Below are 115,343 nucleotides of genomic sequence, written 5' to 3'. Positions count from 1 at the left end.
TCAGGTGCTGCTCGAAAATGTCGATCCGCCTTCCCTAATCGGCTCCGTCGTCGGCGCAATTATTATGTTCGTATGCTGGGGAGAGCTGGGATTGCCGTTCCATGTCATGGACATTGTGCTGCTGGCGGTATTCGTTATTGGAGCCGTACTGGTGTATGCGGGTATTTACACGGCCTTGTCGGCGATATCCTTCTACTCGGATGCTCCGACCGGCATTGTGCCGCTTATGTACAATATTCAAAACTACGGGCGTTACCCGGTTAACATTTACAATAAAATGATTCGTTTCGTGCTGACCTGGCTGCTGCCTTTCGCTTTTGTCGGCGTCATTCCCGCTTCGTATTTCCTCGAAAAGAAAGCGGATGACCTGTCGCAGCTCGCACTGCTGACCCCAATCGTAGGCCTCGTGTTCTTCACGCTCGGTCTGCTGCTGTGGAACCATGGCGTGAAGCGTTATCGCGGTGCAGGCTCGTAACGAATAGTTGTTTCAATGCGGCGAGGAACTATTCCTCGCCGTTTCAATGTAAGCCAACAGCTTTCAATACACGGGGTAATGTTTAAAGTTTTACATACATAGAAAAATGGGAATCGGAGGTTGAATACATGTCTAAGATAGAAGTGGGACAAGCGGTGCCGGATTTTAAGCTTCCAGCATCGGATGGTGCACAGGTGAGCCTGAGCGATTACTTGGGCAAAAAGGTTGTGCTTTATTTTTACCCGAAGGATAATACGCCGACCTGTACCGATCAGGCTTGTGATTTCCGCGATGCTTATCCAGGGATGGTTGACCGTGATGCGGTTGTCATTGGGATTAGTCCTGACAGCGTGAAGTCGCATGAGAAGTTTATTGCGAAGAAGGAGCTGCCGTTTCTGCTGCTCGCGGATGAGGAGCATGAGGTGTGCGAGCTGTTCGGCGTGTGGCAGCTTAAGAAGCTGTATGGCAAGGAGTATATGGGCGTCGTACGCTCGACCTTCCTTATTGATGCTGAAGGCAAGCTTGCGCGCGAATGGCGCAAGGTGAAGGTGAAAGGGCATGTGGAGCAGGTGATAGAGGCTCTTAAAGAAATTTAACAAATTCGGCTTATTATTATGTATAACAATCATATAGCAGTGCTAGAGTAAGTGGCGCGCAGCAGGAGCTTTATCCTGTTTGCGCGCCATTGTTCATTCATGGCGCCGCTACATTTTCCCATTTGCTGCGTCTATAATAGAGGAAGGTTTGTTTAACGGATTGCAGGACTGGCTAACGTGAAGATTTAAGTGTAAGGGTAGGCGAATGAGAAAAAGGAGTTGGCATGGCATGACAGGCATAAAAGGAAAGAAGATAGCAGGTTGGTTGAATCGGCACACAGTGGCGCGTAGTGCTCTGATCGGAATCGCTGCCGTAACAGCGTTTGCTGGTGCTGGCGGTGCAGCGGCGGCTCAAACAAGCAGCAAGATAGAGACGGTGCAGCCAGCAAGCAGCAAGGCGATTGCAGTCGAGGTGAATGGCAAGGCGGTGGCATGGAACGTGCAGCCGCTTATTAAGGACGGCACCACATTCGTGCCGCTTCGTGAAGCAGGCAAGGCAGCTGCGGGCAATATCGAATGGGATGGGAAGACGCAAACGGCAACGATTAAAGTGAACGGAGACGTCATCGTTCATCGGGCGGAAACGTCGGTAGTAACGGTGGACGGGCTGGTTATGAACATGTCTGCTCCTTCCCTGAATATAAAAGGAACGCTCATGCTTCCGCTGCGGTCCGTAACCGATGCGCTCAAAGCATCGCTGCAGCTGTCACAGACGAAAGAGCTGCTGACGATCCGGATTCAGACGGATGCAGTAACGAAGTATGGCAAAGCGGATGCGGCTATTGACGCCTATTTGAAGGGCGAAGCCTTCTCGGGCATGGCGCTTGTAGCGAGAGACGGCGAGGTGCTGCTTCGCAAAGGCTATGGCTTTTCTGGAACAAATAAATTGAATCGGCCAGACGCGAAATCGCGCATCGCTTCCATAACGAAATCATTTACAGCGGCATCCATCATGCAATTGGTCGAGCAAGGGAAGCTGAGCCTAAACGATCAAGTGTCTAAATTCGTGACGGGTATCCCGCGCGGTGATGACATAACCATTCATATGCTGCTTTCGCATACGTCAGGGCTTCCATCCGAGTTTACGCGAAGCGGCGACGTCACCATTGAGCAGACGATTGCGGAGCTTCGGACGAAGCAGTTGAAATATGAGCCGGGCACGACTTATTTATATAGCAATAACGGCTATGTGCTGCTGGCTTATGTACTGGAGCAATTGTCTGGCGAAAGCTATGCCGACTATGTAAGCAAGCATTTTCTCACTCCGCTGGGCATGAAAAATTCAGGGACGGCTACGCCTGCAGCCCCGACCATTCAGGGCTATATTTTGCAAAAAAATAAGGAGTGGGCCGCAGCTCCTTATTATGTGTCGCAGTCGGGTACGGGAACGCTTTATTCGACCGTCGATGATTTGCTCAAATGGGATACGGCGCTTCGGGCAGGCAAGGTTGTAAGCGAGCAGTCGCTTGAAGCGATGTATACGCCGCATTCGGATAAAAATTACGGCTACGGCTGGATTGCGCTGAGCCTGAACGGCGAGAAGGGTGTCTTCCATAATGGCAGCGGCAGCGGCTATGCGACGGGCATGCTGCGTAATTTGGATAGCGGAATGACGGTTATTTTGCTCGGCAATCATGCGGGCATGGATATGACAAAGCTGCTGCAGCAGGTGCATAAACTGGCTTCTGAACAATAATTTGAATATTTGGATGGTCGCTGCTTGCTGTAGCATTGTCTGCTTAGCGAGGACGGCCATCCAAATTCATTGAGTCGTGAAAATTTTGAAAACGCGCTAATTTCCCCTAGGCATAAAATGAAAAGATAGGCTAAATCCCTCGAGTATGAATACATATAATCCCAAACTAACTCTCAATGATGTTAACTATTTCATAGCGAAAAACCTAGCCCGATGGTGCTAATTGAATGGTTCAAAACAACCATTTTTGTCCAATATTTTGAAAGAACGGCGTGTGCTATGGTATTATACAAGAAAATAAGAACATATGATCTGTTTTTGCGAAAGGGAGACCACAATGATGGATATGATTAAGCCGCCAGCTGAGATGCTATTTGAAGCAGAGCTGCGGGCGCTGCGTGAAGAGGATACTGGAAAACGTCCGCCCGAGTGGCTGCTGTCTCCAGCCTATGTGCGCGACTTTATAATTGGCAGAGATAAACCTGCTATCGTGGACGGCAAAGAAGTCGCGATTACCCGCAAATTTTATGGAAACGATGTGCTGATCGAACGAGCTGTTGTCACCTTGGCAGGCAATCGGGGGCTGATGCTCGTTGGAGATCCGGGTACAGCGAAGACGATGCTCAGCGAGCTGTTGTCAGCGGCCATATCGGGGACGAGCCTGAATACGATTCAGGGAACAGCCGGGACGACGGAGGATATGATCAAATACTCTTGGAATTACGCGATGCTGCTGGACAAAGGCCCATCCGAGGCTGCGCTTGTGCCAGCACCTTTATATAACGGAATGAAGCAGGGCATTATGACCCGCTTTGAAGAGATTACCCGCTGCCCAGCGGAAGCGCAGGACAGCCTGATTAGCATTTTGAGCGACAAGGTGATGAATATCCCTGAGCTGGACGGCGGCGTATTGTTTGCAAAGCCCGGCTTCAACGTCATTGCAACGGCGAATATTCGCGACAAAGGCGTCAACGAAATGAGCGGTGCCTTGAAGCGCCGATTCAACTTCGAGACGATCAAGCCTGTCAGCAGCATGAAGATGGAAGCGAAAATTATTGAAAATGGGGCCCGCAGCCTGCTTATGCATAGCGGCGTTGACGCCGAAATTGACCTGAATGTAGTCGAGCTGCTGGCGACGACATTTATGGAGCTGCGCTCCGGCATTACGCGCGAAGGCTACAAAATCGACATCCCCGCAGCCTCCATGAGCACAGCAGAAGCGGTTTCTGTCTATGTTCAAAGCGCGATGACCTCCTATTATTATGAAAATAAATCGATTTCGCTTGATCGGCTCGTGCAAAATATGCTCGGAACGATTGCCAAGGAAAATGAGAAGGATTTGTCCATCCTGAAAACCTACTTCTCCAAGGTCGTCAAAGAACGCTCCAAGGAAGATGTGATATGGAAGGACTACTATGAGGAAAGAAAATGGATTGGTTAACGGGCGAGGCTGATAAGAATCTGCCGTCCCTATTTGATCAGCAGGTATTTAATCTGAACAGCGGCACCGTTTATTTTCCCATTCGCCATCATAGTCCAGCTTGTTCCTTTCATCTGCTTAAGGTGATTAAGCAATATAGGCCTAGTATTATTTTGATCGAAGGGCCAGCGAGCGGAACTCCGCTCATTCCGGTGCTTGCGGATGAGGCGACGGAGACGCCCGTCAGTCTGTATTGTACTTATGAGGACGAGCAAGGCGGAAGATCGGCTTGCTATTATCCGCTTCTGAGCTACTCCCCGGAGTATGTGGGCATGAAGGAAGCGGCACGTCTCGGCATACCGGCGGCTTTTATCGATCTGGACTACAGTCACGAAGCTAGAGCGGAAGCCGAGAAGCAGGAGAAGTCCATACAGGATGAAACGCTGCTAGCCGGCTCCGATTTTATTAATCGTTTATGCCGTAAAATGAACTGCCGCAGCTTTGATGAGCTGTGGGAAAAGCTGTTCGAAATCGAAGGACAAGCAGCAACGACAGAAGCTTTTATGCTAAATGTTTTTACTTACTGTGCATTATCCCGCATGTGCTATTCGAAGGAACAGCTTCGCGTTTCTGGCGATTTGGCGAGAGAGGCCTATATGAAAGAACGTATTAAGCAGGCTGCGTCTGAGCATGATCGTGTCCTTGTCATTACAGGCGGATTTCACACGTACGGCCTGCTTGAAGCTCCTCAATCAGACGGGCCAGCGCTCAAGGTGCAGCAGAAGGATCAGCAGCTTAACAGCGGCGAAGCTATTCATCAGCAGCTGTATCCGATGGTCTATACGTTCGAAGAAGCGGACCGCTTGAATGGATATGCGAGCGGGATGCCTTATGTGAACTATTATGAGCTTATTTGGAATAAGCTCCTGCACAATAAAGCAGAGCCATATAACCAAACAGCGCTCGCCTTGTTATCCGAGCTGATGCGCAAGCTTCGCAAAGGTCATGAAGAGGTATCGACGAGTGACGCTATTGAGGCGTACAGCATGATCCAAGGGCTCGCCGTGCTACGTGGCAAACGAGAAGGCGGAGTATACGAGCTTCTGGATGCCGCGCTCTCCTCCTTCGTGAAAGGGGAGCGGACGCTGGCAATGGACAAGCCGCTTGAAGAGCTGGGCTTGCTTCTGACTGGGGACAAAATCGGCATCGTGGCTCCCAATTCGTTTAGGGTGCCGATAGTGGAGGATTTTAAAAATCGCTGCTCCGCGTCAGGGCTTCACATTAAGACGACCGGCAAGCACAAGAAGGTGCTTGATTTGTACGCCAAGGCAGAGCATCGTCTGCTTAGCCAATTGCTGCAATGCGCGAGCTTCCTCGTTCCGGATTTTGCAGTCCGGGAGTCTGGGCCGGATTGGGTTGCCTATCGGCATATGAATCTCGTTCGTGAAACTTGGGTCTACGCGTATTCATCCCGCATTGAGGCGAGATTAATCGAAAACTCGCTTTATGGAGGAACGATCAAGGAGGCGGCAGCACGCAAAATCGGGGAACGGATACAGGAGCTTCCCGATCATCATAGCGGCGAAATCGCGAATGCGCTGCTGCAGGCTCTACTTATGGGCTTGCAGGATACAGCGAGGCGATTATATGAACAGGTGCAGGCCGCTTTGCGCAAAGACGGTAATTTTCTGTCGTTGTGCCAAACGCTTACGGTATTAAATCGTTTGCGCCAGCATGGCAGACTGCTGGGACTTGCAGCAGACGAACAGCTGCCGCTGCTCGTAGCAGAGGCTTATAACAACGCGGTAGATAAGCTGCTGGGGCTTGCAGCCATCCATTCGGATGAGCATCCTGCGATTATACAAGGGCTTAAGCTGCTGGCTATGCTGGCGGAGTCGTCTGAAGCGCATTTTCAGAATGCTACATTCAGAGGACATTTGAGCGAGCTGTTGTCGGACCGGAAGCTGTCCCCGCAACTGGAGGGCGTGGTGATCGCTATATTAGCAGGGCTTGGAGACAGAACGCGTGAAGAGATGGTTGAGCGTGCAAGAAGCTACGTTCGCGGAACGCCTGATCAGGCCAAGCAGACGGCGAAATATTTGCAAGGGATGTTTGCAATCGCGCGTGATGCTTTTTTATATGATGATCAACTGCTCGGCGAATTGAATTATTTAATCGAAGAGCTTCCTCCTGATGATTTTATTGCGATGGTGCCGGAGCTGCGGCTCGCGTTCACCTATTTTACGCCAATGGAGACATCCTTGATTGCAGAGCGAGTCGCTACACTGCATCAAGCAGAGCCGGGAGAGCTGGAGCGTCCGCCTATCGATGAGCAGACGCTTATACAGGCCAAGGCGCTGGATGAAGCCATTCGGAAGGAGTTTGCCGCATGGAAGCTAATATGAACCGGCAGGATGAACAAAGTGAACACAAGCATGAGCATGGGGATATGGCGCAAGTCACAAGTGCTCCCGCCGCTTCAAGCGGCCGCACGTCGGCTGAGGCTTTGAATCGGTGGCGGCTCATCCTCGGCGAGGCTGCTGAGGAAGGCTTATGCGAAGCCGAAGGCTACTCGCCTGAACATTTTTCATATACAGAAATGGATGAACTGCTTGCCTATTTGTATGATCGCGAATATGGCGAGGAGCAGGGCTACAGGAAAACAGGCGGGCGGGGTGCCTCAGAGCTTACCGTTCCCAAGTGGCTGCATAAGGTGCGGGAGCTGTTTCCGAAGCAGACGGTTGAAATATTGGAGAAGCAGGCGCTCGACCGTTATGGGCTGACCGAGCTGCTGACGGATAAGAAGCTGCTTCAATCGCTTGAGCCTAACATGAATCTGCTCAAGAACATCCTGCAATTCAAAGGTCGGATGAAGGGCGATGTGTTAAGAAGCGCTAAGGAAATCGTTCGTGCGGTAGTGGAGGATCTGCGTCAGAAGCTCGAATCACAGGCGAAAGCGAGCATACTCGGCAAACGCAGCCGCTACGCGAGCAGCACTGTGAAGTCACTGCGCAATTTAAATTTTAAGAAAACCATTTCTAGAAATTTGAAAAATTATGACCGCAAAAATGGCAGGTTTGTGATCGACCGCCTTTATTTTGACGGAAATGTGCAGCCGCATAACAAATGGAACATTATTATTGGCGTGGATGAGAGCGGGAGTATGCTGGACTCGGTCATTTACAGCTCGGTTATGGCGAGTATTTTTTACAAGCTGAATGCACTGCGTACGCACTTATTTATTTTTGATACCCAGGTCGTTGATCTAACGAGCAGGCTGGAGGACCCCGTGGATCTGCTGATGAATGTTCAGCTGGGTGGCGGCACGCATATTGCCAAAGCGCTGCGCTATGGCGAGACATTGATTGAAAACCCTGGCAAAACGATTTACATTTTGGTCAGCGATCTGGAGGAAGGTTATCCGATTCAGCATATGTATAAGGCTTGCAAAGATATTTTGGACGCAGGCTGCAAGCTGCTGGTGCTGACCGCACTCGATTTTAACGGGGACTCTGTTTATAACAAGCATGCGGCGCAGACGCTCACCAATATGGGGGCGCATGTGGCGGCGATTACACCAAATGAGCTAGCCGACTGGATCGGCGATATTATAACTTGATTTTTGGGGGGACTCGGAAAATGATAACGGAAAACCGTGAAGTTGAAGCCTTAGTTGAAAAGTTTGGAGAAGCACTCTCGCAGGAGTATTCGAAGAATACGGACCGCAGCGCAATCATTATCGATTATGTGATGGGCAAAGCGGAGCAATTCCCGGATTTGCTGCCTGATTCCATGCAATATGCCTATCGTTCGATGGATCTGTTTGAGAAGCTTGCGAAGAAGGATGACAGCGATGTGTTTTTTCGTGCAGGTGCACTCATGCTGCGAATGGGACTCAATGCTAGCCGAAGCTATTATTGGCAGGGATACAGCCTTAATATCTGCATGGGCCCCGAGCATTATGCTCTAGGACTGGCGGGAAAAAGCAAAGCGGGAAGCCAGCGCTTGCAGGCACTGCTGCCACGAATGGAGAGAATACATAAATTTGCCGGAGATAAGGCGATTATGGATGAGCTGAAAAGCAGGGTTGGCAAATGCAATTTTGGCAAAAAGGATGCTGGAGATACAGGCATTATTATTAATACGCTGCTACTTCTAAAGCTGTACTACCTGCTTGATGATTCGTCGACTCATCAATTTAACAGCCAAAGACTTGCGAGCGAGTTTCCGGAAATATTGCAAGCGGTATTGGCTGAAAATACGGAGCAGCTTCGCGAGCTGTTGAATGCTGCGGTGAAGCCGATCATTGCGTACTCGTTCAAAGCAAAGGAAAACTATTCCGTTCGGGAGCTGAGCGTAGATTTTATAACAAGCCAACGCGAAAAAGCGCTTGCGGCACATTATCCTGATCTCCAAGCACAGGAGAACGAAGAAGTTTCCCGCCTCCAATTTAATCGGACATTGACCCAGATTCATAGCGCTTTGTTATATGTCATTAACGTTAAAGGTGGCAAGCAGCTGTTTCTGGATGAGCCGGGGGATATAGGCTTAGCGCTGCTTGATGCAGTCAGAACACTGCATGAAGTATATCCGCTTGAAGTCCGCCAGCATTTGCTTGCCCTTGACAGACGCGCCAAAAAGCCGGACGAGCTGCTGGAGGGCATCGTTCCTTTCCATGAGCCTTATGAGTTAATTGAACGGCTAAGCGGAGAGCTGAATAGCTATATGGTGCCGTGGAGCGCGTTACAAAGCTATGTGCTTAGTGTGCCGAATCAAGCCTTGCGTGCTTATGAAATTTTACGTTCGGCGTATTACAAAGCTTATTTGCATAAGGTGCTCACAGATGGCGGGATCGCATTGCCGGATGAAGCTGGAACACTTACGCAAGCCGTATTCGCCGTATTGAGGGGACAATCGGAGGGAGGACGTCATGGCCTGTTTCTAGCCCGTTATTTGGAAGGGGAAACCTCCTTCGAGGATTACTGGAAGGATGAAACGAATCGTTCGTTGTTTGACCCAAGGAACCGGGACAGCAAACGCAAAAGCCTGCTTGTAGCCGTAAGCTTCTTGCCTCCCGATTCGCCTTATATAAGACGGCTGGCCATTTTGATTTCTCGACCGGAATGCGATGCACTGACTCTCGTGTCGGAAATGTACCATTCCAATTCGTTTAGCGGACAAAAGCTTCTGGAGCTTTATGGGGAAGATCCTGAGGTGAGCCGTGAGCGCTTGCTTTCGGGCTTGCTGATGCTTAATGGCATGAGAGATTATTACTACCGTTCGATGCCGCAATCCGAATATCGGTCCATTATTAGGAATAATTTGACGGATTCATTTAAGCAGTATAAAAATTTACCTACAGATTCCCGGCTGACAGTGCTCGAAATTGCTTTTGAGGATCGCGATGCTTTGACCCTTGAACAGCTGACGGAAGCGATCCGTGCGGGGCTGCTGGATTCATCGAAGAAGGCAAGCGGAGCTGCGCTGGCTGAATTCAGCCGAGTGCCCGATAAAACGTTGTATTTAACCCTTTATCGCACCGAGAAAAAAGCAGCGATTAAAGAGCTGGTGCTTGACGCCCTGCGCAGCGTTCAGGGGTGCAAGGACGCTTACGAGCAATTGCTGTCAACGGAAAAAGGAGAAGACTGGCGCACGCTCATTCAAATTTTGTTGGATACGGCCGATTTAAGCCCTGCTCATGCGCACGCAGCGCTTGCAGAGCAAGCGGATGCCAAAAAAACAGCCCGCCTCAGCTGGCTGTCTGTGAACGATTTGCCTGTATTAATGGATTTGGAGGGGCAGCAGGTAGATGACCGAATCAAGTCGTATTTAATGCTTCAATCGATGGATCATACGACGGCTCCGAATGAGCGCTTGAACGAGCTGCGTTCTTATGTAAACAGCGAGTCACTTTCAAATTTCGCAGCGGAGCTCATTCAGCTGTGGATTCAAAGCGAAGCGCCTGCGAAGGAAAAATGGGTGCTGTATGTAGGCGCATTGTTCGGTGACCGGAGGCTTATACAAATTTTAGCTCCGCAAATTAAGGAATGGACGGAAAATAGCCGCGGCGCAATGGCGGCGGAAGCGGTCAAGGCTTTATCTTATTTAAGCGAGCCTGCCGCATTAATGGCCATTGACAAGATCAAGCGAACCGTCAAAAACCGCCAGGTGAAGGGCGCGGCTGAAGAGGCGCTGCAGCTGGCAGCGGAAAATCAAGGACTTACACCAGAGCAGCTCGAAGACCGCTTGGTCACGTCGCTTGGCTTTGATGATAAGGGCGTTCAGCCATTCAGCTATGGCGAGCGTACCTTCCAGGTGAAGGTGAACCGGAGTCTGGAGGTTATCGTCATCAATGAAGAAACGGGCAAACCGCTCAAAAGCCTGCCTGCGCCTGGGCAAAAGGATGATGCGGAGCTGGCTGCGAAAGCGAAGGCCAACTTCAATTTGCTCAAAAAAGATTTGAAAACGATGGTGGCAATCCAAGCGCAGCGGCTGGAAGAGTCGCTGTCCAAGCAGCGATTATGGACCGCCGAAGAATGGACGGCGCTGTTCGTGGGCAATATCGTCATGCAGAAGTTTGCTGTTGGCCTCATCTGGGGCGTATATGAGCAAGGTGAACTCTCGGATACGTTTCGTTATATGGAGGACGGCACCTTTAACACGGTAGATGAAGACGAATACGAGCTCGCTGAGGGTGCGAAAGTCGGCTTGATTCATCCGCTTGAACTGGATCAGGAAACGCTTGAGGGCTGGAAATCACAGCTGGACGATTATGAGATTAAGCAGCCATTTGAGCAGTTGAATCGCCAAATCCATCTGGTGGCAGAAGAAAGTCAGCAAAGCACGGTATACGAGGATTTGCCAGGATCAGAGTTTTCGCCTACTGCGTTCCCTAAGGCGCTTGAGAAATTTGGCTGGTACAAAGGCCATGCTCAGGATGGCGGCTATTATACTGAGCTGTACAAGGACTATGGCGATTGGCTTGCTGAGCTGCGTTTTAGCGGGACTAGCATCACCTATTACGAAGGATTGGAAGACATTACACTGGAGCAGCTGCAATTCCATGCGAATGGAAAAGGCCAATATAGCTATTACAGTGATATTCCGGCTCTAGCTTTGGGCAAAATTCCAGGTCGTGTATTCAGTGAGACGATCTATGATATTTTGCGGGCATCAGGACGCTAGCATGTCAGCCGCCGCATTTGAAACAAGCTTTAAGCAGTTTGCCAAGCTGTGTACCGAGGATTATTTGGTTCGGCATTCGAATAAAGGCTTATATAATCGGGCGTTAAAGGATATCGGCAAAGGCATTGACGTCAAATATGCTTGGGGAGAAGCATCCGTCAGCTGTGAGTTAAATGATGGAACGATCTGCACACTGGGAAATACGCTGACAAATTGGAAATGTACATGTCCATCAGAAAGCTTATGCAAGCATGTGCTGATTACTATATTGTTTTACGAACAGCAGCAGCCGTCTTCTTCCTCTTCCGAAGAGAAAGAAAAGGGAGAAGGCAGCGAAGCTCAGCCGGATGGAGACGCTGATCGCTTCAATTGGCTGCTGGCTGCCGAGCTTTCTCCGCTCATTAAACCGTTTAATGTTTCCCTTGTGGAGGAAGTGCTGTTTCGGCTGCGCTACCCGGAAGAGCTGGAAGTGGCAGAAAATGCGCTTCTTACGGTCTGTCTCAAGCTTCAAGGAGCTGAGGTTTCGTTCACCGAGGAAGCGAATCCGGCTAAGGCGCTTTGCAAAATAAAGGAGAGGGCAGGCGAGCTGTTAAAGCTGGAAGCCTTGCTGCGTTACCGTGCTTTGAAGGGGCTGGATGATCAGGAAGCACTGCGCGGCAAAGTGTATAAGGTCTCTTTTTCGCTAGATACCGTAAGGGAATGCAAAGAGCTGCTTACTGCGATGCTGCGGACGGGACTTGCCCGTCTGCCCCAGTCGTATATGGCACAGCTGGAAACGCTCGCTGTCACAGCACGCAGTGGCCAGCTACCGGACGTAGAGCGCGGCTTGCGCGGCATTCAGGGCGAGCTTGCGCTGTTTTTCAACCGGCATGTGCGATTTTCCATGCAAGAGCTGCTGGATCGCGTCACCAAGCTGTATCTTGCTTTGGAGCTGCTCGAACGGGAGATGCTTTCTGCTGCTCAGAAGGAGCAGCTTATCGGGGCTTTTCGCAGCAAATATTATGCGCTGCCCAAGCTGCGCCTGTACGGTCTCGGCGCCGATCCGTGGGAGACGCGTTCAGGCTATAGGGGCATCACCTATTATATGTACGGGCTCGATGATCAGCAGGTATACACCTATAGTGACGCACGCGCGGTGTATTATGAAGGCAGTGATTTTTCATTTGCCAAGCATTATGCCGGCTACTCGCCTTGGCTTGCGAGCTTGACGATGCGCCAGTTTGCGGGAGAAGAGCTGGTGTTCGAGCACATTAAAGTGAACGAGGAGCGCAGAATATCCTCAGGCGAGGGAGCGAGCCTTACGCTTGTTGCAAGGCAACCCATTAACGAAATTAATGTGGGGCAGCTCACCTCAGATTTGCCAGCTTTACGGCAGGCTGGAGTGGGGCAGCCGACATTATTTTCAGACGTAAAGGAACAGCTTGTCTTAATTAAGCTGGCGCGAATCACAGGGAATCGGTTCGATAAAAGCTCGCAGAGCCTCTTACTCGAAGTAGAGGATGAAGCAGGCGAGCAGCTGGAGCTGGTTCTTCCTTATCAAGTGGATTGGGAAAAAACCGTCAAACGTTTGGAAGCTGGTTACGGCGCTGCATCACTGGAACAGTTTTATGCATTTGTGCGCATAGAGGGCGGTCAGGCTTATCCGATCAGTTTCTTGCATAACACGAAGTTGATCAGCTTAAAGCTGGATATGTAGGGCAAATAAGCAATTGGAAAAAGGAGCGGCGGGAATGGCTTTAGAGCAGGTTTACGATGGATTGCAGCGGCTGCGCAGCTGGTTTGAGGAGCTGCTGCTTCGTGGGACCGCGCAGCTTGCCTTGAAGGATATCGAATGGCTGGAGCGGGAGGCGGAGGAAGCTGCCCGCTTGCAAATGGACTTTCTGTCTACGCTGCTCAAGCAAGTAGCCAGCGAAGGGCGCAAAATGGTACTGGGAGGCGGGGAGGAGCAGCAATTGCTTCTTCATAGCTCCCGTCTTTATCAGTATGTTCAGCTTGCTGAACAGAAGTAACAAGCCTCCTTGTATTAGGAAGGCTATCAGCTTGTTAGCTGGAGCCTCTTCCAGCATGCCAAAAGAAGGAACCAGACACTGCGGCGCTGCGCAGGTCGGTTCCTTCTCTTTTTTTGGGAATATGAATGTATTATAGCTTATTCTGCAAGCGGAATGAGTATGGTGAATTCCGGGTACGGAGCATAAGGATCACGGCCCATCGGATAAAATTCCAAATGCGTCAAGCCATCCGAAAGTGGCCTATGTCCGTTTTGTTTGATCCAGTTATACACGTATTTGTAGGAAGCTTCTATGTTTTCGTTCGCGTGATGATCGTATGTGGCATAGGTCAGACTGGGAATAGAGAGACTGTACATGCCTTCGGGCACACAGCCTACTGCCTCAGCCTGAACGGCCGCATAATGAGTAAAGCCTGTGTTTGTCGTGTGAAAAGAAAGCCCGAGCAGCTTATCGCGCTCCCGCACATGGTTGATTTCCGTTACACGCTGCTGCAATTGCTTCTGAATGTCTTTGATTCCGCCTGCTGCTGCTTCGGCAAAGGTACCTTCCCATTGTAGTCCTACGACGTGAAAAGCTTCGCGCTCTGTAAGAACTACCTCCTTCAAAACGTTCATTCTAATCCCTCCTGTGCTGGACTATTTGCCATTCGAGCGTAAACGGCTGTCACCATCCTTTGGCGGCAAAGCTTCCGTTTCGCGTAGAAATATAGAGAAAGTATGAACAAATCATATCTTTCCTATATTTCAAGCAAAAATGGTACGTGAAACGCTTTCAATTTCCTAAACCGCTGCACGTCCACTGCCGTCTTGTTATCCTGTTCAGCCGTTTAGAGACTATTCTATTATTTCTCTATAAGCGGGGGATTTCCTTTTTCATTTATGGGAAAATTTAAGAGGTTTTGTGTCATCTAAATGGCAGCTGAAAAAGCTAGAATCGCTGTCGCGCAAGGGATAAGAAGCGGAAAATTCAATCTTTCCCCTTTGAAACAGGTCTAAATGGAGAGAAGCATGGCGAGAATAAATACTAGAGAAGACTTTATTGTTAAAAATAAAAGCATTTATAAGTTACACACTTATAATGGCTTATATTTCACCCGCGAAACGGTAGCTTAGCCGCCAGAGGACGGCTTCAGCCGTTTACGCTTGAGAGGAAGGCAGGTTGTCTAATGATGATTCATTCAAAATATCAATCTACCGCTCGGCAAGAGGAGACGGATGTGTGGCAGGAGCTGCCGCAGGTGCTTATTCATCGCATGCTTCAGCGTGTGGAAGGCGTTTTGCTAGGCAAGAGAGAATTGGTCAGGCAAATGTTCACCGCGCTGCTGGCGGGTGGGCATGTGCTGCTCGAGGATAAGCCGGGAGTCGGCAAAACCGTGCTAGCAGAAGCCTGTGCCCGTGTCATTGGTGGGGAGTTCAAGCGCATTCAGTTCACATCGGACATGCTGCCGTCGGATGTGCTCGGCGGAGCGGTATGGGATGCGGCTCGAGGCGAGCTGAAGTATGTAGCAGGCCCGATCATGGGCAATGTCGTGCTTGCGGATGAAATCAACCGTGCTTCTCCCCGTACCCAGTCTGCATTGCTTGAAGCGATGGAGGAACGGCGGATTACGGTGGATGGAGAGACAAGGGCGCTCCCGTCGCCGTTTATGCTGATTGCTACGCAAAATCCGCTGCGTTTTGAAGGGACGAGCCGGCTGCCGGAGGCACAGCTGGACCGTTTTATGATGCGGCTGTCTATTGGGTATCCCGAGCCGCAGTTTGAGAAGCAATTGCTGGAGCAATATGCTGATGGGCAGCGGCAGGAGCCTCATAAAATCAGGCCCGTGCTTATGCCGGAGGAATGGCTGCGGATGCAGCGGGAAGTGCGCTTGGCCCATGTGCATCCTGGCCTGATTGAATATATGGTGCAAGTGGCAGACGCTTCGCGGAAAATGCCTGAGCTGTCGCTTGCGATGAGCCCGCGTGCCGGCAGGGACTGGCTGAGAGCAGCGCAGGCCTCAGCTTATTTGGAAGGCAGAGGTTATGTGCTTCCAGATGATTTGCTGGCGACAGGCGAAGCGGTGCTGACGCATCGGCTGGAGGTTTATCCAGGAGCGCCGGGGCGGATGACAGCAGCGAAGCTTGCACGGCAGCTGCTGCACACTACACCGCTTCCAGCTGCCGTGCTGCCGCAGGCTGCAGGAGGGCGGCGCTAATGGCGGTTTCCAGTGCGGATCACGAGGCAGTGAAGATCGGGCAAGGAGATGCTGGGGAAGGGCTAGCGAAAGCGGCGAGTAATGAGCAAGCGGCAGAAGAGGAGCATGAGCTCGGACCGCAGAGGCTGGGCCGGACGCGGTGGGGAGTATGGGTGGTTCTGCTAGCGGGATGGTGTGCGGCCCTTGCGGCTGTTTTTCAGCGGGGGTTGGCAGTGGAGTGGTTTATGCTCGCCGTGCTTGGCTGCATCATGCTGCTTAGCGCCGGACTGCCTTGGCTCGCTATACAGGGCCTAAAGGTGAGCCGCCAGCTTGAAGAAGACACAATTCGCGATGGGGGAGAGGTTGGGGTACAGCTCATGCTGGGCCGAGCTTATCCTATTCCCTTCGTTTGGCTGGCGCTTGAAGATACGATGGTCAATGGGAGTACAGCAAAGCAGGAGAGAGTCTCCTACCGCTATGCGGCTCAGCTTCATTTTGAAACGGGACTGGCGCTTAGTTATAGGGCGCAGCTTATTCGGCGCGGGGAGCATAGCTTTGAGGCGGTTACCGTGACGGTAAGCGATTATTTAGGATTAACGGCTGTGAGCCGAACGTTTGCTTGCCGCAGCGGGCTGCTTGCGGTTCCTGCGCTGCCAGAGGCTGTAACGGCTCCGGGTGCGGCGGCGCTTCGGGGCAGCGGCTTGGCGGCTGTTATTAGGCTGGACCCGGGCAAGATGGATGCTCAGGATGCGGGCTCAGGGCGTGAGCCGTCTGAACATCAGCATGCGGGCAAACAGGCAGGAATTGGCCCAGAGATGCGGCCGTACCGGGAAGGGGATTCGCTGCGCCATGTCAATTGGAGGGTAGCTGCGCGTGGACGCGGGCTGCATACGAAGGAGCATGGCACAGCGCTTCATCGACCATTGGTACTCATGGCGATCGACAACACGGAAAGCGCCTATGACAGCGACGAAAGGTTTTTTGATGCCTGCGCCGGTTGGGCTGCCGGTGTGCTGGAGCAGGATCATAGGGCGGGAAACCGGGTGCAGCTCATTGCTGGTCAGGCATTCAAAGACGATGGTGCGGCGGGAGCAGGGGCAGGCGTGAAAGCGGCATCGATACGACCATCAGCATCGGCACAGCCAGATAGCGGCGCTGGAATGCTTTCGGGAGCGGAAGTGAACGAGCGGCAGGAGAGGGAGGCCGGAAGCTCAGCGAACGCGGAGCTAAATACATGGCTGGAAACGGATGCACCTGGGAACAGTGGCACAACTGAAAATATGCAAGCGGTGCTGGAGCAGCTTGCACGGCTGAAGCTGGTGCAAAATGGCCGGTTTGTGACAAGGGTAAGCGGGGAGCTGGACCAAATGCCTAGAGGCGGCATATTGCGCTGCTTCACCGCCGATTGGCGCAATAGCGCTAGCTGGGGGCAGTTGGCCTCCCGAGCAGCGGAGCAGGGCTGCCAAGTGCTGCTGTATATGCTGATTAAGCAAAGCACGCCTACTTTTGCAATGCGTGAGCAGCAGAAATGGCTGGAGAGCTTCGGTGTCCGCACCTCTTGGCTGACATATCCGGAGCGGATGAACGAACAGCCTCAGTTAACGAAGGGAAGGATTCGTTATGGCGATATTTAATGCGCAGGGGGAGCCGGCATTCGGCTACCGCATATGGACGAGCTTGCTGCTGTTTGGCCTGCTTGCCGAGTGGATGCTTCCATGGTCGGAGGCTGGCAGCCGTTATTATATTGATGTGGCTCAGCCTCTAATTTTATTTGTAGGCTGTATTGCTATAGCGGGCTTGCTGCGCGCGCCCTGGTATATCATGCTTGTCGTTTATGCGGCCATTGGCATTACAAGCATGATGCGTCTGTATAAAGGCCCGGATGCGGGTCCGCTGGAGTGGGCATCTGGTTTTGTCAGCCGCTTTGCTGAGGAAGTGGGTGGACTTTTCGGGATGGGAGCAGCAGCATGGGGCATGTCAACAGAGCTGCAGGCGCTGCTGCTGTTTACCGGCTTCGCACTGCTCGTGCCCGCGCTGCAGGCTTTAATTTGGCTGCGCCAGCTAGGGCTGGCTTTGGCGGGCATAACGGCAGGGTATTTGATTTTGCTGCATGCATGGCTTGGCATAGATGTGCTGAATGCGCTGCTGCGCGTGACGGTGGAGGGCATGCTGCTTGGGGCGATAGTCATGTTCGCACGGATGAGAAGGCTGCAGGGGGAAGAGAGCCGGGAGGAAGCGCAGACAGCTTCTTATCGCTGGTCGACTTCCGCTTTCGTTGTTGTGGGGCTGTGTCTGGGCGCCGGACTTCTGCTTTCCGGAGGGAAATCCGCTGCAAATAGCCCCGCAGCTTGGACGGAGCCACTAACCGCAAGGCTGGAGCAGTATATGCTTGGTCTGGAGCACGGCAATCCAAAGGCTGCGCTGGCTTCGGCAGATGCAAGCGACAGCTACGCTTCCACGGGCTATGGATTTGATGACAGCACATTAGGAGCGCCGCTAAAGCAGGATGAACGAATTGTTTTTACGGGGCTATCTCCTGTGCGGACATATTGGCGCGGGGAGACGAAAGCCTTTTATACTGGCAAAGGGTGGAAGGAAACGGAGCAGCGTTTGACGCTGCTGCCTATTCCAAATGGTGGAGAGCGGATTGTGTCCTCTAATGGCGAGGCAAGTGTGGAGGAAGATAGTGAGGCGATAGAGGCCATTGCAGAGGCAGCGATAGAGGTAGAGGCAGGTACAGCGGTAAAGACAGAGACAGAGACAGATGTAGATGCAGACACAGATGCAGATACAGCGAAAAAGACAGATACAGAGACAGGTGTAGAGATAAAGACAAATAAAGATGCAGATACAGCGAAAAAGACAGATACAGAGACAGATGCAGATATAGATGCAGATATAAAGATAGATACAGTGACAGGTGCACAGGCTGGAAAATACAGGGATATAAAAAGCCAAGGAACAGGTGCGGTGACAGCCGTCAGCCCAGAGCGGGTCGTCGTTCAAACGGTGCTTCTTAAACAGGCGGAGCGAGGCTTCCCGCTTTTTATGGGCGGAACCTCAGGTACTTTGCTGGATATAACCTCCTCGGAGCCAAAAAGCAAGCTGAACACTTATTTAAAAAATGAAGCGTCGGGCACGCTGTACGCCCCTTCGGATAAGGTGCTTATAGATAGGTACACCGTTCAGACGCTGCTTCCCGTGATGGATGAAGCTGCCTTGCGCAGTGGCGGTATGCAAGCGGGAGAGAAGGAAGCACTGGCCGAGTATTTACAGCTGCCGGAATCGCTGCCGAGCCGTGTTGCTGCACTGGCAGCCGAGGTATCGGGGGGCGGATTAACGAGCCGCTATGATCAGGTGAAGGCGGTTGAAACTTATTTGCGAAGCAGCTATACCTATTCGGCTGAAAATAGTACGCTCCCTAAAGGCGGAGCAGATTTCGTGGACGATTTTTTGTTTAAGCAGCATGAAGGGTATTGCGTGCATTTTTCCAGTGCGATGGTCATTATGCTTCGTACACAAGGCATACCAGCTAGATGGGTGAAGGGCTTTGCGCCCGGAACCGTTTCTTCGGAGCAGCCGGATGCACGAAATGATACCGCCCATGCAGGAGTAAAGCTGACTGCCTATGAGGTGAAAAGCAAGGATGCCCATGCTTGGGTGGAAGTGTACTTCCCAGGCGCAGGCTGGGTGCCTTTTGATCCGACGCCGGGGTATGGCGGCGAGGGAACAGCCGCGGGAGCAGCGCTCGCGGGCTTGGCCGGCGGCACAGCCGGCAGTGCGGCGGCAGGCGGCGAAGGGGCCGCCGGAGCTTTTGCCAGCGCTGCTGCGCGCCCGATAGGGCAGCGCGCGCAAGCGCTGGCTGTGGCGGCGGCTGAGCAGGCCGCCACGGCTCTCGCGCAAGGGGCGGATGCCCTTGCGCGTGCGGCGCTTGGCGCCGCCGAGGCAGCGGCGGGGGCGACGCCCGCCGCTAAAGGCGCCGCAGGCGCGGCTGCGCTGGCGCTGGCAGCCGTGCTCTGCGCTGCGGCGCAGCATAGGCGGCTGCGCCTGCGGCTGGCGCTGCGCCGCTACAGCGCCGCCTCCCGCGGCGGCGCCGGCGTCCAAAAGCAGTTTGCCGCAGTATCGGCGGCAATCTGGCCACAGCTGGACCGCTGCGTAGCCAAAAGGCAGCCGCAGCAAACAGCAAGGCAATACGCAGCAGCGCAAGCCGCTCTGCTGCCCACCCCCCAGGCCGAAGCCTTGCAGCGCTTCGTCACCTGGGATGACGCCGCCCGCTATGGGCAGCGGCGTGCCTGGCAAGCGCCGCTGCCGGAGGAGCTGTCGGCAGCGGTCGCCCTATTATGTGCCCGCAGGCATTCCGCGCGGCGCACATAACCAATCGGAGCAAGCCAGCTCCATCAGCTTGCTCCGCATCTCCAAAGAAGCAGGCAGTCCATCAAAAATGCGACTGTTTGCTTTTTTTCATCCCTCCATTCCAAAAGCTTGACGATGTGCTCCAGGCACTCGTTAAATCTTAAAGCAGCGCAGCAGCTTTGTAGGGGGGCCTTCCGTCATGGAAGGTTCTTTTTACCGCCTATATACTACCTTTTTTATCCATATGAGGCGTTTCTCCTTTAAAAAAGAAGGATTATCGTCGCTCAGCCTTGACTCGCTCAAAGCGCCTTATATATAATTACTACATTAATTGAGGGAGGCTCGGTAATGAACAAGCCAAATGAAATCATCATTGTTCTGGACTTCGGAGGACAATACAATCAGCTAATCGCACGCCGCATTCGTGATTTGGGCGTATACAGCGAGTTGCTGCCATTTAATACATCGGTTGAGCGTATTCGTGAAATTCAGCCGAAAGGGATTGTGTTCTCAGGAGGTCCAGCCAGCGTATACGAAACGAACTCGCCGCTTGTTGACCCGGCAATCTACGATCTGGGAATTCCGATCTTTGGCATTTGCTACGGCATGCAGCTGATGTCGCATCAATTGCAAGGTAAAGTAGAGCGCGCAGGCAAACGTGAATACGGTAAAGCAGAGGTTGATTTTACGCCGGACAGCCGTTTGACGCAAGGCCTAGACGCTCGCCAGACCGTATGGATGAGCCACAGCGATCTCGTAGTAGAGCCGCCAACAGGCTTCAACGTTGACGCAAGCACGGAGCATGCTCCAATTGCGGCAATGAGCAACCCGGACAAGCACTTCTATGCGGTGCAATTCCATCCGGAGGTTCGTCACTCTGTATTCGGCAATGAAATGATTCGCAACTTCCTCTACAACATTTGCGACTGTGACGGCAACTGGTCGATGGAGACATTTATCGAGGATACAATCCGCGATATTCGCGATCAGGTTGGTGACAAGAAGGTACTATGCGCCCTTTCCGGCGGTGTAGATTCCTCCGTTGTTGCGATTTTGCTGCACAAGGCGATCGGCGATCAGCTTACTTGTATGTTTATTGACCACGGCTTGCTCCGCAAGGATGAAGCAGAAGGCGTTATGGAAACATTCGTGGGCAAATTCGATATGAAGGTTGTCAAAATCGATGCAAGAGAGCGTTTTATGAGCAAGCTTGCGGGTGTTGACGATCCTGAGCAAAAACGTAAAATTATCGGCAACGAATTCATTTACGTTTTCCAAGAAGAGTCGGATAAATTCGATGACTTTGAATTTTTGGCGCAAGGCACGCTGTATACGGATATCGTAGAGAGCGGTACAGCTACAGCCCAAACGATCAAGTCCCACCATAATGTCGGCGGATTGCCGGAAGACATTAAATTTAAGCTTGTAGAGCCGCTTAAAGCGCTATTCAAGGATGAGGTTCGTAAAGTCGGTTCCGAGTGCGGATTGCCAGATGCCATCGTATGGCGTCAGCCATTCCCAGGTCCAGGCCTTGCGATTCGCGTGCTTGGCGAAGTAACCGAAGAGAAGCTGACGATCGTACGCGAGTCGGATGCGATTCTTCGAGATGAAATTGCCAAGGCTGGTCTTGACCGCGAAATTTGGCAATACTTCACTGCGCTTCCGAACATGAAGAGCGTAGGCGTTATGGGCGATGCCCGCACGTATTCCTACACCGTAGGTATCCGCGCCGTTACGTCGATTGACGGAATGACAGCAGACTGGGCACGTATCCCTTGGGATGTGCTTGAGAAAATTTCGGTTCGTATCGTAAACGAAGTAGACAACGTTAACCGTATCGTCTATGACGTTACGTCGAAACCACCAGCTACAATTGAGTGGGAATAGTTTAGGGAATATTCATATTGGCTGATGCCATAAAGCCTTGGTCTATAAGGGGTTTGTAGTATCGCTAGATGTGAAATTTCCACTTTACCCGCAACTATTGAGTGTTCAAAATCACTCTCTTTTATCTGCGTTGTTTAGCAAATAGAAGAGAGTGTTTTTAATTGCAAAAATTAGAGGTTTGATTTAGTTTTCAAGCTCAATCAAGAGATTTTGGGTCGTGTATGTTTTACTTATATAGTTGGAAAGGGTTTATGGAGAAAGAATTAGGATTGTAGAAGTGGAGGATGTAAGTCAGCTTCACATCAAAAAGTATCGAGTATTCTTAAAAGCATACTGACATCAGGGAAAAGTTGATACTTAGTATGCTTTTTGGTATGCGAGTGGGTGTATCCTCTTATCCATGGCAAGGATTCTTAATAGAAGTTGGTATATATTAGAAATTCTATGCGAAAATATGAAGAACTGAGACAAGAGCGTTTCAGAAAAAGAAGGGCGGGAAGAGATAGAGGATATTTATTTCCTCGATCAGTCGCTAGCCAAGCTGTCCCGCTCCCGCATAAACAAAATTTTGAAAGAGCATTGCAGAAGTAATGAAGTGGTTTGGAAAAAAGTCCGATGCTCTCCCATGATTGCCGCCACTATTTTGTTCTGAAGTAATCGAGGAATGGGAATCCTTGTCATTCACAAGATATAAGGACACCACGCCTTTTAAATAGACGTTTTCATAAAATAATTAAACTTTAAGTGCGTCTGCTTTCTTCTTCTCTGTTTCCTCTTGAATTTTTTTACTAATCAAGCCAATAAATAATTTATCGTAATCCTCAGAACTTGAAACTTTTTTAAACCCTCCGCTTAAATGGGGCTCATTATTACGGCTAATTATTTGTTCAAATATATTTTCAATTAAGCCCCTAGCTTCAATATATTCGTCTGTTTCTATTGCTTCTTGTTTGTGCAGTATTTGATAGATAACTTTTGTCTTTTTCTCGTCCGAGACATCTCCGATACCAATTGCTTTTTCAAAATGAGACACTGAACAAAATACTCTGATGTTATCACCTTGTTTGAAGTTAAATATTTTCTTGCAATTCGTTAATTGGGCTTTCAGTGTAGTGGAAGAATGTTTTTCATGGTTATCTACATCATGTAGTACATCGTAAGAGGAATTGAATTGATTTAGTACCTTCATTAGAGTAACGATGGTAGCTTTCCCCCTAGCACGAATGATGTGGATATTGTACCCTTTTTGTTTAGCAAGATGTTTAAAGGCAATGTATTCAGTATCTCCCTCGACAATAACTATTTTATCGGCAAAGAAAAATTCATTCACATAGGAATCTACATAATTTAAAATTTTCATGTTTACAATGTCGTCATCATCAAATTGCTCACTGACTGATTGATATAATTGAATGGCTTCTTTCTCACCCACTCTGAAAACCTGAATGGACGTGTGTCTTTCAGATAAATCTATAAGTATCGGGGAATGAGTTGAAATCATTAATGGCATTTTTTCACCTATTTTATAAAGCGAACGACTTAGCGCTCGAACTGCTTCAGGATGCAAAAATGCTTCAGGTTCATCTATGAGTAATAGTTTATTATCATTTTCACCCAAAAGCTTTTTTTCAATCATATTTTGAATGAGGTAAATTAGGCTCATTCTTTGAAGACCAGTACCTTGGTTAGTCAAAGGCATCTTGGATTGCTTGTTACTATCAATGTGGACGCTTGAAGTTGTGGATTTTAGTAGGTCTGCTGATGAAAAACCGGAGCTTTCGCCTCCCACAACATTCAGTGATAGGTGATCATTAGAAAAAAGTACTCTTAGGTTTTCGGAAACATCTTTACTTACCTTCGATAATATACCATCAGTATTTTGTTTGATCTTCTTTAAAAATGCAGGATAAGCTTCTTTAAGGTTGGTATATTCTTTTGCCAGTTCGAAAGTATCTTTATCTTCTTCCAAGTCTCCTGTGAAATTTTCAAGTTTCAGGAGGTCAGTTTTAATTATTTCGGAGTAAATGTTTTGAATCAAATCGTTTATGTCGTCAGGTAACATGGAGGGGGTTATGTAAAAGGGTCTGTTGCTCAAGATTTCATCTAGTTTGTCGGATAAGCTATGTGTTTTCTTGATTTCCTTTCCTTCTTCATCACAAAAAGTAGGGGCATTCTCTTCTCTATATTTCTTAATAATTGTAATTTTTTCTTCATCAGCAGATTCAAATACAGCTTCGAGCAATATATCTGTACCACGTACCGAGAAGCAGTCATTGGGGATAGTTTTTGCCTTAGTTTCTTTTTGAAAGAAGCAATTGATCGCTTCGAGTATAGTTGATTTTCCGGTATTGTTTCTGCCTGTAAGAATAATAATAGAGTCTTTTGAAAAACCAATTGAAAACTTATTTTTAAAAACTTTGTAGTTTTTTACACTAAAATTTATCAACCTCATATTTCTTCCTCCTTTAAGTGGGTGGATGTTACAAAAAACTCTACATGATGTCTGGAAAGGTGGGTTAAAAGTCCTGCTTTTTACATCATACAATATTTTCTGGTAATTTGGAATTATTTTATATAGATGGTAGACAGGAAGGGGGATGGATAAAGTCGAATTTTGTAGTTTAAATTCCTTATTTAACCCGCTTCAATTGATTACAAAACAGCTGGTTAACTAATCAGTAATTACACTTTAACAGTTTCCTATCTCTACACCGTAGTATCTGCGCCTTTATGTCCATCGACGGCATGACAGCAGATTTGGCACATATCCCATGGGATGCGCTGGAGAAAATCTCTATTCGTATCGTCTATGACGTAACGTCGTAACCACCAGCTACGATTGAGTGGGAGTGAATGGGATTGAAATGATGTAGTCAAATGCCGGAAATCCTTGATACATAAGAGTTTCCGGTTTTGTCTGCATGATGAATTCCAGTTTGCGTGCAACTATAGAATGTTGGAAATTACTCTCTTTTATTTACGTTGTTTAGCAAATAGAAGGGATTAATTTTTATGTATTCAGTCACCTGCTGTGGCATTTCCGTGCGCAGATTACTTCAAAATATTTAAGGGGACTTGAGTAGGAGGACTTTCTGAATATTGAATGGCTAAATAGTTCGCTGAACGGTTTGAAGATCAAACAAGGTTCAATGGTGAGGAGAAAATGATAAGACTCCTCAATCTTAAATTGGACGATAAAACTACTCAAAGGCTCGTAGAAATCGCCAGAAGGTATTGTATGTTTGCTCTTGAGTACGGTGATAAGCTCTGGTATGTTGAGCAGTTCGTTGATATACTGAGTCTGCACCTGTCTATTTCTCTTTAATGTTTGGTGGGACTTACAAAAATACAGAATACGCAGCTGTTTTTCCATTTTTAACACTTGGTCAATTCGTCAAGAACTGATATCAGTTTTGGGCTTTTTTATGAATGAAATTTATTGTTCACTTCCTTAATAATAATTACATATGGGAGTGATTAGGTTTCTATGAAATTTTAATTGTTAGGAAATTGAAATAAGATACAGCGTAAAAATTAATATATATGTAGTTATAAGGGGGATATATATGTGGAGATAATGATTAAAGAAGTGCGCATTCGAAATTTTCGTTCATTACAAAGTGTCGATTTAACTTTAGAACCGCTAACATTATTAGTAGGGCAAAATAATGCTGGGAAAACGAGCTTTTTACGTGCGTTACAATTAGTTTTTGGAGTTAATAGAAAGCATGTTACTAAAGAAGATATCTATATTGCACCCAATGAAGTATTGCCACTCGATAAAAAAGCAGTGATTGATGTTTTAATAGTTCCTATTAATGAAAATTACGAAAGAATAAATAATTTTACTGATTTTTGGATAGAGCGATTTGGTAATGCAATTCAATTGCCAAATGATGATTTTAGTTGCGTATCGATTAGAACGATTATTGATTTTAATCAATTACGTAATGAGTACGAAGTGAAAAAATACTTTTTAAAGAATTGGGGAGATTCTTTAGAGAATAGTGATATAGATGATACAATCAGAGCATCCAGAGTTATATTAGATAAAATACCATTATTTTTTATGGATGCCCAAAGGGATATACAAGATGATTTAAGATCTACCATATCATATTGGGGTAGACTCTCTGCGGATGTTGGTTTAACTGAGGAACTTGTAACTGAATTGGAGAGTGCAATAAATGAAGTTAATCAACGAATTGTAACCGAGAGTGAAGTGCTTTCTCATATTAAAGTTGTGTTGGATAAACTAGGTGAAAACAATCTGGAAGATAACGGAATTCAAATTTCCCCTATTACTCGGAAGATTAGAGATCTTAACAGAGGAATGGATATTTTATATAAAGATAAAGGCAGTGACAGCTTTCCATTAAATTATCATGGTATGGGAACGAGAAGCTGGGCCACAATGCTAACTTTTCAAGCATATGTATCTTGGATTTCAAATAAAAACGAACAAGAGAATGAAAAGTTTTTGCCGATTCTTGCATTAGAGGAACCGGAAGCACATTTACATCCTCATGCACAAAGAAAAATATATAATCAAATATCTAATTTTAAAGGACAGAAAATTGTAAGTACACACTCACCATATATCTTAGGTATTGCAGATGTAAGAAATATACGACATTTTTATAAGCTATCTTCATCAACAATTGTTAATCAAATTGATCTTTCAGAGTTAGGGAAGGAAGGAATTAGAAAACTTAGTAGAGAAGTTATGAACACAAGAGGCGAGGTTCTTTTTTCGAAAGCAATCGTACTATTTGAAGGTGAAACTGAAGAGCAGGCTTTACCTATTTTTGCACATTATTATTGGGGATGCCATCCATATGAATTAGGCATTAGCTTTATAGGCGTAGGTGGATATGGTAATTACCTGCCCTTCATTAGATTGGCAGAATCATTGAATATAAAATGGTTTGTTTTTTCTGACGGTGAGACTAAACCTTTGGATGGAGTAAAAACAGCGTTAAAGAAAATTGGTAAAAATTCAACAGACCCTAATATTTTCATCTTAGAAGACGGTCATAATTTCGAGACCTATTTAATTGAGAATTATGAGACAGAGTTGGCTGAGCTAATTAGAAATGACATGTTAGAAAATGCGAAAAATGAATTTCATAAACAAAGTATCGAAAGTAAAGAAATAAAGAAAGATGATATTGCAGTTAAATTGAAAAATGTGAAGACAGAATTTGGTCCATTAATTGCTGACACGATCATAGCCATAAATGAAGAGTCCAGAAGAGTGCCTGTGAAGATTAAAGAATTATTCAATAAAATAGAATCAGATTTAGGATTGGATAGGAGGGTGGAATAAAAAAATGGATATTGAACTTAGTTTTAATCAGGAGAAAGTTGTCAATTTTAGGGATGGTGGTATATTAGTTATTGCAGGTGCTGGGAGTGGCAAGACCAAAGTGCTTACTGAAAGAGTTAAACGACTGCTGAAAGACAAACAAGGACATTATAGAGTTTTAGCACTTACATTTACAAATAAAGCATCTATAGAAATGAAAGAAAGGTTATCGGAGATTCAGGATTTAAATAGCAAGGCCTTTATTGGTACATTCCATAGTTTTTGTTTAGATGTACTTACCAGCAGAGGCAGCAGTATTGGTTTAAACACAAATTTCCACTTACTCGATACAGATTTGGATAAAATAGAGATTTTGAAGCAAGTTATTGTCTCGAATCCAATGTTATCTGAAGTATTATATAGTAACTCAATAAGACAAATACTTGATTATATTAGCAATCAGAAAAGATTGCTAAAATCCCCGAATATTAGTTCTGAATATAATGAAATCTACGCGCTTATATATAAAGAGTATGATGAGTTCCTAAGAAGTCAAAACCTTCTCGATTATGATGATTTAATTTTTATGACCTATAGATTGTTCACAGAGAGACCATCTGTAGCTAGTTTTTATCAAAAGTTATATAAATATATATGTATTGATGAAGCCCAAGATTTGAATTATGCACAATATTGTTTAATTAAAGCGTTTTGTGGTGACTCATATAAAAACGTAATGATGGTCGGTGACCCGGAACAATCAATCTTTGGATTCATTGGGGCAGATAGCAAATTTATGAGAGATGAGTTTGAAAAGGATTTTCAACCGACAATTATTAAACTTGATGAAAACTATAGGTCAGCAAAACTTATTGTGGAATTAGCGAACAAGCTAAGTAATGAATTGTCTGTTAACTCAATATCTCATTACACCGGAGAAGTTAAATTAAGAGACTTTAGTAATGAAAATGATGAGGCTACTTGGGTTTTAGAAAAAATTAAATCATTATTACAAAACGGATATTCTGAAATGAAGGGGAAAATCAAACTTGAAAATATAGCTGTTCTTGGTAGGAATAGATATGTGTTGAATAAATTGGAATCTTTGTTGATTAAAGAAAAAATTTCATTTTTCACAAAACTAAACAATTCATTTGAAAGCGAATCTGAATTTGTTAGAATATTTGAATTAGGTATGAGATTAATTATTAATCCTTATGATGTTATACACTTGCATCAACTATTAAATTTATTGTCCCCAAATAAGGAGTATGAAAACTTTCCAAAAAATAATTATGAAAATGGAGTTGAGTTACTCGAGAAAATACACCCTTATGTAAATAGTGAATGGTTAGAGCATTATAAAGTAATAAAGGATACTCTGGCCAATCTATATGTAGACCAACATAAATTTAGTTTAAGTATTGAAACTTTAAATGAATATGCTCGAGATGTTTGGAAGGAGCACGAAGAGATACTATCTCTAATATTGAATGATTTAGAGATGTGGTCTGACAAATGGAAATATTATATTAGGAACTCAAGCATAGAATCTCGTAATCTGGTTCACTTTAGAAATCAGATCTCTCTAGGATACTCTAAGGATTCAAGTACAGGTTTAGCTTTGCTAACTATACATGCTTCAAAAGGGTTGGAATTTGATATTGTTTTTATTATGGGGATGTCGGAAGGATCATTTCCTGATTATCGAGCAATTAAATCAGGTAAAGAAAAACTTCAAGAAGAAAAACATAATGCGTTCGTAGCAATCACTAGGGCTAAAATTGCTGTTTATTTAACATATCCAAAAGAAAAAGAGTCATTTGGTCGTGTCTTTAGGAATGAACCGTCAAGTTTTCTGAGAATTATGGGATTGATTTAGGATGCTGTATTGTTATTAACACCCGCACCTATTCCTATACTGTAGGTATCCGCGCGGTTACTTCCATCGACGGAATGACAGCAGACTGGGCACGTATCCCTTGGGATGTGCTTGAGAAAATTTCCGTTCGTATCGTCAACGAAGTGGACAATGTTAACCGTATCGTCTACGACGTTACGTCGAAACCACCAGCTACGATCGAGTGGGAGTAGTCATATCGTAACATCAAAAAAACTCTCTTTCCTTCGCGTTTAACGCAAGGGAAAGAGAGTTTTTTTATAGCTCAACCAATTAAACGCTCGTCACATGCTCCTCGCAATCAATAGAGCAGAAGCCGTGATGAGTCTCCTCACAGTCTGGGCATACGATATGCTGACGGTGGCAGGTATCATCGGCGCAGTTAATATACGTTTCTGCTGGCGCTTCGCAGTGATAGCATTTTCCGACGACGACAGCTTCATCCGTGCGGTTAATGGTCACCGAAATCCGCTCATCGAACACATAACATTTGCCATCGAAAAGCTTTCCTTGAACTTCTTCGTCTTTTCCATAGGTGACAATGCCGCCATCAAGCTGATAGACATCCTTGAAGCCTTCGCTTAGCATGACGCCAGTCAGCTTCTCGCAGCGGATACCGCCAGTACAATAAGTAATGATCGGCTTGTCCTTCATATTCGCCATATTTTCGCGAAGCCATTCCGGAAATTCCTTGAAGGTTTTAAGATCAGGTCTAATCGCATTGCGGAAATGTCCGAGATCGTATTCGTAATCGCTCCGGCCGTCAAGCACGATAACGTCTTCCCTTTGCAAATAGTCGTGAAACTCTTTTGGAGACAAATGCGTTCCGGTTAACGTATTAGGATCCAGCGGTTTGTCATAGCGAAGTGTAACGAGCTCGTTTTTATAACGGACGAACATTTTTGGAAATGCATGTGCATCGGCTTCATCAATTTTAATGACGATATCAGCAAATAACGGATTGGCGCGCAGGTCGCGCATATATTGCTCGGTTTGCTCAATCGTTCCGGATACCGTGCCGTTGATACCCTCGTCCGCAATAAGAATGCGGCCTCGCACGTTTAACTCCTTGCAGTAAGCCAGATGTTCAGCTGCGAATTGCTCCGCATTGGGGATCGCAACAAATTTATAATACAATAAGACCTGATAGGTGGAATGATTGTTCATTGCCAAATTCCTTTCTGTAACTAAGTTGAGAGCATATATGAGAACATATTATATTGTAATAGACATAGGACATGTTCACAACACCAACTGTGCTTATAATTTCGTTAGGAAGGGGAAAGCCGTTTCACCTTGATCCAATCGAGTCATTTTCTGCTATTTGATATAAAAGGAGTGCGCCTATAATGAGCGTGGTTTGGACCAAAGACAACATAACAGATTTGTCAGAGCAAGTAGTCATTATTACAGGAGCGAATAGCGGGATAGGTTTTGAAACAGCAGCAGCACTAGCTGAGAAAAAGGCGAAGGTTGTATTAGCGGTTCGCAATCTGGAGAAGGGAAGCGAGGCAGCCGGTAAACTAAGGTCGCTCTATCCAGGTGCACATGTGACACCGATGCAGCTTGACCTTGGTGATTTGGATAGCGTTAGGGCATTCGCTGCAGATTTTATGAATCAATATGAGTCACTGTCTATTCTTATCAATAATGCAGGAATTATGATTCCGCCGCTTCGCTTGACTAAGGATGGCTTTGAATCACAGTTTGGTGGTAATCATTTGGGCCATTTTGCACTGACAGGTCTGCTCTTGCCAAAGTTAATTTCGACGCCAAATTCAAGAGTAATTACGGTAAGCAGTATAGCTGCTCATAATGCCGCTATTGATTTTGACAATTTAGACGGTTCCAAGGGCTACAGAGCGATAACATTTTATGGACAAAGCAAACTTGCCAATCTCATGTTTGCTAGAGAGCTGCAAAACAAGCTGCGTTCCAATCATTTAGATGTGGCAAGCGTAGCCTGTCACCCGGGAATATCGAATACGAACTTATTTTCCTTCGGTTCAGGGAAACAGGCCAACACATTCATGCGTATGCTCACAGGCCTCATCACTCAGCCAGCATATATGGGGGCTTTGCCGACCTTGTATGCCGCTACAGCATCGACAATCAAGGGCGGAGAGTATATTGGCCCGGATGGCAGAGGCGGCAGGAAGGGTTATCCTAAGAGTGCCGAAATCATTAATAAGCTTTACGATCCCGCTATTGCAAATCGGCTATGGACTATTTCAGAAAGCTTAACGGGTGTTTCCTACATCTGGAAGCCATAAAGAGGCTTAAACACCGCCACATGCGAGTGTTGCAGGGAGCAAGCTGCTCGGGACACGCAAAATCCTTTTTTGAAGGACTGAGATTCCGCTATTCTGACATTTGAGACGATTTGAACCTTAGGCGGACAGGGCAGCCGTTATGGCTCTCATTTACCCGTCAAAATCAAGTTTGGCCATGCAATAGCGTCTCCTGAGTCCACATCCTCTGCCATATCCTGATATTTGCTCGATATAGCGTCTGCTGTCTCCGGGGAGACTATGCACGAAAAACAAATATTCTCTTCTGTGTGCGATATACCGCGGCCAGAAGAGAATTTGTTAATTTTAGCTATGTGATGAGCTTATTTAGGAAGTTGCAGTGGAATAAAATTGTTGAATAAGCCTGCGGCCGAGATCTTTTCGGATTTACTAATTTCGGTTGTGCATACGTTCAAAAATACATAGCTTTGGCAAGTGCTGACCTTATCAATAATCGTTGTGCCAAGCAGATCCACGCCAAAATTAATAATGAGATTGTCGCTTTCCTCTTTGATGTGCCCTTTCAGCCACTCGGCATATTGCTGCTTGCTAGGAACCGTTACCGCGGCTATTACAAGTAGGAATAGAACGATGATAACCGTATATTTTTTCACAACCAACCATCCTTTAAGTGCATAGTCATATTTCTGAATCACTCGCGGTTTGCCAAGCTGCTTCAAGCCAAATACGATGCCTCAAATGTATTGGAATATGTTAGCCTGTATATAGGCATTATAGCTAGTTCGCAGCTTAAGAGGAATACAATTTTGGGAATTATTTGATTGTGGCAGAAAAGGATGATAGGGATGAACAAGTATGGGGTGGTCGCCATTCATGCTGCGCGGCTCATTTTAGATGATGGCAATATTCAGCCCTTAACTGCGTGGAATTCAGCTGCTTCGAGTCTTTTTGGCGAAGGTACTTCTTCACAAATGGATGTTGTACTCGCATTATGGAACAGTAAGTTAATCGTCGAGGAGTAAAAAAGGGGTACGCAGATTTTCTCAGGTGCGAATACGCAGCTACGCAAAGTCTTTAACGCATTCGCACCTTAAGAAAAGGTCTACCTATAATTTAACTTTCATTATTTTGTTTGCTTCGCCAGCCATTCCATAAGAGTGACGGCTTTACCGCCCACCTTCACAGGCTTGCCATTATAGTCGCTCAACACTTCATTGTTCAGTACATAAATCCAAGACCAATGGCCATTGTATTCATATGGATTGTTGTTTCCATTGCCTTTGACGTACTGGCCGCTCTTGTCGAGCACGGTGTTAAAATAAGAATAATGGACATCTGGTGCACCAGCAGCAATGAGCCGCTTATAGGTAGGCGTTGTGTTCTTTGAAGTATCTACGGTTTGATCCGCTCCGGCGGCCGTAAACCAGATCGGAACATTTTTAAGCTTGGCGATATCCCTGTTAGTTAGCCAAGAGTCCAAATAGGCCTCTGCCGATGGATAAGCAGCTGCAAAATAATTAGGGTTCGCAAGAAGCATATTAAGGGTCATAAATCCGCCATTCGAACAGCCGCCAATATAAATTCGCTTCGGATCAATATTCGCCTTATTGTCTTTGACATATTGTTTGATTAAGGCCGTCAAGGCGCTTGTATACATGCTGCTGCCATCCTGCGTATATTGCCCGGTTCCGTTATTCATCCAGAAGGTAGGTGTTTGGGGTACAAGAACAGCTGCTTCGCCAAAAAACTTCTGTACAGAGTCTTCAGCTAATGCGGTTACCCGGTTGCCTAATAGGGCTATACGAGGGTCGGTTCCCCCTTCTCCAGCTCCGTGGAGCCAGATAATTAACGGGAGCTTCTTCTCGTCGGAATCAGGCACATAAGAGGCATAGGTAAGCGCAATGTTGCCATGTTTAGAGTCTTTATAATTGAATTTTCCTGTTGTATCAAATTTGTCGACAGTCTGTTCCAAGACCGTATGTGGAGTTTCCTTCGTCGTTGTCAAATCATTAATGGCGTTTCCGGCATTATCCTTGAGCACTTTCTGCTGAATGATTGTATATTGGAGATCCACATATTGATTCGTAAAGGTTTGCAGATCATAGTTAAACGTGCTTGCAGTTGCAAGATCAGGATGAACGCTCATCTCAATCGTAATGTATCGGCCGGTTTGCTGATCCAGCTTATTGCCTTCCTCGTCGGAAAGGTAGGTGTTAGTTATTTTTCTGCTGCCGCTATCGAAGCCGTCATAGGAGCTTTGGGTTTCGAAGTTGAACATGGGATAATTGCGCTCCACCAATACCTTGAAGCTGTCAGTAGCCAGCGAGTTTCCTTGAATCGTGCTTCCGGTGTTCAGGACGATTTTATGCACGCTTGGCCCCCAGTCAAAGCCCTTCACAATGAGCGAGTAGGAAGGCTGTACAGATTTGGAATCCGAATTGTTTGCGCTTACATTTGTGAACGCAAAGTTGGTTGAGGTAACCGCCAAAACAAGCAGGCTCGAAAATAATCCTTTGTTCATCTTCATGATCATGCTCCTCCATTTCAATTGGCTGCTTTAAGTAAGCGTATCACTTCAACCATAAAATGACAATAAAATTGAAGGACAAAGCGCCTCCCTCCATGTTCCAATTCAACAGGTATGAGAAGCTTCATAAATATTTCCGCAAAAATTCATATCCATTTAAGGTTGCTTGTCTATAATAGGTATTGTTCACATCAATATGGGACAGAAATGAGAGGCTACCATTATGAAAAAGACATTAGCAGCAAGTATGCTGATGATCAGTATTATGTTCAGCAGCACATTGGCGTCAGGCGCAGCAGCAGCGGACAACTTAAATCGACTACAAGGCAACCAAAGTTCAATCGAGAGCGCACAACCAGATGGAGCGGACCAGTCTGCTTCCAAATAGGCGAGTACACCTTAACGATTGCAAAATAGCCAAGCGTAAACGGCTTTCGCCGTCCTCCGGCGGCAAAGCTACCGTTTCGCGATGAAAGATAAGCTGTTTATAAGGGTGAAACTTATAAATGCTTATATTTGAAAAAAGACTGATGAGCCGTCATCAGTCTTTTTTGTACGCGTTTCTAGAGGTGCCGCACGCAGGAGCCGCTAGCCGCTAGCCCCCGCCTAATCCCCGCGAGACAGATGAACATAAAAGCTTGTTGACTCGCCAACTGTACTTTTCGCGTAAATTTTCCCCTTATGCTGATCGATGATAGATTTGGCAATCGCCAAACCAAGTCCGTATCCGCCTTGCTTGCGCGCCCTGGAGGAATCGGTTCGGTAAAAGCGGTCAAAAATGCGGGTCAAATGCTCAGCAGCAATTCCTTCACCGGTGTTGGTGACCGCCAGCACGACATCGTTTTGCTGCTTCTGGAGCGACATCGTAACCGTTCCCTTGGCGCTTGTGTATTTGACCGCATTGTCCAGCAAAATCATGACGACTTGCTTAATCTGCTCACTGCTGCCCAGCACCATCAAATCTGGCTCAATCTCATAATCCAGAGACACATTTTTTTCGAATATGACAGCTTCCATCGTTAAAATAATATTTTCAACCGCTTCACTCATATTGAACTTTCTATAGATCATGTTTGCTCGGGAATCATCCATTTCCGTTAAATACAACAGGTCATTGGTCAGCTTCGTCATTCTTTCTGTTTCTGATTTGATATAGTGCAGCCATTTCGCCTGATTGTAAATCGTATCCTCACTATTAGAGAGCAGCACATCCGTATTGGTGTTAATGATCGTAAGCGGTGTTTTCATTTCATGGGAAGCATCGGCGATAAATTGCTTCTGCTTATCGAAGGCTTCCTTCACGGGTCTGATCGATTGGTTAGCGAAGAAACGGCTGGTGAAAAACAAGATGATCAGCATCGCGAGTCCAACGAAAGAGAACGTATAAATTAAATTGGTCAAAATCTCTTGCTGGGCGGTGACGTCAAGGAAGACCAGGTTATATCCTTCATTGGTCTGCTGCTTGATAAAAGCCCAGTGGCTCCCATCCAAATTGAACTGTCCGGTATTTTTATTCACCGTAGAGGCCTCCTGCACCGCAGCGATGCAAAATGCATTGTCTACTGCAAATGGAGAGGTCGTGCTAGTAATATTCCAATCGGCATCCGTTTTCAGCATAAACGCAACCGAACGCTCCGGCCGTGAATCCCCATTGTCCATAGGTCCGCTATCCATGGGTCCACTATCTATAGCTCCGTTATTTATAGGTGCAGAAGGAGAATCGCCCTTGTGCCTGCCGGACGGGGAAGAATCAGAACCGCCAGAGGGCTTCTGATAAAAATCGGCTACCCGGTGAATCTCATCGTTGATATCAGCCTGTACATTCCGGTACGTAATAACGTATATAGAGGCGAAGGCGATCAGCATGACGACCGAAATGATGACCAAATTAACGATAAGAAACCGATTTCTGAGCTTCGTGAACATTAGGCAGTCACCTCTAATACATACCCTACGTTTCGAATCGTGTTAATGCGTACCGTCGAATGCAGGAACGTAAACTTTTTCCTCAAAAAAGAGATGTATACCTCCACATTGTTGTGCTCCGCCTCAGAGTCAAAGCCCCATAGCTTCTCAATGATCAGCTCCTTGGAGGTGATCGCCTGCTTCCTGACGATCAGCAGCTCGAGTAAAGCACTTTCCTTCAAATTGAGCTTTATTTCTTTATCTTTAACGGAAAGCTTCAAATTCGTCGTGTTTAATTCGATATCTCCGAACTTTAACGCATCCTCCGGCAGCACCTCGCCTTTGCGCCTTAGTGCAGCTCGTATTCGGGCAAGCAGCTCCTCCGATGAAAAAGGCTTGGCGATATAGTCATCCGCTCCATGGTCAAGCCCAGCCACCATATCGGTAATTTCCCCTTTTGCGGTCAGCAGAATGACCGGGGTAGATACGCCCTCTTTACGAAGCTGGGTAAGGACGCTGATTCCGTCCATTTCCGGCATCATAATATCAAGCAGCAGCAAATCATAGATGCCGCTTCGTGCATAGTCGAGCCCGGAAACGCCATCATGGACAGCGTCAACGGCGTAATTATGCTTCTTTAATATTTGGCTCAAAGCTTCAGCTAAATGAAGCTCATCTTCTACAATTAAAATTCTCATGGCCAGTCATCCTTTATATATAGGTTGTGTATCAAGGTGAAACGGCCGAAAGCCGTCCTTGGTGGCGCGGCGCGTTTCATTCCGAGAAATATAGAGAAAGGAGAACGAAATGATAGCCCTTCCTATATTTTTAATAAGGTCATTATATCAGGATTACCTTTAGTCAACCTTAATGTTTGCAGCGGATAGGCCTCGTTTGACAAGGTTTCTTAAAAGCATGGTGAAAAAGACGTAGCGGAATGAAAAGATTGTGCTGGAGAAGCGGTAGCGTTCGCTTAAAGCTTTCCGTAGGAAAGCAGCATCGTAAGCCGATCTTTTCATGGAGCGAAGTATTATCTTCACCCTTCTTTTAAAATATTGTAAATTCATTTAAGTTTCGTTAAAGGTTTGGGGACTAAGATACGAATATAGCAAGCGAGAACATAACGCAAACCACAAACGAGATCGCCAAGCAAATAACATGTGAGACCAAATAGAGAGGATTTGAACGATATGGCTATTGAGGTTTTTAACCGATATGAAAACAAATATTTGCTCAACGGTGCAGCCTACCGCAACTTCTACCTTCAACTGCTGGAATATATGGAATTGGACGATTACAACAAGCAGCATGAATTTTACTCCATCACCAACCTGTATTATGACACCGAGCATGATGCCTTGATTCGCAACAGCCTGTCCAAGCCGAAGTATAAGGAAAAGCTTCGCCTCCGAGCTTATGGCACTCCTAAGGAGGATGCCAAGGTTTATCTGGAAATTAAGAAAAAGGTGTTTGGTCTTGTTAACAAAAGAAGAACGGGACTGAAGCTGAACGAAGCCTATGAATTTGTCCGTACAGGACTTCAGCCGGAGCTGCAAGGGTACATGAACAAGCAGGTGCTGCAGGAAATCACCTATTTTCTTCACCAATATGAATTGCAGCCTAAAGTGTATCTGGGTTATGACCGTAAAGCGTTGTTCAGCAAAGAGAATCGCGACCTCCGCATTACCTTCGATACGAACATTAATTGTCGGCGGTATGATCTGAGGCTCGAGAGCGGCAATTATGGCGAACCGCTGCTGGAGCCTGGACAATGGCTCATGGAAGTGAAGGCAGAGAAGACGATCCCGATGTGGCTGTCGAGGATGCTGTCGGAGCATCAGATGTATCGCACAAGCTTTTCGAAATACGGCAATGAATATAAAAAAATGCTGAAAAACAGCAAGCTAGAAATGGAGAGTGTCCTTTATGCTTGATTCTCTTTTTTCCACAACGCTCACGACAACGGATTTGACCTTTAGCACAGCCGTTATCACGATTTTATTATCCCTTGTTCTTGGTGGAATGATCAGCTATACCTATATGAAAACGAACCCGAATGGCTATTCGCAAAGCTTTACACTGACGATGGTGCTGCTGCCCGTCATAGTGGCGATTATCATTTTGCTTATCGGCAGCAACATCGCTCGAGCGTTCAGCCTTGCAGGAGCCTTCTCCATAATCCGGTTTAGAAGCGCGCCAGGCGACCCTAAAGACATCACCTTTGTATTGTTCACTATGGCAGCGGGTCTAGCTTGCGGAGTCGGTTCATTCGGTTACGCGGTATTGTTCACGATTATCCTTTGTGTACTCATGGTGATTCTTAACCGCGTTAAATTTGGCGTAAGAAAGACGCTGCAAAAAGTGCTGAAAGTAACGATCCCGGAAAATCTCGGGTATGAAGAAGCATTTGCTGAAGTGTTTGCTGAGTTCAAGGTAGGATATGCGCTAAGCAAGATCCGCACGACTGAACTTGGCAGCTTATATGAGCTGGTTTACACCGTTACTATTGATGAGCAGACGAATCAAAAGGAATTTCTGGATGCGATTCGCTGCAGAAACGGAAATCTGGATATCTCATTAACAATGAGCCCAACTATGAATGACTATTAAGCGTAAACGGCTGTCGCCGTCTTCTGACGGCAAAGCTACTGTTTCGCGGTGAAATATAAGAGGATTATAAGGGTGAAACTTATGAATTCTTATATTTTAAACCAACCTAAACTGAGAGGATGATTCATATGAAAAAGAATAAATTTCGCGAGATGTTAGGTGTTTTGCTCATTTGCTCGGTCGTATTGTCGGCTTGCAGTACCTCATCGCAAGCATCAACAACAACGTCAGCGGTTACTACGTCAGCTACTACCGCAGCAGCAGCGAGTTCACAAAGCAGCGATACCACTGCTGCTGCATTGCCAGCCAGTGTTGCCGTATCGGATGTAGTGACGTTTGACGAGGCGGAAAAGGCTGTAGATTGGAGCGCAGAGACGTCCACGACGATCAAGCTGAATGGAACAAGCGCAGCCGTTACTGGCTCAGGAGCAAAAGCTTCGGGCGGCTCCGTAACGATTTCGGCAGCCGGCACCTACGTTCTCAGCGGAACGCTGAGCGACGGGCAAGTTGTAGTGGATGTACAGGATGATGGAGACGTTCATCTCGTGCTTAATGGAGCTGCCATTCATGATAACGACAGCGCTGGAATCTACATCAAGGAAGCGGGCAATGTAGTCCTTACGCTGCAGGAAGGTACGGAAAACACGATCTCCGATGGTGATACCTACGTATTCGCGGATGCTGCAACGGATGAGCCAAGCGCAGCTATTTTCAGCAAAGCGGATCTGGCGATTAATGGTACGGGCAAGCTGACGGTAGTCGCAAGCTACAATGATGGAATTACAAGCAAGGACGATTTGAAAATCGTATCTGGAACCATCGACATCACGGCTGCGGATGACGGCATTGTCGGTAAGGATATGGTTGCGATCGCGGATGGCACGGTAACGATTAAAGCTGAAGGAGACGGCATTAAATCGACGAATGCTACCGATGAGGGCCGTGGATTTATCGCGATTGCGGATGGTACATTTACGATTGAAGCCGATAATGACGGCATTCAAGCTGAAACAGCGCTGATTGTAGATGGCGGCTCCTTTAATCTCGTAACAGGTGGAGGCAGTGTGAACGGTGAAGTGAAGCAGGAAGAGGGCCCAGGTGGCATGCAAAGAGGCGGAATGAATGCCACTTCGGCAACAGGCACATCAACCGACGCAGCGGCAACAGCAACTACGGCAACCGAATCAACGAGTGCGAAGGGGCTTAAGGCAGGCGGCGATCTGACGGTTAACGGCGGCACCTTCGCCATTGATTCAGCAGATGATGCCCTGCACAGCAACAGCAATGTGACGGTAACAGGCGGAGAGCTAGAAATGGCATCAGGTGATGACGGCATTCATGCTGACGCACGGACGACAATTGCCGGAGGCAGCATTAACATCACGAAGAGTTACGAAGGCATTGAAGGAGCAAATATTACGATCTCCGGCGGCGAGACGCATGTCGTTGCTTCCGATGACGGCATCAATGTAGCCGGCGGCAGTGATGAAACGAGCGAGGCGGCAGGAGGCCGGGCAGATCAGTTCAGCGCAGCCTCCAGCAACCTGCTCACCATTAGCGGTGGATATGTGACCGTGGATGCAGCAGGCGATGGACTTGACTCGAACGGCTCGATTACGATGACAGGCGGCACGGTTATTGTGAATGGCCCAACGGGCAACGGCAATGGTTCATTGGACTATGATGGCAGCTTTGACATTAGCGGAGGAACGCTGGTGGCAGCAGGAAGCTCAGGCATGCTTCAGGCCACAGCTGACGATTCCAGTCAATCCACCATCGCGATGACGTTCTCCCAAGCTCAGCAGGCGGGTACGCTAGTCCATCTGCAGGATAGCGACGGCAACACGATTATGACCTTTGCGCCATCGAAAAACTATCAAGCTGTAGTGATTAGCTCACCGGAGCTTGCGCAAGGCGGTTCCTACACCCTCTACACAGGTGGAAGCTCAACCGGCAGCGATGCAGATGGCATGTATACGGATGGCACCTATACAGGCGGAACGAAAGTGACCGAATTCGAAATTTCAAGCAGCGTAACTTGGTTAAATGAATCCGGCGTAACGACTGCCAGCAGCGGAGGCGGCTTCGGCGGCGGCGGTGGAGGAGGAAGACCTCAAGGCGGAGGGCGATAACCACAAAAATATACTAAAAAATGCCCTTTCGGACATCCTATCCGAAGGGGCGTTTTTTGCCGTTATTCGCCTTTCCTCAAACGCTTTCATTTACGGAAAGCAACGATGAATGGAAGGGGGTCACAGCCTTTTTGGGAAGGAATTGCAATGAAACCCGAATGATTTAAGAGTGTCCATTATAAATGTTCGTTTTAAATCATTGACAAACAAGGAAGCAATTGATTAAAATGAGTTTCTAAAAATAATGCATCAGTGGGCAGTATAATTTGACTTTGGGAGGCTAGTGATTAGCGATGGAACGATTTTTTCGCTTGAAAGAGCATGGTACGAACATTCGTACGGAGATTATGGCAGGACTGACGACCTTCATGACCATGGCGTACATACTGGCTGTTAATCCGATTGTGCTCACACCAGCCGGATTTGACTGGGGAGCCGTATTTTTGGCTACGGCACTGTCAGCAGGCATTTTCACGATTGCCATGGGGCTGTTCGTGAATTTCCCCGTAGCTCTCGCGCCAGGAATGGGGCTCAATGCGTATTTCGCAGCTACGGTTATTTCTTCACAGGCGACTGGAAAGCCGATTTCCATCGCGATGGGACTTACAGCGGTATTTATTTCGGGTATTATCTTTATCATTTTGACCGTGACTCAAATTCGGCAAATGCTGATTACAGCCGTGCCGGACAGCCTTAAACATGCGATTACCGTCGGTATCGGCTTGTTTATCGCGATTATCGGCCTTAAGGGCAGCGGCATTATGACGATTGCCGTATCCAGCTTCACGGACATAAGCAAGGGCGCATATACCGACGTGTCGGGCTCGGAGACGGTCATTCACCTCGGCAGCCTGCACAATGGTACAGTAGCGCTTACGGTTATAGCACTGTTCATTATCGGAATTATGATGGTGCTTCGTATCCCTGGCGCAATTTTGTGGGGCATTTTGCTCACGACGGTCATTGCGATTGTTATCGGCCAGGTAAACGTCAGCGAGAAGCTGATCGGACAAACATGGGTGCCTGATTTTTCAAAAATGAATTTATTCCACTTTGATTTCCCTGGCGTGCTGGAAGTCGGTCTCGTGACCGTCATTCTGACGTTTACGTTCGTCGAGCTGTTCGATACATTCGGAACGCTTGTCGGCACGGCGAACCGCGCTGGCTATATGAAAGATCCGGTAGAAGGCAAGAAGCGCATCGGCAAAGCGATGTTCGTGGATGCCATCGGCGTTAGCGGCGGGGCTATGCTCGGTACGAGCACAGTGACAGCGTATGTGGAAAGCTCCTCAGGCATCGCACAGGGCGGACGTACGGGACTGACTTCGGTTACAACGGGTATTTGCTTCCTGCTCGCCGTATTCCTCGGACCGCTCGTTACACTTGTACCTCCAGCAGCTACGAATGCTGCTCTCATTATCGTCGGCGTGCTGATGATGCAGTCGATCAAGGAAATTGATTTTACAGATATGGTTTATGCGATTCCGTCGTTTTTGACGCTTGCCTTGATGCCATTTACGTACAATATCGCGAACGGCATTTCGTTCGGTATCGTGTCTTATGTTGTATTGGCCTCTGTTGCCAACCTGTCAGGCAAAGCCAAAGAAAAATACCAAATCCACTGGCTCATGTGGATACTTGCCGTGCTTGTCATTTGTCGCTACGTATTCATGGGCGGCGAATAAATAACGAAAAGCGTTCAACCCGCTCGTGCAGAAGGGTTGAACGCTTTTTTTGCGTTTATATCATGATAGAGAAATTCGTACAAGCCATTACTTGAAAAATAGGAAGCTCGTTGGCAGCTTGCGGAGCTGGCGATCAGAAGGACTATTAATGACGCTGCCGTTCCAGATCAGCGACGAGGAGCCGCCGCCATCGAGATTAAAGCCATTAACGGCGCCGTAGCGCTTAAGTAAAATTTGCAGCTCTTCCAGCGTCGCGCCGGAGCTGCCATTCTCGTTATAGCCATCGGCGACGAGAAGCAGCAGCTGATTGTCCTTGTAATTCGCGATGACCGTGCGCGGTGCGCGCTTCGGGCTATTTTTCCACTTGTCGGGAATCGGCATAGCGGCACCATTTTGCAGCAGGACAGGCACGAATGAAGCGCCAAATTTCATATGCTGGCTGTCGAGCTGCGCCTTGCTGGTGAATTTCCCGCCTACGAGCTCGTTATCCTCATTTAAGCCGACAAAAAATAAATCGGCAAACGATGGCTCAAACCCATTCACATATTCGCCGTCAATCATCGTCGTGCTTAGCGGGTAGCGAACGCCCTGAGCGTCTGCGAAGCCTCCGGCATTGATGCCGATATACGCGCCGAGACGCTTCACTGCTGCGAGCGTCGTCTCCGCGCCGCCATATTTGTCTCCGCCGAGCGCCATTTTCATCGCATCGTCTGATTTCAGCTCGATTTTCACCGCGTAGCTTTGAAAGTTTTGCGTCTTGATACGGAAGAGCTGGGCGCGAAGCTTGTCCGTATTAACGGTAGCCGACGGCGCTCCAAGCTTGCTCGTAATGAGCTGGTCATAAATATCAAGCGGTATGCGGGCTTGGGCAGCTGCGGTGCTGGCGATTTGCTTCATCTCCGCATTTGTCCGGTTATACAGCGTGATTTCCTTCTTTATCAAGTTTCCTGTCGCCTCGGCTGTTGTACGAGCCTGCTCCAGCCCCGCCGCTGTCTTCGAGGTGAAGGCTGCGGGCTCTTGCCGCTGCGCTTCAGCCTCGTGAACGGGAAAAGCTGCGGTAGACAGCTCAACGACCACCTCCGACAGCAGCAGCCAAAGCAGCATGCCAAGAAAAGGGGTACACGCGAGCAGCATGGTCCTATTCAGTGCTTTTACGGATACATTCATTTCAACACATCCAGATTTTTTTGCAGTTCGTTCAGCTTCTTCTTCACTTCATTAAGCTGGGTATACAGCTTGTTGCTGTTGTCGGTCTTGGAATCGGCATTGTCCTTCGTAAAGGTCAGCAGCTCATTCAAGGCATCCACCTTCGCATCGAGCTGGGCCAGCTCCTCCTTATAGGCAGCTTCCAGCTTGTCCATCCGCTGGGTGTAGTCCTGCTGCATCGCCGCGATTTGCGCGGACGTCTGGCGCTCCAGATCAGCGGCGACGTCATGCTGGATCTTGTCGCTATACCATTTGGCGCCCATGACGCCGCCGGAAATGAGAACGATCCAGATGATGACGAATACGAAAAAAGCGCGATTGCTCCGTTTGCGCCGCCGCAGCGGCTCATGGTGGCTGGAAAGCTCAGCTTCTTGCAAGTTGCTCATATTTTAACGTTCACCTCATTTTGAAAGTCTTATTGTGTGCTGCAACGAGGCTGAACGAACTGCAATCGTAACCTGACTTATACGGCTATAGTATTGGACGGGAAAAAAGCCATTTTGTTGCGCGTGTCACTACATTGTAACAAAGAATAGGGCGCAGGTCTTGTTGTCCTTTTGCGGAGGCTGGCAGTTGAGGTATAATAAGGGTCAGGCGATTGTATAGCAGCAGCGGCTGCAGCAAGCCTGTAAAGGAGGCTGTATAGACATGTCAGTTGAATTGAACGAAAACCAGAATGAGTCACCATCATATGAAAAGGCGATATTTGCCGGAGGCTGCTTCTGGTGCATGATTTCTCCATTCGAGGAGATGCCCGGCATTATTGAGGTAGTATCGGGCTATACAGGCGGCCATGTGCCGAATCCGACCTATGAACAGGTCTGCTCGGAGACGACAGGCCACACTGAAGCGGTGCAAATTACATTTGATCCGGCGATTTTTCCCTATGAGAAGCTGCTTGATGTTTTCTGGCAGCAGATCGACCCGACCGATCTGGCTGGCCAGTTCGCGGATCGCGGCAACTCGTACCGTCCCGGCATCTTTTATTATAGCGAGGAACAACGGGAGAAGGCGGAAGCCTCGAAGAAGGCGCTTGATGCAAGCGGCCGGTTCGATAAGCCTATTGTAACGCCGATTGAACCGGCGGAGCCTTTTTATTTGGCGGAGGATTACCACCAAGGCTTCTACCGTTCAAATCCGCAGCGCTACAAATCTTACCGCAAAGGCTCTGGACGCGAGGATTTTCTCGCAAACCATTGGCAATTTAAGAAAAGTCTAGGAGAGCTGAAAGATCGACTGACGCCGATTCAGTTCGAAGTGACGCAAAACAGCGGCACCGAGCGGGCATTCACCGGCGAATATTGGGATCATAAGGAAGAAGGCATCTATGTAGATATCGTATCGGGAGAGCCGCTCTTCAGCTCGCGCGACAAGTTTGATTCAAGCTGCGGCTGGCCTAGCTTTACGAAGCCGATTCAGGAATCGAAAGTAACGGAGCACCGCGATATTAGCCATTTTATGATCCGTACGGAAGTCCGCAGCAAGGCGGCTGATTCGCATCTGGGACATGTTTTTAATGATGGCCCGGGACCAAGCGGCTTGCGCTACTGCATTAATTCCGCAGCACTGCGTTTTATTCCAAAGGATCAACTTGAGGCAGAGGGCTACGGTGAGTACGCGGCCTGGTTGAAAGCTTAATTTGAGGATTGGGGGATTGGACATGCAAGTGGAAGAGGCTATACGGGGAAGACGTACAATCGGAAGGGTCAAGCAGGACCCGATTGATCGCCGCCTCATCGAAAAGCTGCTGGAGGCAGCCAGTTGGGCGCCTAGTCACCATAATACGCAGCCATGGAAGTTTATCGTCATGACAGGAGAGGGACGCGCCAAGCTGGGCGAAGGATATGCGCGTGTTGCGCTTGCTTCGCTTGAGACCGGCATCGGTACCGCTTTGGAGGACCGCTTGGCGAAGGAGCGCTCTAAAGCCTATCGTGCTCCTGTCGTTATTGGCGTCGTATGCTCGCCGGCAGAGGACCCGCGCGCTGTCTATGCGGAAGAGCTGGCGGCGGCGCAAGCCGCTGTGCAAAACCTGCTGCTCGCTGCCCATGCGAATGGGCTGGGCGCCATCTGGCGCTCAGGCGAGCCGATGTACCATCCGCTGATGAAGGATACATTTGGCCTTGATGCGGAGGAGCAGTTTGTTGCCCTCATTTATCTCGGATATCCAGATATGCAGCCGTTGGAAGCGAAGCGGACGTCCGTTTCTGACAAAACGGTATGGCTGGAAGGGTAATTATCCTTCAAACAAAAAATCGAACGAATTGAATGATAGATTCATACAGCCCAAGGCACAAGTCTTCCTGAACCGCATTAGCATGCGGGGAGGGGAGGCTTTTTGGCGTGGAATTGCGGCCTTTGTACCGTGCAGCAGATAAAAAAAGTCGTGAAAATGGCAGTGATAGGTCGTCCAAACGGCGGCATCGCGAGGGATGGCCAGACTACAATGAAGAAAAACAGATGAGCAGTCTGGTGAATAACCATGAGTTTGGTCACTGCCCTTCAAGAGGAGGAACTAAATATGCATTTTTCAAATCCTATATTAAGCGGTTTTTATCCTGATCCGAGTGTGTGCCGTGTGGGGGATGATTATTACTTGGTGACGAGCTCATTTGAATATTTTCCGGGCGTCCCGATTTTTCATAGTACGGATTTGGTCAATTGGCGGCAAATCGGGCACTGCCTGACGAGAGAAAGCCAAGTACCCTTGCATGGCAGCCCAAGCTCCAGAGGGATTTTTGCGCCGACACTACGATATAACCATGGGCGTTTCTATATGATCACGACTAATGTAACCGTATTCAAAAATTTCTATGTTTGGGCAGACCACCCGGAGGGGCCATGGTCAGAACCGGTATGGCTGGAGGAATGGCCGGGTATCGATCCATCGCTGCTCTTCGATACGGATGGGAAAGTCTATATTACCGGAACGAGCGTCATGTTTGGCGGTGAGCTTCCGGGCATTTATCAGGCAGAGCTGGACTTGCAGTCGGGCCGCCTGCTTAGCGAGCGAAAGCTGATATGGCAAGGAACAGGCGGTTCCTTTCCTGAAGGGCCGCATCTTTACCGAATTGGCGAGTGGTACTACCTCATCATTGCCGAAGGCGGCACCGAATACGGGCATATGGTGACTGCGGCAAGGAGCAAGGAGCCGTATGGCCCGTTTGAAGGCTGCCCGCATAATCCAATTTTGACGCAGCGCAGCACCGATAACCCGATACAGGCGACGGGACATGCCGAGCTTATCCAAATTTCTGAGCAGGAATGGTGGGCAGTGTTTCTAGGCATACGCCCGATCGGCTACCCAGCGGCGCATCATCTGGGCCGTGAAACGTTTGGCGCACCGGTGACATGGACGGCGGACGGCTGGCCAATTATTGGTGACAACGGCCGAGCGGCATTGGAGCTGGACGCGCCGAATTTGCCGCTCAGCGAGCAGGAGCCTTGGCAGGAGCTGGATGATTTCAATGAGCCGGAGCTGACGCTGCATTGGAATTTTCTGCGCAATCCGAGCGAGGCAAGCTGGTCGCTTTCGGAGCGTCCGGGCTGGCTGAAGCTGCAGGGCAGCGCCCACACGCTCGATGATACGGAGTCGCCTGCATTCGTTGGGCGGAGGCAGCAGCATTTTAAGGCGAAATGGTCGACGTTAATGGCCTTTCAGCCGCAGCACGATGGAGAGGAAGCGGGGATGACGGTGCTCATGAATGAGCGTTTCCATTATGAAATTGCGCTCGTAAGGCTGGAAGGGAAAAATCAGGTAATTTTGCGTCGCCGGATCGGAAGCCTGTGGAAGATCGAGCACTCGGCGGATTATAGCCATTCTATTATTAGACTTGGCATAGAAGCTAATGAAACGCATTATACGTTCAGCTACTCGCCACCAGATGGGCAGACGCATGTATTAGGAACGGGAGAATGTGCCATGTTATCCAAAGAGGTGGCTGGCGGCTTTACAGGTGTATATGCCGGACTTTATGCAACGGGAAATGGGAAAAATAATACAGCGCCAGCGTATTTCGACTGGTTCAAATATGAAATAGAGGCATAGCAGGAAGCGTATGGCAGCTGGGAGCGATTTTCGACAAGGATTTCGACAAATTTCCCGATAAAGATTGATCTTCCTTCCTAGAGCGTGCTAAGTTTCATGATAATGGCGTAGCAATTTGGCCCATTATCTAAGTAGTCGCGGAGAACGGGGGCTTTGTGGATGAACAGTCGATTGAAAATTTTATCGTGGAGCTCGATCCGAACGAGATTAATCACCAGCGTTTTGCTATTTACGCTGCCGCTCATTATATTGCTGCTGTATAACAGCTTTTATTCGATTGATGTGGTGCGCAATCAGGTGGCAAACTCGAACCGGAATATGATGACCTTGTATATGGATCAGATCGATCAGAGCCTTGAGGATGTAGATCAATATGTGAATAGCATCGCCGCTGTAGATCCGGATTTGCTGGTAATGGGCACGACAAGGCAGCCGGATGAATATTATATGGCGAAAATCAGCCTGTCCAACAAGCTGTCGCAGGCGCTGGCGATTTATAAAAGCATGGATGCTTTTTTCGTATACTCGGATCAGGAGAAGGAATTAATGCTTAGTCCGCAAGTGAGCAGGCCCTTCGGAGAACGGGAAAAAATGCGGTTTTTTTTGAACCAGCTGATGATGGACAAGGACAACAATGGGAGCCTGCTGCACACCGCCGATTGGAAAATTACGCAGTTGAATAATCAATATTATATTTATCATATCGTGGAATCGGGCGGCAGCTATATTGGTGCCTGGGTTAATGCCAATCGATTAATTGGCGGGCTGGGATTGATTGATCTGGGTGAAAAGGGGCAGTCGCTGTTGACGACGAGCGATGGAATCCCACTAACGTCCTCTACTCTGTTTCAGGATCATGGCATTGAGCTCAATCATAGCTTGGCTAATTATTATATGACCGGGGATCAAACCCGCTTTCTTGTCGTAGGCGCCCCTTCGCTTCGGGGGGATTTTAATCTAGTAGCCGTTATACCGGATGAAAAAATACTTGAAAATCTCCCTTATTTGCGAAGCCTGATTACCTTTGTCGCGCTAGGCTCGCTCATCATTTTACCGCTCGGACTGCTGATGCTGCGCCGGGAAATATTGCTCCCGTTGAACCGGATTTTGGCGGCGATGAAGCGGATACGTGAAGGTAATCTGGATGTCCGTATCAAGGCCGCTCCTAGCGCCGAGGAATTTCAGCTAGTTAACGAAACGTTCAATACGATGATGGCGGATATTCAGCAGCTGCGTATTGATGTATACGAGGAGCAGCTCAGCAAGCAAAAGGTGGAATTGCAGCATTTGCAGCTGCAAATCAATCCCCATTTTTTCATGAATTCCCTGAATATGATGTACAGCCTTGCCCAGGTGCGCAATTATGAGCTGATTCAAGAGCTGACGCTGTGCTTGGTGGGCTATTTCCGCTATATGTTCCGCAGCAACCTCAGCTTCGTTTCCTTGAAGCAGGAGCTGGATCATGTAAGCAACTATGTCCGCATTCAGGAGCTGCGTTATCCGGACAGCCTGACAAGCAGCATCGAGGCGCCCGACTATATGATGAACGCCAGTCTGCCGCCGCTCATTATTCAGTCCCTAGTTGAAAATGCTGTCAAATACGCCGTAACGCTGGATGAAGCGGTGCACATCCATATTCGTATTGAGCTTCTGGACACAACTGATGAACCGAAAATGCGGATTATCGTGCAGGACACTGGCAAAGGCTTTAATGAAGAGGTATTGAAGGAGCTTCAGGAGGGCCGGAAATTAATAAGGGAACAAGGCGGACAGGTTGGCATTTGGAACATTTGCGAGCGGCTGCGGCTGCTCTATGAAGGCCGGGCGCAAATATCATTCGCCAATGCGCACGGTGGAGGGGCGATTGTTGAAATCATCCTGCCGATGAATGCGGAAACGGAACATAGCTAGCGAAGGGGGAATTTACATGTATTCGGTACTCATTGTCGATGATGAAGTGCATGCGGTCAAGGCGATTGAATCGGCCATCGATTGGGACAAGCTTCAAGTGAGCGAAGTGTATACCGCCTATAATATCCGCCAAGCGAAGGAAATATTCGACCAGCAGTCCATCGATCTGATGCTGTGCGATATTGAAATGCCGCAGGGCAGCGGATTGGAGCTGCTGGAGTGGGTGCGTGACAAATATCCGAAGACAGAGTCGGTTTTTCTGACCTGCCACGCGGACTTTGAATTCGCGAAGCAGGCGATGAAGCTCGGCAGCCTCGATTATATTCTCAAGCCGATCCCCTATGCGGAGCTGGAGAAGGTTATTGTCAAAGCGACCGACAAAATCAATAAGGACAGCGAGCTCGCCCAGTTCAGCGAATACGGGCAATACTGGTTTAAGCAGCAGCCGATTATGACGGAGCGGTTTTGGCTGGACATTCTGAACCAGACGATACCAGCTTATGAAACCTCCATTAAAGAAGCGGCTACTGAGCGATATTTGCCCTATATGGAGCATTTGCGGCATTTGCCAATTCTGATCTCGGTTCAGCGCTGGCGCAAGAAGCTGTCGGTGCGCGATGAGAAAATTATGGAAATTGCCCTGCGCAATGCGGCAGAGGAGACGATTTTGAACCATGGCGCTAGCGGGCATTTGGTGCAATGGGAAAAAGACAAGCTCGTTGCGCTGCTGCCAATGGAGATCAATGACGAGCCGGAGCTTGCCGCTTTGCGAGATGCCTGCTCCTTGTTTATTTCGGCCTCCAATGCCTATTTCTATTGCGATCTTTCCTGTTACATTGGCGAGCCCGTGCCTAGCTACCAGCTGTCGGCGATGGCAAGGCGGCTAACCGGCCTCGATCAGAACAATGTAGCGCTTAGCAATATCGTCTTGCATACTAGCGGCAGGTCGAGCCTGACGCCAGAGATGAAGCTGCCCGATTTAAGCCTGTGGGCGGTGCTGCTGAAGGAAGGCTCCAAGGACAAGCTGCTCGCGGCAATAGACGCTCATCTTAAGGAATGCATTCGGCTCGGAACGCTTGATGCGAAGCGGCTGCATACATTCCACCAGGATTTTCTGCAAATGATGTATTATATGCTCCAGTTGAAGGGCATTCAGGCCCATCAATTGTTTGGCGATGACGAGTCGATTGAGCTGTCGGGCCGGGCGAGCCGTTCGGTGACGGATATGTATGGCTGGATCGATCATATTGTGACCAAAGCGGCGGATTATGCGAAGTCGGTTGAAGAGACGCAGACGGTAGTCGAGCGGGTCATTGCCTATATTAAGCTGAATCAGAACAAGGAAATTACGCGCGAGGAGCTGGCGAACCATGTGTTCCTGAACCCGGACTACTTAACGCGTATTTTTAAAAAGAAAACAGGCTTGTCCATTTCCGATTATTTGCTCAATGAACGTCTGCTTGTAGCGAAGGAGCTGCTGATGAAGACGGATATGCCGGTCAGCGCGATAGCGGTTCACGTAGGCTATGCGAACTTCTCGCATTTTTCAAGAATGTTTAAGAAGTACGCAGGCCTCAATCCGCTGGAATTCAGGCAAAATTATGAGCTCAAGAAGCAGGGCCACTGAAATGGTCGGAAAACGCTTACCAAAAAGTCGTTTGCGGGGCAGTAGCAGGGATGGGGATTCTCTACAATGAGTATAGATTCACTCGCTTCAGACGAGCTGGATCTCGATACTATAAAGCATCGGGGGAATTACGAATGAGAAGGATAACAACGATGATTAGCTTGGTCCTCATCCTTGGCTTGGTGCTGAGCGCATGTGGCGGCAGCAGCACGGGCAGCAACGGAGAAGCGGGTACAGGCACAGCAGGAGCTACAAACTCAGGCGGCAATACAGATGCAGCGGCAGAGCTTACTGTTGCGTACGTCACGTTTGGCAATACGCCTACTGACCTGCAAGCGGTACAGGACGAGCTGAACAAGCTGACTAAAGAGAAAATTAATGCAACTGTGAAGCTTCTCCCAATCGGAATTGGCGCATGGAATCAGCAAATGAACCTCATGCTTACGAGCAATGAGAAGCTGGATCTAATTGTAACGGGCAGCAGCGCAACGTTTGGTTATGCACCGCAAGTGGCGAAGGGGCAGCTGCTTCCGCTTGATGATCTGCTGGAGCAGCATGGACAAGGCATTAAATCGGCAGTTGGAGAAGATTTTATTAAAGCAAGCAGCATTGGCGGAAAAATATATGCCGTACCTTCGATTCGTGATTTGGCGGTCAATTATGGCGTGCTGATCCGTAAGGATCTGGCTGATAAATACGGCATCGACGCTGCCAAAGTCAACTCGATTGACGCTTTGGAAGGCATGATGAAAACACTGAAAGAGAACGAGCCGAACATGGCGGCTATCTCTCCAGGATCTGCTGGGCAATCGATTGCTGACTACCTGCTCAAGCTTGATAAATTAGGGGATGGCTATGGCGTTCTGATTAACAATGGGCAGGATGATTTAAAAGTAGTCAACTACTTTGAAACGCCTGAATATGCGGAGCTTCTTAAACGTATTCGGGGCTGGTATCAAGCGGGTTATATTTTGAAGGATGCAGCAACGAACAAAGAGGGCATCGCGGATTTGATTAAAGCAGGGCGCACAGCTGCTTATGTGGCGAACCTTAAGCCGGGCATCGAGATGCAGGAATCACGTATTGTAGGTACAACAATCGTAAAAGGTGAAATCACGGCTCCGGTTTCCAAAACAGAGACGGTAACTAACATTATGTGGGGCATTCCGCGCAACGCGACGAATCCTGAAGCATCCATGAAGTTCTTAAACCTGATGTACAGCGACAAAGATATCATTAACTTGATGGACTGGGGCATTGAAGGCAAGCATTATGTAAAAACCGATCAAGAAAACATCATTAAATATGCAGATGGCGTAGATGCCAACAATAGTGGCTACAACCCGAATACAGGCTGGTTGTTCGGTAACCAGTTTATGTCCTACTCCTTTGAAGGGGACAACCCGGATATTTGGAAAGAAACAGATGAATTTAATAAAAACGCAACGAAATCCAAAGCATTAGGCTTTACTTTCGATTCCGCATCCGTGAAAACCGAGTTTGCTTCGGTAACGAATGTTCTGAATCAATACAAGCTCGGTCTGGAAACAGGTACGCTTGATCCGGAGAAAACACTGCCAGACTTTATCTCCAAGCTGAAAGCAGCGGGCATCGACAAAATCGTTGCAGAAAAACAGAAGCAGCTTGATGCATGGGCGGCAGCGAAATAAAATAAATCGGCAATGTAATCTGACGCAAACACAGCAATCGCCAATCCTCCTCGTGAGGGTTGGCGGTTGTTTGTATTTTTATGATGGTGCATGAGTAACAGGCTGGCGGTACAAGGCTGGCGGTACATACCCTGCCTTAGCCGTCGATTTCCAGACCAATCCCGAGCTCCCGAGCTTTTTGCACCCAGTAGCTCGCTGTTGCAATATCAAAGACGGCCATTCCCATGGGGCAAAATAGAACAGGCTCAGCCGGATCGAAGCCGGCAAGCGCGCTGCGGCATACGACATCGGCAAGCGAGCGGGTACCCTCTTTTGCCAGCCCCCGCTCCTTATGCAGCAGCTCAATGTCGGTATTTTCTCGACATACCTCATCCCAGTCATCGACGATGATGGCGGTTACGCCGTTCAAGGCAGGGGAGGCATAGTCGCGCAGCGAAACGTCCAGCAGCAGGCTGCCTGGGAGTGGAGGCAGATTAATGTAGCGCTTGTCGCTTACCGTACAAGTAATAATGACGTTGCAGCGGCTGTATAGCTGCTCCCAACTATCCGCCACCTTCGTTCGTCCAAGTAGTCCAACTTTCTTACCAGCGCCGATAGCATCGGATGCAGCATCGGTTGCGGCAGCTGCGGAGAGGTCGTTAGCCTCCAGCTCGACACCGCGAATATCATAAACATAAGCTTCTTCGATTGTTTCTCCGAACAGCTGCGCACACATGTCGTAATGCAGTTGCCCAACTGGACCGAAGCCGATAATGCCCAGCCTTATGCGATGCGGGTTGCTTGGATGCTGCACGCTGCGCGCATGCAAATAATGGCGAAGCAGCACGGCGCTAACGGCAGCTGTCCGTGCCGCGCTTGGCAGTGATGCATGGACAATCGCATACGGCTTGCCTGTATCTGCATCATTCAATACCAGCAGGCTGTGTGCTCTGGGCAGTCCGATTTGGAGGTTGCCAGGAAAGCTGGCAATCCATTTGATGCCGGCTGTGTGCATGCTGCCGCCTACATAGGCGGGCATAGCAATGATTCGGTTTGCCGCCTTGCTGCCGTATCGCAAATAAGGCTTTACCGGCTGGGCATAATCTCCGCTATCCATCACATGCACCGCATCTTCAATGCGATCCGCCAGCTCCTGCCAATGGAGTCCAACGGCACGGATATGTTTTTCCCCAAGATAAATCATGCTCGTTCTCCTTCCCCACGGAGGAATTGCTGCTGAACCCAATCATCATTGTAGACGGTGTCCATGTAACGTTCGCCGCGGTCATGCAAAATAACGGCGCAAGCAGAACCATCTGGCAGCTCATGCATCATCGACTGAAGGGCAAAAATAACAGCGCCGGACGATGGCCCGGCCAAAATCGCCTCTTGCTTCACCAGCATTCGGCAGCCTGCAACCATATCGGCATCGTTAACCTTTATCGCATAATCCATAAAGCGGCTTTGCCCGAACGGAGGAACGATGCCGGCCCCAAGACCCGGAAACAGCCTGCTTCCGCTGATCCCGCCAAAAATAATGCTGCCCGCCGCGTCAACAGCTACGATTTTCGTATCCAGCTTATGGTCGCGGGCATACCGCGCACAGCCAAGCATCGTGCCGCAGGTGCTGACACCCCCAATGACATAATCCACACGGCCCAGTGAGGCCACAATTTCCTGCATGGTGCCTTCATAATGCGACAGGTAATTATGTTCATTGTTGTATTGATTCGGCCAGTAGCTGCCTGGAATCTCGGCAAGCAGCTGCTGAACGCGGTTCAGCCTGGCAGGCAGAAACTCGCCTGTATCCGGGTCTGGCTCCTCAACGAGCTCAATATCGGCGCCATAAGCGCGCATAATGCGGATGTTTTGCTGCGTCGTTCTAGGGTCTACGACGCTTATAAACCGCATGCCAAGATAGGAGCAGATCGCGGCGAGGCTGATGGCCATATTGCCCGAGCTGGATTCGATGATGACAGAGCCGGGCCTGATGCGTCCCTGCTCCAAGGCCGCAGCAATAATGCGGGCGGCGGAGCGGTCCTTCGCGCTGCCATTCGGGTTAAGCAGTTCCAGCTTGGCATGCACGGTAATGCCGCGATCATTCGCAAACAGCTTTGACAGCTGGACGAGCGGCGTCTGACCGATACAAGAAAGCCAATCTATTCCCATGGGCGATTAGCGCCTCCTAAAAATAAAGTTTTTTCGATTTGACCGCTCCTCGCTCAAGCGTCTCATCTTCCGCTGCGCGCGTCACCACGATGCCGGACAGCATGCGACCCCGAATCATTTGGCCAATCGCTTCAATTTTTTGCTCAATGGCTTGCTGAATAACGGTAAGCATGCCATCGTCCAATATTTTGCTGCGAATATGGATGGACAGTTTATTACCCTGCAGCCGGACGCGCAGCTCGGCGTCGCTTACGAATTGCTGGACGACGCTTTCGATGTCGTAGAGGCTTATTTTTTCCCCGTGCTTCAGGTCGGTTCCGATCCGTTTCGAGATACAGCTGAACGTTTGCCGTACCTGCCCATCAATGATGACAGTTCCGAAATCCCTAATCACATCGTAGGTGACATAACGAATGGCGGGAAACAGGGTACGCTTGAATGATGTAAGTACAAGCACCGTCTCATTATCCTCCAGCGCATCGAAGCGCGCATCTATTTCGTCAGCACGGAGCGCTTCGGCATGGATACCAGCATCTAGTACATAAACGCTATGCTCGTGAGAGTAGGAAGCAATAGCGCCGATCTCGATGGAGCCGTAGGTGTCGAGAATATCATGAACGCTGATGCCGAACCGCGCAGCCATATTGGCCTGCCAGGCTGGCGGCGCAATTTCGCCGACAATAATGATTTTCTGTATGCCGAAGGCCCCCGGATCTGGAGCAGCGGCAGCAATGGCGTCGAGAATGGAAGGCATCGTATACAGCAGCTGCGGGCGAAAAGTGGCCAATCGCTTGATATGCTCCTCTATTGGCAAGGCAAAGGAAAGCGAGTCTGCTTGAAAGCCAAGCTGCTGAAAAATCGTAATGGCGGTACTTGCCGCATGTCCCGTTCCCATATCGGCCAGCGCCCTTGTAACAAATGCTGGGCCTCTTGCCAGCCACTCTCGGAAGCAGTCCGCTTTGCTGGCGATGTATTGCTCATCATCCTCCGGAGAATAATAAATCGCTTTGCGTATGCCGGAGGACGTTCCCGACGTACGGTACACGGAGAGCCCGGCTTCTGTCCGCAGCTCCTGCGTGAAATAATGCGCCTCCAATCTGTCCGCCGTCATAAGCGGCAGTTCTGGTAGTGCAGCGGTGTTCGGATCAATGCCTCGCTCTGCAAGCAGCTCTCCATACCAAGGATGAAAATGGCAAATAAGCGCAAGCTGCTGCTGAAGCGTCTGTTTTAGCTTCATGTATGCCTCCTAACTAACGTACCGATGGCGGCCGCGTACTGGGAATCCAAGCAAAAACGAATTCGTCGTCCTTCTGGGACGAGCGAAGAGCTTTGCCCTAGAATCAACAAACATCCTGACAGGTTGCCTTAATTAAGCATATGAAGCTGCTGCATGATGGTTCGTTCTATGCCGACAGCGGCCTACAACCATTTTCAAAAAGGTTCGTATGCTAATAGGAGAATAGAATGGAGGGGTAAAGTGACGAGGAGCAGGAAGATATCGACGGGGTTGCGTGCGAGGAGCAGCGGCCGCAAAGGAAGCAAAAGTGTGAAGAGCAAAAGCCGGATGATTGGGGATAAGTGGAGCAAAACGATCGCGATGCGGAAGGATCTAACGCTGAAGAAGCACATCCCGCGGACGAAGCTGGCGACAAAGGACAGCCTGCGCAGCATGCTGACGCAATATAGAATGGTCTATGTGAAGCCTTCGCGGGGCTCGCAGGGGCGCGGGGTTATGAGGATGGAGAAGCTGGGGGCGAAGTATACGTATCAATTAGGATCGAAAAAATCGACCTTTACCACTTACGCAGCAGCTTATCGTTCGATTCATAAGGAAATGAAGGGGAAGCGGTATTTGGTGCAAAAGGGCATTCGCCTGCTGAAGCATAAAGGACGCCGCTTCGATATTCGGCTTATGGTGCAGCGCGCACCGCAGGGTGGCTGGGCAGCGACCGGGACGCTTGGCAGAGCGGCCCATCCGGGCAAAATTGTAACCAATGGCAGCCAAGGTGGATCGATTTATTCGACCGCTCAAGTGCTTAAGTCATATGCTGGGCCAGCTGGGCGCCGGAAATTGCTGAAAAGCATGGATCGGCTTGGCCTTCGCACAGCGCGGCTGCTGCGCGGCGTTTCTCCAGGCATCAAGGAACTGGGCCTCGACTTTGCAATTGACGCGAAGCTGAAGCCATGGATTCTTGAGGTCAATACCGTGCCGGCCGTTTGCCCATTCTCGCTGCTTGCCGATCAATCTATGCTGCGGCGTATCGTCCGGTATGGTAAAGCCTATGGAAAGACCTACCAGCTGAAATGCTCCAAGGCGAAGCGCGGAAAATAAACGGCAAGCGCTGCCTGTGCAGCGAAGCTAAGCTAAGGCCTTGTGCCAGATAAGAGAAGGCACAAGGCCAGCTTTTGGATGGTTCTTCAAATTTTTCGCATATATAAAAGCGGTCTACTTGAACGTATATTCATGCTCAAAACGGTTTATAAAATAATCCATTACCGGAGCATTCGGACGGTTTTTGGCCCGGACCCAGCCAAAGTGGACAGGCTGCTGAAAAAAATCTTCAATTTCAAGCATTGCAAATTGCCGGATCGTTTCGTTGGCATTTTGCCTAAAGGAATAGTCATGGCCGATTGATACAGCCAGCCCCTCCAGCAAAGCGCTTTGAATGGCGACATCGTAATCGGTTCGGAATAACACCTCCACGGGCCCGTGCTGCCTGGTGAAATCAAGGATAAACTGGTCGACATGATCATCCTTGTACAGGACGAAAGGGTATTGCCGCAATTCCTCCGGCGATATGGAAGCCCGTGAGGCAAGCGGAGATTGTGCGCCAACGAGCGCGACCATTTTTCCCTTGCACAGCGAATGAAACGAGAGACCCTCTATTGGCAGCTTGTCTTCCCGCATCGCAATCATGCCAAGATCAGCCAGCCCCTCCCGCACGCTGCCAAGCGTATTCAATGAGCCGTCCTCGGATACCTCGATGCGAAGAGCGGGATGCTCCTTTTTTAGCCAAGCGATCACTTTAACCATCGTCTTCATTTGGGCGGGCATCGTGGACAGGCGCAGCTCGCCGCTTAGGCTGCTCAGGCTGCTAGCTGCTTCCAGTCGAATTTCCTCGATTATTTTGGCAGCTTCATGCACTTTTTTTATAATGGCTGCACCCTCAGCGGTAGGCAAGGTGCCGGTTCGTGCACGTTTGAACAGCTTTAGCCCCAGCTCCTTCTCCAGACTAGTGATGGATTGGCTGAGCGCAGATTGGGAAATATGAAGATTCGCAGCTGCTTCAGACAATGATTTGGATTTGCTCAATTCGACGACATACATCAGCTGCTCAAGGTTCATAGGTTGCTTCCTTTACATAAGTATTACTTAATTAAATGTAAGTATAATTAAATATATTTAATTTAACAACAGGAGTACAATAACGGTAAGAAAATATAAGCGCTATCATTTTATTGCTAAAGGAGATGCTGTTTATGAAAGCTGCTGTTATTTATGGAGCTAAGGATGTCCGTATCGAAAATGTGAACGAGCCTGCAGCTAATGCAGGCCAAGTGAAAATAAAGGTGGAATGGGCCGGAATTTGCGGAAGCGACCTGCATGCCTACCATCATGGGTTTGGCGTATCGGCTGAGCCTCATCCCGTGACAGGACGCGGTCTTCCGCTTGTGCTGGGCCATGAATTTGCTGGTGTTGTAACCGAGCTTGGCGAAGGTGTAACGAATCTGGCTGTTGGAGATCGCGTAGCTGTAGAGCCGATCGTGTATGCCGAGGATGACTATTATGTACAGCGCGGCAAGTACAACCTGGCTAGTCCGTTTGCATTCCTTGGCTTGCAGGATGATGGCGGATTTGCTCAATATGCAATCGCAAATGCGAGCAAAGCTCATAAGCTTCCAAGCAATGTTTCACTTGAAGAAGGGGCATTGATGGAGCCGACCGCTGTAACGGTTCATGCAGTTAAGGAAAGCCAGTTGAAAATTGGAGACGCGGTCGTTGTTTATGGCGCAGGCCCAATTGGTCTTTTAACGATTATGGCGGCGAAGGCAGCTGGAGCCGCAAGCGTTATTGCCGTAGATATTTCCCCCGAACGTCTAAGCAAAGCGCTTGAGGTCGGAGCAAGCTCGGTTGTGAACAGCTTGGAAGCAGATGCAACAACAGAGATATTGGCCCAGCATGCAAACGGCGTCGATGTGGCCTTTGAAGCGGCAGGCGCTCAGGCGACATTCACAAGCGCGCTGGAAGTCATCAAAAAAGGCGGACAGCTGCTCATTATTGCCGGCTATGCCAGCCCCGTTACCTTGGATGTAAACAGCATTTTGGTGAAGGAGATATCCATTAAAACCTCACTGGCCTACCATCATATTTTCCCAGAGGTCATCGCCATGGTTTCCTCAGGACGCCTTGATATTAAGAAGGTCATCACGAAAAAAATCAAGCTGGACAACCTCGTTGAGGAAGGTCTGGAGCTGCTCATCAAAGACAAAGCGCAGGCGAAAATTTTAATTCATACGCAGTCATAGTTCTATTATTGAAAACAAATAGGCTGTTCCAAAGGTCATGCAAATGGACCTTGGAACAGCCTATTTGTTTTGGCTAGCATGAGGCTTTCAATGGTGGGGCAGGCAGCAGGAGCGTCGTAATAGTGCAAATGAGAAGTCGTCTGAGCGGTAGAGGGCGCACGGGCGCATGCACTATCATCAAAGTATAAGACAGCGACAAGCTCATGCTGAAGAAAGAAGGGGTTCACCTATGGAACAAACGACGGGAAATAAAGGGACAGTGGCAGCGGCAGCTCCCCAGCAGGCAAAGCAGGTTGCCAAATCAAATGTGAAAAAGAAACAGTTCAAGCGCTATTTGCCTTTGTTTTTAATGATGCTACCTGGGCTGGCGTATTTGATCATTAACAATTATGCACCGATGTTCGGTCTCATTATCGCCTTCAAAAACATCAATTTTGCACAGGGGATTTGGGGAAGTGATTGGATTGGGCTGCAAAACTTCGAATATTTGTTCAAAACGACAGATGCCTACATCATTACGCGAAATACGATTTTGTATAACGGCGGCTTTATTATATTGAATTTGGTCATTGCGGTAGGAATAGCGATTTTGCTCAATGAGATTCGCAGTAAAATTATGGCTCGCTTTTATCAAAGCGTCGTGCTGCTGCCTTTTCTCATATCGATGGTTATTGTCAGCTACTTGGTTTATGCGGTGCTTAGCATTGAAACAGGCTTTATGAACAAGACGGTGCTTCCGTTTCTGGGACTCGATGCGATTTCCTGGTACAGCGAGGCGCAATACTGGCCTTATATTTTGACAATCGTGCATATATGGAAAAGCGTTGGCTTCTACTGCGTCGTTTATTTGGCAGCCATTATCGGAATCGATCAGGAATATTATGAAGCGGCAACGCTCGATGGCGCATCCAAATGGCAGCAGATTAAATCCATTACGCTGCCGCTCATTTCGCCAGTTATTACGATGATGACGCTGCTTGCAATCGGCCGGATTTTTTACTCCGACTTCGGCTTGTTTTATCAGGTTCCGATGGATGCAGGTGCGCTCAGTGATACGACGAACGTTATTGACACTTACGTATATCGCGGCTTAATGCAGCTTGGTGATATCGGGATGTCCTCTGCAGCAGGCTTGTATCAATCCTTGGTCGGCTTCATTCTGGTTCTGCTCGCGAATTATATTGTACGCAAAATCAACAAAGACAACGCATTATTCTAAGGAGTGAATGACATGACGCATGAAAATAAAATATGGCAGTGGTCAGCCAACCTATTTATGATGGCCGTATCGATTGCTTGCCTGCTGCCCTTTGCCTTACTGGTTATATCTTCTTTCACCGATGAGCAGGCGATTATCAGCAATGGCTATTCCTTTTTCCCAGACCAGTTCAGCTTGACGGCTTACCGTTATTTGCTTGATCAATCGCAGGAGCTGCTGCGGGCTTATGGCATTACAATATTGGTTACCGTTCTGGGCACGTCGGTCAGCTTGGTGATTACGTCCATGCTTGCTTATCCGTTGTCGAGAAGAGATATTCCGCTGCGTAATCCACTAGCGTTTTTCGTCTTTTTCACGATGCTGTTTAACGGCGGCCTTGTGCCAACTTACCTCATTTACACGCAGTATCTCGATATTAAAAATACGATCTGGGCGCTTATTATTCCAGGCCTCCTAATGAATGGCTTTAACGTTATGCTCATGCGCACGTTTTTCATAACGTCCATTCCTGTCCCGATTTTGGAATCGGCTTACATTGACGGGGCTACTGAATTCAGAACCTTCCGCTCGATCGTGCTGCCGCTGTCGCTGCCGATTTTGGCCACGATTGGCTTGTTCCAGACGATTGGCTATTGGAATGACTGGTTTAACGGGCTCGTTTATTTAACAGATCCGAAGCTGTTCAGCATTCAGAACATTTTGAACCGAATATTGACGGATATACAATTTCTGTCGAACAGCGGCCTTGGCTCGAATGCGGGTCAAAGCATGGCGAAAATGCCAAGCGGCACCGTGCGGATGGCAATTGCCGTAGTTGGCGTCATTCCGATTCTTGTCGCTTATCCATTTTTCCAAAAATACTTTGTTAAAGGCATTACGATCGGTGCTGTAAAAGGGTAGGGGGACGACGATAATGGCTGAACGCTTACGTCATGTATTGGCAGGCGAAGAAGAAAACTATATTATGCCTCTTCTGTGGCAGCGCGGCGAAGAGGAAGGAGAGATCCGCGAGGAAATGGAGCGAATCTATGCTTCAGGGATCAAGGCGGTCATCGTGGAATCGCGACCCCATCCGGATATGCTTGGTCCCGGCTGGTGGCGAGATATTGATATCATTATGGACGAGGCGCGCAGCCGCGGCATGGAGGTGTGGTTTTTCGATGACGACCATTTTCCGACGGGACATGCAGCAGGCAAGCTGAAGGAAGCTCCGGCTGAGCTGCGCAGAACATATTTGGCGGAGCGGCATATTGATGCTGTCGGCCCGGCTCCACAAGCCTCCTTCCTGCTCCATACACTGCTCCAGCCGGGCGATAAGCTAGTTGCGGCTGTTGCGGTTAAGCGTGAAGGTAAGCCGAGTGTTGATGCGGCTGAACAGCTTAGTGGATTTATTGAGCTGACAGCCAGCGTGCAAAATAATGTGCTTTACTGGGATATTCCCGCAGGCTTTTGGCGCATTTTCGTTCTGATTGAGACAGCGGAAGGCGCGGAGGAAGCGAAACGGAACTATATTAATCCGATTGTGCCGGAGTCTACGCAAGTATTAATCGACGCGATTTATGAGGGTTATTACGAGCGGTATCGGGACGACTTTGGCAAAACGCTGGCCGGTTTTTTCTCCGATGAGCCAGGTTTCTACAACGATAAAACGACGTTTGACTTTAACTCCAGACTAGGGAAAAAGGGCATCGTTCTGCCGTGGCGCCACGATATGCTGGAGCTGCTGTCCGCCGAGTTCGGACAGCCTGTTGCGGCATTGCTGCCGCTGCTGTGGTACGAGGGCGGCGAGCAGACGGAAGCGCTGCGCTATACGTTTATGAATACGGTCAGCAAGCTGTATGCCGAGCATTTCAGCGGCAAGCTGGGCGATTGGTGCCGCGAGCGCGGCGTTGAGTATATCGGACATATCATTGAAGACAACAATGTGCATGCGCGGCTCGGCTGTGGGCCGGGACATTTCTTCCGTTCGATGTGGGGCCAGGATATGGCCGGCATTGACGTCGTGCTGCATCAAATTATGCCAGGCTTTGACGAAGTGCCGTTTACTTGGATTGCCGGAGAAACGGACAGCGAGTTTTTTCATTATGCCCTAGCGAAGCTTGGTTCATCTCTGGCGCATATCGATCCGAAGAAAAAGGGGCGGGCGATGTGCGAAGTATTCGGCGCCTATGGCTGGAGCGAAGGCCTCAAGCTGATGAAATGGCTGACCGACCATATGCTCGTTCGCGGCATTAACTATTTCGTGCCCCACGCCTTTTCGCAAAAAGAGTTCCCGGATGCCGACTGCCCGCCGCATCTGTATGCACGCGGCGAAAATCCGCAATACCGCTATTATCGCCAGCTCAATGATTATACGAACCGCATCAGCCATTTGCTGAACGGGGGGCGCCATTATGCGACGGCGGCAGTGCTTTACCATGCGGATGCGGAGTGGTCAGGCGCTGAGGCGATGCTGATTCAGAAGCCGATTAAGGCATTGATGCAGGCGCAAATCGATTGCGATGTTATTCCGTTTGATGTTCTGGCTTCTGGAGCGTACGCGGTGAAGGACGGCGAGCTGCTTGTGGCAAAGGAGGAATACCAGTGCCTCATCGTGCCTTATGCGGAAGCGCTGCCGGCAGTGCTCGTAGAGCAACTGGCAGAGCTTGCGGAAGCAGGGCTGAAGGTGCTGTTTGTAGATGGGCTGCCTGTCCGCACGATTGAGGGCGGCGGCGAAGCAGCGGAGCTTAAGCGCCTGAAAGCGCTGGAGCACGCAGCGATTGTTCCGCTTGCGGAGCTTGCGGCGACGCTTCGCCATGAAGGCATGTACGATATTGAGACGGCGGATACCGCGCCGTATTTGCGTTATTACCATTATGGGCATCCAGACAGCGATGTATATTTCTTTTTCAACGAGCATCCTTATGAGACGGTGGATACGGTTGTCAGCTTCCAGACCTCCGCTCGGATGATGATTTATAACGCATTTGACAATCAGCTGAGCGAGGCAAGCGTAGAGCAGGCTGATGGTGTGAACCGCTTGAGGGTAAGGCTAAGTGCCTACGAGACTTTGATCGTGCTGTCTGGCGAAGCGCTGCCGCAACTGGCGGTGCAGACGCTGCCCGATTATACAGCATGTGTGCCAATAGAGCTGTCGGGCGAATGGACGGTTGCAACCTCCGGTTCGCTGCAATATCCGGTATTTGAAAGCTACGGCAAGCTCAGCGAGCTGGAAAATATCAATTCCCCGCACCTGCTGCCGGATTTCACCGGAACGATTCGCTATGAGCTTTCCTTCGATTGGAATGGCGAGGGCGAGCCGTTGTACTTGGATTTGGGTGCCGCGTTTGAGACGGCGGAGGCATCGGTGAATGGCGTGAAGCTGGGTACGGCGATTGCTCCGCCTTATCGCTTTGCAGCTGGCGCGAATATTCAGCCGGGAACGAACCGGCTTGTCATTGAAGTGACCAATACGCTGGGCAAGCAGCAAAAGGATTTCTTTTCGCGTTTTATGCAGCAGGAGCCAGGCGGTTTAATTGGACCCGTACAGCTGCTTGTAAAGTCGAAGGCTTAAGGACTAATGACTAAGGACTAAGGAAGCAGCTGAGTTTATAAAGCTTTTAAATTGAAGCGTGGTGAAAACGTTGGAGTAAGGCTCCTTTTTCTCCGCGCTTCTATACGTAGACTGCTGAAATGGAAGGGGTTAGACACAATGAAGCAAATTCCTCATTTGGTGAGCGAGAATGGTACAGCCACCTTATACGTAAATGGTGAGCCATACCTTGCGCTTGGCGGGGAAATACACAATTCCAGCGCTTCAAATCTGGCATATATGCAGGAGAAGGTCTGGCCGGAAGTACGCAAGCTGAATTTAAATACAATTATTGCCCCTGTATATTGGGAATTAATCGAGTCAGAGCAGGGAGCGTTTGATTTTTCGCTCGTAGAAGGTTTAATTGAGCAGGCCCGTGCGGAAAATATTCGCTTAGTGCTGCTTTGGTTCGGCTTATGGAAAAACGGCAAGTCCAGCTACGTGCCGAGCTGGGTGAAGCGGGATTATGCGACGTATTTCCGTGCCTCCTATGCCGACGGCTCGCCAACGGACACCATTTCTCCGCTGTGTGAAGCGGCGGTAACGGCTGATGCGGCAGCCTTCCAGCGTTTAATGGTGTTTCTTAAAGCGTTTGATGAGGGAAAGCATACCGTTATTATGGTGCAGGTGGAAAACGAAATCGGTTTTCTAGGCAGTGATCGGGATTATTCAGCAGCGGCGAACGTTGTATTTGAAGCGTCTGTGCCTCAGCAGGTAGCTGACGCATATGGCGTACAGGGCAGCTGGGAGCAGGCCTTTGGAACGGATGCAGGCGAATGGTTCATGGCGTATCATTATGCGCTGGCAGTTGAACGTATTGCGAGCGCTGGCAGTGAGCCTTATCCGCTGCCGATGTTCGTCAATGCATGGCTGGAGCAATATCCATGGCGTGCGGGCACGTATCCGAGCGGCGGTCCAGTTGCCAAGGTGATGAAAATGTGGAAGCTTGCAGCACCGACCCTATGCCTGTACGCTCCAGATATTTATTTGTCCAGCTTTGCAGACGTTTGTAAGGAATACACGCAGGATGGCAACCCGCTGTTCATCCCTGAGGCGCGGCGAGACGTCTCGTCGGCGACCAATGTGTTTTACGCCATGGGCAAGCATAATGCATTAGGATTTGCGCCGTTCGGCATTGAGGGCTTTTTTCCTGAGGAAGCTGCAAGCGGCGGGCCTGATTTCAGTATTATGATGGCGTTGAATATTGATTTTTCCGGGTTTATCGTAAATGGAACAGGCCCGTACCTTGCGGCAAGCTATAAGCTGCTCGGCGGAATGCTGGGGCTGATTGGTCAAAATCGCGGCACGGGAAAAATGACCGGTTTTCTCCAGCAAAACGATGGCGGCTGTACACTCCCCTTCTCGCGCTACGATGTGAAGCTGTCCTACAAACGGGCAGCAGAAGGGACGCCTCCGGCAGGCGGGCTCGTCATTGAGCTGTCCGATGACCGGTTTATTTTCGCCGGGATCGGCTTTTCGGTGGAACTGCTGCCCAAACAGGGTGAACGCGCGAAGGTCGGCTTGATCCGAGTGGAGGAAGGAGCATTCGAGCAAAATGAGTGGGTGCGGGGCAGAGTGCTGAACGGCGATGAGTCTGCGTATCGCATTGCGGTGGGTGATTACGCCTCAGCTCTTTATATTGAGGCTTACAAATACAAGTAATAGGCGCGGCTGTGTTTATGAGTTGGGGCTTGCAGCTTGCACCTTACTCCTTGCACAAAGCTAGACTTGGTGGACACAGCAGCGGCTATTTCATCCAAATCACGAGTTGTGGCACCGGCTGCGGACTCAGAAGCCGCTAATGTGCTGGAAATAGCCATTTTGACAGGATAAAGACGGTCATAACGGATTTCCTGTCCGCGTGCGAGCTGAAAGCGGGTCAAAAGAAAGAATAGCGGAAACTCAGTCCTTCAAAAAAGAGGGGCGTCTCGAGCGCCCCGAACACCCAAGCACCCGAGCGCTCCGAACACCCGAGCGCTCCGAACACCCGAGCGCTCCGAACACCCAAGCACCCAAGCACCCAAGCACCCAAGCACCCTAGCGCTCCGAACATCCCGAACGCCCCGGGCTGCGTGGTCTCAGTAACATTTTCAAAAATAGCCCCTCCTGGCTCTCGCAATGCGCGGTCCTGGAAGGGCTATTCGTCATCGATTAGCTGGTGCGCTGGACGAGTGGCGGACGATAAACTGCGTGTCGACGGCAATTTTGGTTTTGACCTCATGGTCCTGTTCAATGGCTTCAATCGCCAAATCAACGGCTAGATGGGCCATGCGTTCTTTTTCAACATGAACGGTCGTGAGCTCCGGTGAAACAATACGCGCCTCCGAAATGTTGTCGAAGCCAACGACAGAGGTGTCCTCGGGAACACGGAACCCAAGGTCGGTCAGCGTCTTGATGGCGCTGATCGCGATATAGTCGCATTCGCAGAAGAAGGCGGTCGGCAGTTGGCGTCCCGCAGCTTGATAGGCGGCGAGCTGATTTTTCAGCTCCTCCTGGAATGAGGTTATCGTCGGGGCTACGGAGAAAATATCATTCTCGTCGATCGACAGTCCCCGCTCCTCTAAAGCGGACATAAACCCTTTGCGCCGATCATCAAAATTGCTGATCCGCACATTGGAGGACAAATAGCCGATATGCTCGTGGCCAAGCTGGCATAGATGCTCACCCGCCTGATAACCGCCCATCACATTGTTGATCGTAATGAAATGGACGGGAAGCGTCTCAAAGCAGGTATCAAGCACGACGAGCTGTGCCGGCAAGCTTTCAGCCAAGCTTGCAATTTGCCCCCTATCAAGGTTCGTGCCGAGCAAAATGACGCCATCACTGCGGATATCCTCCGCCAAGGCATGGCTGTCACTGGAAAAAGCGTTGACGTCAATCGACGTAAACAGCAGCGAATACCCCTTGGCGCGGCAGCGCATCTCTATATAATGAATGAGCTCGCGGAAAAAAGGCTGCTGATAATATTGTTCCAATACGATGCCAGAGTTGGCTAGAACGAGAAAGGTCAGTGATTTGCTGGCGGCTTCCGGCAGGGCGGCACGCGTTTTAGGCAGATAACCATTGTCCTTCGCAACCTGTAAAATACGCTCGCGGGTTTCTTGTCCAATGCCCGGCTTGCCGCTGAAGGCAAGCGAAACAGCTGATTTAGATACGCCAGCAAGGGCAGCGATGTCTTCCATTTTCACAATAAATGATTCTCCCTTCGAGCTTGTAGCCGATTGTTTAGTAAGTTTAGTGTATATCCAGCAGGCATTAAAAGCAATGGACAATGCTAGTTTAGCTAAAAAATTTAGTTAATATACTAAATTAAAGCGTTTTATTTATATAAACTTATTGACTTGATGCCGTTTTACTGCTAAATTAGGGGTATGAATGCAGGAATAGTCCATCAATAGTTTAGTGTTTAGTTTAGTTCGTTCGACTAAACTTATAATAGCCAAAAGCAGAAGCCAATAGGAGGATGCGAAGATGATTTTTAGCGAAGAAACGAAGATCGGATATATTTGGGCAAGCCCAGAGGGGCGGAAGGTTTTGCTGAAGCATGCTCCTGAGCTTGCGGATTCGCCTTATCTTTCTTTTATTAAAATGAATACGCTGCCACGCTTCGCAACCTCAAACCAAGCCTTAATGCGCTCGCCGGAATGGGTAGCAGAGGTGCTGGGCGAGCTCGCTGGCATTGAATATGTAATTGAAGATGAAACGGAGCAGAAGGCTGTTTCTGCTTTAGACAATGAGAGCAATGAAGCTTCAGCAGCACAGCTCTCAGCAGGAGTAACGTTAGAGGCACAGGCTGATGCTGAGGGATCAGCGAAGCTGCTTGCGCAGGGTGAAGTCGCGCGCTGGGACGTTTATGAGCTGGAGCTGCATGGCCCCGCTCATGGCAACCCTTTCACGGACGCGGCGATTAGCGCCGTGTTCAGCCAAGGAGAGCGAAGCCTCTCCGCCCAAGGCTTCTATGATGGCGACGGCATCTACCGCGTGCGCTTTATGCCCGATGCCGAAGGCGAGTGGCACTATCGCACGAGCAGCAGCGTCGGCGCCATGAACGGCATTACCGGCAGCTTTGCCTGCCGCAGCGCCGAAGCAGGAAACAACGGTCCGGTTCGGGTAGCGGACACGTTTCATTTTGCCTATGAGGATGGCAGCCGTTATTTGCCTGTAGGAACCACCTGCTATGCGTGGACGCATCAGGGGCAGGAACTGGAGGAGCAGACGCTCGCCACGCTCGCACAGACGCCTTTCAACAAGCTGCGGATGTGCGTATTCCCCAAGGCTTACCTTTTTAATGAAAATGAACCGCCGCTTTATCCGTTTGAGCGCTCGGCAGATGGACAATGGGATTTTACGCGCTTTAATCCCGCGTACTTCCGCCATTTGGAGCAGCGGATCGCCGAGTTAGGCAGGCTGGGCATTGAGGCGGACTTGATTTTATTCCATGCCTACGATCGTTGGGGCTTCTCGGAAATGCCGAAGTCGGCGGATGACCGCTACCTGCGCTACATTACAGCGCGTCTGGCCGCATACCGCAACGTCTGGTGGTCGCTTGCCAATGAATATGACCTGATGTGGGCGAAGGAGGAGTCGGATTGGGAGCGTTTTGCCCAAATCGTCACGGATAATGACCCTTACGGTCATCTCATCTCCATTCACAATTGCTTCGGCTTTTATGACTATACCCGCCCTTGGATCACCCATTGCAGCGTTCAGCGGGTGGATGTGTACCGGACAGCGGAGAACACCGACCAGTGGCGCAAGGACTGGAACAAGCCGGTCGTCATTGACGAATGTGCTTATGAAGGCGACATCGATATGGGCTGGGGCAATATTTCGGGCGAGGAAATGGTGCGCCGCTTCTGGGAAGGCGCGATTCGCGGCGGTTATGTCGGCCATGGGGAAACGTATTTGCACCCCGAGGATATTTTGTGGTGGTCGAAGGGCGGTAAGCTGCATGGCACAAGCTCAGAGCGCATTGCTTTTCTGAGAAAAGTGCTGGAGGAAGGGCCGGAGCAGGGCTTAAATCCATTGCGGTCTGAGTGGGACGCTCCATCGGCTGGCATTGCCGATACGTATTATTTGTTTTATTACGGCTTCAATCAGCCGCGCTATCGGAACTTTACGATGAAGCCGGGCATTGTGTATGAGGTGGAAGTACTGGATACGTGGAACATGACGGTGACCAAGCAGACTGGTACCTATGAAGGAACGTTCCGCATTGAGCTGCCGGGCAAGCCTTATATGGCGATTCAAATGCGGCGCGCTAATGCGTCTGCATAATAGCTTAACAGCTTGGCCTAATCGATCATTATGAGTCAACAAGGGGGAGTCAGCGGTGAAAAAGTTGAAGCTCGGCTACGCGCCGACAAGACGGTTTGTTTTTAGTGCAGAGGATGCGTTTCGGTATAAGGTGCTCATTAAGGAAAAAATCGAAAGCTTCGGCATGGATATAGACATTGTCGATCTAGAGGGTCTCAACAGCGAGGGGCTGCTCTATGATGATCATATTAATGCAGACGAGATTGCGGAGCATTTTAGGCGTGAAAATGTCGATGCGGTTTTCTTTCCGCATTGCAACTTCGGTACCGAAGACACCGTTGCCCGTGTAGGCAAGGCGCTCGGCAAGCCGGTGCTGCTGTGGGGCCCGCGCGATGAGTCGCCGCTCGAAGACGGCATGCGGCTGCGCGATACGCAGTGCGGATTATTCGCCTCCGGCAAGGTGCTGCGCCGCTTCAACGTTCCATTCACCTATGTCACGAACACAAGGGTCGATGATCCGGTATTCGAGCGCGGCTTCACGAATTTTATCGCCGCGGCGAATGTCGTTCGTAAATTCCGTTCTTTAAGAATTTTGCAAATCGGGCCGCGCCCGGCTTCCTTTTGGACGATGATGTGCAATGAAGGCGAGCTGCTTGAGCGGTTCGGCATTGAAATTCATCCGATTACGCTAGTCGATATTCAGCGCGCCTCGCAGCGCATTGAGAAAGGCAGCAGCTCGGAGCTGGCGCAAGCGATTGACTACATTAAAGCTAAGCTCGACTGGTCGGAAGTGACGGAAGCCGATGTGCGCCGCATTGCTGCGCTTAAGGTAGCGATGAAGCAATATGCCGTGCAGACAGGCAGCACAGCGATTGCGATCCAATGCTGGTCGTCGCTGCAGGATGCGATGGGCATTATGCCATGCCTCGCTAATGCGATCCTTACCGATGAGCAAATTCCAGTTACCTGTGAAACAGATATTCATGGTGCGATTACGTCAGTCATGGTGCAGGCGGCGACGATGAATCAGCATCCAACCTTCTTCGCGGATTTGACCGTACGCCATCCGGAAAACGCCAACGGCGAGCTGCTCTTCCATTGCGGCAACTTCCCGGTTTCCTTGTCTGTTGAGAACAAGCCGCGGCTGCGCAAGCATTTTCTGTTCGACGACCATGCACCGGGTACACATGAAGGTGAAATTAAAGGCGGAGGCATGACGCTGGCCCGCTTCGACGGCGACCACGGCGAATACCAGCTGTTTTTGGGCAAAGCCCGCGGCATTCAAGGACCGTATACACGCGGCTCGTATGTATGGGTTGAGGTCAATGATTGGCCGTTGTGGGAAGAAAAGCTGGTCAAAGGCCCTTATGTTCACCACTCCGTTGGCATTCACGCCAATGCGATTCCGGCGCTGTATGAAGCGTGTCAATATATTCCTGGCTTGAAGCCAGATGCAGTTGATCCGACAGAGCGGGAAATTCAGGCATGGCTGCGCGGCTCGGGCTTGTAATCGGAATAGAGGACAACGCTTAAGGAAAACAACGAGGAGGGCTAACGATGGGGAGCAATGCAAGCTTGAGCAGCACGGAGCTCAAAAGCAAGGCGGCACAAATACGGATGGATTTGCTGCGCATGATCCATGGCGCAAAAACAGGACATACGGGCGGCTCATTGAGCAATACGGATATTTTAACGACCTTATATTATAAAATTATGACGATTGATCCGGCTCGGCCAAAATGGCAGGAGCGCGACCGCTTTATTGCAAGCAAAGGTCATTCCGTTGAATCATTATGGTGCATTTTGGCTGATCGCGGCTTTTTTCCGAAGGAGGAGCTTGCGACGTTCAGTCAGTTTGGAACGAGGCTCATCGGCCATCCGAACAATAAAGTGCCAGGCATTGAGATGAATACGGGGGCGCTTGGGCACGGACTGGCGATATCGGTGGGCATGGCGCTTGCTGCGAAGAAGGATGCGAGGGCGAGCCGCGTATTTTGCTTGATGGGCGATGGCGAGCAAGCTGAGGGCTCCGTTTGGGAAGCGGCGATGGCTGGCGCTCATTACAAGCTCGACAATTTGGTCGGCATTATCGATCGCAACCGACTGCAAATTAGCGGCTCGACGGAAGAGGTCATGGGACTGGAGCCATTGGAGGAAAAATGGGCGGCCTTCGGCTGGCATGTCGTCTCCATTGATGGCAATGATATCGACGCGCTTGTAGAAGCTTTCGAAGCTGCCCCTGCTATAGCAGGCAAACCGACGCTCGTTATGGCGAATACGGTGAAGGGCAAGGGAGTGTCTTTTGCTGAAAATGTGCCGCATTGGCATCATCATGTGCCTAGTGACGAGGAGCTGGCGAAGGCGCTTGCCGAGCTTGAAGCCGTCATCGGCAGCTACACACAGGAAGGGCAGGTGCAATAAGCGATGGCGAATAAAATACCGAATCGGCAAGTCATTTGCGAGACGCTGGTAACGCTGGCGCAGGAGGATAAGGATATTATGGTGCTGGCGAGCGACTCGCGCGGCTCTGCAGCAATGGCGCCTTTCGCGAATGCTTATCCTGAGCAGTTTGTAGAGGTCGGCATCGCGGAGCAAAATATAGTCGGTATCTCGGCAGGCCTTGCCCATAGCGGCAAAAAGCCATTCGTAACGTCACCGGCCTGCTTCCTGAGCATGCGCAGCATTGAGCAAATTAAAGTCGATGTCGCTTATTCCGGCACGAATGTGAAGCTGGTTGGCATTAGCGGCGGCGTCAGCTACGGCGCACTCGGCATGTCGCACCATTCGGTGCAGGATATCGCCGTGGCGCGGGCGATTCCGGGGCTGGCGATTATTTTGCCGGCGGATCGCCATGAGACGAAGCGGATGACCGAAGCACTTGTTCAGCATGAGGGTGGCGTGTACGTCCGTATCGGCCGCAATCCGGTCGAAGACAGCTACGAGTCGGATGACTATGAATTTGTTATCGGCAAGGCCGTGACGATGCGCGAAGGCGTGGATATTACGATTATTGCGACGGGAGAAACGGTAAGAATCGCTTTGGATGCGCAGGCGGAGCTGGCGGAAGCGGGCGTGTCGGCACGCGTGCTGAACATGCATACGATTAAGCCGCTTGACGAGGAAGCCATTGTGCGTGCTGCACAGGAAACAGGCGGCATCATTACCGTTGAGGAGCACAGCATTCATGGCGGTCTTGGTGCAGCGGTTGCTGAGGTGGTTGTGCAGCAGCATCCGGTGCCGATGCGGATTTTGGGCATTCCCGATGAGCCGGCAATTGCAGGCAAAACATCAGAAGTGTTTGAGCATTATGGCATTAGCAGCAGCAATATAAAAGCGATTGCTTTAGGCATGCTGGGAAAGTAGAGGGCATCGGCGATGGACAAAAGCTATCTGCTGACGATTGACCAAAGCACCTCCGGCACGAAGGCGCTCATTATTAATCATGCGGGCGAGGTCGTGTCGCGCAGCTCTGCGGAGCATACGCAGTATTATCCGCAAGCAGGCTGGGTGGAGCATGATCCGCTGGAAATTTATGAGCAGGTGAAGCAGGCAGCGAAGGAAGCACTGCGAGCGGCAGGCATAGCGGCGAGCGAGCTTGCGGCACTTACCATTACGAATCAGCGAGAGACCGCTGTGATGTGGGATAAGGAGACGGGGCAGCCTGTTTATCGCGCCATCGTCTGGCAGTGCCAGCGAACCGCGGAACGCTGTGATGCGCTAAAGGCGGACGGTTTGGAGCCGTTGGTACAGGCGAAGACAGGCCTGCTGCTTGATCCTTATTTCTCAGCGGCAAAATGGGGCTGGCTGCTGGAGCATGCCGCTGGCGCCAAAGAGCTGCTCGCAGCAGGCAGGCTGCTCGTTGGTACGATCGACAGCTGGCTGCTGTGGAAGCTGACGGGCGGGGAAGTGCATGCGACCGACTATACGAATGCGAGTCGGACTTCATTGTTTAATATCCACACGCTCCAATGGGATGTGGAATTATGCGAGCTTTTTGGCATTCCGCCAGCTGTGCTGCCCGAGGTGAAATGCTCGGATGAGCGATTCGGTTATACGAACGACTCGGATTTATTCGCTGAGCGAGTCCCGATCACGGGCGTCGTAGGCGATTCACAGGCTGCGCTGTACGGGCAGCTGTGCCTGGAGCCGGGCATGGCGAAGGCTACCTATGGCACCGGAACATCGGTGCTGATGAATGTGGGCAGCAAGCCGGTCGCTTCCGGCAATGGGCTGGTGCTCGCCATTGCCTGGGGGCTTAGCGGCAAAATGACCTATGCGCTGGAAGCGGTTATTCGCACCTCCGGCGACAGCATGCGCTGGGTGCGGGATAATCTGGGGCTGTTCAGCTCGTTTAGCGAGCTTGCGCAGCTGCTTGAGGAGACGCCGGATAATGACGGCGTCTATCTTGTCCCAGCCTTCGTTGGGCTGGGAGCTCCCTATTGGAAGCCGCATGCCCGGGCGGCGATTACCGGCATGAGCCGGGGAACAGGCAAGGCGCATATTGTGCGCGCCGCCCTGGAAAGCATCGCGTATCAGGTGCGCGATGCGGCCGAGCTGATGCAGGCGGAGACCAGCATCGCCTTGAAGGGCTTGCGGGCCGATGGCGGAGCATCGGACAATGCCGTGCTCATGCAGTTTCAGGCGGATATGCTCGGGCAAGCTGTCTCGAAATCCGATGTAGCAGAGCTTTCCGCTATGGGCTCCGCCTATATGGGCGGCGTAGGTGCAGGCTTTTGGGAAAATGAGGTGCAATTGGTTCAGCTATTGGGCGCTAAGGCGAGCGCTTATCGCTCGTATTCGCCTGCAATGAAGCAGGAGGAGAGAGACCGCTTGTACAAAGGCTGGAAGCAAGCTGTTGCCTCTGTATTGTATGAAGGCTAGATATAAAGTCAACATATAGATGACTTTCACATGACTAGAAGCAATGATGCGTGTTATAATACGATTAGAAAATGCGTACAATGCAAAGAGAGCCGTGCTGGTAACACGACTCTCCGCGCAATAGCCGCTTTTAAGGGCGGTAGGCTTCTAATCGAGGTTTACGTCAAAATAGACCGTCTCCTTTGACCTAGGGCGGTCTATTTTCGTTTATGAGACAGTAGCATCACGATAAGCGTACCGAAGGTAAGCATTAGCATTATTGCTTCAAATACTGTCACAAGGCATCCCTCCCTTCTATCGAGAGGTAGCCGGCCGCCCTTGTAAGCCTTTTCTATTGCTTTGCGATTATACCATGGCAAAGGTTTGAATGGATAGATATGTATATTTAGAATAAGCTTCAGCTGCGCAAAATATCCAACATTGACGCTGGTACAAGCTATAAGGTATAAAAAGAATGTAAACGTTTTTATGCTCACATCGAGAGGGGAATTACTTTTATGACATTGGAAATTGGCTTGCAGTTGTTTTCTGCCAAAACCGAATTTGCACGTGATCGCGCTGGCACATTAAATAAAATTGCGGTAATTGGCTACCGAAACATCGAAATTCCACTCGATTTTACAGGTCAGGATTTGTTCAAGCTCGGCGATCTCAAGGCTGCTGATTTGAAGCAGCTTGTAGATCAAGCGGGCCTGAACGTTATTGCCACTCATATTTTCGTCTCGGACGATGCCCAAATCGCTGATGTCATTGCCTTCAATAAAGAGCTGGGCTGTACGAAAACGATTATTCCGATATCATTTTTCACCAATTACGAGGATGTCCTTGCATTCAGCGAGAAGCTGAACCGCTACGGCAGCCAAATGCGCGAACAGGGCATCAGCCTGCTTTATCATAATCATTTCCATGAGTTCCAGAAGTTCAATGGTAGCTATGCGCTCGATATTATTTTGGAGCATACCTCTCCTGAAAATGTTGGCTTTGAGCTTGATACCTATTGGGCGCTGCGTGGCGGCGTTGATGCTGTAAGCTATATCGAGAAGCTGGGCAACCGCTGCGAATTTATTCATCAGAAGGATTTGCCGGCGAGCGTTAATCCGGTTAACCTTTTTGAAACGCTTGATGAGAACGAGCCCGTTACGATGGGAACGTTTATGTCGATTGGAAGCCCGGATGCGTTCACTGAAATTGGAGAAGGCACGATTGATATTGCGGGCATTTTGCAGGCGACCCAGAAGCATACAAGCACTAAATACATTATTGTAGAGCAGGACGCAACAAATAAAGGCGAGCTGGAAAGCATTGAGATTAGCTATAAAGCTTTAACTAAGCTGTTGGCTGAGCTGTAGAACGCAGCTATCATTAACGGCATCTATTATAGTTAAAATAGGAAGAGCCGAGATCTGTTTTGCAGATTTCGGCTCTTTTTTAATTTTGCCCAAGTGAAGCGCCAGATGTCACAAAACCAAATAGGCTAAAGCATTGACTAATTTCGCGAAAAGATTTATAGTGATAAATAGTTTAGTGATGAAATATTTATTAATTGCGCTTTATGATAAAGCGCTGGAATGATTGGACGATGAACGCAAATAGGGAAGGGGTGAATACATGCCAAGCAAGGAAGACGTTGTCGAGCTCTCCACCATGTTCAAATTGATCATGAAAAATGCGAATTCAGAGTGGAACAAACGGATGCAAGGGAATATGTCATTGTCCCAGTTCAAGCTGCTTTATTGGCTCAAACAAGATGGACAGCAAAGAGTATCCGATCTGGCCGAGAAAATGTGCATTTCCGCTGCTGCCATAACGGGATTGGCTGATAAGCTATCTGCGGAAGGCAATATTGATCGGGTTAGGGATGAGGAAGATCGCCGCGTCGTATACATCGATATTACCGAGAAAGGGAAAGCTACTCTCGACCAAATATCGGATGATCAAAAAGAAACGCTCGGCATGATGTTAAACTGTCTGGCACCAGAGGACATCGCACATTTAAAACGAATTTTCAAAAAGCTAAACGATCATATGCATATTTAATTCATACCGAATGAAGGGAAGAGATTTAACCTATGGAACATTTATCACAAAAAAGAAAGCTGACCATTATGGTTGCGATTATGTTCGCCATGTTTTTTGCAGCGATCAACCAAACCATCGTCAGTACGGCGATGCCAAGAATTATTGCAGAGCTGCACGGAATGGAGCTGTACACATGGTCGATTTCGATCTATATGCTGACTTCAACCATCGCGACGGTACTTGTCGGCAAGCTATCGGATATTTACGGACGTAAGCCATTTATATTGGCCGGTATTTTATTTTTTATCATCGGCGCTTTTCTTGCAGGAACGTCGACTGACGTTTACCAAATGATTTTCTACCGTGCGATTCAAGGTGTGGGCGCAGGTATAATTATGGCAACGGCCTTTACCGCAGTAGGCGACTTATTCCCGCCACGGGAGCGCGGCAAATGGACCGGAATTATGACAGCCGTTTTTGGCTTTTCCAGCGTTATTGGCCCAACGTTTGGTGGTTATATTGTTGACCACATGGCATGGCACTGGGTATTCTGGATTTTCCTGCCGATCGGCATTATCGCCTTCATTATGATTTTGACGCTGTTTCCGAAGACGGAACGCAAGCAATCCGAGTCGATTGACTACTTGGGCTCGCTGTTTCTGACGACCACGCTTGTGCCATTGCTGCTTGCCTTTACATGGGCAGGTACGAAATATGCGTGGGGCTCTGCCCAAACGATTGGCCTATTCGCGGCAACGCTCGTATCGGCGCTGATTTTTGTATTCGTCGAATCCAAGGCGAAAAGCCCGGTGCTGCCGCTTCATTTTTTCAAAAATGGGATAGTAACGCTCTCTAATGTAATTGGCTTCCTGATGAACTTCGGGATGATGGGCGCTTTGATTTACCTCAGCTTCTTCGTGCAAGGCGTGCTGGCGATTTCGCCAACCTATGCTGGATATGTCACGATGCCAATGTCGATTGGTATGGTTATTACGAGCGCGATTGGCGGTCAATTGATCAGCAAATCGGGCAAATACAAAAAATTCGCCTTAATCGGCATGCCGCTTATGGTGGCGGGCATGGTGCTGATGGTGTTTATGAACAGCGTGTGGATGGCAGTTCTGGCGATGATCGTTTTCGGCCTAGGTCTCGGCCTTGGGATGCCAGTATTCTCGCTGGCCATTCAAAATGCCGTTCCCTTCAAGGAGCTTGGCGCCGTTACAGCGGCCATGCAGTTGTTCCGTAATATGGGCGGTACCATCGGTATTGCTGTAATGGGAACCGTGCTTTCAACCAGCTTGAAAAACAATCTGACCGAGCTTGCCCAGTCGGGAGATGCTGTTGACCTCAGCAAGCTTGATCCGAAAGTAGCCCAAGAGTTCGCCGTATTTGCTAATCCGCAAATGCTGACGAACCAGCCGGAGCTGGAAAAGCTGCACCAAAGCTTGCCGGCCGACCTACAACCGTTGTTTACAAAAATGGTGGAAATGCTTCGCGAGGCGCTGGCTTCGTCGCTTTCAACCGTGTTTCTTGCAGGTACGCTCATTTTGGTCGGTGCGGTCATTTTGACCTTCTTCTTGAAAGAAATTCCGCTCCGCACGTCGAATGCAGCACCGCAGCCAGCAAACGCGGATGCAGCAGCGGATACAGATACGGATGCAGGCAGCAAGCTGCGCGGCAAGCTTGTCAGTCAGCCGACGGAATAATCGGTTGTCGAATATCATTCATTAAGCGAAAGCCAGTGTGCTTCGCAGATTAAAAGCCATCCCCAAGTGCAGCATCGGAAGCAGTCTAACCGATGAGCGCGAGGGGATGGCTTTTTTATGATAAAATAGCTGTATTTCCTGCCTGTTTAGATAGGATTGAATGGAGGACAGCTCATGGAACAGAAACGAGAAGCAGAGGTCGTAGCACTGCCGCTTTTTCATGTCGTAGGCTTTAAAGTGGAAGCGAGCGTTCAAGAGTTTGAATCGGGACTTGGGAAGGGAACCTATCAAGCATTAATCGAGAGAAAAGCAGAAATTCAGCATAGGAAAAATGACCGTATTCTTTTAATTCAAATTTATCCGATGACTGCTGATTTTAATCCCCAGACAGATAGGTTCACAAATATCGTTTGCTGCGAAGTAAGCGAGCCCGGCGATGTGCCGCTGCATATGGTGAGTCATACGGTGGCTGAAAGCAAGTATGCGGCCTACACGCATATCGGGCCTGAATCGGAGCTTAGCCGCTCGTATAATTATCTTTATGGCGAGTGGATGGAAGAAACGGGACATGTGCCGCAGCATTATGATTTCGAAGTTTGGGATGAGCGATATGAACCCGAAAGCATGGAAAATGAGATTGATATATTTGTGGCGTTGAAGGAATAGCCGAGGTAAGACAATCGAATGTTTTAACGAACGATGGACATAACAAAAAGCGAAAGCCCTCCCGCAGCGGAGGGCTTTTTTGGCGAGGCAGCCGCAGTGCTGCTACACCAGCTTGCGGACGGTGAAATTTTGCTGCAGGACGTACCAATTTTGAGGAAAGGGTACGCCAAGCACCCAGTAGCTTACTCCTCTGAGCTTATAATCCTTCACAATATTGAATTTGGCTTGTACGCTGCGGGCGTCCTCATACCAGACCTCATGCTGTGCGCCTTGTTCATCATAATAAGTATAATGAGGCGATTCGGCTATCGGATCATATTGAATCGTTGCACCATATTTAGCGGCCCGAGCGACGGCTTGCGGCGGATTGACCGTCGGCGCCCATTTGCCGCCTTTTACGTACGGCTGCGTCCAGTCATAGCCATAGAGCGGCATGCCCATGACAATTTTGGAGGCGGGGATAACGGATAGCGCATAATTCAGCACCTTAACGACTTCGTTGAGTGGAGCGACAGCGAGCGGAGGTCCGCCAGACCAGCCCCATTCATACGTCATCAAAATAACAAAATCGACAATCCGTCCATGGGCGGCATAATCATGTCCCTCGTATAACGTGCCTTTCTGCTCCGCGCTTTGCTTCGGGGCAAGACAAGTAGATACGAGCAGATGATAGGGATGGAGCGTATCCACCAGCTTTTGCAAAAAAGCATTATACGCTTCACGATCTGCTGCCCGCACATATTCAAAATCCACATTCAGCGCCATGTAGCGCTTCTGCTGCATCACGGACAAGACGCTCGCAATGACCGCGCTTTGAATCGCGGCATCCGTCAGCACAGCATGGGCAATATCGCTGCTGAAGGTGCCGTTCTCGAAATTGGTCAGCACCATCATTGGTGCTGCTTTCTCTTGGAACGCCGCTTCAATTATAGCGCTGTCGTCAATTGGCACAAGCGTGCCGTCCAACTGGACACGATAGCTGAATGGGCTCAGATAAGTAAGGTTGGCGCCAATTTCATGGACGAGCGCTACGCCGTTGGCGCCGAATTTTTCCGTATAGCCGTTCACTTCTATGATAGGCTTCTCCGGCTGCGGTATGACGAGCACTTGGCCTGCCTTAATGAGGGCAGGGTTTTTGAGCTCGTTTGCGCGCATGAGTTGTTCGATTGTAACGCCGTATTTCAGGCCGATCGACCATAGGCTTTCTCCCGGAAGCACCTTATGATTGCCAGCCTCCGAAGGAATAATGATTGCCTGGCCAATGACGAGTGGAACATCAGCGGATATGCCATTAGCTGAAGTGATAGACTCTGTGCTGACGCCGAAGCGCTGTCCGAGCTGCCACAGCGTATCGCCTTTTTTAACCGTATGGATATGCATGTCGCGATAAAACCTCCCCCAAGCAAAAGTTCTTTATCTACTTATATTCGACCGTTCTATGAAAAAAGACTTCGGTTTCACTTTTCCTTCTTTTTGTCTGTGGGGTTGCTTCTGCTCTTCTGTTCTTCTGCTCTTCACCTGTTAAAAAAAGGCCCCCAAAATAAAAATGGGGGCCTAAAGCGGCATTGTAGCTTTTATAATTTGGTTTGTTTTAAAAGTGTGGTGAAGGAGGCGGAGTGGAATGAAAAGCTTGAACTGGAGAAGCGTTAGCGTTCGCTTTTACCCTTGAATTTCCCCATTTAATGGGATGGTTATAGAAATTCAAGGGTAATGGCGATCGGAAGTCAAGCTTTTCATGCAGCGCAGCCACCTTTCACCATGGCTTTTACTACGATAACCGAATCGAAAAGCGGTTATCGACTGGGGACAACAAATTAACGATCACGCTTTGACAGCCAGCGGGGTGGCTATCGTCGCGAACGGAAGGCATCCAATGCTCGAATGCGCCAGACGTCAGCTCAATTGCCGAGCCATCTGACATTTCATAGCGGCAGGAGCCCTGCTTCAAGAAATAGTTGCTGCTGCCGGCAATGGCTTCGAGACCTTCCCCGCTAAGCTTGCCATCCTTGGCAAAAACAAACGTCAGCTGCGTCATTACATCTTCTTGCAGCTTATCGGAATGCAGGCGAATGTCCCAGCCGTCTGCCGTTTGCGTAAGCTCCGATTCAATAAAATGCTCCTGCAAATGGGTTCTTTCCCGCTCTCCATGGGGAAGCAGGTACCAAGGGGCGTCCGCTGTTACGCCGTCCGCATCCAGCTTCGGAAGCAAATGGCTAGGAATGGGCCCATTATAGCCTTTATACATGCGTTTGCCGAGCTTATAATGACCATCTTCCGCTTGAAACTGGTCGAAGCTGACGACGCCCGGTGTAAAGGCAGTCGACACTTTAACCGCAAGCAGGCTCGCCGAGCCATGGCGGAGCGAGAAGAAGGATGGCGCACTCGTCATAACCGTCGCGCTTGTCTGTCCATCGCGGACACGAACGAGCGGCGCGCCGAAGGCGGTATGCGCAGAGCTGTGAGTAATATGAAGCTGATGCCCCTGCTTTTTCATCTCCTGCAAATCTTCATGAATCGGGTGCTGACCGTTGATGATTTTTACATATCGATCTGACAGCGCAGCCCGCTCTATATGGCTGATGTCCATTTGCTCCGGATAGAGCAGATAGCCAATGAGCGGATGGTCTGTCACCGAGAAGAACTGTTTAAAGAAAGGACCCGCATAATCGGACAAGGCGGCAAACAGCGGATCGCGGTCATACGATGCCATCAAGCGGTAGGGGAGAAAATAGCCGGACATATCCGAAGGCTGTCCATAATCCTGCCGGCCAGAATAGTCCGTTACAACCTCTCCGGAAGGATGGACCAAATATTGCATCATTCGCAAATTGCTGCGTACACTTTCCAGCAGCTCAGGGCGATCAAGCGACAGCGCTGTATGGTACAGGGCAATATCGCTGACAGCATTGTAGATGCCATTGCTGCGCTCGGTCCATTCGCCATCGGCAGTAATATCAATGCCTTCTGCAAGCCATGCATTCGCACGAGCCACAAGCGCCGGATCAGGGAACGACTTGTTCAACAGGCCGAGGGCTGCTGTTAGAATCCAGCGGTGATTTGGCGTATGGCAGCCGCCCTCAAGCATGGCTGGCGTTGCCCGCTTCAGAAACAGTGCAAGCAGGGAAATAGCTTTTTCAAAAGCGGGATATTCCACACTTTGCTGCACCAATAGCTCATAAAGCTGCGCAAAACCAATCACGACAAAGCCGGTATCTGGCGGCGAGTGATAGTTGGTTGAGCCAAGCGTAATCGTTCCGTCGCTATGCTGGCGGTTAAGCATATATTGCAGCGCAAGCTCAAGACTGGCAAGCAGCTGCTTGTCGCGATAAAACGCTGATTCCGGACTGCACAGGGCAGCAGTCCACTTTGCGATGACAGCGCCTGTTCCGACATGGCTCGGATGAGGCAGGCCTGTAAATGAGTCTATAATGCCTCCGACATTGCGGCTTTCGGAGTCTTTAATTTGAAGGCCCAGAGATGGGGTGACAAGCTGATCATTTAATTGAACCAAGCGCTGATAGATGGAGTCCATGTTGTTGCTCCTTTTTAGGTTTGTGGTTGTTTTGAATGAGGAAAGCCCTCGTCATCATTTGAAGTAAACCGCTTTACCTGGCGTGACGAATTCATAAATTGCCTCTCGTATGCCTGAAACGACAAAGGCCTGCTTTGGCGTAAAGATGGGCTCCGTATGGCCTTACATCGAATCTTTTTTTGCATGCCTAGAAATCGATGCTCTTCGGATTTGATTCTCGTACAGTTTACCATATTTCTCGCTATTTAGTCGTAGTCTCTCTGTCATATTTTCACTGGCTTATTTATATCCAGCTCATTAAGCATCTACGTGCCGCGAATACCAACCAATGGTCTACTATCCTATATTACAGATGGGAATGTAAAAGAGACGTGTTTACACCAAAGTTTTGGAATATGTGGCTCTTAACTGATACAGATAGCAGATTCCGTATCACATAAATGTCGAAATTGAGGGAGAATTATGAATAAAAACACCGATTTTATAAATAGGTTAATTTTCCTGTTTTTAATGATTGTTAGCAGTCATTTGAATCGGAAAGTCGTTAAAAAGAACTAATTCCGCCCTCCCTAAGTCTCCTTTTTATTATTCGTAAAAATAAATGTCGGTATAACGCCTTAATTAAAGTAATTTAAAGGTAATACAAATTTCGATTAATTTATATTTAAAATCGGGGAATTAGAAATTAATCTCATTAGTACAGGAAGTAATTTAATGTATTGAAATTTTCAAAGAATTGGGTGTATAATAAAAACAAAAATTATGTTGGAAATTATCGAAAAATGTAATGAACTAAAAGAGGATTTAATGAGAAAAAGTGTTTTTAATTGATCTCATAAAATTTAATGAATCAATAAAAATAATTATAATAATCTTATATTAACATTTAATATATGTGATTTTTATTTTATTCCTAATAAAAAAATCTGATAAATGGTGGTAAATAATATGGATATAAAAAATGATAATGACACGCAAATTCAAAGAACACCTAGAATTATGCCTTATTACCCAGAAGGTGAACTAGTTCTTCAGGATCCTGCAAAACCACTGGGCAAGCCAACATTTGCATGGCTTACGATTTTAGTTCCTCCGCTTGCGATGCTTGTTGTTGCTATATTTATGTCAACTCTTACTAAATCACATATTATGTTAATTTCTACAATTGGAATGACAACCGTGACGGTAGTTGTATCCATACTAAATTACAGATCAACAGTTAAGAAGCATGAAGAGCAAACGAAGAAGCAGGAGAAAAAGTACCTCGATTATCTATTTAATATCCGTTATGAATTGTTGGAAGCATCTAATCAGCAACGGGAAGCACTCCGCGTTATATCTCCCTCGATAGATGAATGTATCTCCATTGTTAGACAAAGACAGAAGCAATTGTGGGAACGAACGGCAATGGAGACGGACTTTTTAACGATAAGAATAGGGAATGGCATGCAGCCCTTAGCTCTTAATCCTACATACACGTCCAATACAAAAGCGGTAGATGAAGATAACCCATTAGAAAAAATAGCGAGTACCATTTGTGAAGAATTGGCCTTTGTTCAGGATGTGCCCGTACAAATTCCTTTACAATCGATTAGCACATTGGGGCTCTTCGGGAAAAGGGCAGAAGTTAGCGAGTTTTTGAATGCTATGCTTGTACACCTGACTACTCATCACGGTTTCGATGATGTGAAAATTGTAGGTCTGTTTGATCAGGCTGAGATGGAGATGTGGGGATGGACAAAGTGGCTGCCGCACACTTGGGATAAAGATCGTGAAATTCGTTTTTTAGCTAGCAATGAGTATGAAGCTTCTATCCTTGTAGACGTTCTATTACCCGAAATGAAGAGGCGGGAAGAGGACAAGCCCTCCTATGGAACAAAGACGATTAAGCTGCCACACTACGTTTTTCTCATGCTTGCTCCCGCATTGTGGGAAGATTCCGATCTAATGAAATATATCGTTTCAAACAATGATTCGTTGGGGATAACGAGCATCTTTATTTCGGAGAGAATTGATGTAGCGCTTCCTTTGAATTCCCAGGTCATTATTGAGGTGAAGAACGGCCAAGGCATGACTAGGAAAGATTTAAATCATTGTATGGGGCAAAGCACCTATCATTTTTTATCTGATAGCGTAAGCAGCAAAAATGCAGAAATTTTTGCGAGAATGCTGGCTCCTTTAACGATTAAAGAGACGAAAAATAATAGCTTTATTCCTCCAATGGTTACTTTTCTAGATAGCTTTAATGTCAAGCTTGTCGAGGAATTGAACATTACGAATCGTTGGGGCACAAATCAGGCTAATCGAACGCTCGCTGTACCACTTGGACAGGCTAGTGCAGGCAAAACCTTGCTATTTGATATGCATGAGAAGAATTATGGGCCCCATGGTCTAGTAGCGGGTACAACGGGTTCGGGGAAAAGTGAGCTTTTGCAATCCTTGTTGCTGGCTTTAGCTGTTAATTACCATCCGCATGAAATTGCTTTCGTTCTCATTGATTATAAGGGCGGCGGAATGGCAAATGCCTTTGCTGGTTTGCCTCATCTGGTCGGAACGATTACGAATTTAGGCGGCAACCAAATTAATAGAGCGCTGGCCTCGATCAAAAGTGAGCTTTTGCGTAGACAGCGTTTGTTTGGTGAAGCGGGAGTAACAAGCATTGACGATTACATTGTGTTGTATCGCGAGCAAAAGGTTCAATTGCCATTGCCTCATTTAATAATCGTTGTGGACGAGTTTGCTGAGCTTAAATCTGATCAGCCTGAGTTTATGAAGGAGCTTGTTAGTGCGGCTAGGGTTGGCCGAAGCTTAGGCATTCATCTTATTTTAGCGACTCAAAAGCCTTCAGGTGTTGTTGATGATCAAATATGGAGTAACTCCAGATTTAAATTATGCTTGAAGGTTCAAACGCCATCAGATAGCCAGGAAATGTTAAAGCGTCCTGATGCTGCTGAGATAAAGGAAAAAGGCAGAGGTTATTTGCAGGTAGGGAATAATGAAGTGTTCACCCTGTTCCAATCCTCGTGGAGTGGTGCTCCTTATAATAATACGGATAGTGAGCAAGAAATTGAAATTAAAGCCAATGCTCTTGGTTTCAATGGTGAGCGTAAGCGCCTTTTGCCAAAAATCAGTAATAATAATGAGTCTAAACGCTTAAATCAGCTGGAATCAGTAGTGAAATATATTAATCAGGTATCTGAGGAGAGGAATATTCGAGAAGCGTTCCAATTATGGCTGCCGCCACTGCCGGAATTATTGAGCCTACAGGAACTATTGGTCGATGAGGAAGGATGGGATGGGCAGCAATGGACGGAGCCGAGTGATTATCTAGTAGCTCCTGTTGGATTAATTGATAACCCTTCACAGCAAGCGCAATACCAGCTCAAAATTGATTTTGGAAGAGATGGACATCTGCTTATCTATGGTGCGCCTAGCAGTGGGAAAACAACAATGTTAAAAACCATTTTGATGTCGCTTGCGCTGAAATATAATCCAGACTATGTGCACTTTTATATTTTGGATTTTGGTACGAGAACGTTAGGTGTTTTTAATGATATTCCTCATCTGGGCGACGTTATTTATCCGGAAGATGAGCAGAAAGTAGATAAATTGCTTCAACTGCTATTAAACGAATTGGAAGATCGCAAGCGGAAGTTTTCTAAGCTGGGGATTAGCAATCTGGTAGCTTACCGTTCTTATACAAAAGAAGAGATTCCTTCTATCGTTGTTGCTCTAGATAACTATACGGGGTTCGCGGAAAGTTATGTGGAACAAGTGTTGGAATTAGGAAAGCTAGTAAGGGAAGGCGGAAATTATGGCATTTATTTTGTTTTTACAGGCAATGCCATAAATACTTTCCCTTACCGAATTGCCCAAAATATAAAACAATCCATTGTATTTCAGATGGTGGATTCCTCCGATTACTCAAGCATTGTTGGACGTACAGAGGGATTGGAGCCGGCTAAGGTTGTTGGACGGGGACTTGTGAAAGATCAAATACCTTTAGAATTCCAAGGAGCTACCCCTGTTGAAGGGGGAAGTGATGATCAAATTGCTGAAGGCATTCGTGTACTTTCTGGGCAAATGAAGGATAAGTGGAAAAAGAAACAGGTAAAAACAATTGCTATTATTCCGGATGAGCTTAGCGTTAAGGATTTTATTGCGAATGCAAAAATAAACGCCGGTGATCGGGAAGGGAAGAATTATGCATTTCCAATCGGGCTGGATTGGGACAATACTCTTCCGTTCGAGGTGGATGTAAGCAGCGCGAATAGTCTTTTCATTTCTTATGCTCCAACGGTAAATGCGGAACTGTTGTTTGCATCTTTGCTTCACTCCATGAGCGCTTTTCTGGATGCTGAACGGGTGAAAATCAATGTGTTTGATAGTTCGACCGTTCTTAAGTCAAGTGAAAATGTCCATATGGAAAATGTTCATTATATGCGAACGGAAAGCGAGTTTTCATTATTAACCCACTCTGTTATAGAACAATTGCAAATTCGTAAAAATGATTCCCGTGAATATGTTGCGAATATGGATGATCCTGATCAGTTTAACGAAAGCGATTATATCCTCAGTCGATATCCGCTGTTCATTATCTGCCTTCCAGATCTTAAGGCTTCGATTGAGCTGATGGATGGTGACTCACTGCAGCATATGGAGAGGATAGCTCGTTTTGGTGGGGGCTTGGGAGTCCACTTATTAATTGGCGGGCTTGCGGATGACATAGATCAATTGCAGTTGGTGACGTCATTGGTGCCTTTGCTGGCTGAAGGGAAGTCTAAGATGCTGGCTGGAGGTAAGCCGTTCGAGCATACAACGCTTATTGGAGACAGTTATAAAGGTGATTTCCAAGAATTGAATCGCAAGATGCAAGATGGCGAAGCAAGGTTCGTATTGGGAAATGAAATTAGAAGATTGAAAATGCCGACCGCATTGTAGAAGCAGGATTGCTGAGTGGGGCCAATCGATTTTATAGGTGGAGAATCATGGATATCATTAGAGAGACTTTTCAATTAAGTGAGTATGAACTTGTTTATCTAACCTCTTTAATCGGGGGAGCGGGTATTCCAGGGGTTAGCTTGAAGCTTGAATTTGAGTCAGATGGAGATATACGCAATGCGATGAACGCTCAACAGCGCTCCTTGGAAAATAAGCAGCTCATCGAAATTGATTTTGATGGCGTTGCTAAAGTTAATGCTACCTTGCATGAATTCATAGAGCTGGCGACCTCTTCAGTGAATTATTACAGCCAGTCTATTGAGCTTGGTAAGCGGACCGAGCGGGAAGTGTTTTATTTTGCAGCGGAGCCTTCTGTTTTCGGTATGCATTATGATGAGGAAAAACAATGTTATATCGTTAGAAAGTTTTATAGTTTGCAGGAGATACAAGTGGAAATAGCCGAGCGCTTCTCACTGGATGAGGAAGAAGTGCTCATGAACGAATCAAAGAGCTCTGAAGAAGTACAGGAGTGGCTTGTCGAGGCGATGGAAAAAGATGCGTTTTTAACAAAACTCTGCTTGTATGAGGTTTCAGGTGAAAACAGCGAGCTTGTCAGCTGGTTTGCTATTTTAAAAGAGGGAAAACAACTTTGGAGAATTGAGAAGGATGAGCATGAAAATTATGATCGTTCATTATTGAGCTTGCCAGCAGCCATTAACGAAATTTATTCATGGTTCTAACAGCTTAAAGTTGAAACCGTTAGGTGGTAAAACATATGCAAAGTGCAATCATCACTTTTATTATTAATTCGGGTCAAGCTGAAACCGTGCAAGACTTAGAAGTTTCGCTTGGCATAACACTAAAGCAATTGCTTGTCATTTTACAAACGGCTTATTTGTTGCCGGATCAGCATCAGTTTAAATGTGAATTTAGCTCTACGGGTGAAGAATGGAATAGCCTTGAAGAGGATGAACGACTGTCCAATGTTATTTTCGGAGATGGATCGCTTATCCGTATTATTTTAATTTAAATTTATTTTGTAGTGGAAGGAGGGTTTCTTATTAAAAAGATACATTTAGTCTGCGCTCCTGAGCTCACCATGCTGCTCTCGCGAACGCTAGAAAATGAAGGGTTCGTTATTTCAGGCAATCATGATAGCTTGAGTCAACTTATTCAGGGGTTGCGCTCGAAGGAAGTAGATTCATCAGCGACCATCATTATTCAGGGAGGAGCAGGGCTGAGAATTCCTGTTAACCCAGATGAGGTTGTAGCCTTAATGCAAGTTGTTCGAAAGCGGCTTAAATACACTAGACTTATTGTTCAATTGGATACTGCCTTGCAAAATGAGGTTGAATTTATAAGGGCCATGGTTAACATGGGCGTGCATGATCTTCAATTTACAATTGAATTTAAAAGCGATGATATTCTAAATTGGATCAAAGAGAAGAAAACAACCAGAGATTATTACAATATTTTAGGGAAAAAGAAATGGCGAATCCCCTTTATTCGTTCAGCTAGTCAAGATCAAGCTGGTCAAGGAGGGGGAGACAGTGCTAATCCGCCCCCGGATAACGCTACTTTGCAATCTTTAACAAGGCCTCAGCCTTCAAGTGCGCCGGGAGGAAGAGTGAATCCGTCTCCGACCCCATCTCCCTCTCACTCTCCGTCAGGCGGCATAAGAAATGAACAAAGCAGAATTAATTCAAATATAAGACCTAGAACAGAAAGCCCTTTGCCACAGCCAGAGGTGGAGCAAGATGAAGATATAGATGTTGCTCCTATATCCTCTGCAGAAAGAATTATGACAGGGAGTCACCTGCCTCTCATTATAGGGGTGTGTGGAGTTGGTGGTGAAGAGGATGTTGGTGCGGCGGCCTTTCTAATGGCATCAAGTTTGGCAAAGCTGGGTTGGAAGCCTTTAGTTTGTGGGGATGATCGACCTGAAATAAGCTCGCTAGAGGAAGTGGCTTTTGATGGTGAGAAGGAAGATTCCTCTTCAAATATGTTTGAGTATGAAGGAGTTACCTTCTACAGAAGAGGTTACATTTGGGATATATCGGAGCTAATGACTAGTGGCTTCACTCATATTATTTTGTGGGTGGATATTCATAAGGAACGTAGAGGCATAAGTGCCTTAGAGTTATGGTGGAATTCCCAAATCCCTATTATGGTGGGAAATGGGGCGATGTGGAAATATGAGCTTTTGAAGGAAAAGCTCAACACGCTGACGCCGCATGAACGCAAAAGATGCAGATTGCTTTTGGAAAAGGGACATCAGGATGTGCTGCGAAAGCTGAAGAAGGATTTTGCAGAAATTCAGGCGACGTTGCTTCCCGATCATGATGATCCGCTTTACCCAAGTGAAAAAGCAGTAGAATGGGCAAGTGGATTGCTAGGCAGTCAAAAGAAGCTATTCCGTAAGCCGGTTATTAATTGGATTATTATCGGATCCGTTATTTTTATTACCTTACTACTAGTGTTTATGGGAATAGCGATTGTTCCTGAAAGTCAGTAAAAGCTGCAATTACTCGATTCGTGTATTCATAAAATAAGGGGGAGGATGAACAATGGTTACTTCGATGCAGGTTAGTGGCTATAGTACCCAATGTACGGAGCTAATAAGAAGCGCTCAAGCATGCAGCAGTGAAATGAGCCAATCTATTAAAGGCATGACCTCCTACTGGAACGAAATGGGTCAAGCTCAATTCGCAGCAGAATGTCAAGGCTGGATTAAAGCTATGAATGAGGTTCAGCGGCAGCTTTCGCAAGTGCAGACAAGCCTTAATCAGTATTCTAGTCAATTGAAGCAAGAGGAGCTTGCTAAAGAACGTGAGGCAGCAAGGCAGCGTGAGCAAGAAGCTGCTGCAAAAAATGCTGCGAAAACAACAACTGTAAAGACTAAGTGATTCATCCTATACATAAATAGTTGTCAGACTATATAGATGGAGGTTGTAAATTGGCTGTACGTAGAAATAAGAAGATGATGAAAAATATCATCATTTCGGGAGGACTAGCTGCTCTATTAACATCCGGTGTGTGGTTTATGAGCTCTCGTTATTATAATGCCAAGCTAATCGATGAAAGATTCGCCTATGAACAACAGCTTGCTGAGCAGAATGAAGTTTTGGACAGGTATCGCGATCCCTCAAATAAGGCGTTTATTCTAGCTACTATGAAATATGCAGGCGAAGTCATTGAGGAAGATGATTTTATAGAAGATTTTCTTCCTGGGTTTGCTACACCGAGCAATTTAATTGTAAAGAAAGAGGATATTGTAGGTAAGCATTTGAAAATAGACGCGGAATATGGGACGGCTGTTACATTGGAAATGGTTAGGGATGCTGCGGAGCTTGACCCTTCAGAGCGCAAAGAGGAGAGCCAATATATTAAGCTTCCTCTAAAGGCGAAGAAACATGATGTTGTTGATATCCGAATTGTGTTTCCGAACGGTGAGGATTATATCATTGTAGCGAAAAAGAAATTGGAAGAAATTGATTTAAACAAGCAATATGCTTTCTTTAATGATACGGAAGAAGAAGCTGTAATGCTGCAAGCTGCACTAGTTGATGCTTATATTAATGATGCTGAATTATATATGAAGCAATATGTGGAGCCTGAGCTCCAACCGAAACCGATTGCTACTTATATTCCGAATATTGACGTTATTCAGTTAATTAGAACGAATCCAATGATAGTGGATCAAGCAAAATGGGATCTAACCGAAAGCATTCGACTGGATTTGGAGAAAAGACTGGCACTCATCAAGCCAGACGACCGATTTAGAATAGGGGCTAGCGCACCAATCGGAAGTGGTGTAACATCGCGAATTGTACAAGAAGGGGCCGTTGAAGTGCAAACGGATGATTCGCAATCCGTTAATGGCATTGTTGAACGAGTTGATACGGGCAATGGACAGGCAGAATCGTTTGAAAATGGCAATTCTATCGATCCAAATGTCGGGAAACCTACTCTAGATGATCAAACTTCTTCAGGGATAGACTCAGATGTATTAGGAGGACGATAAAAAGAATGAATGTTGTTGTGACTGGTGATTGTCTTAAGCATGACTTTATTCTAGCAGCAGCTGTGATGTTAAAGCTGCATACGGAGAAGCAAGTTGCAATTATTACGGATAACTCCAGAAACTATGATTATTTTGAAGGTGAAGTATCTGGAGTGATGATTGGAACGGTGGGGCAGCCGATACAGGCAGATATTATTTTATATGATTGGCATATGGATATCCCGGAAGAGGCTTCGGATGCAACGATTATCTTCGCCACTACTTACGAACGGAAGTCTATCGAGCATGTGGAGATGCTTTTAAGTAAGCAATTGATTCCGAGCGCCTTGCTCGTTATAGAAGAAGATAGCGTCTTGGATGTGAGATTTATTGAAAAGTCCTTTCCGATGATCATGTCCATTATTAGTTATATTGCAAGCTCCAAGCGAAAGATTGATTGGGTGCATGACGGACATATTACGATGAAGGTTGACTCGGATTTTGCGGATGCTATTAATGAGTTTTTAATTGAATTTTGTAACGTTCCAAAAGAAGACATGAAGAAGCTTTGGAAGTTTGCACGGAAATGGGGGAAATAAATGCTTGTAGCTTTCTGGGGACCTGTCCATGGACAGGTTCGAACGACCTCTAACATGATTGCTGCTGCTACCACGATAGCGCTTGATCATCATTTAAGAATTTTAATGACACATACCCACTTTGAGCGTTCAACCTTGGAGAAGGCGTATAGCAATTTGAGACAAACAAGCACCTCCTCCATATCCGCTGTTGGAATGGGGGCGATTGAGCGGCTCGTACAATGTGGGATGCTGACCGCTGAAGGAGTTAGGGACAATTCGGAGTCTATTTTGAAGGATAGGCTGGATTTAATAGCGGGTCCCTCTAATCAAGATGAGGATTCCTTGCGGCAGGTGCTTCCTCATATTTTTGAGACCTATAAACAGTTTTATGAATTGTTATTTATGGATGTTTCTTCGGGCACACGCAATGAAATGTCAACGTTAGTGATGCAGCATGCCGACCTAATTGTTATTAACTTGAGTCAAAATCGCTCAGTGCTTGATTCCTTTTTTGGAAAAGAAGATTGGCCCTCTGTGTTGAACGAAAAACCGGTCGTGTATTGTATTGGCTCCTACGAGCGAAACTCCAAAATGACAATAGAACGCATAGCAAGAGAGTATGGCATTAACAAGAAGCAGATCGGTTACGTGCCGCATAATGTGCGTTATATGGATGCGCAAAACGATCAAAATATTATTAATTATTTGTTGAAAGCAAGGATAGCCAAAAAAAGGTTTCTTGAGTTTAATGAGGATGCTTATTTCACCAGTTCTATACGTCATGTAGGGACGCAGATTCTTGGCGCTTTAAATATGTATACAACTGTGGAGGATGACGGCAATGATTAATTTTATTCTGATTGTCATTGTGATTATAGCTATTATCGGATTTATATATTTCTGGATGACGAAGCGGAACTCAAAGGAAGAGTCGGCTAACTATTTGAAATATGACATGAACGAAATTGTGGTGTTCATTAGGAAAGCTTTCGAAGAAATTATCGCTTCATCTTTATATGAAGGCAGTCCAGGAGTAGAAGAATACAACCGTAGGAAGGCGCGCAGGAGGGAACTGCAGAAGGCGCTGCGTTCCTGTATGCATGGTGACCTGTCAGCCAAGAAATTTGTAAAGCTTTATATGCGCGACCTGCTATTGAATACGTATGGTTTAAATGAGACTAATGTGAATACCGTCATTAGATTTGATTATATGGACAAGCTTAGCTCTCAGGATTGCTTTGAGATTTTATTGCATGTTTATCAAAAAGACCATCGCCAAGAGGCTTTTAATAAAATCATCGATAAATATAATCTAGACCAGCTCGTAAAGCTGGAAGATGGCTCTAAAGGTTATCGTATAACGGAGGAACAAATTCGCAGCATTTATCTGGCGGAAAAACCGAGGCTTACCTTTCAGGATAAAGTCGACATTATCGTACAAAGAGCCTATCAAATTTATAAAGGCTTGGGTGCTATTGATGAGCTCCGTGATCAGAATATAGACGGTATTAATGGCGGGACAAGCGGTATGCCTCCAGATGTCGTGCAAAATATTGATATTAATCATTATGTAAATCAGCAAAGATTTATTGCTCGATCTTATGATGCCATATGGATATTTTATCGGGGGAAATCCTTGCAGCTGGAGTTTCTGAGCTTTGGCTCCGAGCAAGAATTAAAGCGTGTTTGTCAAAATATTTATGGGTTTGGCAATCCGGGACAGCTCAATGAGGCTAGAGGCTACATTATTAACGATATGGCGGATGGCAGCCGGGTCGTTGTCGTCAGACCGAAAATGGCGGAAAGCTGGGCCTTTTTCGTTCGTAAATTCAATGATTCGCTTACTGATTTGGAAGAACAGATTAAGGATGAAGGATCTGAGCTCGTTATTAATATGCTCATTTATCTTATTTTGGGGCATCAGGTCACAGCTATAACCGGTCGGCAGGGTTCCGGTAAAACCACACTGCTTAAGGCTTTAATTAAATATATTTATGCTAAAAACATTCGGATTCAGGAGACATCGTTTGAAATTTGGGCGCGAAAAATGTATCCTCACAAAAATATTCTCTCCTTCAGAGAAACACCAACCGTTAGTGGGCAAGATGGGCTGGATGTTCAGAAAAAGACGGATGGTGCGGTTAACATTGTCGGTGAGGCGGCTACACATTCTGTCGTTAGTTATGTCATTCAGGCAGCACAGGTTGCTTCCGAATATACCTTATTCACGCATCATGGCAAAACATTAGCGAATTTGATTAATGCCCTTCGTAACAGCTTAATTGCTTCGGGCGCATTTTCCAATGAGAAAATAGCTGAAAGTCAGGTCGTTGAGGCATTGGGCTTTAATGTTCATTTGGTCCTTCGTTCGGGGAAACGGTTCGTTGAGCGTGTCACGGAAATCATTCCTGTCGATACCCAATATGAATATCCTAAAACGTATAAAGAGGCTGGAAATGTAACCGATAAGCTGGATGCTTTTATGGATACGATGACCGAATATTTTGGCCGCGTTACGGATCGACAATCCTATCAATATAGAGACGTGATTGTTTGGGAAAATGATAAATACGTGGTGAAGGACAGAATCACAGCGCGTAAAGCGGAAGAAATGCTCAAAAATATGGATCATGATGATGCCGAAAGCTTTAAAGCCTTTTTATTAGCCCATTGGGGGGAAGCGGCATGAGTTTGCAATCCATATTGCTGATCATCATTTTGATTTCAGTTGGTTTGCTTTTAGCCTTATTAGCTGTTTATGTATGGGTTCAAAACAAGCTGAAGGGCTCGCAGTATAAGGAACAGAGAAGATTAAAAGCATTGCTCCCTTCTAAGCCTAAAGAACGCAAATGGCTGGAGCTTGCGCTGGCTGCTTATCCTATATTGGACGAAATTCCTTTTGTGCGTAATGTGCTTCATCGCATGAGAGTGAGACTGACAGTTATTCATGCAGGCAATGACACGGTCATAAGAAGCCAAGCGGCTGCTCTGACTATAGGCATAATGGCTTGTGTGCTTTTGCTTAGTATTGTGTCTTTTTTATGGACCTCCTCTTGGTTCAGTCGAATGTCGATTGTGCTGGTATCCGTTTATTTAAGCGGTGTGCTGAGCGATATTTTTATTGGGCGCTTAAGCAAGCAAATTTTATATGATCAGTCTTCAATGATTTTGGATATTAGGCATCAGTACCATCAAACCCATATGGTATTGGTTAGTTTAGAGAATGCTGCAGAACGCTCAAAGCCGATCGTTGCAGAGCATGCGAGGCGAATCGCCAGCATATTAAGTGCTGTCGATCCCCAAGACGAGCTGCAGAAATATTATGATACGGCGCCAAATCGGTACATGAAGCAGCTGGCAGGTGTCAGCTACAAAATTGGCGAGTATGGCGATGTAGATATACACAAAGGCGAGAAATCCATCTATTTAGCGATGCTCGGAAATATTCGTGAGGAAATTCATCTGGATATTAATCGCAGAGAGCGAATTGACCGTTTATTGGCTGGTATTGTTTTTGTGGCCGTTTCGCCTATTTTTATGCTTGATCCAATCCGCAACTGGGCCGAAAGCATGTTTCCGATTGTATCAGATTATTATAATTCCGCTTGGGGCTTATATTCGCTAATCCTGCTCTACATCATTTTTGCAACCTCCTTTATTGCCTTGCGAATTTTAAAAGGGGTTGATGGAGATGCACAGGCGGTTAAAGACGAGGGAAAATGGCTAAATCGTTTGCTGAAGATTAAAGGAGTAAAGAAGTTGGTTGGACGGATTACGCCCGCCGAGCACGATTCTCTCCATTTAAAGGCGCTGAATAGACTGAAAGAAGCAAACTCATCGCTTACGATTCATGCCTATTATCTGCAAAAAATAATCGTTTCTGTAGTCGCCTTTTTGGTCATTATCGTATTCCAGGTTTCCATTCATCAGACGATCAAGCATAACGTGCTGGAGCCCAATATAGCCATTACTACAGGAGGAAATCAGCCTGAATCGCAAAGATTACTAAGCGAGGAACGTTACCGGTTTGAAAATTCACTTGTTGGCGAGCTGGTGGCTAAAGATGTTTCTCCGGATGAAGCATCAGCCTATATTTATAAAAATCTTCAAAATAAAAACTACTTGCCGGAGGGCTTGGATGAAGCAAAATACGCCGCTGGCCTTATGGAACGGGTAGAGGCATACAAGAGTGAATATTATAAATGGTATGAATTAATTATTGCCTTTTGCATAGCGCTGGCCTTTTTCTACGCTCCTGACGTCTACTTGGTTATTCGGAAGCAAATTAGGAAATGGGAAATGCAAAACGAGGTGGATGGATTTAATACACTGTCTATGATGCTATCCAATTTCCCGAATATTAGCGTGTATGAAATCATTGAGTGGCTTCATCGCTATAGTTATATTTTCGAAAGACAATTGCTGCGCTGCATGCTTGATTATGAGGCCGGAGCATGGGGAGCGATAGAGCAGTTGAAAGACGATGCGCGTTTTGTGCCATTGGAAAGGTTGGCAGATCGTTTGCAGGTTGCGGCAGATTTGATTCCTGTGAAAGAGGCCTTCGATGATATGGAAGCAGAAAGAGCCTTTGCTATGGATCAGCGCAAGGAACATTATGAGAAGACAATTAGTACGAAGAGCACACTGGGAAAAATGTTTGGCTTCCTGCCTATCCAGGCGACATTTGCTTTATATTTATTGCTTCCTTTTGCTTATATGGCGTTCCAACAGCTTAGTGATTTAACGATACTAACAAGCAAGATGTAGAGGAGGGAATTCGATGGAAAATATATCGGTATTCCTGAAAACAACGATATCCATACTTATTACGCTGGCGATTATTACATCCGGCATGTTTTTATGGAGTGCCTCGCAGCCGGTGCTGCAGCTTGCCAATGGACAGGCTGCTGCTCAGGCGAGAGAGTTAACAGAGCAGCAATACTCGGCGTACGACAATCAGCTCGTCAGCGGTTCGCAAATTGTAACCGCCTATCGACGATATGCAACGCATGAGGGGCTTGTCCTGTATGTTCAGTTTTATAAAAATGGGGCGTACACCAATTTCGGTATGAGGCCAGATGAAATATCGAGTGCCTGCAGAAATTTTAATTATTCGTCTGGGCAAGTTACGGAAGGTACCTCCTATAATTGTTATGCCGATGAGGATGATTTGACGAGCAGTTACAGCTCGTATTATATCTCTCCTCAGTCTCGGTTCCGGGCGACGCTGATTAAGGATGCGAACAACACGATTCAGGCTATTTATTTTCGATCGCAATAGTGCGAAATACCATTATATTTATAAAGGATGAGTGGAATGGAAAATATTTCAACAGGATTAAAGTGGGTTATTGGAGTTATCGTTACGATTCTCATTATAGCTGCGGCCGTCAGTATTTATCTTGTAATTAATGGATATTTTAACCGGGCGCAAGAGCAGACGCTCGCCCAGACGAAGCTGATTAATCAGGCAGAATTCAGCGGTTATGATAATAAAGACGTATCAGGACAGGATGTTATTAATGCTTCTACTCGCTACAGTGGCCGTCCTCAATTTTCTGTTTACATTGATACGGGTGAAAATAGAACGGGGTTTTATGCCAAAAATAATTACACAATTTGTTACTCAATTCCAACAGGATCAGATCTGTTAGTGGACTTATCTACAAAGGCATGTTCTTACGATACGAAAAGACAAGTGGATGTTTCAACTATGCAGGATCAAACGAATAGCGTTTATTATATCAACACCACAGCAGTATTTGTTTCAAAAACCTATAAAGATAAGAATGGAGAAGTCCGTTTAATAGAATTTTCTCAAAAGTAGGTTGATCCATGAACACAACACGTCAATTTTTATTCACCTTGTTTGCTTGGTTTCTCTTTATGATTGGCGGTTTTATCTTTTTGAAAAATGAGAGCAACCAGTTGGAGCAGCTGCCAATTCTTGACTCCACAACACCTTATGTATCTTCAGCTTTATATAAAGGTACAGGAAACCTGAATCAAATTAGCGGAGATCAGGTGATTGGCATGGTGCCTTTTGCTCTGAATGGCGAGTACACTTTATCGATTGATGGCATTAGGGTGGATGCTGACACGGATATTGAGGAAATCGATCTTCGAGGGGTGTCAGGATTAAGCTATACCTTATCAGTAACGAGAACGAATGGCCAAATTACAGCAGTTCGCGCCAGTCACTGATGGAAAGGAGGGACAAGTGTGGCTGACGCATTAAAGGGAATCGTGGTCGTCATTTTACTTGTATTTGCTTTCATTATATATCCTGCCTATCGCCAGTCGGAAAACGTTGAAGAGGAAATTAAGCAGCGTGCGAATGCGGCGGCCATTGAATTTGTGGACACGGTACGCTCGAAGGGCTATGTGGACTTGTATGATTATAAAATATTCCTCTCTTCACTGGACGCATCCTATGGCGTATTTGAGGTTCAGCTTGAATATTACAAAAAAAATCTGCAGCCAAACTATACAGACCCGAATGACTTTTCAACGTTTCAGAACAGCTTTAACGTTCGGTATGACGGATATTATACAAAAGAAATATTAAATCAGTTATACGGCAACGCCGCTTTGGCCGAGGACGATCCGAATCGCCGCTTTAATATGTTCGTCGGAGATTTGTTTAATGTGCGTCTTTCCCTTAAAGGGACGACGCTAGCATCTAATTTTCGAACCTTCTTATTTAAGAGTCAAAATGTACCCATCAACATCAAGTACGGGGGGATGGTAAGAAATGAGGCCCCTTAGCGTGCTGCTTCTATTTCTTGTGCTTGCTATTCCTCTAGTTGTTTTAAATGATGCCAAGCAAGATTTAGAGAGCTTTAACAAGGAAATGCATAGGCGATATACGAACGATTTTCAAGCTGCGGTTGATGATACGGGTGCGTATTTATCCCGTCTGGAATCACAGCAAACGACGGTATCAGTCAGATATCAGCAGGAAAAGCAATTAGATCTGGATCAAGAGATGATCAATGTTTTTTATGAAAATTTGGCATTAAAGTTTGGCATTGAAAATAATGCCGTAGCTATTCAAAACCTAAAGCTGCATATTCCTGCTCTAGTCATGATTCGTTATAACGGTTATGTCATAGTGACGCTGGATGACACGGCTAGCTATGAAGGGGGGCAGGAGTTGACTTCGGTTTTCTGGCCTGCACGCTCCTTTCTGTATCAGCTGCGAAATGGCAATACCATTTATTTCACTATGGATAACAACGCGCTTGTCTACGACAAGGGCCAAAATCGTTTTTATCAGGGTGACTATGAGTCTCTTAGTGCGCAGACGAATCTGGCCCCGCTTCTTACCATCGAGCAGTTTAAAGAGATCAGGCAAAGCACGATTACATCCTTGATTGAACAAGATATGGCGACGGCGATTAACAGGCATATGGAGATTGCTAAGCGGCTGGGGCTTTCTGTGCAGTTTACTTTGCCTAAAGGCATTGATCAGCAGTCAATCAAAGATATGGGATTTATGGCATTTATTCAAGGGTATCCTCTGCCTGGTGGGGAGCGCTTGGATGCTTATTCCTTCGCAGGCAGTGCGGTCGTTCAACGTAAGGCATGGGTGGGTACAATTGCTTCAAGTGGCAGACATAATGCTTATCCTGAGCAATGCGTGCCGTCAACTGGAATAACGGTAATTGAAACGATATACGATGCGGAAGAAGCAGTTAGAAAGGGTTATTTTTTAAATGAATGCTAAAACATAAAGAAAATATTTCAATTAAATAAAATAAAAGTGTAGATAAAAATGTGTTTATGTATTATAATACAAAAGAAGTAAAATAAGTAATTATATGAGAAGGAAGTGTTCATAATGGCAGAGGTTAGATTGAGTTATGACGGTTTGAAAGGTCAAGGCCAAAAGGTACATGGTCAAAAAGAGCAATTCGATGCTCTTCTGGCAAGTGTTATGGGCACGATCAATCAATTGGAATCCGTATGGAGCGATAAAGCGGCTAAAGATTTTATGGATCAGGTTCGCGGCATGGAGCCAACGTTTAAAAAGTTTGGTGAAGCTCTTGAAGGACTGTCCAAGCATATGATTAACGTTTCGAATAAATACGAAGAGCTTTCCAATAACGTCATCAGCTCTCAAAAATTCTAAATACTAGTTTTTAAAAATAGTGTTTAGACAACTCATGCAGATTATATAAAAATAGCTATGCAAAATTTGCATAGCTATTTTTATACTTAATTTGCTATAAGGAGGGGGAAGATGGCTGGTAAGCAGGTCGTATTTAAACCGGATGAAGTGAGAAATTTACAGCGCCGGATGATTCAGATCGGGTCAGATACGGATGAGCTGCGTCGACGAGTGAGCGGGAAGATAGCGAGCTGGGATCGCCCCTTGCCGGTGCTGGGTAATCTGGAGCAAATTCAGAGACAACTGACGAGTTTGACGCAGGAAGCGGAGCAGATGACGGAAGTGATCAGCAAAGCGCTGAAGGGCATCGAGCGTGTGCAGGCGGAAGCGGCGCAGGAAGCGAAGCAGCTAGCGAAGGGGCTCAGCGGACTGGAGCGCTTTGACCTGTTGAAGCGGGTAGGGACGACAGGTGGCGGCAGCTACACGTCCGTGCCCGTCACCTTCCGCCCGATGGTGACAAACCTAATCGACCGGATATTGCCGCAAGCCAGCCGGGACCGCTGGTCGAGTGATCCGTTGGTGAAGGAGCTGCGGCGGGTTGCGGGCTTGCCAGGAGCGACTGCAGCGGAGAAGCTGGATGCGGAAATGAAGCTGGAGGCGATATTTGCCGAGCGGGATTTGATTGCAAAGTCGCAGACGGCGTATGCGGTGTACAAGCAGTTCGGGAATCATCTGCTGATGGCGGAGATGCATAAACAGGCGGAGATCAGCCGAGAGAAGCTGAAGGAGCTTGGTGTAACAGAGAGCTATTTTGCCCCGAACGTGAATATGACGAGTTATTTCAAGCAGGTGCCGCTACTGGCGTGTGACTATGATCCATCGTTCGCGCTGGAAGGGGATATGACGACGCGGGTGCCGCTGCCGGACAATGCGCGCTATTTGTTTATGGTAATGATGGCGCAAACGCAGGGTCCAATGGGAGAACTGGCGAGGGTGCAATTGAAGGAAATTCATGCGCTGCAGCAAACGATTCGAACCGCGGCGGGAGGATTAGTCACGAATGTACAGCAAGGTCAAGTCAAGGGCGGTTTAAAAGACCTGTTGACGATATTGCAAGCGAGCCAAGCTTTAAGTAAGTATGGTCCCCAGCCGAAGGAACCCGAGACACCGAAGACAGATGGTAAGGAAGAAGGGGCTCTAGAGAAATTCTGGAGACAAACCGTCGAGCAGACAAAGCAGGGCTTAGCGGACGGATGGAAGCAAATTCAAGCAGAAGGAAAAGAGGCATTAGACGGGTTCCAGGAAAAAACAGCTCAGTTGGAGAAGCTGCTCAGTGAAGGGTTAACAAGCGGTAAGCAAATCGTAATAGAAGGCTATGATCAAGCCGATGCTTGGTTAAAAGACATGTATGCCGATTTGGGACCGGCACTGAATCAGGGCAAGCAGGGTTTTTATGATTTCAGTGGGGGATTTATAGCGGCGGTGGATGATGCGATGTTTTTTGGACTAGCGCAGCATGTAGTAGAGAGTAATAATGAAGGAAGCGGCTTGGCTAAGGATACGGTAGGCTATCAACTCGGGAAAGTAACGGGCGATACCATGATGTTAGTAGGCGGTCTTATAGCCATGGCAGGGGGAATTGGTGGAGAAGTAGGGGGAACGGCTCTATATGCAACAGGAATTGGTGCTTTTGCTGGAGCTCCCATCCAGGTAGCAAGCTGGGGGCTCTTGGTCGGCGGAGGAACAGTAGTCGTCCAAAGTGCAAAAAACATCCCCGGTGACGTCAGCGATTTGTTCTCGAATATATGGAAGTCCGATAGCGGTCCGAAAGGCAAAGGGGATATTGATGTTCCTAAGGTTGAGGGGCAGGGTAATGTCAAGCCAATAAAAGAAGTTGAAATTGTTGATCACAATGGGAAACCTATTGGCGAACTAGATGAAATTGACTTGAAAAATGGTGTTTTTTACGAGGATAAAGCAGCGAAGGGATTGGATGTTATTAATCCTAGTACTGGATTACCTGCACAAACAGCTCAACAATTCACGGATAAACAGATACTGGGAAAAACGAGAAAGAGAATTAATAATATAGCGGAAGCAACAGCTACACGAGCTACTAAAAATGGAACGCAGGACGTTCCTTCTTTAGATCAAATAAAAGATATTCGTAAATTCGTCTTTAGATTGGACGGGGACACGCCTGAATTAAGACGAGCTGTCGAGAATAGTCTTAACCAACTGAGGACAGAGTTTCCTGATTACACTTTTGAAGCAATGTTTGGAGGGAAAAAGTAATGTCAATTAGTGCCATGATTTTAGATTCAAAGGACGAGTTTGAAGAGAAGTTTTTTGTTCCTGTAGCTACTGAGTCTTTTTTTGAAGAATGCTGGGAGCCTGCTATTGAAAAATTAGATTTAATATGGATTAAAGTGTTTTCAGTTGGTATAGATATAGTTGAAAAAGATTTTCCATTTGTTAAGCAAGAGCTTGCTCAAATAAAAGAATGGGCTATAGACAATTTATCTGAAGAAAATCGAATTAAAATAATTGAAAGAATTGAATTATTAGAGTTTGAAGTTCCGAAAGCTTTCTCTCATCGGGAGGGAATGGTGATTTTTATTGGATAATATATTTTAAAATAATAGGTTCATAAATTTAGGCTATATATGTAATCTATGCTGATGAATAATCAGACTTTGCTCTAGATGCAGCAGAATTTGACGTTGAAGGATTGAGTGAGTGAGGAGGGACGGCATTCTCGTAGTTGATGATAAGAAAATGTAGGGAACTGAAAGATTCCCTTTCCATTCGCTATATTTAGATTTTATAGAGGGAAATATAGATAAGGTTTAGACAGAAAGTTACTATGGATTTTTTAATGAGGAAGGGTTTGAATATGAAGAAAAGCAAATTAGGGATAGCGGCAGGACTATTAGTAGTAAGCATGTTGGTTACTTGTGGCGGTGTACAAGCGAAAGCAAAAGCTTCTAATGAAGCCATTACGTTAAGCTTAAAACAAAATTATGCGAGCACAGCTTCCACTCCTGTTTTTACAGATATTAAAGGGCACTGGGCGGAGGGGACGATTAAGCAGGCGGTAGCAGATGGCTACTTAAAAGGGTATGCAAACGGAAAGTTCAAGCCTAATGGACTGATTACGCGTGCAGAATTAGCTAGCGTATTGGTACGCATAACGAAAAACAAAAACGATGGTAGCAAGGTCAGCTTTACGGATGTGCCTGATAACTACTGGGCCGCAAGTGCCATTAACGGAGCGGTTGGATCAGGCTTTATTAAACCTGGCGATGCACCGGGAGGAAAGCTTAAACCGAATGAAGCGATGACCAGATATGACATGGCGAAATGGTTTTCGCAAGGTCTGGTAAGAAGTGAAGCCAGTTTTGCGAAGGCAATAAAGGAGGTAGAGGGTACCCTGCTGCCATTTACAGAAACCTATAAAGTAGGCATAAGTAAAACCCAAACCCCTTTCATCGCCATTGCGCGGGGAACAGGGCTGATGAAGGGGAAACCGGACAGCAGCTTTGGTTTAAATGATACGACTACCCGAGCAGAAGTGGCGGTAATGATTTACCGTTATTTAAAGCTAGAGGGTAGTAAGGCAGAGGATTATAAAGGACTGAATGAGTTAAGGGAAGTTGGTTTGTATGGTACCAATGCTGTTAGCTTAGGGAAGGCCACTTGGGGAAAGGCTCTTAGCGGAAAAACAGCAAGCTTGTACAGCGTTATGGAAAAAGACTTGGCATTGAAGTACAACAGGGGGACTATGAAAATGCATCGATACATAGTAATGGATGCTTCTAAGCCCGTGGGAAGTGAAGATCGTAGTATTTTTGCGGACATGTTTGTTAGAGCCGAAGCTCCTTATTTTAGAACATATACGGAGGTGACAGTAACGGCGAATGTAGAATTTGATGGTCCACATGCGTATTCAAGCTCCTTTAATTGGATAGCAGGTTCGAGAATCCATAATGCAGAGGATTTATTTGATGTCTATGGATATACAACTTTGCCTAATTCTTTCACACCGTTTGATAAGTACAAAAAGTTTACTGAGTTCATGCCGGTCGGAGAGCCTGTCACGTTTTGGCAAGAATCTGGTTATTCAGATCTGGGAATCGATATTCGGGCAGCAGATGGCACGCTAGCCATTTTTACTCTTCACAGGTAAAGAAATGATGGAGACTACTTATTGGAAAACATATTTACGTGCTTTATTTACTTTGAGTATTGTAATGATTTATGCGCTGTTCATACAGGAGTGCAATAGTACAATTATAGCGGCAGATGTGAATCGTCCTCTGTCAATACAGGCACCTACTGTGAGTCCGGCAGGCCCTGTTCGAAAACAAGTAAAGACTTATCCAGTGGCAACGACCAATGATGTGAATCCTAAAATTATTTGGTTTCAACTCGATAATGGAAGTTTCAGAGCCGAAGCTGAGGAGGCGAGAGCGGCAGGCTTTCCAGGCTTTGCAGTTGCGAATAATCAAGGCTCTGTTAATGCTCCATTTCCTGTAAGGACCAGCTTTATAGGAGTTACGGATATGGCTCCATATGCTCCGGGTGTTTTTAAGGATTCCGAAAACAATCAGCATGCTAAAGCAAGTCTGACTGAGTATCATCTTTCTAATGATCGAGACGAGCATTTTTTCTTAGGAGGAGATCCAGATGAGAACGTCTATGGCTACGAAGGGCTTGCACTGTACCCAAATGGAGACTTAAGTAAAAAACTAGTATATGAAGTTAAAACAGGAGGACCACGAATTACTGATCGTAGAGATTCAGGCAATGTAAATCAACAAAATAGAATAAAGTACATAGTTGATTATGAATTTAGAGCAAAAATAACATGGAGAGGAGAGGACAAGCAAACGAAGGAAATACGAATCGTAGGGGATGAAATCACCCAAGTCGGTGAAAGTACCTTGCTGCGAGGAGAAGTGTTGACGCAAGGCTTCGAGGGCTCAGATACATGGTATGCCGTCAATCCCCCTGCGGCGGTGTGGAGTTCAGATCGTTCCGCTGTTGTCAGTGTCACACCGAGCGGAACGATCGAAGCGCATCGTGAGGGTACAGCGAAAATAACCGTGCGCTGGCAAAAGGATGGATATGACCTCATTGCCAGTCGTGTCATTAGAGTGGGCTGCGCCGGAGATAGCTGCGAGGCTTCCGATATGTGCGTTCCGCAGCCAGGCCTAAGCCGTAGCCAAACCTCCATTACGCCGGATGCCCGAGGTGAGATTCGGGCTGATGCGCGAGGAGCGGAGCAGTTCGACGTGAGCAAGGGGATTCCAAGCAGTGACGCGCTGTATGCGAATGTATTTGGCAAAGCCTATCTCTTCGATTATACATTTGACCAAGAAACAGGCACCTGTACGTTTAAAATTCCGGTGTCCAAAACGTATACGTTGAAGTGGGAAACCGAGGAATCGGATGGTACTGATGCGGATGGCAATCCGAGAACGAGAACGGTTCGCCATCAGGAAACCGAAACGGTGACGAATATATATGACGTGGAGCGACCGTTTGCCTACTGGGAAATCACGACGTTCGATGCGTGGGGACTGAAGCAAGCAACGCTGAATCAATATGCGCTTCCCTATGGAGCGATTACGCTGCTACCAAATGGCTATACCGCGCCGGATGTGCAAGGGGGCGTGACGACTGAGCATATGGAGAAGCCGCCATATAGTGCGAAAGTGCTGGCGGGCGAAACGCTTGATGGCGGCAGCGAGCGCCCGAGCGTGCCGTCGGAGGACTGGACCGAAGAAGCAGAGGGGCAGGTTGGGCGCATCAAGGTATGGAACGACCGTCTGGATTTTGACGGCTCCGTTATCATGGACGACGTGCAGCAGGACGATGAAACCCCAGAGCCGATTGATATCGTAGAAGCCGAGGAGATCGGGGAAGATGTGCTCTACGAGAGTGGCTTGATCATACCCGGCACCCGGGCGAATAGCCGGGATGAGCCGAGTGATGGCATCCTATCGTACGAGAGCCTGCTGAGCATCAATGGAGAAGGGGATGTTCAAACGTTCCCGATTGAAGGGCTCAACACGGTGACCGTCCACACCCCAGTAGTCAATGATTCTGAAGCACCGGATGAAAACCGGGGCTTTGACCAAAGCGTCATCCCAAATATGGCGCGAACGGTGCTTGTACTGGGACGAGAGTTTTCCGTCGACTTTGACGAGACGGCGCCGCATTTGAGTCAGCTCGGATACGGCGACCGGGACTATGCGAGATATACGCGAAACAAACGAATTGTATTCCCGTTTGATGTGTACCACGGGAGCACCTTCTATCCAGCGCAAACGTGGATCGATTATCCCGTTGGAGCAGCCAAACAAACGTATCGGATTCCGGTGTGGGTACCGGAAGGGAACTACGATGCGGTGACGCAGGCGTGGGCGATTAATACACCGGATGGCTCGTCGGCGTATCAGACGGATTTGAATGGCGATCTCGCGAACTATGGAGCGAGCCGTACACTGCTCTTCACAGTACAAGGCCGCATTTCAGATTTCACCATCACGGACATTGGCGACCTGCGCTATGAATCGGTGTTTCGCACTGCGAAAGGCTCGAAGCAGCATTCGGGTTATGTCTATGAATCCGGTGGACGGACGAAGGACCGAGAAGAAACGAATCTAGCGAGCCAGCCCTCACGGCTATTGCCGATTCGGCCAGGCTCGCATCCAAGAGAAGCGGCTACGGTGCCGCATAATGGCTATCCCATCTCGTTCTACTTTGAAACCATCGGGAGCTATAGTGGCAAAGACGCAGGTATCCAAATCCAGCCAAGCTTCTGGTTTGTGAGCAAGCAGGGAGGAAACGCGCAGGAGGTGGACTTGTACTACGACGTATCCGGTCCACGGAATAAGCTGATTAAAGTCGGCTCGGCGCGCGATCAGGAGCTGTACAGCCGAACGTATCAGCTTGCTGATCTGCTACGCGGGGTGACGACGACCTCTCTGAGCCAAACGGCGAGCTATGAATATGATTATCTATTGTCTCCAGCGAATCGATTTGGCGCTTCATGGGAGAAATTCTGGAAGCACTACATTACGAGGAAAACGGTCATTAGTGCAGGGTACAGCCTAGAAGAGCTGTCATATGCGTCCCGCACGCTAGTGGGCCCAAGCGGCTCGCAGGTACCAGCCAGTGTGAATGCGGTGCAAGCGCTGCGGAGTGTGCAGCGATGGTATGGGGAGTACAGCCTGCCGATCGCGCCGTATGTGCTGCCGAAGGGCACGAATATTTTAGAGGTGACAAGGCAAAACGGCGGGGCACTGAATGGCAGTGAGGCGGCATTTTTGAAAAATGGCTACCTGATGGTTCATTTTGACCTGAGCGCCTACCAGCAGGAGCGGAAGGCGAATCCGGAAATCCGGTATGACGCGCCAATGGCGAATATGTGGGAAATTGAAGGACAGCCGCTCAGCAGCGTGAGCTATAGCGGTCAGACGTACCGCTTTCAATATGGGGATATCGCGATGTTTGAATCGAGCTTCTCGGTGCGCAATGACTTCCAAGGCACGGGGAGGTAGAACGGGTAAGCGAGGAGGTGTACAATGGCTGGAAAGCAGGTTGTATTTAAACCGGATGAAGTGAGGCGCCTGCAGCAGCAGATGGTGCGAATCGGGGCAGATACGGATGAGCTACGGCGACGGGTGAGCGGGAAGATCGCGAGCTGGGATCGTCCCTTGCCAGTGCTTGGGAGCATGGAGCAAATCCAAAGGCAGTTGACGACTTTGACGCAGGAAGCCGAGCAGATGACAGAAGTGATCAGCAAAGCGCTGAAGGGCATCGAGCGGGTGCAGGCGGAAGCAGCGCAAGAAGCGAAGCAACTGGCGAAGGGACTCAGCGGACTGGAGCGTTTTGACCTGTTGAAGCGGGTAGGGACGAAAGGTGGTGGCAGCTACACACCGGTGCCGGTCACCTTCCGCCCGATGGTAACAAACCTAATCGACCGGATATTGCCGCAGGCCAGCCGGGACCGCTGGTCCAGCGATCCGTTGGTGAAGGAGCTGCGGCGGGTCGCAGGCCTGCAAGGAGCGACCGCGGCGGAGAAGCTGGATGCGGAAATGAAGCTGGAGGCGATATTCGCAGAGCGTGATCTGATCGCGAAGGCGCAGACAGCGTATGCGGTATACAAGCAGTTCGGGAATCATCTGCTGATGGCGGAGATGCATAAACAGGCGGAGATCAGCCGGGAGAAGCTGAAGGCGCTTGGCATAGCGGAAAGTTATTTTGCCCCGAACGTGAATATGACGAGCTATTTCAAGCAGGTGCCGCTGCTGGCGTGTGACTATGATCCATCGTTCGCGCTGGAAGGGGATCTGACAACAAGGGTGCCGCTACCGGACAATGCGCGCTATTTGTTTATGGTGATGATGGCGCAAACGCAGGGTCCAATGGGCGAACTGGCGAGGGTGCAGCTCAAGGAAATTCATGCGCTGCAGCAAACGATTCGAACCGCTGCAGGAGGATTAGTCTCGGATGTACAGCAGGGGCAAGTAAAAAGCGGGCTGCTGAACGTGCTGACGATTTTGCAGAGCATGCAGGCATTAAGTAAGTATGATCCACCGCCAAAGGAAGTCATTGTCGAGGAAAAACCAGGTATGCTGGAGAAGTTTGGGCAGGATGCGATGCGTACCCTTGAACTGAACTGGAATTTTTTGAAAAACCAAGGGGCAGTGGAATGGGCTGCGATCAAGCAAACCGGAAATAGCATAGCTGAAATTACAACCGATTTATATAATGCTCACGTTGATCGAGCGAACAAGAGCAACGACTCGGTCTATGATTTTTTTAACAATGCGACGATGGGCTTGATCAGTGTACCCGGAGCGCTATGGGAGGAACATGTTGATCGAACGGAGAATCGGAATGAGTCGGTGTCTGCGTATTTGGATTATTTGAGCTTGGGTCTAACCGGGATGGTGCAGGGAGCATTTGCCCCAGAAAATCCGAATTCCAAGGAGCATGTGCAGGATGTAATCGGAGTGCTCGGCTTATTGTTCTCGGTTAAAATAAAGGGGCCAGGAGGAATAGAACCGACGGTTCCGAAAAGCCCAGAGGTCAAACCGGAGGCTGCAGGAAGTGGCCGTGGACTAGGATTTGGCAATCAGCTTGTGACCCCTGATGGGATACAATTTATGGACTCTTTTCCCAACAAAAAGCCGCCTATTGAAGTCCCAAAAACGGAAGTGCAGAAACGATATCTGGAAGAGATGGAGCGGCTGAAGCGAGAGGCTGAGGGGACAGGTAAAGGTAATAAGCCTAATCTATATGATGAAGCAGGAAACTATACTGGGGGGAGAACTCAAGCGGAGTTGGAGGATTTAGCAAGAGATCCCTCCCATGCTCTAAGAATAGAAGAACAAGGATTGAAAGAAAGAGATATAGGTCTTGATTTAGAAGGTAGGGGCATTCTTGGTAGAATTGTTCGTGACCTACAAGAATCTAAAGGAGCGGAATTTATTGATACAACTACAGGAATCAAGTGGGATATAAAAAGCTTTGAATCATATCCATTGGGCCATAACGGAATACCTATCACTAAGGTGCGTGATGGTGCTTTTAAAGTTGAAAAAGGTATGCAAAAAATATATACAGAATTTGAAAGGGGTCATAATGTAATTATAGATACAAGAAAATTGGCACCTGAACATGTTGAACAACTAAAGAAAGCAATTGAGGAATCAGGAGTATCGGATAGAATAATATGGTACCCTTAAGGAGGAAAGTGGAAAAATGATACAAAATATTAATAGCAAATTTGAACTGCATAAAAAATGGGTTGAGACAAGTGGTAAAGAAGGAGATAAATTAAGGTTGCAGGAAGTAGATTTTAGAAATTTTGATTTTTCTGATCGATTTTTGGAACAAGCAAATATAATAAATTGTATTTTTGATGATCTTAACTTAAAAAATGTGGATTTTCATGCATCTGTTTTATGCTCATCAACTTATGAAAATGCTAATATAGATACCTGTGACTTCTATAAATCAGATTTATCATATACTAATTTTTCTAATGCAACTTTAACTAGCGTTAGGTTTGCTAGAAGTGATTGTTGGGAAGCGATTTTTGAAAATGCCATTTTGATAGATTGCAATTTGTCGGCTATTAGTTTTACGTTAACAGACTTTAGCAACGCAAGTTTAGATAATGTAGATATAAGTGAATCAAGGTTTGAGAATGTATCATTTAATGGAGTAATATTGAAAAATATTAAAGGAATTGATGAGGCCAATTTTCATAGCATTAATATCGGTACAGCAGAAAATCCAGTAATTCTAGTAGGTAATGAAGCTGCAAGATGGGTAAAAGATAACAGTTCTAATAAAGAGTAGATATCAAGGAAGGCGCGATTTTAAAGGTGGTAATTGGACAACCAGTTGCCACCTTCTTAATTTGTAATTTTAAGCTCACAACATAGGGGACGGATGAAGTTGAAATTACAGGGACGACACTTTCTTCGGGAGGCAAACCTAAAGGCAAGTATGAAAAGCCCGACCCTAATGATCCTCGGCCGAAAGAACTTCAAAATGAAGCAGCGGATCTTTTAGCGAACTTAGGTCATGATATTGAAATGCTGCCTGATACAAAGGGTGGCAATGGCTATGGAATAAAAAAAACTCTAGTCCAGACTTTTTGATAGATGGCAAAGCATTTGACTGTTACTCACCTAAAGCCAATACACCTGTAAGAAATATTTGGGATACGGTAAAAGGAAAAACTGAAAAACAAGCAAGTCGAATTGTCATTAATTTGGACGATTTTTCAGGATTGGTTGATGATGTAGCTAAACAGTTTAAAGAATATAAGTTAGATACATTAGAAGAATTACTCATCATAAAAGATGGGAAATTCATTAGGCTTTATCCATAGAATTGGAGGGGTTTTATATGTTTTATTTATTCTTTTTAGTTGGAGATTATGATTTTGAATATTTAAAGGAAACTGTTACTGAGATTTTATGTAATGGTGAGATAATAACTAATTCCGATGTAGAACTTGAAGTAATAACTGACGGATTTAATGTAAGTATTACAGAAGGTGGTGATAGTGTAAATTTTCGAAGTGAAGATTATGGATTAAATTTCAAATATAAAATGTGGTTTGATATCTATAGCGATCATTCTAACGGAATAAATGAATTGATGAGATTTGTAGGAAGCATTATGAACAAAGTAAATGGCGAGTGCTTATTGGAATCAAACGGAGATACACCTGTAATGATAAGAAGAGATAATATAGTTATTGTTGATGATAAAGGGTTGGGAGGTTCTGAAAGGTTTCCATTTCATGAACTGAGGCTAAAATATCAAGAAGGTAGCATAAATTAATCGGGTAAAACACTAACTAGGTAGGTACTATTAGTGGATATGAAAGAGATAGTAAGTATGTCGCGTGTATATAAAGTGGAAAATAACAATGAAATTCATGGCTTTTCCGAGTTGGAAGTGGGGAAGTGTGAAGAATCGATAGGTTCTGTTTTACCGACCCAATATAGAGAATTTTTTTGGCAATAGGCCATGATACAGGATTGCTATTTCGAGAAACAGATATATTATTTCGCAATCTATATAGAAAAATTAATAGATGAATTCTAAGAGCGTGAATTACCTTTTCAAGTAGAGGGGGTTGTTTCAAGAAATTAAAGAAATTAATGAGCTTCGCAACTGGGAAGAGATTAAAAACTTTATTTATTTACATGGCAGAAGAAATTTAACCATAAAAAAGTAGAGCAAATGACTGAATTGTTTATGATTCGACTGTCCAGCCATTAAAAGATTTTTCAACAACTAGAGCCTAGCCACAAACTTAAGTCTGCTATGGCTCAATAGAGCATGCTGGAACAAGATTAGATGGTATAGGCTCGTTTTTTATTTTGTATGGGACATTTCATTAGAGCTCAAAAGGAGAGAACATAACAATGAATAAATACAAATTAAACATAGCAGTAGGACTGCTAGCAGTAGGGATGCTTGTCTCAAGTGGAGGCGTCCAAGCTAAAGAACAAGCAATTAGCGAATCAAGTCAGCCAGGTTTAAGTCAAACGTATGCAAGTGCGTCTGTCGCTCCGGCTTTTACAGATATAAAGGGACATTGGGCAGAAGCGACAATTAAGCAGGCGGTAGCAGATGGCTATTTAAAAGGGTATGCAAATGGAACGTTTAAGCCTAATGGGCTGATTACACGTGCGGAACTAGCTAGCGTATTGGTGCGCATAACGAACAATAAAAATGACGGCAGCAAGGTTAGCTTTACGGATGTGCCAAGCAGCTACTGGGCAGCGAGTGCGATTAATAGTGCAGTTGGAGCGGGCTTTATTAAATCAGGCGATGCAGCGGGCGGGAAATTTAATCCGAATCAAGCGATGACTAGATTTGATATGGCGAAGTGGTTCACGCAAGGTCTAGTTCGCAGTGAGGAAAGCTTTGCAAAGGCACTAAAGGAAGTGGAAGGAACGCTTTTGCCATTTACGGAAACGTATAAAGTTGGGATTAGCAAGACTCAAGTACCTTACATAGCGATAGCACGCGGAACGGGTCTGATGAAAGGAAAACCGGATGATAGCTTTGGCCTAAATGATACGACCACACGTGCAGAAGTGGCTGTAATGATCTATCGATATTTAAAAATAGAGGGAAGCAAGGCTGAGAGTTATAAAGGTTTAAATGAACTAAGAGAAGTAGGCGTGTATGGGACGAATGCGGTTAGTTTGGGTAAAGCGACAGGTGGGATATCGCTAAGTAAGAAGCCGGCTACCATCTATGATGTCATGGGGAAGGATTTGGCGTTGAAATATAACAGAGGCACGATGGTTATGAATCGTTTTATCGTTGTAGATAACTTGCAACCGCTAGGCAGTGAGGATCGGAGTATTTTTGCAGATATGTTTACGCGTGTACAAGGGACCTCATTTAGTATTTATACGGAAGTTACAGTCACGGCAGCAGTAGAGTTTGCTGATCCTACCTCCTATTCGAATTCATTTGACTGGATAGCAGGATCCCGAATTCATAGTAAGGAAGATTTGTTTGATGTGTATGGTTATACAACAGTGCCAAATCGATTCGGGCCTTTACAGAAACATCAAACGTTTGCAGATTTTTTACCAATAGGTGAACCAGTGAGATTTTGGCAAAAATCGAGATATCCAGACGGAGCTATTGATATTAAGGCGGCAGACGGCACATGGGGCATTATACGTCTTAACCGATGATGAAGGATGAAAAGTATGAATTTAAAAAAGACTATTCAGGTTTTATTTCTTTTTAGTTTTCTAATTACTGGGGTATGGGCACTGCAGGAATGGAGGGCTGCAGCAGCAGAAGCTCAAATCACTGCTAGTTCACTAGCTCCTACAGCTGGACCTCCTACGGTAAGCCCGACCGGCCCAGTCCGCAAGCAGACCAAAACCTATCCTGTCATTAATATACAAGATGTTCATCCAAAAATAGTGTGGTATCAGTTGGATAACGGATTTTTCAGAGCAGAATCTGAGGAAGCGGGTAGGGCGGGCTATGATGCTTATGTAGATGCTAGAAATATTGGAACGGTTAATAACCCATATCCTGTCATTACTAGTTTTACAGGAGTAACGGATATGGAGCCATATGCTCCTACTGTCTTTAGAGATGCTAATGATAATCAACATGCTCAGAATGATTTGGAGAAATGGTATATATCAGGAAATAGAGACGAGCATGTATTTGTGGATGATGAAAATGATGATGCTTACGAGGGGGTAAGTCTTTACCCAAATGGAGATTTGAGCAAAAAACTAGTATATAAGGTAAAAACGGGTGGTCCTAGTTATACAACTCAAACCCCCTTTTCAATTACTACTCCAGGCACACCAACCAAATATACAGTTGAATACGAATTTAATGCAAAAATAACATGGCGAGGCGAAGATAAACAAACGAAAGAAATACGAATCGTAGGGGATGAAATTACCCAGGTTGGCGAAAGTACCTTGCTGCGTGGTGAAGTGTTGACGCAAGGCTTCGAGGGCTCAGATACGTGGTATGCCGTTAATCCCCCTGCGGCGGTCTGGAGTTCAGATCGTTCGGCTGTTGTCAGTGTGACACCGAGTGGAACGATTGAAGCGCATCGTGAGGGGACAGCGAAAATAACGGTGCGCTGGCAAAAGGATGGATATGACCTCATTGCCAGTCGCGTCATTAGAGTAGGCTGCGCTGGAGATAGCTGCGAGGCTTCCGACATGTGCGTTCCGACGCCGGGCCTAAGTCGAAGTCAAACCTCCATAACGCCGGATGCACGTGGTGAGATTCGGGCAGATGCGCGAGGGGCAGAGCAGTTTGATGTGAGCAAGGGAATTCCGAGCAGTGACGCGCTGTATGCCAATGTATTCGGCAAAGCGTATCTCTTTGACTATACATTTGATCAAGAAATCGGCACCTGTACGTTTAAAATACCCGTGTCCAAAACATATACGTTGAAGTGGGAAACCGAGGAATCGGATGGTGAAGATGCGGACGGCAACCCGAGAACGAGAACGGTTCGCCATCAGGAAACCGAAACGGTGACGAATATCTATGACGTGGAACGTCCGTTTTCCTATTGGGAAATCACGACGTTCGATGCTTGGGGACTTAAGCAAGCGACGCTGAATCAATATGCGCTGCCCTATGGAGCGATTACACTGCTGCCAAATGGCTATACTGCGCCGGATGTACAAGGGGGCGTGACGGCCGAGCATATGGAGAAGCCACCATACAGTGCGAAAGTGCTGTCAGGGGAAACGATTGATGGCGGCAGCAGCCGTCCGAGCGTGCCGTCGGAGGACTGGACCGAAGAAGCAGAGGGGCAGGTTGGACGCATCAAGGTATGGAATGATCGTCTGGATTTTGACGGCTCCGTGATTATGGACGACGTGCAGCAGGACGATGAAACGCCAGAGCCGATCGACATCTTAGAAGCCGAGGAGATCGGGGAAGATGTGCTCTACGAGAGCGGCTTGGTCATTCCTGGGACCCGGGCGAACAGCCGGGATGAGCCGAGTGATGGCATCCTGTCGTACGAGAGCCTGCTGAGCATCAATGGCGAAGGGGATGTTCAAACGTTCCCGATTGACGGACTCAACACGGTGACCGTACATACCCCCGTGGTTAATGATTCCGAAGCACCGGATGAAAACCGCGGCTTTGATCAGAGCGTTATCCCGAATATGGCGCGAACGGTGCTTGTGCTGGGACGGGAGTTTTCCGTCGACTTTGACGAGACGGCGCAGCATTTGAATCAGCTCGGATACGGCAACCGGGACTATGCGAGATATACGCGAAACAAACGGATTGTATTCCCGTTTGATGTGTACCACGGCAGCACCTTCTATCCGGCGCAAACGTGGATCGATTATCCCGTCGGAGCAGCGAAGCAAACGTACCGGATTCCGGTGTGGGTACCAGAAGGGAACTACGATGCGGTGACGCAGGCGTGGGCGATTAATACGCCAGAGGGCTCATCGGCGTATCAGACGGATTTGAATGGTGATCTCGCCAACTATGGAGCGAGCCGTACACTGCTCTTCACAGTGCAAGGTCGG

At 47.5% G+C, this 115,343-nt stretch carries 87 protein-coding genes and 2 pseudogenes (2 of these 89 running past the window's edge); 72 read left to right on the top strand and 17 right to left on the bottom strand.

Going from position 1 to position 115,343, the window contains the following annotated elements:
* From ACSR9A_RS08370 to ACSR9A_RS08330, 9 genes are all read left to right on the top strand, one after another.
* Positions 1-475, top strand: the 3' portion of a protein-coding gene (locus tag ACSR9A_RS08370) for an ABC transporter permease (RefSeq protein ID WP_473756638.1). Its footprint begins 317 nt before the window's first position; only the last 475 of its 792 coding nucleotides appear in the window; its start codon lies beyond the left edge, outside the window; the stop codon is at positions 473-475.
* A 128-nt stretch (positions 476-603) separates the two neighbouring features.
* Complete coding sequence (bcp, locus tag ACSR9A_RS08365) at positions 604-1,071, top strand: thioredoxin-dependent thiol peroxidase (RefSeq protein ID WP_473756637.1); 468 nt, start codon at positions 604-606, stop codon at positions 1,069-1,071.
* Positions 1,072-1,300: 229 nt separating this feature from the next.
* Entirely contained in the window at positions 1,301-2,767 is a 1,467-nt protein-coding gene (locus tag ACSR9A_RS08360) for a serine hydrolase domain-containing protein (protein ID WP_473756635.1), read from the top strand.
* 340 nt (positions 2,768-3,107) lie between these two features.
* Complete coding sequence (locus ACSR9A_RS08355; protein ID WP_473756809.1) at positions 3,108-4,208, top strand: ATP-binding protein; 1,101 nt, start codon at positions 3,108-3,110, stop codon at positions 4,206-4,208.
* Positions 4,196-6,592 carry a DUF5682 family protein gene (locus ACSR9A_RS08350; RefSeq protein WP_473756634.1) on the top strand — a complete coding sequence of 799 codons (2,397 nt, stop codon included), beginning with the start codon at positions 4,196-4,198 and terminating at the stop codon, positions 6,590-6,592. The genes ACSR9A_RS08355 and ACSR9A_RS08350 overlap by 13 nt, the downstream gene beginning before the upstream one ends.
* 44 nt (positions 6,593-6,636) lie before the next feature.
* On the top strand, positions 6,637-7,806 hold the full coding sequence (locus ACSR9A_RS08345; protein ID WP_473756807.1) for a VWA domain-containing protein: 1,170 nt from the start codon (positions 6,637-6,639) through the stop codon (positions 7,804-7,806).
* Between the two features lie 20 nt (positions 7,807-7,826).
* A complete protein-coding gene (locus ACSR9A_RS08340) occupies positions 7,827-11,372 on the top strand; it encodes a DUF4132 domain-containing protein (protein WP_473756632.1) in 3,546 nt (1,181 codons plus the stop codon).
* Position 11,373: 1 nt separating this feature from the next.
* On the top strand, positions 11,374-13,068 hold the full coding sequence (locus tag ACSR9A_RS08335) for a hypothetical protein (protein ID WP_473756631.1): 1,695 nt from the start codon (positions 11,374-11,376) through the stop codon (positions 13,066-13,068).
* Positions 13,069-13,102: 34 nt separating this feature from the next.
* On the top strand, positions 13,103-13,381 hold the full coding sequence (locus ACSR9A_RS08330) for a hypothetical protein (protein ID WP_341281016.1): 279 nt from the start codon (positions 13,103-13,105) through the stop codon (positions 13,379-13,381).
* A 137-nt stretch (positions 13,382-13,518) separates the two neighbouring features.
* On the opposite strand, the gene ACSR9A_RS08325 is transcribed toward ACSR9A_RS08330, so the two are convergent.
* Positions 13,519-13,995 (bottom strand): GyrI-like domain-containing protein, encoded by a 477-nt coding sequence (locus ACSR9A_RS08325; protein WP_473756629.1) that lies wholly within the window; start codon positions 13,993-13,995, stop codon positions 13,519-13,521.
* A gap of 551 nt (positions 13,996-14,546) precedes the next feature.
* On the opposite strand from ACSR9A_RS08325, the gene ACSR9A_RS08320 reads away from it, so the two are divergent.
* From ACSR9A_RS08320 to guaA, 4 genes are all read left to right on the top strand, one after another.
* Complete coding sequence (locus ACSR9A_RS08320) at positions 14,547-15,575, top strand: AAA family ATPase (protein WP_473756627.1); 1,029 nt, start codon at positions 14,547-14,549, stop codon at positions 15,573-15,575.
* Positions 15,575-17,188: a DUF58 domain-containing protein gene (locus ACSR9A_RS08315; protein WP_473756625.1), complete on the top strand. Its 1,614-nt coding sequence runs from the start codon at positions 15,575-15,577 to the stop codon at positions 17,186-17,188. The genes ACSR9A_RS08320 and ACSR9A_RS08315 overlap by 1 nt, the downstream gene beginning before the upstream one ends.
* Positions 17,175-19,928, top strand: a complete 2,754-nt coding sequence (locus tag ACSR9A_RS08310) for a transglutaminase-like domain-containing protein (RefSeq protein WP_473756624.1) — start codon at positions 17,175-17,177, stop codon at positions 19,926-19,928. The genes ACSR9A_RS08315 and ACSR9A_RS08310 overlap by 14 nt, the downstream gene beginning before the upstream one ends.
* Positions 19,929-20,255: 327 nt before the next feature.
* Positions 20,256-21,794, top strand: coding sequence for a glutamine-hydrolyzing GMP synthase (gene guaA / locus ACSR9A_RS08305; RefSeq protein WP_341281021.1), 1,539 nt, complete (start codon positions 20,256-20,258; stop codon positions 21,792-21,794).
* A 733-nt stretch (positions 21,795-22,527) separates the two neighbouring features.
* Here the strand turns inward: guaA and ACSR9A_RS08300 are convergent.
* Entirely contained in the window at positions 22,528-24,246 is a 1,719-nt protein-coding gene (locus ACSR9A_RS08300; protein ID WP_473756623.1) for an ATP-dependent nuclease, read from the bottom strand.
* A 266-nt stretch (positions 24,247-24,512) separates the two neighbouring features.
* Between ACSR9A_RS08300 and ACSR9A_RS08295 the strand changes: the two are divergent.
* The 4 genes and pseudogenes from ACSR9A_RS08295 to ACSR9A_RS08280 all read left to right on the top strand — a co-directional run.
* A pseudogene (locus ACSR9A_RS08295) lies at positions 24,513-24,620 on the top strand (GMP synthase (glutamine-hydrolyzing)); the annotation flags it as partial.
* Between the two features lie 751 nt (positions 24,621-25,371).
* Positions 25,372-27,123 (top strand): ATP-dependent nuclease, encoded by a 1,752-nt coding sequence (locus ACSR9A_RS08290; RefSeq protein ID WP_473756805.1) that lies wholly within the window; start codon positions 25,372-25,374, stop codon positions 27,121-27,123.
* A gap of 4 nt (positions 27,124-27,127) precedes the next feature.
* A complete protein-coding gene (locus ACSR9A_RS08285; RefSeq protein WP_473756621.1) occupies positions 27,128-28,984 on the top strand; it encodes an ATP-dependent helicase in 1,857 nt (618 codons plus the stop codon).
* A 23-nt stretch (positions 28,985-29,007) separates the two neighbouring features.
* A pseudogene (locus tag ACSR9A_RS08280) lies at positions 29,008-29,196 on the top strand (GMP synthase (glutamine-hydrolyzing)); the annotation flags it as partial.
* Between the two features lie 79 nt (positions 29,197-29,275).
* Here ACSR9A_RS08280 and trhO read toward each other — a convergent pair.
* Positions 29,276-30,169 carry an oxygen-dependent tRNA uridine(34) hydroxylase TrhO gene (trhO, locus tag ACSR9A_RS08275; RefSeq protein WP_473756619.1) on the bottom strand — a complete coding sequence of 298 codons (894 nt, stop codon included), beginning with the start codon at positions 30,167-30,169 and terminating at the stop codon, positions 29,276-29,278.
* A 182-nt stretch (positions 30,170-30,351) separates the two neighbouring features.
* Here trhO and ACSR9A_RS08270 point away from each other — a divergent pair, with 182 nt between their 5' ends.
* Entirely contained in the window at positions 30,352-31,275 is a 924-nt protein-coding gene (locus ACSR9A_RS08270; protein WP_473756617.1) for an oxidoreductase, read from the top strand.
* 341 nt (positions 31,276-31,616) lie between these two features.
* On the opposite strand, the gene ACSR9A_RS08265 is transcribed toward ACSR9A_RS08270, so the two are convergent.
* Positions 31,617-31,907, bottom strand: a complete 291-nt coding sequence (locus tag ACSR9A_RS08265; RefSeq protein ID WP_473756615.1) for a hypothetical protein — start codon at positions 31,905-31,907, stop codon at positions 31,617-31,619.
* A 192-nt stretch (positions 31,908-32,099) separates the two neighbouring features.
* Between ACSR9A_RS08265 and ACSR9A_RS08260 the strand changes: the two genes are divergently transcribed.
* The gene (locus ACSR9A_RS08260; protein WP_473756613.1) at positions 32,100-32,276 is read left to right on the top strand and encodes a DUF6979 family protein; all 177 of its coding nucleotides are present in this window, start codon (positions 32,100-32,102) and stop codon (positions 32,274-32,276) included.
* A gap of 101 nt (positions 32,277-32,377) precedes the next feature.
* On the opposite strand, the gene ACSR9A_RS08255 is transcribed toward ACSR9A_RS08260, so the two are convergent.
* On the bottom strand, positions 32,378-33,781 hold the full coding sequence (locus ACSR9A_RS08255) for a prolyl oligopeptidase family serine peptidase (RefSeq protein ID WP_473756611.1): 1,404 nt from the start codon (positions 33,779-33,781) through the stop codon (positions 32,378-32,380).
* A gap of 223 nt (positions 33,782-34,004) precedes the next feature.
* On the opposite strand from ACSR9A_RS08255, the gene ACSR9A_RS08250 reads away from it, so the two are divergent.
* A complete protein-coding gene (locus tag ACSR9A_RS08250; protein ID WP_341281028.1) occupies positions 34,005-34,169 on the top strand; it encodes a hypothetical protein in 165 nt (54 codons plus the stop codon).
* Between the two features lie 218 nt (positions 34,170-34,387).
* Here the strand turns inward: ACSR9A_RS08250 and ACSR9A_RS08245 are convergent, their stop codons facing one another.
* A complete protein-coding gene (locus ACSR9A_RS08245) occupies positions 34,388-35,707 on the bottom strand; it encodes a sensor histidine kinase (RefSeq protein WP_473756609.1) in 1,320 nt (439 codons plus the stop codon).
* A complete protein-coding gene (locus ACSR9A_RS08240; RefSeq protein ID WP_473756608.1) occupies positions 35,707-36,384 on the bottom strand; it encodes a response regulator transcription factor in 678 nt (225 codons plus the stop codon). Before ACSR9A_RS08240 ends, ACSR9A_RS08245 begins: the two co-directional genes overlap by 1 nt.
* A 492-nt stretch (positions 36,385-36,876) precedes the next feature.
* Here ACSR9A_RS08240 and ACSR9A_RS08235 point away from each other — a divergent pair, with 492 nt between their 5' ends.
* The 4 genes from ACSR9A_RS08235 (at position 36,877) to ACSR9A_RS08220 (ending at position 42,113) form a co-directional block, all read left to right on the top strand.
* Positions 36,877-37,620: a polyphosphate polymerase domain-containing protein gene (locus ACSR9A_RS08235; protein ID WP_473756606.1), complete on the top strand. Its 744-nt coding sequence runs from the start codon at positions 36,877-36,879 to the stop codon at positions 37,618-37,620.
* Positions 37,613-38,296, top strand: a complete 684-nt coding sequence (locus tag ACSR9A_RS08230; protein WP_473756605.1) for a DUF4956 domain-containing protein — start codon at positions 37,613-37,615, stop codon at positions 38,294-38,296. Before ACSR9A_RS08235 ends, ACSR9A_RS08230 begins: the two co-directional genes overlap by 8 nt.
* Before the next feature lie 128 nt (positions 38,297-38,424).
* Positions 38,425-40,428, top strand: a complete 2,004-nt coding sequence (locus ACSR9A_RS08225) for a carbohydrate-binding domain-containing protein (RefSeq protein WP_473756603.1) — start codon at positions 38,425-38,427, stop codon at positions 40,426-40,428.
* A gap of 293 nt (positions 40,429-40,721) precedes the next feature.
* Positions 40,722-42,113, top strand: coding sequence for an NCS2 family permease (locus ACSR9A_RS08220; RefSeq protein WP_473756601.1), 1,392 nt, complete (start codon positions 40,722-40,724; stop codon positions 42,111-42,113).
* An 87-nt stretch (positions 42,114-42,200) separates the two neighbouring features.
* Here the strand turns inward: ACSR9A_RS08220 and ACSR9A_RS08215 are convergent, their stop codons facing one another.
* Complete coding sequence (locus ACSR9A_RS08215; RefSeq protein WP_473756600.1) at positions 42,201-43,280, bottom strand: phosphodiester glycosidase family protein; 1,080 nt, start codon at positions 43,278-43,280, stop codon at positions 42,201-42,203.
* Positions 43,277-43,705 (bottom strand): hypothetical protein, encoded by a 429-nt coding sequence (locus ACSR9A_RS08210; protein ID WP_473756599.1) that lies wholly within the window; start codon positions 43,703-43,705, stop codon positions 43,277-43,279. The genes ACSR9A_RS08215 and ACSR9A_RS08210 overlap by 4 nt, the downstream gene beginning before the upstream one ends.
* 262 nt (positions 43,706-43,967) lie before the next feature.
* Between ACSR9A_RS08210 and msrB the strand changes: the two genes are divergently transcribed.
* From msrB to ACSR9A_RS08175, 7 genes are all read left to right on the top strand, one after another.
* Entirely contained in the window at positions 43,968-44,957 is a 990-nt protein-coding gene (gene msrB / locus ACSR9A_RS08205; RefSeq protein WP_473756598.1) for a peptide-methionine (R)-S-oxide reductase MsrB, read from the top strand.
* A gap of 22 nt (positions 44,958-44,979) precedes the next feature.
* Positions 44,980-45,552, top strand: a complete 573-nt coding sequence (locus ACSR9A_RS08200) for a nitroreductase family protein (protein WP_099521446.1) — start codon at positions 44,980-44,982, stop codon at positions 45,550-45,552.
* 107 nt (positions 45,553-45,659) lie between these two features.
* Positions 45,660-45,878, top strand: coding sequence for a hypothetical protein (locus ACSR9A_RS08195; RefSeq protein ID WP_473756597.1), 219 nt, complete (start codon positions 45,660-45,662; stop codon positions 45,876-45,878).
* Complete coding sequence (locus ACSR9A_RS08190) at positions 45,838-47,364, top strand: glycoside hydrolase family 43 protein (protein WP_473756596.1); 1,527 nt, start codon at positions 45,838-45,840, stop codon at positions 47,362-47,364. Before ACSR9A_RS08195 ends, ACSR9A_RS08190 begins: the two co-directional genes overlap by 41 nt.
* 159 nt (positions 47,365-47,523) lie before the next feature.
* Positions 47,524-49,275 (top strand): sensor histidine kinase, encoded by a 1,752-nt coding sequence (locus tag ACSR9A_RS08185; RefSeq protein ID WP_473756595.1) that lies wholly within the window; start codon positions 47,524-47,526, stop codon positions 49,273-49,275.
* A 16-nt stretch (positions 49,276-49,291) separates the two neighbouring features.
* A complete protein-coding gene (locus tag ACSR9A_RS08180) occupies positions 49,292-50,902 on the top strand; it encodes a response regulator transcription factor (protein ID WP_473756594.1) in 1,611 nt (536 codons plus the stop codon).
* Positions 50,903-51,054: 152 nt separating this feature from the next.
* Entirely contained in the window at positions 51,055-52,572 is a 1,518-nt protein-coding gene (locus ACSR9A_RS08175; RefSeq protein WP_473756593.1) for an ABC transporter substrate-binding protein, read from the top strand.
* 136 nt (positions 52,573-52,708) lie between these two features.
* Here the strand turns inward: ACSR9A_RS08175 and ACSR9A_RS08170 are convergent, their stop codons facing one another.
* From ACSR9A_RS08170 to ACSR9A_RS08160, 3 genes are read right to left on the bottom strand one after another with little or no spacing between them, the layout of a single operon-like run.
* The gene (locus ACSR9A_RS08170) at positions 52,709-53,755 is read right to left on the bottom strand and encodes a 2,3-diaminopropionate biosynthesis protein SbnB (RefSeq protein ID WP_473756591.1); all 1,047 of its coding nucleotides are present in this window, start codon (positions 53,753-53,755) and stop codon (positions 52,709-52,711) included.
* Positions 53,752-54,720: a 2,3-diaminopropionate biosynthesis protein SbnA gene (gene sbnA / locus ACSR9A_RS08165; protein WP_473756590.1), complete on the bottom strand. Its 969-nt coding sequence runs from the start codon at positions 54,718-54,720 to the stop codon at positions 53,752-53,754. The genes ACSR9A_RS08170 and sbnA overlap by 4 nt, the downstream gene beginning before the upstream one ends.
* A 16-nt stretch (positions 54,721-54,736) precedes the next feature.
* Complete coding sequence (locus tag ACSR9A_RS08160) at positions 54,737-55,957, bottom strand: phenylacetate--CoA ligase family protein (RefSeq protein ID WP_473756589.1); 1,221 nt, start codon at positions 55,955-55,957, stop codon at positions 54,737-54,739.
* A gap of 240 nt (positions 55,958-56,197) precedes the next feature.
* On the opposite strand from ACSR9A_RS08160, the gene ACSR9A_RS08155 reads away from it, so the two are divergent.
* Positions 56,198-57,052 carry a YheC/YheD family protein gene (locus tag ACSR9A_RS08155; RefSeq protein WP_473756588.1) on the top strand — a complete coding sequence of 285 codons (855 nt, stop codon included), beginning with the start codon at positions 56,198-56,200 and terminating at the stop codon, positions 57,050-57,052.
* Between the two features lie 114 nt (positions 57,053-57,166).
* On the opposite strand, the gene ACSR9A_RS08150 is transcribed toward ACSR9A_RS08155, so the two are convergent.
* The gene (locus tag ACSR9A_RS08150; RefSeq protein WP_473756586.1) at positions 57,167-58,066 is read right to left on the bottom strand and encodes a LysR family transcriptional regulator; all 900 of its coding nucleotides are present in this window, start codon (positions 58,064-58,066) and stop codon (positions 57,167-57,169) included.
* Between the two features lie 134 nt (positions 58,067-58,200).
* Between ACSR9A_RS08150 and ACSR9A_RS08145 the strand changes: the two genes are divergently transcribed.
* The 5 genes from ACSR9A_RS08145 to ACSR9A_RS08125 all read left to right on the top strand — a co-directional run bounded on the left by ACSR9A_RS08145 (position 58,201) and on the right by ACSR9A_RS08125 (position 65,699).
* Positions 58,201-59,247: a 2,3-butanediol dehydrogenase gene (locus ACSR9A_RS08145; RefSeq protein WP_473756584.1), complete on the top strand. Its 1,047-nt coding sequence runs from the start codon at positions 58,201-58,203 to the stop codon at positions 59,245-59,247.
* Between the two features lie 349 nt (positions 59,248-59,596).
* Positions 59,597-60,466, top strand: coding sequence for an ABC transporter permease (locus ACSR9A_RS08140; protein WP_341282861.1), 870 nt, complete (start codon positions 59,597-59,599; stop codon positions 60,464-60,466).
* 12 nt (positions 60,467-60,478) lie between these two features.
* Positions 60,479-61,366: a carbohydrate ABC transporter permease gene (locus tag ACSR9A_RS08135; RefSeq protein ID WP_473756582.1), complete on the top strand. Its 888-nt coding sequence runs from the start codon at positions 60,479-60,481 to the stop codon at positions 61,364-61,366.
* Positions 61,367-61,379: 13 nt separating this feature from the next.
* On the top strand, positions 61,380-64,019 hold the full coding sequence (locus ACSR9A_RS08130; protein ID WP_473756580.1) for a glycosyl hydrolase: 2,640 nt from the start codon (positions 61,380-61,382) through the stop codon (positions 64,017-64,019).
* Positions 64,020-64,157: 138 nt separating this feature from the next.
* Positions 64,158-65,699: a DUF5597 domain-containing protein gene (locus ACSR9A_RS08125; RefSeq protein ID WP_473756579.1), complete on the top strand. Its 1,542-nt coding sequence runs from the start codon at positions 64,158-64,160 to the stop codon at positions 65,697-65,699.
* Between the two features lie 482 nt (positions 65,700-66,181).
* Here the strand turns inward: ACSR9A_RS08125 and ACSR9A_RS08120 are convergent, their stop codons facing one another.
* The gene (locus ACSR9A_RS08120; protein WP_473756577.1) at positions 66,182-67,225 is read right to left on the bottom strand and encodes a LacI family DNA-binding transcriptional regulator; all 1,044 of its coding nucleotides are present in this window, start codon (positions 67,223-67,225) and stop codon (positions 66,182-66,184) included.
* Between the two features lie 283 nt (positions 67,226-67,508).
* On the opposite strand from ACSR9A_RS08120, the gene ACSR9A_RS08115 reads away from it, so the two are divergent.
* The 5 genes from ACSR9A_RS08115 to glpK are packed head-to-tail and all read left to right on the top strand — an operon-like array spanning position 67,509 to position 74,174.
* The gene (locus ACSR9A_RS08115; protein ID WP_473756576.1) at positions 67,509-69,314 is read left to right on the top strand and encodes a DUF5605 domain-containing protein; all 1,806 of its coding nucleotides are present in this window, start codon (positions 67,509-67,511) and stop codon (positions 69,312-69,314) included.
* 55 nt (positions 69,315-69,369) lie between these two features.
* A complete protein-coding gene (locus ACSR9A_RS08110) occupies positions 69,370-70,803 on the top strand; it encodes an L-fucose/L-arabinose isomerase family protein (protein ID WP_473756575.1) in 1,434 nt (477 codons plus the stop codon).
* 47 nt (positions 70,804-70,850) lie between these two features.
* Complete coding sequence (locus ACSR9A_RS08105) at positions 70,851-71,714, top strand: transketolase (RefSeq protein ID WP_473756574.1); 864 nt, start codon at positions 70,851-70,853, stop codon at positions 71,712-71,714.
* 3 nt (positions 71,715-71,717) lie between these two features.
* Positions 71,718-72,656: a transketolase family protein gene (locus ACSR9A_RS08100; protein ID WP_473756573.1), complete on the top strand. Its 939-nt coding sequence runs from the start codon at positions 71,718-71,720 to the stop codon at positions 72,654-72,656.
* A gap of 12 nt (positions 72,657-72,668) precedes the next feature.
* Complete coding sequence (glpK, locus tag ACSR9A_RS08095) at positions 72,669-74,174, top strand: glycerol kinase GlpK (protein WP_473756572.1); 1,506 nt, start codon at positions 72,669-72,671, stop codon at positions 74,172-74,174.
* Between the two features lie 197 nt (positions 74,175-74,371).
* On the opposite strand, the gene ACSR9A_RS08090 is transcribed toward glpK, so the two are convergent.
* Positions 74,372-74,452: a putative holin-like toxin gene (locus ACSR9A_RS08090; RefSeq protein ID WP_414811846.1), complete on the bottom strand. Its 81-nt coding sequence runs from the start codon at positions 74,450-74,452 to the stop codon at positions 74,372-74,374.
* Between the two features lie 219 nt (positions 74,453-74,671).
* Between ACSR9A_RS08090 and ACSR9A_RS08085 the strand changes: the two genes are divergently transcribed.
* From ACSR9A_RS08085 to ACSR9A_RS08070, 4 genes are all read left to right on the top strand, one after another.
* The gene (locus ACSR9A_RS08085; RefSeq protein WP_473756571.1) at positions 74,672-75,523 is read left to right on the top strand and encodes a sugar phosphate isomerase/epimerase family protein; all 852 of its coding nucleotides are present in this window, start codon (positions 74,672-74,674) and stop codon (positions 75,521-75,523) included.
* Between the two features lie 259 nt (positions 75,524-75,782).
* Positions 75,783-76,211, top strand: a complete 429-nt coding sequence (locus tag ACSR9A_RS08080; RefSeq protein ID WP_473756570.1) for a MarR family winged helix-turn-helix transcriptional regulator — start codon at positions 75,783-75,785, stop codon at positions 76,209-76,211.
* 32 nt (positions 76,212-76,243) lie between these two features.
* Complete coding sequence (locus ACSR9A_RS08075; RefSeq protein ID WP_473756569.1) at positions 76,244-77,899, top strand: MDR family MFS transporter; 1,656 nt, start codon at positions 76,244-76,246, stop codon at positions 77,897-77,899.
* A 174-nt stretch (positions 77,900-78,073) separates the two neighbouring features.
* The gene (locus ACSR9A_RS08070) at positions 78,074-78,565 is read left to right on the top strand and encodes a GyrI-like domain-containing protein (protein ID WP_473756567.1); all 492 of its coding nucleotides are present in this window, start codon (positions 78,074-78,076) and stop codon (positions 78,563-78,565) included.
* Between the two features lie 102 nt (positions 78,566-78,667).
* On the opposite strand, the gene ACSR9A_RS08065 is transcribed toward ACSR9A_RS08070, so the two are convergent.
* A complete protein-coding gene (locus ACSR9A_RS08065) occupies positions 78,668-79,945 on the bottom strand; it encodes a glycoside hydrolase family 18 protein (protein ID WP_473756566.1) in 1,278 nt (425 codons plus the stop codon).
* A gap of 388 nt (positions 79,946-80,333) precedes the next feature.
* On the bottom strand, positions 80,334-82,097 hold the full coding sequence (locus tag ACSR9A_RS08060) for a hypothetical protein (RefSeq protein WP_473756565.1): 1,764 nt from the start codon (positions 82,095-82,097) through the stop codon (positions 80,334-80,336).
* 948 nt (positions 82,098-83,045) lie between these two features.
* Here ACSR9A_RS08060 and essC point away from each other — a divergent pair.
* From essC to ACSR9A_RS07930, 26 genes are all read left to right on the top strand, one after another.
* Entirely contained in the window at positions 83,046-87,038 is a 3,993-nt protein-coding gene (gene essC / locus ACSR9A_RS08055) for a type VII secretion protein EssC (RefSeq protein ID WP_473756564.1), read from the top strand.
* Between the two features lie 47 nt (positions 87,039-87,085).
* Entirely contained in the window at positions 87,086-87,778 is a 693-nt protein-coding gene (locus tag ACSR9A_RS08050; RefSeq protein ID WP_473756563.1) for a hypothetical protein, read from the top strand.
* 35 nt (positions 87,779-87,813) lie between these two features.
* Positions 87,814-88,068, top strand: coding sequence for a hypothetical protein (locus ACSR9A_RS08045; RefSeq protein ID WP_341281065.1), 255 nt, complete (start codon positions 87,814-87,816; stop codon positions 88,066-88,068).
* 129 nt (positions 88,069-88,197) lie between these two features.
* A complete protein-coding gene (locus ACSR9A_RS08040; RefSeq protein ID WP_473756562.1) occupies positions 88,198-89,553 on the top strand; it encodes a hypothetical protein in 1,356 nt (451 codons plus the stop codon).
* Positions 89,554-89,605: 52 nt separating this feature from the next.
* Positions 89,606-89,944, top strand: coding sequence for a WXG100 family type VII secretion target (locus ACSR9A_RS08035; protein WP_473756561.1), 339 nt, complete (start codon positions 89,606-89,608; stop codon positions 89,942-89,944).
* A gap of 50 nt (positions 89,945-89,994) precedes the next feature.
* The gene (locus ACSR9A_RS08030; RefSeq protein WP_473756559.1) at positions 89,995-91,062 is read left to right on the top strand and encodes a hypothetical protein; all 1,068 of its coding nucleotides are present in this window, start codon (positions 89,995-89,997) and stop codon (positions 91,060-91,062) included.
* 5 nt (positions 91,063-91,067) lie between these two features.
* Positions 91,068-91,640, top strand: coding sequence for a hypothetical protein (locus ACSR9A_RS08025; protein WP_473756558.1), 573 nt, complete (start codon positions 91,068-91,070; stop codon positions 91,638-91,640).
* Entirely contained in the window at positions 91,641-92,471 is an 831-nt protein-coding gene (locus tag ACSR9A_RS08020) for a hypothetical protein (protein ID WP_473756557.1), read from the top strand. It begins immediately after the preceding gene.
* On the top strand, positions 92,464-94,311 hold the full coding sequence (locus ACSR9A_RS08015) for a pilus assembly protein CpaF (RefSeq protein ID WP_473756556.1): 1,848 nt from the start codon (positions 92,464-92,466) through the stop codon (positions 94,309-94,311). Before ACSR9A_RS08020 ends, ACSR9A_RS08015 begins: the two co-directional genes overlap by 8 nt.
* Positions 94,308-96,389, top strand: coding sequence for a hypothetical protein (locus ACSR9A_RS08010; RefSeq protein WP_473756555.1), 2,082 nt, complete (start codon positions 94,308-94,310; stop codon positions 96,387-96,389). Before ACSR9A_RS08015 ends, ACSR9A_RS08010 begins: the two co-directional genes overlap by 4 nt.
* Positions 96,390-96,402: 13 nt before the next feature.
* Positions 96,403-96,903, top strand: coding sequence for a hypothetical protein (locus tag ACSR9A_RS08005; protein ID WP_473756554.1), 501 nt, complete (start codon positions 96,403-96,405; stop codon positions 96,901-96,903).
* Positions 96,904-96,939: 36 nt separating this feature from the next.
* The gene (locus ACSR9A_RS08000) at positions 96,940-97,449 is read left to right on the top strand and encodes a hypothetical protein (RefSeq protein WP_473756553.1); all 510 of its coding nucleotides are present in this window, start codon (positions 96,940-96,942) and stop codon (positions 97,447-97,449) included.
* 8 nt (positions 97,450-97,457) lie between these two features.
* Positions 97,458-97,826, top strand: a complete 369-nt coding sequence (locus ACSR9A_RS07995; protein WP_473756552.1) for a hypothetical protein — start codon at positions 97,458-97,460, stop codon at positions 97,824-97,826.
* Between the two features lie 18 nt (positions 97,827-97,844).
* On the top strand, positions 97,845-98,390 hold the full coding sequence (locus ACSR9A_RS07990; protein ID WP_473756551.1) for a hypothetical protein: 546 nt from the start codon (positions 97,845-97,847) through the stop codon (positions 98,388-98,390).
* Positions 98,377-99,351, top strand: coding sequence for a cysteine peptidase family C39 domain-containing protein (locus ACSR9A_RS07985; protein ID WP_473756550.1), 975 nt, complete (start codon positions 98,377-98,379; stop codon positions 99,349-99,351). The genes ACSR9A_RS07990 and ACSR9A_RS07985 overlap by 14 nt, the downstream gene beginning before the upstream one ends.
* A 114-nt stretch (positions 99,352-99,465) precedes the next feature.
* The gene (locus tag ACSR9A_RS07980; RefSeq protein WP_099517092.1) at positions 99,466-99,756 is read left to right on the top strand and encodes a WXG100 family type VII secretion target; all 291 of its coding nucleotides are present in this window, start codon (positions 99,466-99,468) and stop codon (positions 99,754-99,756) included.
* Positions 99,757-99,867: 111 nt separating this feature from the next.
* Complete coding sequence (locus ACSR9A_RS07975; protein ID WP_473756548.1) at positions 99,868-102,030, top strand: hypothetical protein; 2,163 nt, start codon at positions 99,868-99,870, stop codon at positions 102,028-102,030.
* A complete protein-coding gene (locus ACSR9A_RS07970; protein WP_473756547.1) occupies positions 102,030-102,362 on the top strand; it encodes a hypothetical protein in 333 nt (110 codons plus the stop codon). The genes ACSR9A_RS07975 and ACSR9A_RS07970 overlap by 1 nt, the downstream gene beginning before the upstream one ends.
* 269 nt (positions 102,363-102,631) lie before the next feature.
* Positions 102,632-103,924, top strand: a complete 1,293-nt coding sequence (locus ACSR9A_RS07965; RefSeq protein ID WP_473756546.1) for an S-layer homology domain-containing protein — start codon at positions 102,632-102,634, stop codon at positions 103,922-103,924.
* Positions 103,925-104,300: 376 nt separating this feature from the next.
* Positions 104,301-107,306 (top strand): DUF5704 domain-containing protein, encoded by a 3,006-nt coding sequence (locus ACSR9A_RS07960; RefSeq protein ID WP_473756545.1) that lies wholly within the window; start codon positions 104,301-104,303, stop codon positions 107,304-107,306.
* A gap of 24 nt (positions 107,307-107,330) precedes the next feature.
* On the top strand, positions 107,331-109,499 hold the full coding sequence (locus tag ACSR9A_RS07955; RefSeq protein ID WP_473756544.1) for a hypothetical protein: 2,169 nt from the start codon (positions 107,331-107,333) through the stop codon (positions 109,497-109,499).
* Positions 109,500-109,515: 16 nt separating this feature from the next.
* Entirely contained in the window at positions 109,516-110,118 is a 603-nt protein-coding gene (locus ACSR9A_RS07950; protein WP_473756543.1) for a pentapeptide repeat-containing protein, read from the top strand.
* A gap of 301 nt (positions 110,119-110,419) precedes the next feature.
* Entirely contained in the window at positions 110,420-110,656 is a 237-nt protein-coding gene (locus ACSR9A_RS07945; protein ID WP_473756542.1) for a CdiA C-terminal domain-containing protein, read from the top strand.
* Positions 110,657-110,673: 17 nt separating this feature from the next.
* The gene (locus ACSR9A_RS07940) at positions 110,674-111,114 is read left to right on the top strand and encodes a hypothetical protein (protein WP_473756541.1); all 441 of its coding nucleotides are present in this window, start codon (positions 110,674-110,676) and stop codon (positions 111,112-111,114) included.
* A 590-nt stretch (positions 111,115-111,704) separates the two neighbouring features.
* Complete coding sequence (locus tag ACSR9A_RS07935) at positions 111,705-112,997, top strand: S-layer homology domain-containing protein (RefSeq protein WP_473756540.1); 1,293 nt, start codon at positions 111,705-111,707, stop codon at positions 112,995-112,997.
* Between the two features lie 15 nt (positions 112,998-113,012).
* Positions 113,013-115,343: the 5' portion of a DUF5704 domain-containing protein gene (locus ACSR9A_RS07930; protein WP_473756539.1), read on the top strand. The gene runs 1,035 nt beyond the window's last position; the window shows 2,331 of its 3,366 coding nt (coding positions 1-2,331); it begins with the start codon at positions 113,013-113,015; its stop codon lies beyond the right edge, outside the window.

The organism is Paenibacillus sp. R-74696 (assembly GCF_055814915.1).
The sequence above is the reverse complement of the archived record's forward strand: the minus strand, read 5'-3'. Positions and strand labels throughout refer to the sequence as shown.

Bases quoted from the DNA above. Each gene is read 5' to 3' on its own strand.
- bcp (WP_473756637.1), top strand. From the start codon at position 604: ATGTCTAAGATAGAAGTGGGACAAGCGGTGCCGGATTTTAAGCTTCCA.
- ACSR9A_RS08360 (WP_473756635.1), top strand. From the start codon at position 1,301: ATGACAGGCATAAAAGGAAAGAAGATAGCAGGTTGGTTGAATCGGCAC.
- ACSR9A_RS08355 (WP_473756809.1), top strand. From the start codon at position 3,108: ATGGATATGATTAAGCCGCCAGCTGAGATGCTATTTGAAGCAGAGCTG.
- ACSR9A_RS08350 (WP_473756634.1), top strand. From the start codon at position 4,196: ATGGATTGGTTAACGGGCGAGGCTGATAAGAATCTGCCGTCCCTATTT.
- ACSR9A_RS08345 (WP_473756807.1), top strand. From the start codon at position 6,637: ATGGCGCAAGTCACAAGTGCTCCCGCCGCTTCAAGCGGCCGCACGTCG.
- ACSR9A_RS08340 (WP_473756632.1), top strand. From the start codon at position 7,827: ATGATAACGGAAAACCGTGAAGTTGAAGCCTTAGTTGAAAAGTTTGGA.
- ACSR9A_RS08335 (WP_473756631.1), top strand. From the start codon at position 11,374: ATGTCAGCCGCCGCATTTGAAACAAGCTTTAAGCAGTTTGCCAAGCTG.
- ACSR9A_RS08330 (WP_341281016.1), top strand. From the start codon at position 13,103: ATGGCTTTAGAGCAGGTTTACGATGGATTGCAGCGGCTGCGCAGCTGG.
- ACSR9A_RS08325 (WP_473756629.1), bottom strand. From the start codon at position 13,995: ATGAACGTTTTGAAGGAGGTAGTTCTTACAGAGCGCGAAGCTTTTCAC.
- ACSR9A_RS08320 (WP_473756627.1), top strand. From the start codon at position 14,547: ATGATGATTCATTCAAAATATCAATCTACCGCTCGGCAAGAGGAGACG.
- ACSR9A_RS08315 (WP_473756625.1), top strand. From the start codon at position 15,575: ATGGCGGTTTCCAGTGCGGATCACGAGGCAGTGAAGATCGGGCAAGGA.
- ACSR9A_RS08310 (WP_473756624.1), top strand. From the start codon at position 17,175: ATGGCGATATTTAATGCGCAGGGGGAGCCGGCATTCGGCTACCGCATA.
- guaA (WP_341281021.1), top strand. From the start codon at position 20,256: ATGAACAAGCCAAATGAAATCATCATTGTTCTGGACTTCGGAGGACAA.
- ACSR9A_RS08300 (WP_473756623.1), bottom strand. From the start codon at position 24,246: ATGAGGTTGATAAATTTTAGTGTAAAAAACTACAAAGTTTTTAAAAAT.
- ACSR9A_RS08290 (WP_473756805.1), top strand. From the start codon at position 25,372: ATGATTAAAGAAGTGCGCATTCGAAATTTTCGTTCATTACAAAGTGTC.
- ACSR9A_RS08285 (WP_473756621.1), top strand. From the start codon at position 27,128: ATGGATATTGAACTTAGTTTTAATCAGGAGAAAGTTGTCAATTTTAGG.
- trhO (WP_473756619.1), bottom strand. From the start codon at position 30,169: ATGAACAATCATTCCACCTATCAGGTCTTATTGTATTATAAATTTGTT.
- ACSR9A_RS08270 (WP_473756617.1), top strand. From the start codon at position 30,352: ATGAGCGTGGTTTGGACCAAAGACAACATAACAGATTTGTCAGAGCAA.
- ACSR9A_RS08260 (WP_473756613.1), top strand. From the start codon at position 32,100: ATGAACAAGTATGGGGTGGTCGCCATTCATGCTGCGCGGCTCATTTTA.
- ACSR9A_RS08255 (WP_473756611.1), bottom strand. From the start codon at position 33,781: ATGAAGATGAACAAAGGATTATTTTCGAGCCTGCTTGTTTTGGCGGTT.
- ACSR9A_RS08250 (WP_341281028.1), top strand. From the start codon at position 34,005: ATGAAAAAGACATTAGCAGCAAGTATGCTGATGATCAGTATTATGTTC.
- ACSR9A_RS08245 (WP_473756609.1), bottom strand. From the start codon at position 35,707: ATGTTCACGAAGCTCAGAAATCGGTTTCTTATCGTTAATTTGGTCATC.
- ACSR9A_RS08240 (WP_473756608.1), bottom strand. From the start codon at position 36,384: ATGAGAATTTTAATTGTAGAAGATGAGCTTCATTTAGCTGAAGCTTTG.
- ACSR9A_RS08235 (WP_473756606.1), top strand. From the start codon at position 36,877: ATGGCTATTGAGGTTTTTAACCGATATGAAAACAAATATTTGCTCAAC.
- ACSR9A_RS08230 (WP_473756605.1), top strand. From the start codon at position 37,613: ATGCTTGATTCTCTTTTTTCCACAACGCTCACGACAACGGATTTGACC.
- ACSR9A_RS08225 (WP_473756603.1), top strand. From the start codon at position 38,425: ATGAAAAAGAATAAATTTCGCGAGATGTTAGGTGTTTTGCTCATTTGC.
- ACSR9A_RS08220 (WP_473756601.1), top strand. From the start codon at position 40,722: ATGGAACGATTTTTTCGCTTGAAAGAGCATGGTACGAACATTCGTACG.
- ACSR9A_RS08215 (WP_473756600.1), bottom strand. From the start codon at position 43,280: ATGAATGTATCCGTAAAAGCACTGAATAGGACCATGCTGCTCGCGTGT.
- ACSR9A_RS08210 (WP_473756599.1), bottom strand. From the start codon at position 43,705: ATGAGCAACTTGCAAGAAGCTGAGCTTTCCAGCCACCATGAGCCGCTG.
- msrB (WP_473756598.1), top strand. From the start codon at position 43,968: ATGTCAGTTGAATTGAACGAAAACCAGAATGAGTCACCATCATATGAA.
- ACSR9A_RS08200 (WP_099521446.1), top strand. From the start codon at position 44,980: ATGCAAGTGGAAGAGGCTATACGGGGAAGACGTACAATCGGAAGGGTC.
- ACSR9A_RS08190 (WP_473756596.1), top strand. From the start codon at position 45,838: ATGCATTTTTCAAATCCTATATTAAGCGGTTTTTATCCTGATCCGAGT.
- ACSR9A_RS08185 (WP_473756595.1), top strand. From the start codon at position 47,524: ATGAACAGTCGATTGAAAATTTTATCGTGGAGCTCGATCCGAACGAGA.
- ACSR9A_RS08180 (WP_473756594.1), top strand. From the start codon at position 49,292: ATGTATTCGGTACTCATTGTCGATGATGAAGTGCATGCGGTCAAGGCG.
- ACSR9A_RS08175 (WP_473756593.1), top strand. From the start codon at position 51,055: ATGATTAGCTTGGTCCTCATCCTTGGCTTGGTGCTGAGCGCATGTGGC.
- ACSR9A_RS08170 (WP_473756591.1), bottom strand. From the start codon at position 53,755: ATGATTTATCTTGGGGAAAAACATATCCGTGCCGTTGGACTCCATTGG.
- sbnA (WP_473756590.1), bottom strand. From the start codon at position 54,720: ATGGGAATAGATTGGCTTTCTTGTATCGGTCAGACGCCGCTCGTCCAG.
- ACSR9A_RS08160 (WP_473756589.1), bottom strand. From the start codon at position 55,957: ATGAAGCTAAAACAGACGCTTCAGCAGCAGCTTGCGCTTATTTGCCAT.
- ACSR9A_RS08150 (WP_473756586.1), bottom strand. From the start codon at position 58,066: ATGAACCTTGAGCAGCTGATGTATGTCGTCGAATTGAGCAAATCCAAA.
- ACSR9A_RS08145 (WP_473756584.1), top strand. From the start codon at position 58,201: ATGAAAGCTGCTGTTATTTATGGAGCTAAGGATGTCCGTATCGAAAAT.
- ACSR9A_RS08140 (WP_341282861.1), top strand. From the start codon at position 59,597: ATGATGCTACCTGGGCTGGCGTATTTGATCATTAACAATTATGCACCG.
- ACSR9A_RS08135 (WP_473756582.1), top strand. From the start codon at position 60,479: ATGACGCATGAAAATAAAATATGGCAGTGGTCAGCCAACCTATTTATG.
- ACSR9A_RS08130 (WP_473756580.1), top strand. From the start codon at position 61,380: ATGGCTGAACGCTTACGTCATGTATTGGCAGGCGAAGAAGAAAACTAT.
- ACSR9A_RS08125 (WP_473756579.1), top strand. From the start codon at position 64,158: ATGAAGCAAATTCCTCATTTGGTGAGCGAGAATGGTACAGCCACCTTA.
- ACSR9A_RS08115 (WP_473756576.1), top strand. From the start codon at position 67,509: ATGATTTTTAGCGAAGAAACGAAGATCGGATATATTTGGGCAAGCCCA.
- ACSR9A_RS08105 (WP_473756574.1), top strand. From the start codon at position 70,851: ATGGGGAGCAATGCAAGCTTGAGCAGCACGGAGCTCAAAAGCAAGGCG.
- ACSR9A_RS08100 (WP_473756573.1), top strand. From the start codon at position 71,718: ATGGCGAATAAAATACCGAATCGGCAAGTCATTTGCGAGACGCTGGTA.
- glpK (WP_473756572.1), top strand. From the start codon at position 72,669: ATGGACAAAAGCTATCTGCTGACGATTGACCAAAGCACCTCCGGCACG.
- ACSR9A_RS08085 (WP_473756571.1), top strand. From the start codon at position 74,672: ATGACATTGGAAATTGGCTTGCAGTTGTTTTCTGCCAAAACCGAATTT.
- ACSR9A_RS08080 (WP_473756570.1), top strand. From the start codon at position 75,783: ATGCCAAGCAAGGAAGACGTTGTCGAGCTCTCCACCATGTTCAAATTG.
- ACSR9A_RS08075 (WP_473756569.1), top strand. From the start codon at position 76,244: ATGGAACATTTATCACAAAAAAGAAAGCTGACCATTATGGTTGCGATT.
- ACSR9A_RS08070 (WP_473756567.1), top strand. From the start codon at position 78,074: ATGGAACAGAAACGAGAAGCAGAGGTCGTAGCACTGCCGCTTTTTCAT.
- ACSR9A_RS08065 (WP_473756566.1), bottom strand. From the start codon at position 79,945: ATGCATATCCATACGGTTAAAAAAGGCGATACGCTGTGGCAGCTCGGA.
- ACSR9A_RS08060 (WP_473756565.1), bottom strand. From the start codon at position 82,097: ATGGACTCCATCTATCAGCGCTTGGTTCAATTAAATGATCAGCTTGTC.
- essC (WP_473756564.1), top strand. From the start codon at position 83,046: ATGGATATAAAAAATGATAATGACACGCAAATTCAAAGAACACCTAGA.
- ACSR9A_RS08050 (WP_473756563.1), top strand. From the start codon at position 87,086: ATGGATATCATTAGAGAGACTTTTCAATTAAGTGAGTATGAACTTGTT.
- ACSR9A_RS08045 (WP_341281065.1), top strand. From the start codon at position 87,814: ATGCAAAGTGCAATCATCACTTTTATTATTAATTCGGGTCAAGCTGAA.
- ACSR9A_RS08035 (WP_473756561.1), top strand. From the start codon at position 89,606: ATGGTTACTTCGATGCAGGTTAGTGGCTATAGTACCCAATGTACGGAG.
- ACSR9A_RS08025 (WP_473756558.1), top strand. From the start codon at position 91,068: ATGAATGTTGTTGTGACTGGTGATTGTCTTAAGCATGACTTTATTCTA.
- ACSR9A_RS08020 (WP_473756557.1), top strand. From the start codon at position 91,641: ATGCTTGTAGCTTTCTGGGGACCTGTCCATGGACAGGTTCGAACGACC.
- ACSR9A_RS08015 (WP_473756556.1), top strand. From the start codon at position 92,464: ATGATTAATTTTATTCTGATTGTCATTGTGATTATAGCTATTATCGGA.
- ACSR9A_RS08010 (WP_473756555.1), top strand. From the start codon at position 94,308: ATGAGTTTGCAATCCATATTGCTGATCATCATTTTGATTTCAGTTGGT.
- ACSR9A_RS08005 (WP_473756554.1), top strand. From the start codon at position 96,403: ATGGAAAATATATCGGTATTCCTGAAAACAACGATATCCATACTTATT.
- ACSR9A_RS08000 (WP_473756553.1), top strand. From the start codon at position 96,940: ATGGAAAATATTTCAACAGGATTAAAGTGGGTTATTGGAGTTATCGTT.
- ACSR9A_RS07995 (WP_473756552.1), top strand. From the start codon at position 97,458: ATGAACACAACACGTCAATTTTTATTCACCTTGTTTGCTTGGTTTCTC.
- ACSR9A_RS07985 (WP_473756550.1), top strand. From the start codon at position 98,377: ATGAGGCCCCTTAGCGTGCTGCTTCTATTTCTTGTGCTTGCTATTCCT.
- ACSR9A_RS07980 (WP_099517092.1), top strand. From the start codon at position 99,466: ATGGCAGAGGTTAGATTGAGTTATGACGGTTTGAAAGGTCAAGGCCAA.
- ACSR9A_RS07975 (WP_473756548.1), top strand. From the start codon at position 99,868: ATGGCTGGTAAGCAGGTCGTATTTAAACCGGATGAAGTGAGAAATTTA.
- ACSR9A_RS07970 (WP_473756547.1), top strand. From the start codon at position 102,030: ATGTCAATTAGTGCCATGATTTTAGATTCAAAGGACGAGTTTGAAGAG.
- ACSR9A_RS07965 (WP_473756546.1), top strand. From the start codon at position 102,632: ATGAAGAAAAGCAAATTAGGGATAGCGGCAGGACTATTAGTAGTAAGC.
- ACSR9A_RS07960 (WP_473756545.1), top strand. From the start codon at position 104,301: ATGGCTCCATATGCTCCGGGTGTTTTTAAGGATTCCGAAAACAATCAG.
- ACSR9A_RS07955 (WP_473756544.1), top strand. From the start codon at position 107,331: ATGGCTGGAAAGCAGGTTGTATTTAAACCGGATGAAGTGAGGCGCCTG.
- ACSR9A_RS07950 (WP_473756543.1), top strand. From the start codon at position 109,516: ATGATACAAAATATTAATAGCAAATTTGAACTGCATAAAAAATGGGTT.
- ACSR9A_RS07940 (WP_473756541.1), top strand. From the start codon at position 110,674: ATGTTTTATTTATTCTTTTTAGTTGGAGATTATGATTTTGAATATTTA.
- ACSR9A_RS07935 (WP_473756540.1), top strand. From the start codon at position 111,705: ATGAATAAATACAAATTAAACATAGCAGTAGGACTGCTAGCAGTAGGG.